This window comes from Enterobacter cloacae complex sp. P29RS (assembly GCF_014893445.1).
Taxonomy (GTDB): Bacteria; Pseudomonadota; Gammaproteobacteria; order Enterobacterales; family Enterobacteriaceae; genus Enterobacter; species Enterobacter intestinihominis.
Map to the genome: position 1 here is coordinate 57,672 of NZ_JADBPZ010000003.1, position 114,479 is coordinate 172,150.

A 114,479-nucleotide genomic window follows, 5' to 3' on the forward strand; every position below is an offset into this window, starting at 1 on the left:
TCTACCGGCCCGGATCGTACTGAAACGATGATCCTGCGCGACCCGTTCGACGCATAATCTTCGTGACTGCTGGCCTGCGGGGAAACCCGTAGGCCGGATAAGCGCAGCGCCATCCGGCGACCGCTCCTGGATCTCCGCTTTTTCGCCCCGTCTGTCAAATAAATTAGCCGCTAACTATCTGGCTGGTTTATCATCATTAATGAATATCTCTGCGGTTTGACCGCGTTTTCCCTTTTTCCTGAGGTTGATGTGCAGTTAACAAGTTTCACCGATTACGGCTTACGCGCGCTGATTTACATGGCGTCGTTACCCGATGGGAAGATGACCAGCATCTCTGAAGTCACAGAGGTGTACGGTGTGTCCCGTAATCATATGGTCAAAATAATCAATCAACTTAGTCGTGCCGGATACGTTGCTGCCGTCCGCGGGAAGAATGGAGGGATCCGTCTCGGTAAACCGGCACAGAGTATCCGTATCGGCGATGTGGTACGTGAACTGGAGCCGCTATCTCTGGTGAACTGTAGCAGTGCGTTTTGCCACATTACGCCCGCTTGCCGCCTGAAACAGGCGCTTTCAAAGGCCGTGCAAAGTTTTCTCAAGGAACTGGATAACTACACGCTGGCCGATTTGGTTGAAGAGAATCAACCGCTTTATAAATTATTGCTGGTGGAATGAAGAAAATTTCCACCGGAGCTGACAACGGAGGAACCGACATGTCACAAGATCCTTTCCAGGAACGCGAAGCCGAAAAATACGCGAATCCTATCCCCAGCCGCGAGTTCATCATTGAACACTTAACAAAACGCGAAAAACCCGCCAATCGTGAAGAACTTGCCGTTGAATTAAACATTGAGGGTGAAGAGCAAATTGAAGCCCTTCGCCGCCGCCTGCGCGCCATGGAGCGCGACGGCCAGCTGGTCTTTACTCGTCGCCAGTGCTACGCGCTGCCAGAACGCCTCGACCTGCTGAAAGGCACCGTTATTGGTCATCGCGATGGCTTCGGCTTCCTGCGCGTGGAAGGCCGTAAAGACGACCTGTACCTCTCATCCGAACAGATGAAGATGTGTATTCACGGCGACCAGATCCTGGCGCAGCCGCTGGGTGCAGATCGTAAAGGCCGCCGCGAAGCGCGCGTGGTCCGCGTGCTGGTGCCGAAAACCAGCCAGATTGTAGGCCGTTACTTTACCGATGCGGGCGTAGGCTTTGTGGTGCCGGACGACAGCCGTCTGAGCTTCGACATTCTCATCCCGCCTGAAGAGGTGATGGGCGCACGCATGGGCTTTGTGGTAGTGGTTGAACTTACCCAGCGCCCGACCCGCCGTACCAAAGCGGTAGGTAAAATCGTCGAAGTGCTGGGCGATAACATGGGCACCGGCATGGCCGTTGATATGGCGCTGCGCACCCATGAAATTCCTTACGTCTGGCCGAAAGCGGTTGAAGACCAGATCGAAAACCTGCGTGAAGAAGTGCCGGAAGAGTCCAAAGCAGGCCGCGTGGATCTGCGCGATCTGCCGCTGGTCACCATTGATGGTGAAGACGCCCGTGACTTCGATGATGCCGTGTACTGTGAGAAAAAACGCGGTGGCGGCTGGCGTCTGTGGGTGGCTATCGCGGATGTGAGTTATTACGTACGTCCACACACGCCGCTGGATAACGAAGCGCGCAGCCGCGGTACGTCGGTCTACTTCCCGTCGCAGGTTGTACCGATGCTGCCAGAAGTGCTCTCTAACGGCCTGTGTTCCCTCAACCCGCAGGTGGACCGCCTGTGTATGGTCTGCGAAATGACCATCTCCAGCAAGGGACGTCTGACGGGCTATAAGTTCTACGAAGCGGTGATGAGTTCTCATGCGCGCCTGACCTATACCAAGGTCTGGCATATGTTGCAGGGCGATCAGGATCTTCGCGAACAGTACGCGCCGCTGGTCAAACACATCGAAGAGCTGCACAACCTCTACAAAACGCTGGATCAGGCGCGCGAAGAGCGCGGTGGGATCTCGTTTGAGAGTGAAGAGGCGAAATTCATCTTTAACGCTGAGCGTCGTATCGAGCGAATCGAGCAGACTCAGCGTAACGATGCGCACAAGCTGATTGAAGAGTGTATGATCCTGGCGAACATCTCGGCGGCACGTTTCGTTGAGAAAGCCAAAGAGCCTGCTCTGTTCCGTATTCACGATAAGCCAACCACGGAAGCCGTAACCTCGTTCCGTTCCGTGCTGGCCGAACTCGGCCTGGAACTGCCTGGCGGCAATAAGCCTGAGCCACGCGATTATGCCGAGCTGCTGGAATCCATCAGCGATCGTCCTGACGCGGAAATGCTGCAAACCATGCTGCTGCGTTCCATGAAGCAGGCGATTTACGATCCGGAAAACCGGGGCCACTTTGGTCTGGCGTTACAGTCGTATGCGCACTTTACCTCGCCGATTCGCCGTTATCCGGATCTGTCCCTGCACCGTGCGATCAAGTATCTGCTGGCGCACGAGCAAGGTCACAAAGGCAATACGACCGAAACCGGTGGGTATCACTACTCCATGGAAGAGATGCTGCAACTGGGCCAGCACTGTTCCATGACCGAGCGTCGTGCGGATGAAGCAACGCGCGACGTGGCGGACTGGCTGAAGTGTGACTTTATGCTGGATCAGGTGGGTAACGTCTTTAAAGGTGTGATTGCCAGCGTCACCGGCTTTGGCTTCTTCGTACGTCTGGATGAGCTGTTTATCGACGGTCTGGTGCACGTTTCCAGCCTTGATAACGATTACTACCGCTTCGACCAGGTCGGACAACGTCTGATCGGTGAATCCGGCGGTCAGACCTACCGTCTGGGCGATCGGGTGGAAGTGAAGGTTGAAGCCGTGAATATGGACGACCGTAAAATCGACTTCAGCCTCATCTCCAGCGAACGTGCTCCGCGTAACGTCGGGAAAACCGAGCGTGAGAAAGCGAAAAAAGGCGGCAACGGTAAAGCGGGCGGCAAGCGACGTCAGGCAGGTAAAAGAGTAAACTTTGAGCCAGACAGCGCCTTCCGTGGCGAGAAGCAGCAGAAGCCCAAGGCGGCGAAAAAAGACGCTCGTAAAGCGAAAAAACCGTCGACCAAGACCCAAAAAATAGCGGCCGCAACCAAAGCGAAGCGCGCGGCGAAGAAACAGCAGGCGGAGTAATTTCCCCTCACCCTGACCCTCTCCCCAACGGGGAGAGGGACAATATTTATTACGAGAACCATCAATGAGTGAAATGATTTACGGCATCCACGCGGTGCAGGCCCTGCTGGAGCGCGCGCCGGAGCGTTTTCAGGAAGTTTTTATTCTGAAAGGGCGTGAAGACAAACGTCTGATGCCGCTGATCCACGCGCTGGAAGCGCAGGGCGTCGTGATCCAGCTGGCGAACCGTCAGTATCTGGATGAGAAAAGCGAAGGTGCTGTACACCAGGGCATTATCGCGCGCGTGAAGCCGGGCCGTCAGTATCAAGAGAACGATCTGCCGGATCTGATCGCTGAGCTGGATAACCCGTTCTTCCTGATCCTCGATGGCGTAACCGACCCGCACAACCTGGGCGCGTGCCTGCGTAGCGCCGATGCAGCAGGCGTGCATGCGGTAATTGTGCCAAGAGATCGTTCCGCGCAGCTTAACGCTACCGCTAAAAAAGTGGCCTGCGGCGCGGCGGAAAACGTTCCGCTGATCCGTGTGACTAACCTGGCGCGCACCATGCGTCTGTTGCAGGAAGAAAATATCTGGATCGTCGGCACAGCCGGTGAAGCGGATCACACCCTTTATCAGAGCAAAATGACCGGCCGCATGGCGCTGGTGATGGGGGCAGAAGGTGAAGGCATGCGTCGCCTGACCCGCGAGCACTGCGATGAGCTGATCAGCATTCCGATGGCGGGCAGCGTGTCGTCCCTGAATGTTTCTGTTGCGACGGGTATCTGCCTGTTTGAAGCGGTGCGTCAGCGTAGCTAACGAGTAAACTATAAAAAAAAGCCACCCACTTCGGGTGGCTTTTTTTATGTCCTGGCTGGTAATATAACGGCCGAAGTGATTTCAGCTTTTATAAATATCTTTAAAACTAATACATGGATGAAATTATGAGATGGTCTCTCTCATCGCTTGCCGATGAATTGTCGCGCCGGCGCGATATTTATATTGATTTAAAAAATAACAATGATGTACTTATTATAAAAATGAATGAATATGGCGATTTGCCATTAAGTATTTTTATTACATCCCAGCAAATTATCATTGAAACCTATATTTGTCCTGTTAATGACATTAAGCGCCAGGCTGACTTCAATCTCTTCTTATTACGTAATCAAAAAATGCTTCCCTTATCGTCTGTTGGAATTTCGCAAATTCAACATGATGAATATTATGTCGCTTTTGGTGCCTTATCCATAAGTTCTTCTCTTGAGGATATTATTCTGGAAATCACAACCCTTGCGGAGAATGCGCTGGATTTGGCTGAGCTTACACAAGAATTTATAAATTAACAGGTAAGGGAAAGGTATGGGCATCTTGAAGAATCTTTTTACACTGGGTAAATCACTACTCAATCAGGCCGATGAAGCGATAGAAGAAGCGCAGGGCGTTCGGATGCTGGAGCAGCACATCCGGGATGCAAAAGCTGAGCTTGATAAAGCAGGCAAATCCCGGGTTGATCTGCTTGCCCGGGTAAAGCTCAGTAATGACAAGCTTTCCGAGTTGCGGGAGCGGAAGCAATATCTTGAGTCACGAGCGATAGAGGGAATGAGCAAGAATATTGATGCTGCGCTGTTAAACGAGGTTGCAGAGGAAATCGCCCGACTTGAGAATACCATTACTCGTGAAGCACAGGTTTTGGAGTCTCTTGAAACCTCAAGAAATAATATTGAAAAAGCCGTAGCTATTACTTCACAACGTATTAATCAGTTTGAACAGCAGCTGGAGGTTGTTAAAGCCACGGAAGCCATGCAGCGGGCGCAACAGGCCGTGACGACGTCAACGGTCGGAGCAACATCGAACGTAACGACGGCCGCAGAGTCTTTAAAAAGACTTCAGACGCGTCAGGCTGAACGTCAGGCCAGACTGGATGCGGCAGCGCAACTGGAAAAAGTGGCGGATGGACGTGAGCTTGAAGAGAAACTCGCGCAGGCAGGCGTGGGTACCACAGGTACAAGCTCCGCACAGGCGGTTCTTGAACGGTTAAAACTTACGCAGGCTCCGTAATGTTTCTCTCCTGGGTCGTGAATGTTTGCAGGCAACATTTATTCCGGCTTACCTGGACAGCGTTGCTGTGCTTGTTTGCCGGGCATTATTTGCTTTGCTTTATTGTCTTTCGTTGGCTGGGAGAGACGACCCTCATTGGCCGGATAAGTGATTTTGTTTATTACAGCTCAGTGGTTGGGGCGACGATTGGCTTTGGCGATTTGAGTCCTCAGAGCGAAGCAGGGAAGTTGTTCACAGCGCTCTGGCAAATCCCCATTGGCGTTGGCCTTTTCGGCGCGCTGATGGGCAAAATCATTGCATTGGTGCAGGAATTATTAGCTAAAGGAATAGCAGGAATGGGCGATTTTCATTCTCTACGTAATCATGTTTTGGTGATTGGCTGGCGTGGTCATCAGACAGAGAAAATGATCTCATTGCTGCTTTATGATGAGCAGCGGGTTTTTAGTCGCGTAGTGTTGTGTGAGCAGCAGGATATAGCGCATCCTTTATCCGATAATTTATATGTCGATTTTCTCAAAGTAAGTAACTACAGCGATCCGAAAGAGCAAAAACGGATGGGGTTAGTAAATTGTTCATGTGTAGTCATTTTTGCCAGCACCGATGAACAAACCTTTACGGCCACACTCTCGCTGGTAAATGATGCGCCAGCGCATTGCCATATCGTTGCTTATCTTGAGGATGAACGCTACGCAAGCTTACTGGAGACCCATTGCCCGACAATTGAGATTGTTCGCAATCTTTCAGCCGAACAGCTTTCCCGTTCGATCCAGGATCCTGGCTCTTCACAATCCGTAGCATCAATCATGAACCCGATGCTGGGTGATACAGGTTACGCGCTAATGGTACCCACATCGGTTTCCTGTATTCCTTATGGTGCGTTAATGCATTACATGAAACTGCAACATGATGCGACGGTGCTGGGGATTAGCCACTGTAAAAATGGTCGTGGTATGGAGCTTAACCCTGTGATCTCCACAGAGGTTAGAGGAGGAATGTGGTTGCATTTAATCGGCAATAGTCGCATTTCGTCGAATGAGGTGTGCTGGCAGAACATAGGGAAAAGTCATGCGGAACTTATTTTTTAATTTATTTAATAAAACACCTCAGCCAGTGAAGCGTGGCCCATTGGGATTACATCAACGTGCGGCGTTTACACTTGATACGCTGACATTTCGCCTGTCCGCCCGTTTTTTGACTCAACTACCAGCAGAGGAATATACCATTGCAGCTAGCAGCGTGATTGAAGCTGGCGCGGTTTGTCGTATTTATCGTTATTACACGTCTGGCGATGAGTTTTTGCAGATAAATACTACTGGTGGTATGGAAAGGGAAAATATTGATGATATTAAGCTTTTTATTTATCAGGATAGCTTTGGTATTACGTCGGAGAAACAATGGCAAAAAGAGATCGGTGCAGCTTTAATTGGCAGACCCAGTCTGCAATGGAATGAACGAGACTGGACAAGAATATTTAACGAGAATGAGGAGGGGAACGTTGAGCCGGTTTACCTGCTGGAACACGTTGAAAATAACCAGAACGAAAAATGGGATGTGCATAATTTCATGATGGCCTATCAGAGGGAGGCGACTGCCGATCTGTATGAGTACCTTTTGCTTACTGGCGAAGAGACATTTTGTGATAATAGCGAGCCAGAGTGGATCTTTTCGTATGCCGTAGGTGTGGATATTCCACTCACTTCGCTAAACATTGTTGGTTAACTTTCTGAGGGTGTAAACCATGCTGGGTTCATTATTTGCTTTTCTTTCTTACTTCTTAACCGGTCTGGCGATGACCGTCATATTCTTATTCATCTACTCAAGAATAACGTCACATGATGAATGGAAACTGATTAAAGAAAATAACCTGGCGGCGGCGGCAGCATTCAGTGGCACGCTATTGGGGTATGTGATTCCTCTGTCCAGCGCTGCCGTAAACTCGGTTAGCATGCCGGATTACCTGATATGGGGATGCGTTGCGTTAGTCGTACAGTTACTGGTGTATGGCTGCGTACGCATTTATATGCCAAACATCAGTGAAAAAATCGTTAACCGCCACTACGCCGCAGGTTTATTTATGGGGATGGCAGCACTGGCTGGCGGGATCTTAAATGCTGCCTGCATGACATGGTAATAAATGAACATGGCTAAAAAGAAAAAAACACGGAAGTCTAATCCGATTCGATCTGCATCAGGAAGCCAAAATGCAGCGTTCCGCTCTTCACCCTCAAAGCGCAAAAGCGGGAAGTATTTGACGCTGGCAATTATGGGCGGTGCAGCATTTATCGCCCTGAAGGGGTGCGATAGTTCGGCTGATGATAATGACGGTGATGGCGTGTTTTACGCATCGCCGCAAGCGTGCGTTGACGATGGCAATAGCGCTCAGGTTTGCAGCGATGCATGGAACAATGCGAAAGCTAAATTTGAAGCAGATATGCCGAAAAAAATGTCCAGGGAAGACTGTATACGTCAATTCGAGAACTGCTATTACGACAATATCGAAAATAGCTGGATACCGGTTCTGTCAGGATTCTTACTTAATAAAAAAGTCAGAGAAGACGCTGATGAAGGGTACAGGTATACAAGCGGAGGTTCATTTTACTCTTCCCGTCCTGTGTGGCGGAGTTCTTCATCCTATGTCTGGCACTCCGGTAAGCAGGCCAGTAGTCAAATGGGCTATACAACAAAACGCGTATCAACCATTTCTCGTGGTGGATATGGGCGCTCATCCAGTGCGCGTGGAAGCTGGGGGGGATAATTATGTTACGTCATGACGTCCCTGTTCGTCCGGGGCTGGACAAAATTGCCCACGACCATGGTTTTCATTTTCATATCATCGACGATGAAATTTACTGGGATGAAAGCCGAGCCTATCGTTTTACGTTACAGCAAATTGAAGAACGAATAGAAAAACCCACGGCTGAACTCCATCAAATGTGTCTGGATGTGGTGGATCGTGCGGTAAAAAGTGAAGAACTGATGAGGCAGCTGGCCATCCCGCCGCTTTACTGGGATGCCATTGCGGAAAGCTGGGACAGCCAGGATCCTTCACTGTATGGCCGTATGGACTTTGTCTGGACTGAAGAAGGTCGCGTCAAACTGCTGGAATACAATGCCGACACGCCGACGTCCTTGTATGAGTCAGCCTACTTTCAGTGGCAATGGATGGAAGACGCTCGTCGCTCCGGGATCATTCCGCGAGACGCCGATCAGTTTAATTCCATTCAGGATAAGCTTGTTGCTCGCTTTGAAGAATTAGCCACCGATATTCCACTTTACTTCTGCTGCTGCAAAGAGAGTGAGGAGGATCGCGGCACGCTTCTTTATCTGGAAGATTGTGCCGTCCAGGCCGGGGTGAACACCCGCTTTATCTATATGGATGATATTGGCCTGGGCACCGGCGGATTTTTAACGGACATTGACGATAACGTGATCCGCCGTGCGTTTAAGCTCTACCCTCTGGAGTGGATGATGCGTGATGAAAATGGTCCACTTCTCTGCGCGAGAAGAGAGCAGTGGTTAGAGCCGCTCTGGAAAAGCATCATTAGTAATAAGGGTATTTTGCCCCTCTTGTGGCGCTTTTTTACGGGCCATCCCTACCTTCTTCCTGCGTGGTTTGAGAATGAGTTAACGTCGATTCCAAAAGGCGTTCCGATAGTTCGTAAGCCCTTGTTTTCGCGGGAAGGGGGAAATGTGACTATTTTCGACGCGCAGCGCAATATCATTGAGAGTGAAGCAGGGGATTATGCAAACGAACCTATGATTTATCAGGGTTTCCAGGCGTTACCGCGTTTTGGCAACAGCTATACCTTGATAGGAAGTTGGGTGATCGATGATGAACCTGCGGGAATCGGTATTCGTGAAGACGGATCGTTGATCACGAAAGATACTTCGCGTTTTATCCCGCACTATATAGCGGGTTAATTTGAGCTGGGGTGAAAACCCCAGCTCTGAGGTTCACTCCTCCAGAGACCGTAAATGGTCATCCTTCCTCAACGTCATCAGCGCGAAAATACTCACCACCGCCGTTGCCATCACGTAGTACGCCGGAATATCCAGATTGCCCGTCTCTTTAATCAGCCCGGTAATGATCAGCCCCGCACAGCCCGAGAAGATCGCATTCGACAGAGAATAGGCCAGCCCCAGCCCGGTATAACGCACGCGCGTCGGGAACATCTCAGACAGCATTGCCGGCCCCGGCCCTGCCAGCATCCCAACCAAACCCCCCGCAATCAACACCACAATCGCTTTGACAGCCAACGTGCTGGACTCCGCCTGCAAAATTTTCAGCAGCGGCAGGGCGAGGATCAGCAGGAGCACGGTGGCGATAATCATCACCGTCCGCCGCCCGATCCTGTCGCTCAGTATGCCCGACGGAATGATCGTGAGCGCAAACCCAATGTTAGAAATCACCGCAATCAGCAGCGCCTGGTTAAAACCGGTGTGCAGCGCAGATTGCAGATAGGTCGGCATAATCACCAGATAGGTATAACCCGCCGCAGACCAGACCATCACGCGACCAATGCCCATCAGAATGGTTTTGAACGTGGCGGCGGTGCTGGCCTGAGTAACAACCGGTTTTTCCCGTTGCTGCACAAAGCTCGGTGTCTCTTCCATGCTTACCCGCAGCCATAGCGCGACCGCACCCATCGGCAACGCCAGGAAGAACGGAATGCGCCAGCCCCAGTCGTGCAAGGCTTCAGGGGAGAGAAGGGCAGAGAGCAACGCGACAATGCCTGCGCCTGCTAACAGCCCTAGCGCCACGGTGAAGGACTGCCATGCCCCGTAAAGACCGCGCTTGCCGCGCGGGGCGAACTCCGTCATCAACGAGACCGCGCCGCCATACTCACCGCCCGCAAACAGTCCTTGCAGAATACGCAGGAGTGTAACGATCAGCGGCGCGGCAATCCCGATACTGGCGTAGACCGGCACAATACCGATGGCAGCGGTGGCGAGCGTCATCAATACCAGCACAATAATCAGCGTCGGTTTACGGCCAATCCTGTCGCCAATGCGGCCAAAGACCACCGCACCCAGCGGGCGGAAGAAGAAAGCGATGGCGAATGAGGCCCAGGTGAGGATCAGGCTGGTGAGCTCCGCTTCCCCCTCAAGCTGGAAGAAGTTTCTGGCAATCACCGTTGCCAGAAAACCATAGACCGCAAATTCATACCACTCGATGAAATTACCGATGGAGCCTGCAATTAATGCACGCTTGTGCGCATCCTGTTGCATAACGATTCTCACAAAAACGGGGTAAGAATAAATTATTCAGCATTAGTTAAGTAAGGAAATAGTTTATTCTTATGTTCTGTGAGCTATTTCACGAATGATATCAACACGATCGTCATCGTGTGACCCCCCTCCCATGCAGCGTTCATGCCCTCTGTCCATACTTACCTTTATTGCCAATGAAAGGAGGGAGACAGCATGCACTGGCAGACACATACCGTTTTTAATCAACCCGCACCGCTATCGAACAGCAACCTTTTTCTCTCTGATTGCGCCCTGCGCGATGCGGTAGCGCGCGAAGGGGCTGAGTGGGATGTGGATCTTCTTGCCAGCATCGGCCAGCAGTTGGGTACGGCAGAGTCGCTGGAGCTGGGCAGACTGGCGAACGTTAATCCGCCGGAGCTGCTGCGTTATGACGCCACGGGAGCGAGGCTGGATGACGTCCGCTTTCATCCGGCATGGCATCTTCTGATGCAGGGGCTTTGCGCCAACCGGGTGCACAACCTGGCGTGGGAGGAGGAGGTGCGGAAAGGATCGTTCGTCGCCAGGGCCGCGCGTTTCGTACTTCATGCTCAGGTGGAGGCGGGAACGCTTTGCCCGGTGACCATGACCTTTGCGGCCACGCCGCTGTTGCAACGGTCGCTGCCCAAACCGTTTCATGAGTGGTTAACGCCGCTGATGAGCGATCGCTACGACCCCCATCTCGCGCCGGGGGCGCAAAAGCGCGGCCTGCTGATCGGCATGGGGATGACGGAAAAGCAGGGCGGTTCGGACGTACTCAGTAATACTACCAAAGCAGAGAAATGCAGCGATGGCAGTTACCGGCTGGTGGGGCACAAATGGTTTTTCTCCGTGCCGCAGAGCGATGCGCATCTGGTGCTGGCGCAGGTGAAGGGCGGGTTGTCCTGCTTTTTTGTCCCGCGTTTCTTACCCGACGGGCAACGTAATGCCGTGCGCCTTGAGCGTCTGAAGGACAAGCTCGGCAACCGCTCAAATGCCAGCAGTGAGGCTGAATTTCTTGATGCTTCCGGCTGGCTGCTGGGCGAAGAGGGGGAAGGCGTCCGGCAAATTCTGAAGATGGGCGGGCTGACGCGCTTTGACTGCGCGCTGGGCAGTCACGGACTGATGCGCCGTGCGCTCTCTGTGGCGCTTTATCATGCCCATCAGCGGCAGACCTTCGGCAAAAATCTGATCGACCAGCCGTTAATGCGCGACGTGCTAAGCCGTATGGCGCTGGTGCTGGAGGGACACACGGCACTGCTGTTCCGACTCGCCCGGGCGTGGGACAACCGCAACGACCCGCAGGAAGCCGCATGGGCGCGGCTTTTCACTCCGGCGGCAAAATACAGCGTCTGCAAAGCGGGTATACCGTTTGTGGCAGAGGCAATGGAGGTGCTGGGCGGTGCAGGCTATTGCGAAGAGAGTGAGCTTCCGCGGTTGTACCGTGAAATGCCCGTCAACAGCATCTGGGAAGGCTCTGGCAATATTATGTGCCTGGATGTACTGCGCGTGCTGGCGAAGCAGCCGGGCATTCTCGACCTGCTCGCCGATGATTTCGCGCAGGTCAAAGGTCAGGACAGGCACTTCGATCGCAGCTGGCGTCAGCTACAGCAGAAGCTGCGGAAACCGCAGGAAGCGCAGGGCAGGGAGATCGCGCAGCAGCTCTTTTTACTCGGGGCCGGAAGTCAAATGCTGCGGCACGCATCGCCGCCCGTGGCGCAGGCGTGGTGCCGCATGATGCTGGATACCCGGGGCGGCACGCTGATGAGCGAGCAGGTGCAAAACGACCTGCTGCTGCGCGCCACGGGCCGGGTCGGTTAAGCCTTCAGCTGGAACAGGCTCACCAGCCGGGTGAGATGTGAACCCTTCTCGCGCAGCGTCTGTGCCGTCTGCTCGCTGCGTGAGATGCGATCGGCATTGATGTGCGATGCCTCACCGATGTGCGTCATCGCCAGATTCACCTGGCCAATTCCCGCCGACTGCTCGCGGGAGGCGTGGTTGATCTCGGTGACAAGCTGGCTGATGTTATCGATATGAACAATGATGGCATCCATTGCCAGACGCGTCTGCTCAGACAACGCATGGCCTTCGCTCACCTTGTTCAGCGTGTCGCCAATCAGCTGTTCAATCTCTTTTACCGCGTTGGCGCTGCGTGCGGCCAGGGCGCGTACCTCTTGTGCCACCACTGCGAAACCTTTCCCGTGCTCGCCCGCCCGCGCCGCTTCAACCGCCGCATTGAGCGCCAGGATATTGGTCTGGAAAGCGATGGACTCAATCACGCGGGTGATGTCTTCAATGCGTTTCGATGCATCGCGAATATCATCCATGGTGGAGACTGCGTGGGTCACCGTCTCTCCACCCTGATGCACCGCGCGCGAGGTTTCACCCACCAGCTGCTGCGTTTGCTCCATGTTGGCGGCATTTTGCTGCACGGTGGCGGCTAATTGCTCCATGCTGGCGGAGGTCTCCTCAACGCTGCTGGCCTGCTTGTTGATCTGTTCAGAGATCTCGCCGGTGTCTGAAGCCAGCGCGTTAGTCCCCAGATGGATCTCGCTTGCGGCCTCGCGGACCTGCAACACAATTTTTTGCAGGCCTTCCCCGATCCCGTTGATGGCGTCAATCAGCTGGCCGACTTCATCCTGGCGGGTAACCGGCAGGCTGGCGCGCAGATCGCCTGCGGCATACTGCCGGGCAAGCGCGATCACCTCGCGCAGTGGGCGGGTTAGCATCCGGCGAATGAGGATAACGAACAGGCCCGCGAAGAGAGCGGATAGCACCACGCCCGCCATCAGGAAGCGATCGCGCAGTGTGGTGACGCTTGAAAGCAGTACGGCTTTATCCACTTCACCCACGATGGTCCAGTTCCAGCCCGGTAGCGGCGTGTAGGCAACTTTGAGCGTACGGCCATCCGCGCTCACGCGTTCCAGCGTGCCGGCTTTATCACTCAGAAGCTGCTGCTGTGTCGCCGTGTCCCAGTTAGGCAGTTTGCCCTCTTCGCTGGCATGGAACAGATACTGTCCGCGCGTTTTGCCGCTGCTGCGATCCAGTACAAAGAAGTGACCGCTCTCGCCCAGACGACGGTTAAGGATTTTCTCGCGCATGACGTTCCACGAATGGGTGATGTCCACGCCGACAAAGATAATCCCGATAACCTGGCCTTCCGCATTCTTAACAGGCTGGTACTGCGTGATATAGCGCTTGCCGAACAGCAGCGCGAGGCCACGATAGACCTCCCCTTTAGTGACGGCGGCAAATGCCGGGCTGGTGGTATCAAGAACAGTTCCGATGGCGCGGTCGCCATTCTCTTTGCGCAGCGACGTCGCCACGCGGACAAAATCGTTACCGCTGCGGACAAACAGCGTCGAGATGGCTCCCGTTCGGCTCAGGAAGTCATCAGAAAGCGTATTGTTTTCATGCAGCTCCGTTTCGCCGCCTTTCAGCAAAGGAACGGTAAGCCCGTTTATGGTCCGGCTCTGGCTGCTGTCGCTGTTCAATGGCTGTGGCAAAAAGGTGGTGAACAGACGGGTATAGCTTTCAACCTCTTCGCTCAGGCTGGTGTTGAACATCTCTACCATATCCACCATGCCGGTGGACTGGTTATGCAGGTCTTCAACCGCAAGATCTTCAAGCTGCTGGCTGGCGTTGTGGCTCAACAGGAAAGTGAACAGCAAAAAAAGCGTAGCGACACTTACACCTGTTAGCATCGAAAGCTTCGTGCCCAGTCCTGCCCGGCGGAAAAAGGTGATCATAAATTGCTCATTATTGAAAAGTGATGGCTGTTCAACGGCAGAGCGGAGAGAACGTTTATCTGTTTAATGTAACTGAATGTTACGCGTTTGTTTTTATTGAGTTTCGGGAGAGATAAAAAATTTGCAAAAGTGAAAAGCCACTAAAATTAAGTGGCTTTTATCGGAGGGGATTATGCATAAAGAATGGCCTGCACGCGCCAGTGATTAACATGGTGATCTTCCTGCATCTGGACGATGCGATACCAGGATGCGCCCTGTTCATCGGCCTTCAGGGCGACGACACGTTCAACGTCTAGCGGACTCCCCGTGATATTATTGACGGAGATCTGACCAATCTCATTCAGGCCCGTGACGCAATCCGCGCTGGCAAATTCAGCCGACTGCGCCGTGGTGCTCAGCAGGCCCGCTGAAAGCAATAGCGTCGTTAAAGCAAGGGTTCGTTTCATCGTCAGCTCCTTTTCACGTGTCTCCGGTATCCGCCGGGCAATCCTTCGCGAATAAACTCATTTCCATTGTTGCTGGCATGGAGTTTATTGTGGACAGGAAAATGTCTACGGACGCAAAGCAGTGTAAAGGTCGTTCAAATGATGATGCTCACTTACGGTACAAAATGCCTTGTGCATACCACTGTCCCGTAATAATAGTTTCATCAATCATCGTGATGACGTAATAATCTGCTTTTGCGGCAACGGCCTGTGCTTCAATTGCGTCTTCTGCATCATCCGGTGAACCGCGAACCATCGCGGATACGGTTCCCAGGCGTTGTAATCCTTCCGTCTGATTACGACGAATCTCCTGAGGATGATCGGTAACCGGCGGTGCCGGTTCTGGCGTACCCTGCAATACGGAACATCCGCTGAGCAGTGAGACCAGCAATAAAGCGGTAAGCCTGCGCATAAACCTGTCTCTTTTCCTGATAGCCATAGTGTAGTGGTCTGCGAATTTAGTTTTGGGGGAATGTTCCCGAAGTGTTATCTGGGACGTAGATTTCGAATGAAAATATCGTGAAACCGTAATCCAGCTCTCAACATTATGAATCATTCATCAGCACAGGATCGACAATGATTGAAATTGAAACTCGCCTGCTTAGTGAGCATGAAATCATCCATGCTTTTCCGGCTGGTAAAGGTGAACAGCCGCTGCCGACGGTAGTTTTCTATCATGGTTTTCTCTCCTCTAAGCTGGTCTACAGCTATTTTGCCGTCGCGCTGGCGCAGGCCGGTTTCCGGGTGGTCATGCCTGATGCGCCGAATCATGGGGCACGCTTTACGGGCGATGAACAGGCGCGGCTGGGGCTGTTCTGGCAAACGCTGCACGGCAATCTGACCGAGTTCTCCGGGCTGCGTGACGCGCTTTTACAGGCCGGGCTGGTGGAGGAGAAACGGCTGGCGGTCGCAGGCGCATCAATGGGCGGAATGACGGCGCTGGGGATCATGGCCAGGCATCCGGAGGTGACGTCCGTGGCTTGCCTGATGGGATCGGGCTACTTTATGTCACTGGCAAAGACGCTATTCCCGCCGCAGGCACCTCAGGAGATTGAGGCCCTGTTGTCTGAATGGGACGTCAGCCATGCGCTTTCACAGCTGGCCGATCGTCCCCTGCTGCTGTGGCATGGGGATGCCGACGATGTCGTACCGCCCGGTGAAACGTTCCGTCTGCAACAGGCGCTACAGCGTGAAGGGCTGGACAGCAATCTGACCTGCCTGTGGGGTGCCGGTGTCCGGCACCGTATTACTCCGGCTGCGCTGGAAGCCACCGTGGAGTTTTTCCGTCAGCACCTTTAAACGCGCAGCACCGTGACACCCTGATCCTCGAGCTTGCTGAGGATCTCGGGGTTGGCGTTTTTGCCGGTGATCACCATGCTGATTTGCTCGGCGCGGCTGAAAAGCATGCCGGCGCGTTCACCGACCTTGCTGCTGTCGACCAGCACCACCAGTTTACCCACCACGTTGAGCATGTTCTGCTCTGCCATTGCGGTGAGCATATCGGTTTTATACAGGCCATCCGCCGTCAGGCCTTTGCCGCTGGTAAACATCCAGTGCCCGGCGTAGAGGCTGTTTTCACTGTCCTGCGGGCTCAGGGTTATGGACTGGCTCTTGTTATACTGGCCGCCCATGATCACCACGCTTTCATGTTCCTGGTCAATGAGATAGTTGGCCAGCGGCAGATAGTTGGTAATGATTTGCACCGGCTTGCCGCACATCTCTCGGCCCAGTAAAAACGCTGTCGAGCCGCAGTTAATCACCACGCTTTCCCCGGGATTCACCAGCTGTGATGCCGCTCTGGCAATCCGCACCTTTTCATCGTGATTCTGCGCCTGGTGAATATTCATCGGCGTCCAGCGTGGACGCTGCTGGCTGATGGCCTCTGCGCCGTTGCGGACTTTTTTCAGCTTGCCGCTTTCATCCAGCTTGTTAATGTCCCGCCGCGCGGTAGCAGGGGAGATCCCTAAACGTTCGATCACTTTCTCGACGGTGATAAACCCTGTTTGCGCCAGGAGTTCCAGTAAAATTTGATGCCGTTGCGCTTCCGTCATGAGCTATTCCGAAAAGAATTGATTTGAAAAGATGATATTTGAAATAGCATGAAATTACTAAATTAAATATGACATCGCCAGACACAGTGTCTGGCGATTGGGCTGCACAATCAGAGGAAGGACTTGAACGGCAGGTCTGGCTCAATGGTGAAGCAATCATCAAAACCACGCGGGTAGTGGTACTCGAGATTGTCTTTATCCAGCGGCCAGGTGAACTTGCCGCCAACCTGCCAGATGAACGGCTTGAAACCATACTTGAGTCGGTCTTTTTTCATCTCCCACAGGACGCGGATCTCTTGCGGATCGGCCTGGAAGTTTGACCAGATATCGTGGTGGAAGGGGATCACCACTTTGGTGTTCAGCGCTTCGGCCATGCGCAGCATGTCCGCGCTGGTCATTTTGTCGGTAATCCCGCGCGGGTTTTCACCGTAAGAGCCAAGCGCCACGTCAATCTGGTGCTCGTTACCGTGCTTCGCGTAGTAGTTGGAGTAGTGAGAGTCACCGCTGTGATACAGGGAACCGCCAGGCGTTTTGAACAGGTAGTTCACTGCGCGCTCGTCCATCCCGTCTGGCAGTACGCCTGCGGCTTTCTGGTCGGCAGGCAGGGTGATCAGCGCGGTGCGATCAAAGGCATCCAGCGCGTGAATTTCAACGTCTTTGATTTTCACCACGTCGCCCGGCTTCATCACAATGCAGCGCTCTTTTGGCACGCCCCAGCCAATCCACAAATCCACGCAGGTCTGCGGCCCGATAAAGGGTACGTCGTCCGCGCAGTTTTGCATTACCGCTGCCGCCACGTTCACGTCGATATGATCGTTGTGATCGTGGGTAGAGAGAACGGCGTCGATCTGGCGAATGGCGAAAGGATCAAGCACAAAAGGCGTGGTGCGCAGGTTCGGCTGGAGCTTTTCAACGCCGGCCATACGCTGCATCTGGTGGCCTTTTTTCATCAGTGGATTGCCGTGGCTCTGTTTGCCGGTGCCGCACCAGAAATCGACACAAATGTTGGCGCCGCCTTCTGATTTCAGCCAGATCCCGGTGCATCCAAGCCACCACATCGCAAATGTGCCAGGAGCAACCTGTTCCTGCTCGATCTCTTCGTTCAGCCAGCTACCCCACTCCGGAAAGGTACTCAAAATCCATGATTCACGGGTGATGGTTTTCACTTTACTCATCGTTTGACTCCTGGTATTAATCAAAAGTAATCATACTGTGACTTGTTGTGATTAATGCTGGCACTGTTTGAATCGATTTGCAATGGCTGATTTGCGGAAAATTCCCCTCGCCACATCACAGAAAATACACCTCGTCGTTGTTAAGATAACCGCTACATATAATTAATATATTGAAAATTAAGAATTTATTTATCTTTCTGGATCGGTAGTGAAAATCATTACTAACTCCATGGAAATAAATTGCGTGATCCGTCACAAATAATCAAATGCAATCTTGTGGTGATTATTTGTGATTAATAGAGTGATGACACCAACCACACAGGGATTGCCCCTCGTGTTCTCATTTTCTGGAGAGAGTTATGGAGATCCTCTACAACGTCTTTACCGTTTTCTTTAATCAGGTAATGACCAACGCCCCGCTGTTGCTGGGTATCGTGACGTGCCTGGGGTACATCCTGCTGCGCAAAAGCGTCAGCGTGATTATCAAAGGCACCATCAAAACCATCATTGGTTTTATGCTGTTGCAGGCGGGGTCTGGCATTCTGACCAGCACGTTTAAGCCGGTCGTTGCCAAAATGTCTGAGGTATATGGCATTAACGGCGCCATCTCTGACACTTACGCGTCCATGATGGCCACCATCGATCGCATGGGGGATGCGTACAGCTGGGTTGGGTATGCGGTACTGCTCGCGCTGGCGCTGAACATCATTTACGTGCTCCTGCGCCGCATCACCGGTATTCGCACCATCATGCTCACCGGGCACATCATGTTCCAGCAGGCGGGGCTGATTGCCGTTTCTCTCTATATCTTCGGCTACCCAATGTGGACCACGGTCATCTGCACGGCAGTGCTGGTCTCGCTTTACTGGGGCATCACCTCCAACATGATGTATAAGCCAACGCAGGACGTTACTGACGGCTGCGGCTTCTCCATCGGTCACCAACAGCAGTTCGCCTCCTGGATTGCGTACAAAGTTGCACCGTACCTGGGTAAAAAAGAGGAGAGTGTTGAAGACCTCAAATTGCCTGGCTGGTTGAATATCTTCCACGACAACATCGTCTCCACGGCGATTGTGATGACCCTTTTCTTCGGTGCCATCCTGCTTTCCTTTGGCATTGACGTGGTGCAGGCGATGGCGGGTAAAACCCACTGGACGGTCTATATCCTGCAAACCGGTTTCTCCTTTGCCGTGGCCATTTTCATCATCACTCAGGGCGTGCGTATGTTCGTCGCCGAGCTGTCGGAAGCGTTCAACGGTATCTCTCAGCGCCTGATCCCTGGCGCGGTGCTGGCGATTGACTGTGCGGCTATCTATAGCTTTGCGCCAAACGCCGTCGTCTGGGGCTTTATGTGGGGCACCATCGGCCAGCTGATTGCGGTCGGCATCCTGGTGGGCTGTGGCTCCTCAATCCTGATTATTCCTGGCTTTATCCCGATGTTCTTCTCCAACGCCACTATCGGCGTGTTTGCTAACCACTTCGGCGGATGGCGCGCCGCGCTCAAGATCTGCCTGGTGATGGGCCTGGTTGAAATCTTCGGGTGCGTGTGGGCGGTCAAGCTCACCGGCATGAGCGCCTGGATGGGCATGGCGGACTGGTCAATTCTGGCGCCGCCGATGATGCAGGGCTTTGCGTCCGTCGGGCTGGTCTTTATGGCCGTCATCATCCTGATTGCACTGACTTATATGTTCTTCGCTGGCCGTTCGCTGCGAGCTGAAGAAGATGCGGAAAAACAAACAGCAGAAGTTTCTGCTCACTAAGGAGTTTCGATTATGACCGTACGTATCCTGGCTGTGTGTGGCAATGGGCAAGGAAGCTCCATGATCATGAAAATGAAAGTGGACCAGTTTTTAACCCAGTCAAACATTGACCACACGGTGAACAGCTGCGCAGTGGGTGAATACAAAAGTGAACTGAACGGCGCGGACATCATCATCGCTTCAACGCACATTGCCGGCGAGATTAGCGTGTCGGGCAACAAATACGTGGTAGGCGTGCGCAACATGCTGTCGCCTGCGGATTTTGGGCCAAAACTGCTGGAAGTGATCAAAGAGCACTTCCCACAAGACGTGAAGTAAGGATGCCACATGAAACTACGTGATTCGCTGGCTGAGAATAACTCCATCCTTTTACAGGCCGAAGCCAGTACCTGGCAGGAAGCGGTGAAGCTGAGCGTGGACCTGCTGGTTAAGGCGGACGTTGTCGAGCCGCGTTATTACCAGGCCATCCTGGATGGCGTGGCGCAGCACGGCCCCTATTTTGTGATTGCCCCGGGGCTGGCAATGCCGCATGGCCGCCCGGAAGAGGGTGTCAAGAAAACCGGTTTTGCGCTGGTGACGCTGAAAACCCCGTTGGTGTTCAACCACGAAGATAACGACCCGGTCGACATTCTGATCACCATGGCAGCTGTCGATGCCAACACCCACCAGGAGGTGGGCATCATGCAGATCGTTAACCTGTTTGATGACGAAGCTAATTTTGACCGTTTACGTGCCTGCCGTACCGCGCAGGACGTGCTGGATTTAATTGATAACGCCACTGCGGCGGCCGTTTAAGAGGAATTGAAAATGTCATTACCAATGTTGCAGGTCGCGCTGGATAACCAGACGCTGTCTCACGCTTACGAAACCACCCGTCTGATTGCGGAAGAGGTGGACATCATCGAAGTCGGCACCATTCTGTGCGTGGGCGAAGGCGTTCGTGCGGTTCGTGACCTGAAGGCGCTCTATCCGCATAAAATCGTGCTGGCGGATGCCAAAATTGCCGATGCGGGCAAAATTCTCTCTCGCATGTGCTTTGAAGCCAACGCCGACTGGGTCACCGTGATCTGCTGTGCAGATATCAACACTGCGAAAGGCGCGCTGGACGTGGCGAAAGAGTTCAACGGCGACGTGCAGATTGAACTGACCGGCTTCTGGACCTGGGAGCAGGCACAGGAGTGGCGCGAAGCGGGTATCCAGCAGGTGGTTTATCACCGCAGCCGTGATGCGCAGGCCGCAGGTGTGGCGTGGGGCGAAGCCGATATCAACGCGATCAAACGCCTGGCCGATATGGGCTTCAAAGTGACCGTGACCGGTGGTCTGGCGCTGGAAGATCTGCCGCTGTTCAAGGGTATTCCAATCCACGTCTTTATTGCCGGTCGTAGCATTCGCGATGCGGAATCTCCGGTGGAAGCTGCGCGTCAGTTTAAACGCTCAATCGCTCAGCTTTGGGGTTAAGGAGCGGGTATGTTGTCAAAACAGGTCCCGCTTGGCATCTATGAAAAGGCACTCCCTGCGGGGGAGTGCTGGCTGGAGCGGTTACAGCTGGCGAAGCAGCTGGGTTTCGATTTTGTCGAAATGTCGGTGGATGAGACGGACGAGCGTCTTTCTCGCCTGGACTGGCGCCGCGACCAGCGTCTGGCGCTGGTGAGCGCCATTGCCGAAACCGGCGTGCGCGTGCCGTCCATGTGCCTGAGCGCTCACCGTCGTTTTCCGCTTGGCAGCGAAGATGATGCCGTACGCGCCGAAGGGCTGGAGATCATGCGTAAAGCCATTCGCTTTGCACAGGATGTTGGCATCCGCGTGATCCAACTGGCGGGTTACGATGTTTACTATCAGGAAGCCAACGATGAGACGCGCCGTCGTTTCCGTGACGGCCTGAAAGAGAGCGTTGAGATGGCAAGCCGTGCGCAGGTGACGCTGGCGATGGAGATCATGGATTATCCATTGATGAACTCCATTAGCAAGGCGCTGGGCTACGCGCACTATCTGAACAATCCGTGGTTCCAGCTTTATCCGGATATCGGCAACCTGTCGGCATGGGATAACGACGTACAGATGGAGCTTCAGGCGGGCATCGGGCATATCGTGGCGGTGCACGTAAAAGATACCCGTCCCGGCGTGTTTAAAAACGTACCGTTCGGCACCGGGGTGGTGGATTTCGAACGGTGCTTCCAGACGCTCAAACAGACAGGTTATTGCGGACCTTACCTGATTGAGATGTGGAGCGAAACCGCGGACGACCCGGCGGCAGAAGTGGCGAAAGCCCGGGACTGGGTGCGCGAGCGCATGGCGCGGGCAGGCTTACTGGAGGCGGAACATGCTTAAGCTGAAACAGCAGGTCTTTGAGGCCAATATGGATCTCCCGCGCTATGGACTGGTGACGTTTACCTGGGGCAACGTAAGCGCCATCGATCGCGATCGGGGGCTGGTGGTGATTAAGCCGAGCGGCGTGGCCTATGAAGCCATGAAAGTGGACGATATGGTGGTGGTTGACCTGGAAGGACACGTTGTTGAAGGCAAATGGCGTCCTTCTTCAGATACGGCAACCCATCTGGCGCTGTACCAGCGTTACCCGTCCCTGGGTGGTGTTGTGCATACCCATTCCACGCACGCCACCGCCTGGGCACAGGCCGGGCTGGCGATCCCTGCTTTGGGTACGACGCACGCGGACTACTTCTTCGGCGATATTCCCTGCACGCGGGCGTTAACGCAGGCTGAGGTCGAAGGCGAGTACGAACTTAACACCGGCAGGGTCATTATCGAAACGCTGGGTGAGACGGAACCACTGCATACGCCGGGTATTGTGGTGTACCAGCATGGTCCATTCTCCTGGGGTAAAGATGCGCATGACGCCGTGCATAACGCGGTGGTGATGGAAGAGGTGGCTCGAATGGCGTGGATTGCGCGCGGCATTAACCCACAGCTTCAGGGCATTGATGATTATCTGATGAACAAGCATTTCATGCGTAAGCACGGCCCGAATGCTTATTACGGGCAGAAGTGAATAAGTGCTCTGGAATACCGAAACAGTTGTAACCGGTGGTATTCCGGAGCCATTCATAAAAAAAGCCCCCGGCAGGGGGCAATCATATATAGCTATGATTTTCGTTGGCTTTCCTGGTGCTGGCGATAAAGCGTTACTGGTAAATATCTGCACTGGCGCGCATATTGCCGTTGCTGCCGGGCTCACGTGTCAGTATGACGTGATAGTATTTTGCGCCCTGCGCATCGGTTTCTTCATTAAGCGCCTGATCTGCTTCACTTTCAGTGGCGAAGTTATGATTGATGTAAATAACGCCTAAGCTCTGCACATCATCCATGTTTCTGGCCTGTCGGCTGTCTATCTTGATGGCTGCCATCGCGTTTGCACTGAGCAAAAGCGCAGCCAAAATGGCGAATGCGATTCTTTTCATGATATGCGCTCCACGACTGCGTGCTGTGATATGGGGTAATGCTCTCCTTCTCTGCTTAAGGCTTCTGATTAAAGTGTAATCGCTACTCGGGTTGCGATGGGTGACCATTTCTGATGGTGTTGTTCAAAAAAACAGCGTTTCTGATAAGTGAGATTTTAAATCACCCACTTAGAACAGCTTTACCCTTTGTGCGAATTATTTGTGCAATCACCTTGTGTTTAGCGGGGCGCGCAAGTATTATGACGCGTCAATTTTTCAGCCGACCTTTAACACGTTCCTTGCCTCCCCGGGCCTCGGCTGACCCAGACAGGAGGCTGAATAATCCGTAAGGAGCAATTCGATGCGTCATTACGAAATCGTTTTTATGGTCCATCCTGACCAGAGCGAACAGGTTCCGGGTATGATCGAGCGTTACTCTGCTGCCATCACTGGTGCAGAAGGCACGATCCACCGTCTGGAAGACTGGGGCCGCCGTCAGCTGGCTTACCCAATCAACAAACTGCACAAAGCTCACTACGTTCTGATGAACGTTGAAGCGCCGCAGGAAGTGATTGATGAGCTGGAAACTACCTTCCGCTTCAACGATGCCGTTATCCGCAGCATGGTTATGCGTACCAAAAACGCAGTGACCGAAGCATCTCCGATGGTTAAAGCGAAAGACGAGCGCCGTGAGCGTCGCGATGATTTCGCAAACGAAACCGCAGATGATTCTGATGCTGGGGATTCTGAAGAGTAATTTCTGATGACCAACCGTCTGGTGTTGTCCGGCACCGTGTGCAGGACCCCCCTTCGAAAGGTCAGCCCATCAGGAATTCCGCATTGCCAGTTCGTGCTTGAGCATCGTTCTGTGCAAGAGGAAGCCGGGTTTCACCGGCAGGCGTGGTGCCAAATGCCCGTTATCATTAGCGGACACGAAAACCAGGCCATTACTCACAGTTTAACGGTCGGTAGTGCAGTAATCGTTCAGGGGTTCATCTCTTGCCACAAGGCAAAGAACGGCCTGAGCAAAATGGTTCTGCATGCCGAGCAGATTGATTTGATAGATACTGGAGACTAGCCAAATGGCACGTTATTTCCGTCGTCGCAAGTTCTGCCGTTTCACCGCGGAAGGCGTTCAAGAGATCGACTATAAAGATATCGCAACGCTGAAAAACTACATCACCGAAAGCGGTAAGATTGTCCCAAGCCGTATCACCGGTACTCGTGCAAAATATCAGCGTCAGCTGGCTCGCGCTATCAAACGCGCTCGCTACCTGTCTCTGCTGCCGTACACTGATCGTCATCAGTAATCGGGCACGGTCCATTAATACGACTTTAAGAGGATAAGGTAATGCAAGTTATTCTGCTTGATAAAGTAGCAAACCTGGGCAGCCTGGGTGATCAGGTAAACGTTAAAGCGGGTTACGCTCGTAACTTCCTGGTACCACAGGGTAAAGCTGTTCCAGCTACTAAGAAAAACGTAGAGTTTTTCGAAGCACGTCGTGCTGAACTGGAAGCCAAACTGGCTGACGTTCTGGCGGCTGCTAACGCTCGCGCTGAAGCAATCAACGCACTGGGCACCGTTACCATCGCGTCTAAAGCTGGCGATGAAGGTAAACTGTTCGGTTCCATCGGTACCCGCGATATCGCTGATGCAGTCACTGCAGCAGGCGTTAAAGTGGCTAAGAGCGAAGTTCGCATGCCGAACGGCGTTCTGCGTACCACTGGTGAGCACGAAGTTGACTTCCAGGTTCACAGCGAAGTGTTCGCTAAACTGGTTGTTAACGTAGTAGCTGAGTAATTTTTTACTCTGCTCACGTCGAAGCGCCGGCCTTGTGCCGGCGTTTTGCTTTTTAGCGTGACCCTACGTCATGTTTTGCGATTGTAAGGTCGCTATTCCTGATGCATTCTCTGATAATAAATTGAAACGCAATTTTATTTATGAGATTTGTCATGGATACCGCTCTGCCCACGCCCGTCTTTGCCCGTCGAAATGTGGCCTATGCCTGCGCCACGCTCTGCTGTCTGCTTTGGGGAAGCTCATACCCGGCCATTAAAAGCGGCTACGAACTCTTCCAGATCGCGACCGATGATATTCCGTCCAAAGTCGTCTTTGCTGGATACCGTTTTCTGTTTGCCGGTGCGTTGCTGCTGCTCTTTGCCCTGGCCCAACGTAAACCGATTGGCAGGCTCACACCCACGCAGTTTGGTCAGCTCACGATCCTCGGGCTGACCCAGACCACCATCCAGTACACCTTCTTTTATATCGGCCTTGCTTACACCACCGGGGTGAACGGTTCGATCATGAATGCCACCGGGACCTTCTTCAGCGTGCTGCTGGCGCACTTTATCTACCACAACGACAAACTCAGCTATAACAAAACGCTGGGCTGTGTTCTGGGCTTTACCGGCGTGATGCTGGTGAACTTCCACGGCGGGTTAAGTGATTTCCAGTTTGTCTGGCAAGGTGACGGATTTGTGGTGCTGGCGGCCTTTATTCTCTCTGCGGCCACGCTTTACGGGAAACGCATTTCCCAGACCGTTGACCCGACGGTGATGACGGGATGGCAGCTGGCGATAGGCGGGGCGGCACTGGTTGCGGGAGGCTATGCCACGGGCGGGGCGCTGGAGGTGCACAGCATGAAGGCCGTCGCCGTGCTGGGGTATCTGACGCTGCTCTCATCCGTGGCGTTCGCCCTGTGGAGCGCGCTGCTGAAAGTGAACCGCGTGAGTATGATTGCCCCGTTCAACTTTGTCATACCTGTAGCAGGAACAGTGCTCTCCGCCATATTCCTCGGCGAAGACATTCTGGACATCAAATACGCGATTGCGCTGGTGCTGGTCTGCTCGGGGATCTGGTGGGTGAATAAACGTCGTGCCTGAGAACAAAAGTGCCGGGGGGCGGCTTCGCCTTACCCGGCCTGGGCTATTAACGTGCTCTGATAAAACTGCCGTCCGGCTGGCGGGTAAACAGTACCTGCTGCCCGTTTCCGGTATCGATCGTTAACCCGGTCACCACCCCACTGGCATTCTGGCGGATCTGCACCATCTGACCATTTTGCAGGTTGCTGAGCGGCTTGCCAGCCCCCTCGACTTGCGCCATGGCATACACATCCGTTGCCGGCAGATTGTGGTCGCGGAACAGCTGAGCAAGGGTTTTCCCTGGCTCTACGCGATACGAACGCCACTGCTGCTCAATGCCGGTGGGCTGTTGCGCCTGTGGCTCTGAAGGGGCGACGGCCTGCTCCTGATCTTCCTGAACAGGTTCAGGTTCAACCGGCGCAACCTGGCCCGGATCGTTAGACGGTGTGACCAGTTGCGTCTGCATCGGCTGTGAATCAGGCTGCGGCTGGCTTTGCGACTGGATATCCAGCTCAGCATTGCGGCTTACCGGCCCGGTATCAACGTTGTCACTGCCGGAAGGAAGCAGGAAACCGATGACGATCAGCAACGCGCCGATAATAATGCCTCTGCGGTGCAAAGGCGGCAGCGGGTCCATGATGCGAAAGTTATCCGGCGCATGCCAGATTTTCGCCAGGGTAGGTTTCAGTTCAAATCGCCCGGGCATGGCTCTCCTCCTGCTCCGCGTCTTTTTATCCTGTCCTGAGAAGTGTAGTTTGCTAACTGCCTGATGGGCGTAACAAAGCCAGCTTTCGTGACATATATTAGGGAAAATCCTGACGGCTACTATTGTTTCCGTTTCGTCGCAGTTTGTCACCTTTACTTAAGACAAAGTTTTACCCATAAGGGCATGGCTGATATGCTGCCCGCTACTTTAAATGTGATGGAAGGAAAACCCATGACCACCCCGACTTTTGACACTATCGAAGCGCAGGCAAGCTACGGCATCGGCTTGCAGGTAGGACAGCAGCTGAGCGAATCCGGCCTGGAAGGTCTGTTACCGGAAGCGCTGGTGGCGGGTATCGCTGACGCGCTGGAAGGCAAGCAGCCCGCTGTGCCGGTTGACGTTGTGCACCGTGCGCTGCGTGAAATCCACGAACGTGCTGACACTGTACGTCGCGCGCGTTTCGAAGAGATGGCGGCAGAAGGCGTGAAATATCTGGAAGAGAACCGTGAGCGTGAAGGCGTGAACAGCACCGAGTCCGGCTTGCAGTTCCGCGTAATCAATCAGGGTGATGGCGCAATCCCGGCGCGTACCGACCACGTTCGCGTACACTACACCGGTAAGCTGATCGACGGCACCGTGTTCGACAGCTCCGTCGCGCGTGGCGAACCGGCTGAATTCCCGGTCAACGGCGTGATTGCAGGCTGGATCGAAGCCCTGACCCTGATGCCAGTAGGTTCAAAATGGGAACTGACTATCCCGCACAACCTGGCATACGGCGAGCGTGGCGCTGGCGCGTCCATTCCGCCATTCAGCACCCTGGTGTTTGAAGTCGAGCTGCTGGAAATCCTGTAATCGGTTTTTCTTATTTTCCTCTCTCCGATCGGGGAGAGGAAAATAGCGATAAAACCTGGAGTTACGACGGAATCAACATTTTGTATTGCAAACGAAACTGTTACGTGTATTTTTGTGAGCTGTTTCGCGCTGTATGAGTGATATGACACTCACTTTCAACATATTATTAACATAATATTCAAATCATAGTATTCATCCCGCCGATTCTTACCTACTATCGATAAGCCCTTACAAAGGGAACGTCATTTTTTTGGCGTATTTAAAGGCCAGAAGAGCCTTAACAACACAGACAGGCATAAACAGGAAAATATCACATGGTAGATCAGGTCAAAGTCGCCGCCGCAGAAGAGGCGACGTCTGAACAGTCGCTACGGCGAAATCTCACGAACCGTCACATTCAGCTCATTGCCATTGGCGGCGCCATCGGCACAGGGCTGTTTATGGGCTCGGGCAAAACCATCAGTCTTGCAGGCCCGTCGATCATCTTCGTTTATATGATCATCGGTTTTATGCTCTTTTTCGTGATGCGTGCAATGGGTGAATTGCTGCTCTCGAACCTCGAATACAAATCCTTCAGCGACTTCGCGTCAGACCTGCTCGGCCCGTGGGCTGGCTATTTTACCGGCTGGACCTACTGGTTCTGCTGGGTGGTTACCGGCATGGCGGATGTTGTCGCTATTACGGCCTACGCCCAATTCTGGTTCCCCGGCCTGTCGGACTGGGTGGCCTCGCTGGCGGTGATTGTCCTGCTGCTGAGCCTCAACCTCGCGACCGTTAAAATGTTCGGTGAGATGGAGTTCTGGTTCGCGATGATCAAAATCGTCGCCATCATCGCGCTGATTGTCGTCGGGCTGGTAATGGTGCTGACGCACTTCCAGTCGCCAACTGGCGTTCAGGCCTCGTTTGCCCATCTGTGGAATGATGGCGGCTGGTTCCCGAAAGGCATCAGCGGCTTCTTCGCCGGTTTCCAGATTGCGGTGTTCGCGTTTGTCGGGATTGAGCTGGTGGGAACCACGGCGGCGGAAACTAAAGATCCGGAGAAATCCCTGCCGCGCGCGATCAACTCCATTCCGCTGCGTATCATCATGTTCTACGTGTTCGCGCTGATCATCATTATGTCCGTGACGCCATGGAGCTCAGTAGTGCCAACCAAGAGCCCGTTCGTCGAGCTGTTCGTGCTGGTGGGGCTGCCCGCTGCCGCGAGCCTGATTAACTTCGTGGTGCTGACCTCTGCGGCCTCTTCCGCGAACAGCGGCGTCTTCTCCACCAGCCGTATGCTGTTTGGTCTGGCGCAGGAGGGCGTTGCCCCGAGCGCGTTCGCCAAACTCTCAAAACGCGCGGTACCGGCGAAAGGGCTGACCTTCTCCTGCATCTGTCTGCTGGGCGGCGTAGTGATGCTCTACGTTAACCCGAGCGTAATCGGCGCGTTCACCATGATCACCACGGTGTCGGCGATCCTGTTTATGTTCGTCTGGACCATCATCCTCTGCTCATACCTGGTGTACCGCAAACAGCGTCCACATCTGCATGAGAAGTCGATCTACAAGATGCCACTGGGCAAGCTGATGTGCTGGGTATGCATGGCGTTCTTCGTCTTCGTGCTGGTGCTACTGACGCTGGAAGAAGATACCCGTCAGGCGCTGATCGTCACGCCGCTGTGGTTTATCGCGCTGGGGCTGGGCTGGCTGTTTATCGGTAAGAAACGGATGGCTGGCATGCGTTAAGCATGTTGCCGGGTGGCGCTGACGCTTACCCGGCCTACGTTCGAGGACGTTGTAGGCCCGGTAAGCGCTAGCGCCACCGGGCTTTTTTATTTACCCGATAATGCACGCGGGAACAGAACGTTATTCTCAAGACTGATGTGTTCCATCAGATCGTCGATCATCTCGTTGATGCCGTTGTACATCGCTTTCCAGGTGGTGCACGCCTCTGGCGGCGGTGTGACATTGTGGGTGGTGTGTTTGATCACTTCCAGCAGTTCTCCGGCGTCATCATGTTCGCTTTCCATCACGCTGATTGGCCCCATTGCCTGGCTGCCCATGCCCTGTTTGATCATCGGGAAGAGGATCTGCTCCTCTTTCATCATGTGGCTGGATAGTTCTTCGTGCAGCATGGTCAGGTATTTTGCCAGGCCGCGCGGTACGGAAGGTTTATCGGCGTGAACGCGCTCAACTTTGGTGGCCTGTAAAATCAGCTCCGGCAGCTGTTCGCGGTGACGGTCGTGGTAACGCACAATGATATGGTCGATGATTTCAGCCAGCGGCGCGGTGCGCCAGTCTTTGTCGACAGGCTGTTCTGCCAGCTTAGCCAGCTCCGCTTCGATAGCTTCTACATCCAGCTCTTTACGCGACGCTGCGCGCGCCAGCGTTTGCTTACCGCCGCAGCAGTAATCCATATCGTATTTACGGAACAGCGCTGAAGCGCGAGGGATGGAGAGCGCCAGCTCGCCTAAGGGTTGGTCGCGGAAGGCCATAGCAGTTACCTCATCATCAGGAATATAAGATGCATTTTAAATGCATCTTTATGTGGATACTATAACCCTTTAGAGGCAAGGGTAAAAATGAGAAGGGGATCACAAAAAAATCGTGCTTTTAACTTGCTGATTGAATGCAGAAAAGGGTTTTCGAAAGTTTTTAAAGGTGGAGAAACAGTAAACAACCTGCCGCGCGTGCCGATAGATACAGGTCAGACAATACCTGTATATAAAAAAGGCAACGCATGTTTAAACGTATAAAAGTCATTACTCTTTTGATTTCGGTGCTGCTTGTGCTCGGCATCATGCAACTGATCTCCGCCGGCATTTTCATTAATGCGCTCAATAACGACAAAGAGAACTTCACCGTTTCTCAGCTTTCCAGCCAGAACGTCGCGGAGTTTACCGACGCCTGGATCAGCCTGAATCAGGCGCGTGTCACCCTTAACCGCGGCATGCTGCGTCTGCAAAGCAGCATGGCGTCGCAGATTAACGGCGGGCAGCTGAACGAGCTGGTCAATACCGCGAAAAACCTGCTGGCTGATGCCCAGACACATTACGATAAATATTACGCGCTGCCGGAAACGCCGGGTATGGACGAGCACCTGGCCGACAGGCTGGAAGAGCACTACCGCATCTACTCCGCCACGCTGACGCAAATGAACGTTCTGCTGGGGCAGGGCAATCTGGAAGATATGTTCAAACAAAATGCCGAACAGAAGCAGACCGCGATGCAAAAGGTCTATCGCGAATGGCGCGAGGCGCAGGCCGCGCTCACCGACAAAGGCATCAAAGACAATGAAAGCGACTACAAACGCATTCTGTGGATCCTCTCTGCGGTGATGCTGCTGGTGATCGCGGTGATTATTTCCAGCTGGATTGCGATGCGCCGCGTGCTGCTGCTGCCGCTGGAAGAGGTGATCAGCCATATCCGCGCCATTGCGGCAGGGGATTTAACCCAGCCGATTCAGGCTGAGGGTAAAAATGAAATGGCGATCCTGGCGCGCAACGTTCAGGAGATGCAGACTGCGCTGGCCAACACGGTGGGCGTAGTGCGTGAAGGCGCAGATACCATCTACACCGGCGCGGGTGAAATCTCGGCGGGCAGCAACGATCTCTCTTCCCGCACAGAGCAGCAGGCCGCTTCTCTGGAAGAGACGGCAGCCAGCATGGAACAGCTGACCGCCACCGTGAAGCAAAACGCCGATAACGCGCGTCAGGCGTCGCGTCTGGCGCTGGACGCCTCCTCCACCGCGAAGAAGGGCGGAAATGTGGTAGAAGGCGTGGTGCGCACCATGGACGAAATCGCCACCAGTTCCAGCAAAATTGCGCAAATTACCAACGTAATCGATGGCATTGCCTTCCAGACCAATATTCTGGCGCTGAACGCGGCGGTAGAAGCGGCGCGTGCGGGCGAGCAGGGGCGTGGCTTCGCGGTTGTCGCGGGTGAGGTGCGTACCCTTGCCCAGCGCAGCGCTCAGGCGGCGAAAGAGATCAAAGCCCTGATCGATGATTCCGGCGAGCGCGTTAACGCGGGCTCTCAGCTGGTAAATGAAGCGGGCGCGACGATGGCAGAGATCGTCAATGCAGTTACGCGCGTGACTGACATCATGGGTGAGATTGCGTCGGCCTCCGACGAACAGAGCCGCGGTATCGACCAGGTGGGCCAGGCGGTGGCGGAGATGGATCGCGTTACCCAGCAGAACGCCTCGCTGGTGGAGGAGTCTGCGGCGGCGGCGGCGGCGCTGGAAGATCAGGCCGCGCGCCTGAACGACGCGGTGGCGGTGTTTAAGATCACCCGTAACCAGGCGGTGAAAGCCGCGCCGGTAAAGACCTATGCACCTAAAGCGCAGCCCGTAGCGGCGTCTGAAGCGAACTGGGAAACGTTCTGATACTGTGCCGGGTGGCGCTGACGCTTACCCGGCCTACGGTTTTGTAGGCCCTGCAAGCTAAGCGCCGCTGGTCGAAAACCTCACCCCTCCGACGCCGGAACGACCATCGGTTTTTCCGGCTTCGCTCTCACCGCAATCACCACCCCAACGACCAGCAGCGCGATCCCGCAGGCCGTTAGCAGCGGCGGCACGCTCTGGCGCATCAGGAAGGTATAGAGCAGCCCGGCCAGCGTTTCAAAGACAATCAGCGGCCCCAGTATCACCGTCGGCAGCTTCTGGCTGGCAATGTTCCAGCACAGCGCGCCAACCCACGAACAGAGCACGGCAATGGCGACCATTAACCCGACGAATACCCACGGGCGCGGTCCGAAGGGCAGGGCGAAATCCGGATGCTGGCTACCCAGCCAGATACATGCACCCACATAGCCCAGCAACGAGACAGGAAGCGTGACCAGCGCCTGCGCCGTCGCCCACATCATCGGATGTTTATCCGGGTTTTCCCGCAGCCAGCGTGCGTTGCGCAGGGCATACCAGGCCCAGCAGACAACCGAAATAACCGCCAGAAAGATCCCAGAACCGTAACGCCACAAGCTGAAGTTTTCGAGGCCGTGGCGTAGCTCGGCAATATTCACGCACACCAGCCCCACGGCGATGCATACCAGCGCAGGCACCATTTTTGACCACGCCAGTTTGCCGTCACGCTGGCTATAAAGCAGGTTTGCGAAAACCGGAATGACCACCGGCAGCGTGCCGATAATCATGGTCGACACCGGCGCACCGGTACGCTGAATGGCGCTCGCCAGGCAGACGTAGTAGATAAGATTACCCATCATGGTCAGCCACAGCGCGGTGAGCCAGTCCTGGCAACTCAGCTGGCGCAGACGCGCACGCCCCAGCCATGCCAGCGGCACGGCAATAAGCCCCAGCGCCAGATAGCGTCCGGTCGACTGCAATATTGCCGGGTACTCAGGCACAATCAGCGGGCCGACGAAAATCAGCCCCCACATCAACCCTGCAAGCAGGGCATACAACACGCCGCTAATCATCTTTTCGTCCACAGTAATACATGTTGTAGCCAGTGTAGGAGGCACAGATGCACGCGTATTGTATGAGGTTGCGCATTAGCGCGGCGAAACCTGCTTCTGGTAGCGCACGGGCGTAATGCCGTAGCGGCGGGTAAAGGCGCGGGTCAGGTGAGACTGATCGGTCAGCCCCGTTGCGGCGGCCACCTCGGCGGCAGGCATGCCATGGGTGAGGAATGCTTTGGCGCGCCACAGCCGGATGGCCATCAGCATCTGGTGTGGGGTGACGTGAAAATGGGCCTTAAACTGGCGCTGGAAATGGTACGGACTGAGCGACACAACGTTCGCCAGTTCGTCCAGCGTAAGGGCGCGCATATAGTTGTCGTGCAGATAGTCGCGAACGCGCTCGAAGCGGTGCGCGCCCTCCCGGGCTACCGGCGCGTGACGGGCCAGCGGCTGGAACGTCTCAATCAGATCCAGCAGCAACCCTTTTTGTGCCAGCGCATCGTTCGTATGCCAAAGGCCGTAAATCAGCTGGCCAATTTGCTGCGAGCGCAGCGGGTCGTGGCGGGTCACGTCGCTAAACCACCAGTGGCGAAGGCCGGTGACTTCTTCCAGCAGGTCGGGTTCGATATAGACCATCCGGTAGCGCCAGCCGCCTTCGGTGGCGGATTCGCCCGTGTGGATCTCGTCCGGGTTCATGGTCACGACCGATTTTTCAGCGGCTAAGTGTTGGGTACCGCGATAGCGGAAGCGTTCGGCGCCGGTTTCAATGGTGCCGATACCGAAGGCTTCATGCGTGTGAGGCTCAAAGGCGTAGTCAGCAATATGCGCGTGATATAGCTCCAGACCCGGCAACTGCGCCAGATGGCGAAAGCGCGCGCTGTCTCTCTCATCAGTAAACTGTTCCGGTACGCCTTGCACGGTGAGCCTCCTTGTGGGTCATCGCTTCATTATCCGAGATGACCCGAAGGGATGCCACAAAAAATAACCAATTCTTAACAATTACAGAATGGCTTTGATGCTCTCCGCCAGCGGCGTGGTCGGACGGCCAATCAGTTTGCTCAGGGTACGGCTGTCGTCAAACAGGCCGCCTTTGGACGCACCGGTATCGGAATCCGCCAGCATCTCCGCCAGCCCGGCAGGCAGACCAACGCCTTTCAGTGCAGCGGCATAATCGGCTTCGCTGAGGTTCTGATACGTTACCGGCTTACCGCTCTGCTTGCTCAGCTCCGCAGCCAGTTCGCTCAGCGTCCAGGCATTGTCACCTGCCAGTTCATACACCTTGCCGGCGTGACCCTCTTCAGAAATCACTTTTGCCGCAGCCGCCGCGTAATCCGCACGGGTCGCAGAGGCAATTTTGCCTTCGCCTGCGGCACCTATAAATACGCCGTGTTCCAGCGCTGGCGGCGCGCTTGCCAGGTAGTTTTCGGTGTACCAGCCGTTGCGCAGCAGGGCGTAAGGCACGCCTGAAGCCGCCAGTGCATTTTCGGTTTCGACGTGCTCAACGTGCAGACCCAGCGGGGAGGTATCCGCATGCAGCAGGCTGGTGTAGGCGATAAGTTTCACCCCGGCGGCTTTGGCGGCGTTAATCACGTTCTGATGCTGTGCGGCGCGCTGGCCCACTTCGCTGGAGGAGATAAGCAGCAGCTTATCCACGCCGTTCAGGGCGGTGGTGAACGCGGCCTGGTCGGTATAGTCCGCCTGACGTACCACAATTCCCCGCTGGCTTAAGGCGTCGGCTTTTGCCGGGTTACGCACAATAGCCACGATCTGGCTGGCCGGAACGGTTTTCAGCAGTTCTTCAATAACGTGTTGGCCAAGCTGGCCGGTTGCGCCGGTAATCGCGATCATGATGAATCTCCTTCGTGTTTGTCTGGTGTTGTGGCACACTATCACCATAACTAACTTTTAGTAAGTACGCACAAAAAGGTAAGTATGAAAACACCGATACCGACGCTCAGCGAGCAAATGCGCGATGGCAATCTCTTCGCAGAACAGTGCCCGTCACGGGAAGTGCTCAAACATGTTACCAGCCGCTGGGGCGTGCTGATCCTGGTGGCGTTACGTCAGGGGACGCATCGTTTTAGCGATCTGCGCCGCAAGCTGGGCGGTGTGAGCGAGAAGATGCTGGCCCAATCGCTTCAGGCGCTGGAGCAGGACGGGTTTGTCGATCGCGTTTCTTATCCGGTTGTGCCGCCGCACGTGGAATATAGCCTGACGCCGATGGGGCTGGAGGTGAGCGAGAAGGTGGCCGCGCTGGCTGACTGGATTGAGGTGAATACGCCGAAGGTGATGGCGAATCGGGACGATCGTGCGGCATGAAATGCCGGGTGGCGGCTTCGCCTTACCCGGCCTACCCGCAATCCTCGATCCCGTAGGCCGGGCAAGCGCAAGCGCCACCCGGCACAATCATCGCTACCTGCTCAAATCCACCTGATAAATCGCGAACCCAATATCATCCGTCGCGACCTGTTTCATCGGATACTGCGCCTTATCCTTGATAAACGCGGCTGCTTTATCGGACGGTGATGTCTCAAAGCGAATATCCAGCGTCGTGTCGCTGTGGATCGGCGCCAGACGCCAGTTGTTATCCACCGCCGGATGAATTTCACCCGCTTTTTTCGACTCCGCGCTAATCCACGCCGCCAGCACCGAACGGTTCTCATCCGGCGAGGCAAAGGCGATGTGGCTGTCACCCGTACCGGCAAACTTACCGCCATAGGCGCGGTAGTTGTTGGTCACCACGAGGAAAGTGGCATTCGGATCAATCGCTTTGCCGTTGAAGGTCAGGTGTTTAATGCGTTCTGCCTGCGGATTAATGGCCTGACATTCGCCGTCATATTTCGCGGGCTGGGTTACATCAATCTGATATTCCACGCCGTCGATCACGTCGAAGTTGTAGGTGCGGAAACCGTCCCAGTTTATCAGCGACTGCGGTTTGCTGCTGTGCGGATCGATCTGGTTGAACTGTCCGGCAGAGCACTCCAGCCACTCCTTCACCTCTTTCCCGGTGGCTTTCACCACCACGAGGGTGTTGGGATAGAGGTAGAGATCGGCGGCATTACGGAAGGTCAGCTGGCCTTTTTCCACCTCAACGTAGCTGGCCGGATCGTTCTTACGCCCGCCCACTTTGAATGGCGCCGCGGCAGACAGAACCGGCAGATTGGCCAGATCCGGATCGCCCTGAATATAGTGCTCGGCATAGGCTTTCTGCGCCATGTTGACTACCTGCACGGTCGGGTCATCCTGTACCAGCGCGAGGAAGCTGTACATGTTATCAGCCGATTTACCGATCGGCTTGCTGACAAATTCACGCGTTGCGTCGTGGTCATGCTTCAGGACATCGACCAGCTTTTTATCTTCTTCGGCCAGGGATTTTTTTGCAGCGGCATCATAAATCGGACGCGCTTCCGCTTTCGACTGCGTGACTTTCCAGCTCCCGCTGTCGTTATTCAGCACCAGATCTACCACGCCAAGGTGGTCGCCCCACATGCCCGGCATCACCGATGGCACACCGTTGAGCGTCCCTTTTTCGATGTCCGCGCCTTTGATACTGGCGAAATCTTTGCCCGGGAAGACGGCGTGGGCGTGACCAAACAGGATCGCATCCACGCCCGGTACCTGGCTGAGGTAATACACGGAGTTCTCAGCCATCGCCTGATACGGGTCGGCCGAGAGGCCAGAGTGGGCCACAACGACCACCACATCCGCGCCTTTCGCCCGCATCTCCGGCACGTATTTGCGCGCCGTTTCGGTAATGTCGTTGACGGTTACTTTCCCGTCGAGGTTGGCTTTATCCCACGTCATGATCTGCGGCGGCACAAAGCCGATATAGCCGATTTTCAGCGTCTGTTTTTTACCGTCCTGGTCGACAACCTCGGTCTCTTTAATCAGGTAAGGGGTAAAGAGCGGCTTTTTCGTCTTAACGTCGATGATATTGGCATTAACGTACGGGAATTTTGCCCCTGCCAGCGCATCGTGCAGGTATTTCAGGCCGTAGTTAAATTCGTGGTTGCCCAGGTTGCCGACGGCATAGTCCAGCGTATTCATTGCCTTATAAACAGGATGGATCTCGCCTTTCTTCAGCCCCTTCGCCGCCATGTAGTCGCTGAGCGGGCTGCCCTGAATTAAGTCCCCGTTATCGACCAGCACGCTGTTTTTCACTTCACCGCGGGCGGCGTTGATCAAACTTGCCGTACGTACCAGTCCGAATTTTTCGACAGGCGTATCTTTGTAGTAATCGAAGTCCATCATGTTGCCGTGCAGATCGGTGGTTTCCAGAATGCGGAGATCCACCGTCGCTGCCTGAACGCTTGCCGCAATCAGCGTTGCCAGGAGCGTTGCGCTAAACTTAATCATCTGAGGAGTCCTTTTTTCGATCCAAGCCACAAAAGAGTATGTATGTAGTATTTGTTGCTTACAGAAGTGTGAATGCTGCCAGAAAAAAGAACGCTGAAACCAGAATTGCTTCACAGATAGCGGAATTGTTCACATTACGATATAACTAAAACAATAAGTTATGCCCACTGCGTTAACGAAGAGGTGGAGAATGTTAGATCAAATTTGTCAGCTCGCACGGGATGCGGGTGATGCCATTATGCAGGTGTACGACGGTGCGAAACCGATGGATGTTGTCAGCAAAGCGGACGACTCCCCGGTGACGGCGGCGGATATCGCGGCGCATACGGTGATCCTGAAAGGTTTGCAGACCCTGACGCCGGATATTCCGGTCCTTTCTGAAGAAGCGCCCCAGGGCTGGGACGAACGTCAGCACTGGCAGCGTTACTGGCTGGTGGACCCGCTGGACGGCACGAAAGAGTTCATCAAGCGTAACGGTGAATTTACCGTGAATATCGCCCTGATTGAAAAAGGAAAGGCGGTGCTTGGCGTGGTTTATGCCCCGGTGATGAAGGTGATGTACAGCGCGGCGGAAGGTAAAGCCTGGAAGGAAGAGTGCGGCGTGCGTAAGCAGATCCAGGTGCGAGATGCCCGTCCTCCGCTGGTGGTGATCAGCCGCTCGCACAGCGACAGCGAGCTGGAGGAGTACCTGCAACAGCTGGGGGAACACCAGACGACGTCGATCGGCTCGTCGCTGAAGTTCTGTCTTGTGGCGGAAGGGCAGGCGCAGTTGTACCCCCGTTTCGGGCCGACGAACGTCTGGGATACGGCGGCAGGGCATGCGGTGGCTGCGGCCGCTGGCGCGCATGTGCATGACTGGCAGGGTAAGCCACTGGACTACACCCCGCGCGAGTCATTCCTCAATCCTGGCTTCAGGGTGTCACTTTACTGAGTCAGCAGCTTATGCAGCAGGGCAACCACCTGCTGCACCTCATCCTGCGTCAGCGCGCCGTCCTTAACCCACTGTACGCGACCGTTTTTGTCCAGCACAACAATCGCTGAACTCTCTTCTTCCAGCTGCCACGCCTTACGCGTCACGCCGTTGCTGTCGACAATAAACTGCGACCAGGGATAGAGCTTCTTATTGCTCTCAAGGCTTGAGCGCACAAACATCCCGGAGCCGGGAATCGCGTCGTCGGTATTCACGATGGTGGTGGTCTGGTAGCGATCGTGCGGGAGTTTTGCGGCCTTGATCGCTTCCACGAGGGTGGCGTTTTTCTCTTTAGCGGATGTACGTCCGGCAATATGCTGTACAACTCTCACTTTGCCCGCAAGCTGCGCGCTATTCCAGGCTTTGTAGCTAAACTTATCATTGTCGAGAATCAATTCTCCCCGGTCAGCAATGCCGACCGGCGGGACACGTTGTCCTTTTTCAAGGTTGTGTGCGGAAGCCATCAGCGGCAGCAACAGGCAAGCTGCTGCCAGGAGGTTACGTAGGGTCATGGTGTTTCCTTATTGTGAGCAGGTGATCCGACCACTTGGTCATGCGCTTTTAATCATAAGTGCGATCAATGGGCTTTTCCCGCAATCCCGATGCCAGTTTGCGGGCGAACGCACATATCCACGCAAAAACGACGGCATATACTGCTCTGTATCACGCTTTGCAAAGATTATTCTGAATAATTGTAATCAAACGGTAAATAAACTTATGCACACTGGGTAAGTACGAGGTTCTGGTCTATAGTCATTGGGCATCAAAATTTGCGCTCAGGACAGTCGGGCCGATTGTGGCACCGCAAGGGCGTATGATTCGCAGGAGATACAAGAATGAAAATTTTCCAACGCTACAACCCGCTTCAGGTGGCGAAGTACGTGAAGATCCTGTTCCGTGGACGGTTGTATATCAAGGATGTTGGCGCTTTTGAGTTCGATAAGGGCAAAATCCTTATCCCGAAAGTGAAGGACAAACAGCACTTGTCTGTGATGTCCGAAGTCAACCGTCAGGTTATGCGTCTGCAAACTGAGATGGCTTAACCAACGTGCTATGCAGTAGTAGTTAAAAAGACGGCTCCCGATGGGAGCCGTTGATGTTTGTAGCCGTAGTTTTACATATATTCATGTTCTGGATATTTCACACAGCCTTTCTGGGATGTGAATATATTTCACACTGTTTTATTAAGTTAATCTAAAATTACTTTTCAGCCTGTAACCGTTGATATAGGACAATAAAGCATTAACTGTTTATTGGACTTATCTCGTTACGCAGGAACAATGGTCATCTCACTTTGAAAAGGAGTTAGATAATGGCTATTCCTGCTTATTTATGGCTGAAAGATGATGGTGGTGCGTTAATTAAGGGGGCAGTAGATGTTCAAGGAAGAGAGTCAAGTATAGAGGTTAATGGTTTTTCACATAACGTATCAATTCCTACTGATCCATTGACAGGGAAAATTACAGGAACAAGGAAGCATTCCAGCATCATTTTTTTGAAAGAGTTTGATTCCTCTTCTCCCTATCTATTTAAGGCCGTTTGTACAGGCCAGAAATTAATAAGCGCAGAGTTTAAATGGTATCGTATTAATGATGCGGGGCAAGAAGTTGAATATAACAATATGCTTTTAGAGAACGTCACTATTGTTGGGGTTTCACCAATAATGCATGATACAAAAGATGTATTAAAGGAGAAGCATAATCATCTTGAATGTGTAGAAGTACGTTATGAAAAAATCACATGGAAACATTGTGACGGAAACCTGCTTTTTTCAGATAGCTGGAATGAAAGGGGTAAACAATGAGATATCCGGTAAGTACAGTTAATCCTCATCCTCCCTATGATATATCTTCCTTCTCCCCCTTAGGTGTATCAGTAGTAAGCAACATGATGATAGCTCGTTTTCACCGTGGTCCATCAGCGTTAACATATCTTTGGTTTTACAAGCAGGTTCGAGGGCATGGCCCCTGGGATTATAAAAATCAATTAGGCAGGCAATACGAAAATTTCGGCAACTTTCATTATGGAGCGGTGGGTATTGCTGCTGGTATAAAACCTGAGATATTGCTACGAGGTGCAGGTATCGCTCAGATTCTGGCGGGAACGAGTTCTCCTGATTTTGAGAACAATAAAGGACCAGATCCTCATGGCGATGATCCTACAGATCAAACATGGATTAGAGCGGGGATAGACTATGCTCAGCGTGCTGGTTTCTAGGAAGAAAATTTATATATTACTCGCAATCCTGATCTCTTCTTATGGCATATGGCGTGCTGTTGATGAGTTTCTCTATATTGAGCAAGACATTATTCGCAAAGAAAATATCGGGAAGGTTTCCGTACTGTATATTACAGAAAGCAATGCGGGAGCTACGACTTCGAATGTATATAAATATTATTTGGCGTCGTCAAAAAAATCGGAAGAAGCTTTTTTAGGCGATGTCAGGAACGGGTATGCTCCATTTCTGATAACTACGGATCCTGAAGCAAAAGTAGAGAGTGAAGAAAACACTATATATATCACAGTCAGTGGTAAAATTTATCAATTTAGCAATATATCTTACTCAACGCTTATCTATTTGAATTCATCACCTTTTTAAAATTTAGAGTGAATCTCGGAGGGTAAAAGAAAGGGCAGCTCACCGCTGCCCTTCATAAATTACGCCGACACCTTATCTTCCGCATCTGGCAGCTTCGGTACCAGCACGGTCGGTTTACTATCAATGCGCGTTACCAGCAGCTGGTCGATGCGGTAGTTATCAATATCCACCACTTCAAACTTGAAGCCAGAGAATTTCACCGAGTCGGTACGTTTCGGGATCTTACGCAGCATAAACATCATAAAGCCGCCGATGGTCTCGTAGTTTCCGGACTGCGGGAACTCGTCGATGTCGAGCACGCGCATGACATCTTCAATCGGCGTACCACCATCGATCAGCCATGAGTTCTCATCACGCTGCACAATTTGCTCTTCCAGCCCCTGGCCGACCAGGTCGCCCATCAGCGTCGTCATGACGTCGTTGAGGGTGATAATGCCCACCACCAGCGCATATTCGTTCATGATCACCGCGAAGTCTTCACCGGCGGTTTTGAAACTTTCCAGCGCTTCGGAGAGCGTCAGGGTGTCCGGCACAATCAGGGTGTTACGGATCTGCACGCCGCTGTTCAGCGCCAGGCTCTGGTTTGCCAGTACGCGGTTCAGCAGGTCTTTGGAGTCCACATAGCCGATGATATGGTCGATATCTTCGTTACAGACCAGGAACTTGGAGTGCGGATGCTGCGCCACTTTGGTCTTCAGGCTCTGCTCGTCTTCATGCAGATCGAACCAGATGATGTTCTCACGGCCGGTCATGGAGGACGGCACGGTACGGGATTCCAGTTCGAAAACGTTCTCGATCAGCTCGTGCTCCTGCTTGCGCAGCACGCCTGCCAGCGCCCCGGCTTCCACCACCGCATAAATATCGTCGGAGGTGATGTCGTCTTTACGCACCATCGGCAGCTTGAAGATGCGGAAAATGACGTTCGCCAGGCCGTTGAAGAACCACACCAGCGGACGGAAGACATACAGGCAGAAGCGCATCGGGTTGATGATACGCAAAGCCACAGCTTCTGGCGCAATCATACCGATGCGTTTCGGGGTCAGGTCCGCGAATAGAATGAACAAACCGGTGACCAGCGAGAAGGAGAGGATGAAGCTCAACTGCTCGGCCAGCTCTGCGGACATGTACTTTACAAAGAGGCTATAAAACGCCGGAGAAAATGCTGCATCACCCACGATACCGCCAAGAATGGCGACCGCGTTCAGGCCAATCTGCACCACGGTAAAGAACATGCCTGGGTTTTCCTGCATTTTCAGAATGCGTGATGCGTTGATGTTGCCCTCGTCGGCAAGCAGCTTCAGTTTGATTTTACGGGAGGCAGCCAGCGAGATCTCCGATATCGAGAAAAATGCACTGACGGCAATAAGACAAAGTATTACTAAAATACTGTTTAACATAGTTTATCCGGCTTCTCGCCAGATCCTCAGAAGGGGAGTTGATACCATTCGTGTGAAGACACATTGAACTCAGCTCGTAGCGTTGAGCCGATTATTTCAGCGGTAGTATAGCGTAAAGGCGTGTAAATCTGCCAGAGGTCACGTTTTCGGCAAAAAGTGGCCGGATGAAAAGGCAGTGAGTGGTTAAGTAATGAACTGACACTTTTGCTTACAGGCGCGCCACGCGGCTCGCGTGGCGCTGATGCAGTAATCAGTCCTGCTGTGGAGGCAGACAGACGCCGATGCCGCCAATGCCGCAGTAGCCGTACGGATTTTTATGCAGGTACTGCTGGTGGTCGTCTTCGGCATAGTAGAACGGTTTCGCAGTAGCGATTTCCGTCGTGACCTGACGTTTATCACCGGCTGCCTGCATCGCTTCCTGGAAACGCGTCAGGCTGGCGTGGGCCGCAGCCTCCTGCTCAGGGGTGAGCGGATAGATGGCCGAGCGGTATTGGGTGCCGTGATCGTTACCCTGACGCATGCCCTGCGCCGGGTCATGGTTTTCCCAGAACACCTGGAGCAGCTGTTCATAGCTGATGACGCTCGGGTCATACACCACACGTACCGCTTCAGCATGACCGGTCTCACCGGAACAGACTTCGCGGTAGGTTGGGTTAGGCGTATATCCTCCGGTGTAGCCCGCAGCGGTGCTGTACACGCCCGGCAGTTGCCAGAACAAGCGTTCTACGCCCCAGAAGCAGCCCATGGCAAACAGGGCGATCTCCATTCCATCAGGAACGTTTGTCATTGAATGGTTGTTTACGGCGTGTAATGTCGCCACTGGCATAGGGGTGTTGCGTCCCGGTAACGCATCGGCTTGTGATACCAGATGCTTTTTATCAAATAAACTCACGGTGGGGCCTCCGGGGTAGCGTTGTTTCGGTTAAGGTTGTCACGAAGCGTTTAATTGAACACAATAAATGCGATGAATGAGTCTAGATTTAATCATAAGAAATATTTGGGTGTTAGGCCCTTTTTCAACCCGTAATTTGGGTTTTTGGCTTTCAGGCCGTATTTTGCCGCGGAGCGGCACTGCATTTGCTTCCAGGGTGGAAACAGGGATATTCAGGAGAAAACGTGACAAAGATCCGCCAGTTATGTTTAGTCAGTTTAATGCTGACAAGCGGGATTGCCAGCGCGGCGAATGTCCGTTTGCAGGTTGAAGGGTTATCCGGGGCGCTGGAAAAAAACGTGCGTGCGCAGCTTTCCACCATCCAGAGCGATGAAGTCACGCCGGATCGGCGTTTTCGCGCGCGCGTGGATGACGCCATTCGCGAAGGCTTAAAGGCGTTGGGGTACTACGAACCCACCATTGATTTCGATTTACGCCCGCCGCCGGCTAAAGGACGTCAGGTATTGATTGCCCGCGTCTCGCCGGGAGAACCCGTCCTGATTGGCGGCACGAACGTGGTGCTGCGCGGCGGTGCACGCACGGATCGTGACTACCTTGATCTGCTCAGCAACCGCCCGAAAGTGGGCACCGTGCTTAATCACGGGGATTACGATCGCTTTAAAAAATCCTTAACCAGCGTTTCGCTGCGCAAAGGCTACTTTGACAGCCAGTTCAACAAAAGCCAGCTGGGCGTTGCGCTTGAACGACGTCAGGCATTCTGGGATATCGATTACGACAGCGGCGAGCGCTATCGGTTTGGCGATGTAACCTTTGAAGGATCGCAAATCCGTGATGAGTATCTGCAAAACCTGGTGCCGTTTAAAAAGGGTGACTACTACCAGTCTAGCGACCTGGGCGAGCTGAACCGTCGTTTATCTGCCACCGGCTGGTTTAACTCCGTGGTGGTGGCACCGCAATTTGATAAATCCCGTAAAACGAAAGTGTTACCGCTGCATGGCGTGGTCTCACCGCGCACCGAGAACACCATTGAGACCGGTGTCGGCTACTCCACGGACGTCGGCCCGCGCGTGAAAGCCTCGTGGAAAAAACCGTGGATGAACTCCTACGGTCACAGCCTGACCACCAGCCTCAGCCTGTCTGCGCCTGAACAGCAGCTGGACTTCAGCTATAAAATGCCGCTGCTGAAAAATCCGCTTGAGCAATACTACCTCGTGCAGGGCGGCTTTAAGCGTACCGATTTGAACGATACCGAACAGGATTCGACGACGCTTGCGGTATCACGCTTCTGGGATCTCTCCAGCGGCTGGCAGCGCGCCATTAACCTGCGCTGGAGCCTTGACCACTTTACTCAGGCAAACGTCACCAACACCACCATGCTGCTTTATCCGGGCGTGATGATCAGCCGTACCCGCTCGCGCGGTGGCCTGATGCCGACCTGGGGCGATTCTCAGCGCTACTCCATCGATTATTCCAACTCCGCCTGGGGCTCAGACGTGGATTTCTCCGTCGTGCAGGCGCAAAACGTCTGGATCCGTACCCTCTACGACAAGCACCGCTTTGTGGTTCGCGGCAACCTGGGCTGGATCGAAACCGGTGACTTCGAACGCGTTCCGCCAGATCTGCGTTTCTTCGCCGGGGGCGACCGCAGCATTCGCGGATATAAGTACAAATCGATCTCACCTGAAAACGAGAAAGGCCAATTGACCGGGGCCTCTAAACTGGCGACCGGCTCGCTGGAGTATCAGTACAACGTCAGCGGCAAATGGTGGGGCGCCATGTTTGTCGACAGCGGCGAGGCCGTGAACGACATCCGCCGCAGCGATTTCAAAACCGGCGCGGGTGTGGGCGTGCGCTGGCAGTCACCGGTCGGGCCGATCAAGCTCGATTTCGCCGTTCCGGTGGGCGACAAAGAAGAACACGGTTTACAGTTTTACATCGGTCTGGGGCCTGAATTATGAGTTTATGGAAGAAGATAAGCCTCGGGGTGCTGATTTTTATCGTATTACTGCTCGGTACGGTGGCATTTCTGGTGGGTACCACCACAGGTCTGCATCTGCTGTTTAACACCGCGAACCGCTGGGTGCCAGGGCTGGAAATCGGCCAGGTGACGGGCGGCTGGCGCGATCTGCGCCTGAAGAATATCCGTTATGAACAGCCCGGCGTGGCGGTGAACGCGGGCGAGTTTCATCTGGCGGTCAAGCTCGGCTGCCTGCGGGATAGCCAGCTGTGCGTAAACGATCTGTCGCTAAAAGATGTGAATGTGGCGATAGACTCCAAAAAAATGCCGAAGTCTGAGCCTGTCGAGGAAGAGGACAGCGGCCCGCTGAATCTCTCCACGCCGTACCCGATTGCGCTCTACCGGGTCGCGCTGGATAACGTCAATATCAAAATCGACGACACGACGGTATCGGTGATGGATTTCACCTCCGGTCTGCGCTGGCAGGAGAAAAACCTCACCCTGACCCCAACCTCCCTGCAAGGGCTGCTGATTGCGCTGCCGAAGGTAGCCGACGTGGCGCAGGAAGAGATCGTCGAGCCGAAGATCCAGAACCCGCAGCCGGAAGAAAAACCGCTGGGTGAAACGCTGAAAGATCTCTTCTCGAAACCGGTTCTGCCGGAGATGACCGACGTGCATCTGCCGTTGAACCTCAATATCGAAGAGTTTAAGGGCGAGCAGCTGCGTCTGACCGGCGATACCGATCTGACGGTCTTCAACATGCTGCTTAAAGTCAGCAGTATCGACGGCAACATGAAGCTCGACGCGCTGGATATCGATACCAACCAGGGGTCGGTAAACGCCTCAGGCAATGCGTTGCTGCGCGATAACTGGCCGGTAGATATTACCCTTAACAGCGCCCTGAACATCGATCCGCTGAAAGGCGAGAAGGTGAAGGTGAAAGTCGGCGGCGCGCTGCGCGAGAAGCTGGAGTTCGGCGTGAACCTCTCCGGCCCTGTGGATATGGTACTGCGCGGGCAAACCCAGCTGGCAGAGGCCGGTCTACCGCTCAACCTTGAGATTGTCAGCAAGCAGCTTTACTGGCCGTTCACCGGTGAAAAGCAGTTCCAGGCCGACGATCTAAAGCTGAAGCTGAGTGGCAAAATGACCGACTACACGCTGTCGTTCCGTACGGCAGTGAAGGGGCAGGGAGTACCGCCCGCCGATATTACTCTGGATGCGAAGGGTAACGAGTTGCAGGTTAACCTCGACAAGCTGACCGTGGCGGCGCTGGAAGGGAAAACCGAGCTGACCGCGCTGCTCGACTGGCAGCAGGCGATCAGCTGGCGCGGCGAGCTGAAGCTGACCGGGATCAACACCGCTAAAGAGGTCCCGGACTGGCCGTCAAAACTGGATGGCCTGATCAAAACCCGCGGTAGCCTGTACGGTGGCACCTGGCAGATGGACGTGCCGGAACTCAAGCTCACCGGCAACGTGAAGCAGAACAAAGTCAACGTAGAGGGCTCGCTTAAGGGCAACAGCTATCTCCAGTGGGTGATCCCGGGCCTGCACGTGGCGCTGGGCCGCAACACGGCAGATATCAAAGGCGAGCTGGGGGTGAAAGATCTCGATCTGGATGCCACCATCGACGCGCCAAATCTCGATAACGCCCTGCCGGGTCTTGGTGGGACGGCGAAGGGGTTAGTGAAGGTTCGCGGTACAGTGGAGGCGCCGCAGCTGCTGGCGGACATCACCGCCAATAACCTGCGCTGGCAGGAACTTTCCATTGCCCGCGTGCGCGTCGAAGGGGACGTGAAATCCACCGATCAGATCGGCGGAAACCTGGACCTGCGCGTGGAGCGTATCTCCCAGCCGGACGTGAACATCAGTCTGGTTACGCTGGCGGCAAAAGGTAACGAAAAGCAGCACGATCTCCAGCTGCGCGTGCAGGGCGAGCCGGTCTCCGGGCAGCTGCACCTGACGGGCAGTTTTGACCGCCAGGCAACGCGCTGGAAGGGCGTGCTGGATAACACCCGCTTCAGCACGCCGGTCGGCCCGCTGGTGCTGTCCCGATCCATCGCGCTGGACTACCGCAATGCGGAGCAAAAGATCAGCATTGGGCCACACTGCTGGACCAACCCGAATGCTGAGCTGTGCGTGCCGCAGACCATTGATGCGGGCGCGGAAGGACGCGCGCAGATCAACCTCAACCGTTTTGACCTGGCGATGCTGAAACCGTTTATGCCGGAAACCACCCAGGCCAGCGGGGTCTTCAGCGGTAAAGCGGACGTCGCGTGGGACACCACTAAAGAGGGACTGCCGCAGGGCAGCGTTACCCTCTCCGGGCGTAACGTGAAGGTGACGCAGGAGGTCAATGACGCGCCGCTGCCGGTGGCGTTCGACACCCTGAATGTGAACGCTGACCTGCGTAACAATCGTGCGGAACTGGGATGGCTTATTCGTCTGACCAACAACGGTCAGCTTGACGGACAGGTGCAAATTACCGATCCGCAAGGGCGGCGCAATCTCGGCGGCAACGTCAATATTCGCAACTTCAACCTGGCGATGGTGAATCCGATTTTCTCGCGGGGAGAAAAGGCGGCGGGGATGCTCAGCGCCAACCTGCGTCTGGCGGGGGATGCGCAAAGCCCGCAGCTGTTTGGCCAGATGCGGTTAAACGGCGTGGACATTGACGGTAACTTTATGCCGTTCGATATGCAGCCAAGCCAGCTGACGATGAACTTTAACGGCCAAAGCTCAACCCTCAGTGGCTCAGTGCTGACACAGCAGGGACAAATCAACCTGACTGGTGACGCAGACTGGAGCCAGCTCGACAACTGGCGCGCCCGTATTGCGGCCAAGGGCAGCAGGGTGCGTATCACGGTACCGCCGATGGTGCGCCTGGACGTGTCGCCAGACGTGGTCTTTGAGGCAACGCCGAGTCTCTTCACCCTGGACGGCCGCGTCGACGTGCCCTGGGCGCGCATCGTGGTTCACGAAGTGCCGGAAAGCGCGGTTGGCGTCTCCAGTGATGAAGTTATGCTCAATGAAAATCTGAAACCTGTTGAACAGAAGAGCGCTGGCATACCGATCAATAGTAATCTTATTGTGCACGTGGGGAATAACGTGCGTTTGGACGCGTTTGGGCTGAAGGCGAGACTCACGGGCGACCTGAAGGTGGCGCAGGATCAACAGGGGCTTGGCCTCAATGGACAAATCAATATTCCTGAAGGGCGCTTCCATGCCTACGGTCAGGATTTGATTGTGCGTAAAGGTGAGCTGCTGTTCTCCGGTCCACCGGATCAGCCGGTCCTGAATATCGAAGCGATCCGTAACCCGGAAGCCACCGAAGATGATGTGATTGCGGGCGTGCGCGTGACGGGCTCTGCCGACGAACCTAAGGCAGAGATCTTCTCTGACCCGGCCATGTCGCAACAGGAAGCGCTCTCTTACCTGCTGCGCGGCCAGGGTCTGGATAGCCAGCAGGGCGATGGTGCGGCAATGACGTCAATGTTAGTCGGTCTGGGGGTTGCACAAAGTGGTCAGGTTGTGGGTAAAATCGGCGAGACGTTTGGCGTAAGCAATCTGGCGCTGGACACTCAGGGCGTGGGTGACTCTTCGCAGGTAGTGGTCAGCGGCTATGTACTGCCGGGTCTACAGGTAAAATATGGCGTGGGGATCTTTGACTCACTGGCTACACTCACGTTACGTTACCGCCTGATGCCTAAGCTATATCTGGAAGCAGTGTCCGGCGTAGACCAGGCACTTGATCTGCTCTATCAGTTTGAGTTTTAGCAATGCGAATATTTGTTTACGGCAGTTTACGAACCAAGCAAGGCAACAGCCACTGGATGACCAACGCCCAGTTGCTGGGAAATTACACAATCGAAAACTATCAGCTGTACAGTCTGGGCCACTATCCAGGCGCGGTTCCGGGGAACGGAACGGTACAGGGTGAAGTTTATCGTATTGATAATGCTACGCTGGCCGAACTTGATGCCTTGCGCACCAGGGGCGGTGAATACGCTCGCCAGTTGATCCAGACGCCTTACGGCAGTGCATGGATGTACGTGTACCAACGTTCGGTCGACGGGTTAACGCTGATTGAAAGCGGTAACTGGTTAGACAGAGACCAGTTCTGAAAAACGACAACGCCACCGTAAGGTGGCGTTGTTTTTTGTTCAATCAGCTTTGTTCTGTATCCTTGCGCCGGGTTAAAAACAAAGGAATGAACAGCATGATGTACGGGGCGATAAGCCATAACAAACACAAGGAGCGTGAACGGCCATAGTAGTTTATGCACCGCGTATTGCTTGAAATGACGGGCAGAAAGAACAGTAAAAACAGCAGAATCGCATAATCGCTTCGATAAGGGATCCATAAGTAAAACATAAACCAGGCAAGCTGGAACGTCATGATGCAGAGATACTGCCCTTTGCTGTCTTTGCCATAGCAATCAAACGCCTTTATGTAGCCCATCTTTATGCTTTGAAGAAAGAAACTTAGCATGTATTACGCTCACGATCGCGACGGTCAGGAGAGTGCTCGTCAGCAACGCCCCTAAAAAATAGCTGTGGGTGATGTCAGTAGCACCAGAGCCTAAAGTATGCAATTTACTATAACCTCTATCTACTGCAACAAAAAGAGTATATAGCCCAATATTAATACAGAACTGAAGCAGACATGAAACTACAATATTTTTGGGGATTCTCTTTAATATAATGAGTAACACGTAAATAATACATGCTGAAAGGGCGAAGTAGAGCCCGTTAAATAAACTGGATACTAATGAGGGGGTTGTTTCGTTAAATATTAAATCATTGGTCCCATAATACCATGCCAGGTATTCAATATACGTGCTTCTGCCGAAGATAAACGCGGCAATGATAAGGATGGTTAAACTTACTAAATGACTTTTTTTACTCATAGTTTTGCTCCTTTTGAGAGCAGCTCTTTCATTGTCTTACTGGCTTCTAGCTGATCTTTGATTATGGCAAGATCACGCGTATTATGGTTATATTTTGCAATAGCGGTTGGTGTACCTTTTCCACCATTATCCATAAAAAAGATAATATCCTTACGACCATAAAGGAGAACATGTGGAATGGGATCTCGACCATAACTCACCGCCTGTGGCAGGGAGTGGATAGACTCTGTAGTGAGGAACCGAGGAATATTCTCAAGTTCAATATTGCCTAACGGCGTTGTGGCAACAAGGGAGCCGATAAAATCGGTTGTATACACTAGCGTATCTGTATCTTTAGTCGTGACTTTTGAACCCGTAAGGTATTTTATCTGTTGCCAAAGGGTAATATCTTTTGGGGTAACTTTAACCCCATCCATGAACATGTCTTGCTTACGTTTTAGCTGAATGACAGTACGGTGCACCTGCGTTAAAGAGGGGCTTATTTCTCCAAAGGAAGGCATAAGGCCATCGCGGGAATACAGCCTTTCAATAATAAAATAAATTCCAGTTGGGCGGGCTACATCAATGTTAATGGATGACATATGAATCCAATAATAAATGGGGATTAATGTTCATCATGACAGTATGTTGTGAACAGCCAAGCTATTCAACTACTCCCACCATAATTAATAGGGATATTTTTTTCATTTTTGAATGCCTCGCCCAAAATGAATGAGATTCTTCTTAAAAATCATCTGTAGGGCTTTTAACCAGAGAAAAAAAAAGCCCCGACGCGCGGGGCTTAGTATCAGCAGTAAGAATTACTTCTTAGCTGCACGTTCGAAAGAGGCGATGATTTCTGCTTTCGCCGCTTCTGCGTTATCCCAGCCTTCAACTTTAACCCATTTGCCTTTTTCGAGATCTTTGTAGTGCTCGAAGAAGTGGGCGATCTGCGCTTTCAGCAGCTCTGGCAGGTCGTTCACATCTTTAATGTGATCGTATTCTTTGCTCAGTTTGGTGTGCGGTACGGCAACCAGTTTCGCATCTTCACCCGCTTCGTCGGTCATTTTCAGCACGCCAACAGGACGGCAGCGAATGACGGAGCCTGGCTGCAATGGGTATGGCGTTGGGACCAGTACGTCAACCGGATCACCGTCCAGAGACAGAGTGTGGTTGATGTAGCCGTAGTTGCACGGATAGAACATGGCGGTAGACATGAAACGGTCAACGAACAGCGCACCGGTGTCTTTGTCGATTTCGTATTTGATTGGATCTGCGTTGGCCGGGATTTCGATCACAACGTAGATGTCTTCTGGCAGTTCTTTACCCGCAGGGACGTTGAGTAAGCTCATGTCGGTGTCCTTTAAAATGGATGGTAAACAAGTGGCAGGTATTATAGCCAACTGGCGCTGAAAGTCTTCGCCTGTTTTCGTCTTATCTCCCTCGCGCTTTCACTTTTCAGACCGTTTCCATGACAGGATAATCCATAAACTCAGCCGCATTTTAAATGTGGAAATGAAAGCGATTACAAACTTGTGATTAACGTTTTATTCACTTTTCTGAAGTGTGATGTAACGCAATCCGTAACATATTCCATTGGCTATAGTTCATCCGCAGAACATCTTTTAACCAACAATAACCTACCCTACGAGGACGTTCATATGTGGAAGCGCTTACTTCTTGTTACAGCAGTTTCGGCAGCCATGTCGTCTATGGCGATGGCCGCACCGTTAACCGTTGGATTTTCGCAGGTCGGATCTGAATCCGGCTGGCGCGCCGCTGAAACGAACGTGGCGAAAAGTGAGGCCGAAAAGCGCGGTATTACCCTGAAAATCGCCGATGGTCAGCAAAAGCAAGAGAATCAGATTAAAGCGGTGCGCTCTTTTATCGCTCAGGGCGTGGATGCCATCTTTATCGCCCCGGTTGTTGCCACGGGCTGGGAGCCGGTGCTGAAGGAAGCTAAAGAGGCTGAAATTCCTGTGTTCCTGCTCGACCGTTCCATCGACGTAAAAGACAAATCTCTCTATATGACCACCGTCACCGCCGATAACGTGCTGGAAGGCAAATTGATTGGTGACTGGCTGGTGAAGCAGGTGGATGGCAAGCCGTGTAACGTGGTTGAGTTGCAGGGCACCGTCGGGGCGAGCGTGGCTATCGACCGTAAGAAAGGTTTCGCGGAGGCCATCGCCAAAGCACCAAACATCAAGATCATCCGTTCTCAGTCCGGCGACTTCACCCGCAGCAAGGGTAAAGAGGTCATGGAAAGCTTCATCAAGGCAGAAAATAACGGCAAAAATATCTGCATGGTTTACGCCCACAACGACGACATGGTGATCGGCGCCATCCAGGCCATCAAAGAAGCGGGCCTGAAGCCGGGCAAAGATATTCTCACCGGCTCGATCGACGGCGTACCGGACATCTACAAAGCGATGATTGACGGCGAAGCGAACGCCAGCGTGGAGCTGACGCCGAACATGGCGGGCCCGGCATTCGATGCGCTGGAGAAATTCAAGAAAGACGGCACCCAGCCTGAGAAGTTGACCATCACCAAATCCACGCTCTACCTGCCGGACACGGCGAAAGAAGAGTTAGAGAAGAAGAAAAATATGGGCTACTAAGCTCAGCCCCCCTCACCCTAGCCCTCTCCCCGGAGGGGAGAGGGAAAAGGGCAGTTTGGGCAGAAAATTAAAGACTGGCACGAATAATCCCCTCTCCCCTCCGGGGAGAGGGTCAGGGTGAGGGGAAACCATGACCACCGAACAACACCAGGAAATCCTCCGCACAGAGGGCCTGAGTAAATTTTTCCCTGGCGTTAAGGCGCTGGATAACGTTGATTTCAGCCTGCGGCGTGGGGAGATCATGGCGTTGCTCGGCGAAAACGGGGCGGGGAAGTCGACGCTGATTAAAACCCTGACCGGGGTCTATCACGCCGATCGCGGCGCTATCTGGCTGGAAGGTAATGCTATTTCGCCCAAAAACACCGCGCATGCGCAGCAACTGGGGATCGGCACGGTCTACCAGGAAGTGAACCTGCTGCCAAACATGTCGGTAGCGGATAACCTGTTTATTGGCCGCGAGCCCAGACGTTTTGGCCTGCTGCGCCGCAAAGAGATGGAAGCGCGCGCCGCGAAGCTGATGGAATCGTATGGCTTCTCTCTCGACGTGCGCGAACCGCTGAACCGTTTTTCCGTGGCGATGCAGCAGATCGTGGCGATCTGTCGCGCTATCGATCTCTCGGCGAAAGTGCTGATCCTCGATGAACCCACCGCCAGCCTCGATACCCAGGAAGTGGAGATGCTTTTTACCCTGATGCGCCAGCTGCGCGATCAGGGCGTGAGCCTGATCTTTGTTACGCACTTCCTCGATCAGGTTTACGAGGTAAGCGACCGTATTACGGTGCTGCGCAACGGCGGCTTTGTCGGCTGCCGGGAAACCCGCGAGCTGCCGCAGATTGAGCTGGTCAAAATGATGCTGGGCCGCGAGCTGGAGACCAACGCACTCCAGCGCGCGGGCCGTACGCTGCTGAGCGAAAAACCGATCGCCGCGTTTCACGATTACGGCAGAAAAGGGACCATCGCGCCGTTTAACCTCGAGGTACGCCCCGGTGAAATTGTGGGTCTGGCAGGGCTGTTAGGCTCCGGGCGCACCGAAACCGCCGAAGTGATCTTCGGGATCAAACCTGCCGACAGCGGAACGGCGCTGATCAAAGGCAAACCACAAACGCTACGTTCACCACATCAGGCGTCGTGCCTCGGCGTGGGCTTCTGCCCGGAGGACAGAAAAACGGACGGGATTATTGCCGCCGCCTCGGTGCGGGAAAACATCATTCTGGCGCTACAGGCCCAGCGCGGCTGGCTGCGTCCGATCCCTAAGCGCGAGCAGAACGCCATTGCCGAGCGCTTCATCCGCCAGCTCGGTATCCGTACCCCGAGCGCGGAACAGCCCATCGAGTTCCTTTCGGGCGGTAATCAGCAGAAGGTGTTGCTCTCGCGCTGGCTGCTGACCAAACCGCAGTTCCTGATCCTCGACGAGCCCACGCGCGGTATCGACGTGGGCGCGCATGCCGAAATCATCCGGCTTATCGAAACGCTGTGCGCCGACGGTCTGGCGCTGCTGGTGATCTCGTCTGAGCTGGAGGAGCTGGTTGGCTATGCCGATCGCGTCATCATCATGCGCGATCGCAGGCAGGTGGCAGAGATCCCGCTGGATAAACTGTCGGTTCCGGCGATCATGAATGCCATCGCGGCGTAAGGAGTCATATGTGATGTCCCGTTCTCTTTCGCAAACTGGCGAAGCGAAGCGCCGCTTCAGCTGGCCGACCGGCACGCCGCAAATCGTGGCGCTGCTGCTGGTGCTGCTGGTGGATAGCCTGGTGGCTCCGCATTTCTTCCAGATCGTCGTGCAGGATGGCCGCCTGTTTGGTAGCCCGATCGACATCTTAAACCGTGCCGCGCCCGTGGCGCTGCTGGCGATTGGCATGACGCTGGTGATTGCCACCGGCGGGATTGACCTCTCCGTCGGTGCGGTAATGGCGATTGCGGGCGCCACCGCCGCCTCGATGACCGTTGCCGGGCACAGCCTGCCGGTGGTTCTGCTGGCCGCGCTGGGCTCCGGTGTATTAGCCGGGCTGTGGAACGGCATTCTGGTCGCGGTGCTCAAGATCCAGCCGTTTGTCGCGACGTTGATTTTGATGGTGGCCGGGCGCGGTGTGGCGCAGCTTATCACCTCCGGTCAAATCGTCACCTTTACCTCCCCGAATCTTGCGTGGATTGGCAGCGGTAATTTTCTGTTCTTCCCGACCCCGGTAATCGTCGCGCTCGTGACGCTGGTGGTGTTCTGGCTTTTCACCCGCAAAACGGCGCTCGGGATGTTCATCGAAGCGGTGGGAATTAACATTCGGGCCGCGAAAAACGCCGGGGTAAATACACGGCTGATGGTGATGCTGACCTACGTGCTGAGCGGCGTCTGTGCTGCGATTGCCGGGGTGATTGTGGCGGCCGACATTCGCGGGGCGGATGCCAACAACGCCGGACTCTGGCTGGAGCTTGATGCGATCCTCGCGGTGGTTATCGGCGGTGGGTCGCTGATGGGCGGACGTTTTAATCTGCTGCTCTCGGTGGTGGGGGCGTTAATTATTCAGGGTATGAATACCGGTATTTTGCTCTCCGGGTTCCAGCCGGAGCTTAATCAGGTCGTCAAAGCGGTCGTGGTGCTTATCGTACTTATCGTGCAGTCGCCGCGCTTTATCACTCTCATTAAGGGGTTCCGCGGTCATGATAAAACGTAATTTGCCGTTAATGATCACGCTGGGCGTGTTCGTGCTGGGATACCTTTACTGCCTGACCCAGTTCCCGGGCTTCGCCTCCACGCGGGTGATTTGCAACATCCTGACCGACAACGCCTTTTTAGGCATTATCGCCGTTGGCATGACGTTTGTGATCCTCTCCGGCGGGATCGATCTCTCCGTTGGGTCGGTGATCGCCTTTACCGGCGTGTTCCTTGCTAAAGCGATTGGCTTTTGGGGCATTTCGCCGCTACTGGCGTTCCCGCTGGTGCTGATTATGGGCTGCGCGTTCGGCGCCTTTATGGGGCTTTTGATCGACGCGCTGAAAATCCCGGCGTTTATCATCACCCTCGCCGGGATGTTCTTCCTGCGCGGCGTGAGCTATCTGGTGTCGGAGGAGTCAATTCCGATTAACCATCCGATCTACGACACGCTCTCCAGCCTGGCGTGGAAAATTCCCGGCGGAGGGCGCCTGAGCGCAATGGGGCTGCTGATGCTGGGCGTGGTGGTGATCGGGATCTTCCTCGCTCACCGTACCCGGTTTGGTAACCAGGTTTATGCCATTGGCGGCAGCGCCACGTCCGCGAACCTGATGGGGATTTCCACGCGCAGCACCACCATCCGCATCTATATGCTTTCGACCGGCCTTGCCACGCTCGCGGGGATTGTGTTTTCGGTATACACCCAGGCAGGCTATGCCCTGGCGGGGGTGGGCGTTGAGCTTGACGCCATTGCCTCGGTGGTGATTGGCGGTACGCTGCTCAGCGGCGGGGTAGGGACGGTGCTCGGTACGCTGTTTGGCGTGGCGATCCAGGGGCTGATTCAGACCTACATCAACTTCGACGGCACGCTCAGCTCCTGGTGGACCAAAATCGCCATCGGTATTCTGCTGTTTATTTTTATCGCGCTCCAGCGCGGCCTGACGGTGCTGTGGGAGAACCGCCAGAGCTCGCCTGTTACCCGTGTGAATACATCTTTAACAGGGCGATAACATGCTGAAATTGCTTAAACTCTAAACATTTTCCGGTAGCGGTCGATACTCTTTTTTTATGCCCAGAAATATCTCGCTACCGGAAATAACATCATGCTTAAAACGCTATCGATTCGTACCGGCTTGCTCTCTTTACTGGCCGTTATGACCCTTCTGCTGCTGATTGTCAGCGGCATTGGCATTTATGCCCTTACGCAAAGTTCCGCTTCTCTCCAGCGCATCAATCATCTTCAGGGTGAACAGATGGTGCAGCTGAATGCCGGCTATACGCTGATCCTGCGCGCGCGTAACGAAGCGGGACAGGCCGTCCGCATGATGGAGGTCGGCCTGCTGGACGATGCGGCCAGGGCGGTCAAAACCATTAACCAGGAAGTGGCGCTGGCACAGAAAACGCTGAAGGGCGTGATCGGCGGCGGCGTGGCGGATGAGCAGGGGCAAAAGCTGCTGGATAACGTCGCCGCGAGCCTGGCGGTGTACAGCCAGCAGGGTATCAGCCCGATGCTGAAAGCCCTGAACGAGCAAAGTGCGGACGGCTATTACGATCTGCTGGAAAGCAAGCTGGTCCCGGTGGCGAAGCAGTTTGATAACGATATGCAGGCGTTCCAGACGTGGAGCGAGGCGCGCGGCAAAGCGGAGGTGAGCGCCGTGCAGGCGAGTAAAACCCGTGTGCTGATCCTGATTATCGTCGCGGCGCTGCTGACGGCAGGCATTATCGTGCTGGCCTGGCTGGTGCTGCGCCATATGCTGCTCAAGCCGCTTTCAGCCTCAATTGTCCAGCTGGAGCACGTAGCGGCCGGGGATTTAACCCACACCCTGAACGCGCCCGCGAGCCAGGAATTTAATCGCCTCAACGCGGTCATCGAAGAGATGCGCCAGTCGCTGATGAATTCCGTTCTGCGGGTGCGTGACGCCAGCTCGCAGATTGATACCGGCAGCCGCGAGCTGACGGCAGGGAACCTGAACCTGGCCCAGCGCACGGAATCCACCGCCACCTCGCTGGAGCAGACGGCCGCCAGCATGGAAGAGATCACCGCCACGGTGAAACTTAACGCCGATAACGCCGGGCAGGCGCACCAGCTGGCGCAGTCGGTCTCCGATACCGCCGATCGCGGCAGCGAAATGGTCTGCTACGTCATCGAGAAGATGCGCGACATCGCCGGCAGCTCGACGCGCATCGCCGATATCCTGAGCGTCATCGACGGCATTGCCTTCCAGACCAATATTCTGGCGCTGAACGCCTCCGTGGAAGCGGCGCGCGCGGGCGAGCAGGGACGGGGTTTTGCGGTCGTGGCGGGTGAGGTGCGCAATCTCGCCAGCCGCAGTGCCGATGCGGCGAAAGAGATCCGCTCGCTTATCAGCGATTCGCAAACCCAGGTGAACGAGGGCAGCGAGCTGGCGCAACAGGCCGGTGAGACGATGGACGAGATCGCTACCGAAGTGCTGCGTATGACCAAACTGATGCGAGAAATTGCGACGGCGTCTCAGGAGCAGAGCCGCGGTATTGAGCAGGTTAACATTGCCGTCAATCAGATGGATGAAACGGCGCAACAAAATGCGGCGCTGGTTCAGCAGTCCTCTGTGGCAACGCGTTCCCTGGAGGAACAATCGCGCGAGCTGATGGAGGCGATGGCATCCTTCAAACTGACGGCGCAAACGGCATGATAAAAATAGGGGAGCCTGTCGGGCTCCCCTATTTACGCGTTACGCGTCCGGGAATTCGCGGATCATGCGTTCAACGTCTTCCACCATGTGGTCGTTGCCGACAAAGAACGAACGGCGCTGGTGCAGGCTTTCCGGCACGATATCCAGAATACGCTCTTTACCGTCACTCGCTTTGCCGCCTGCCTGTTCGGCCAGGAATGCCATCGGGTTGCACTCGTACAGCAGACGCAGTTTTCCGTCCGGGTGGCTGGCGGTGCTTGGGTAGAGGTAAATACCACCCTTCAGCAGGTTACGGTGGAAATCCGCCACCAGCGAGCCGATATAGCGCGAGGTGTACGGGCGCTGGGTGGCTTTATCCTCTTCCTGGCAGAATTTGATGTACTTCTTCACGCCATTCGGGAATCGGATGTAGTTGCCTTCGTTGATGGAGTAGGTATTGCCCTTCTCCGGGAAGCGCATGCGCTCCTGGCTCAGACAGAAAACGCCCAGCGACGGATCGTAGGTAAAGGCGTGCACGCCGCAGCCGGTGGTGTACACCAGCATGGTGGATGAGCCATACACCACGTAACCGGCAGCAACCTGCTTGCTGCCCGGCTGCAGGAAGTCTTCTTCCGTCACCGGTGTGCCAACCGGGGTGACGCGACGGTAGATGGAGAAAATGGTACCGACAGAAACGTTAACGTCGATGTTGGAGGAGCCGTCCAGCGGATCCATCAGAACAACGTATTTTGCGTGTTCACACCCTTCGAATACGACGATCTCATCTTCTTCTTCAGAGGCGATACCCGCAACGATGTCGCGCGCGCGCAGTGCTGCTTTCAGTTTTTCATTGGCGAACAGGTCGAGTTTCTGCTGAACCTCACCCTGAACGTTCTCGGCACCGCTGGCACCCAGGATATCGACCAGACCGGCCTTGTTGATATCGCGGTGGATGATCTTAGCGCCCAGCTTTATTGCCGACAGCAAAGCAGTGAGCTCACCCGTAGCATGAGAGAACTCGTGCTGCTTTTCGACAATAAATTCACCTAACGTTTTCATAACACTTTCCCTGCATCTTATGTTGAGTAAAGCGGTTGATGTCCAACAATCTTAACAAACATTCAAATATTAGCGCAGAGGTGAATCGCGCCAGCAAAATACGGATTTACCTGAAATGCGTTTCACAGCCGCTGACATGTGAGTAAAATGTGCGCCACATTGAAGAAGGATAGTGACGTATGCGCATTCATATATTGGGGATTTGTGGCACTTTCATGGGCGGACTGGCAATGCTGGCGCGCTCGCTGGGCCATGAAGTGACAGGTTCGGACGCCAATGTGTATCCGCCGATGAGCACGCTGCTGGAGAAGCAGGGGATTTCTCTGATTCAGGGATATGACGCCAGCCAGCTCGAGCCGCAGCCGGATCTGGTGATCGTTGGTAACGCCATGACCCGTGGGAATCCATGCGTTGAAGCGGTGCTGGAACGTAATATCCCGTACATGTCTGGCCCGCAGTGGCTGCATGACTTTGTCCTGCGCGACCGCTGGGTTGTCGCCGTTGCCGGGACGCACGGCAAAACCACCACCGCCGGTATGGCGACCTGGATCCTCGAAGCCTGCGGCTACAAGCCGGGGTTCGTGATCGGCGGCGTGCCGGGGAATTTCGACGTCTCCGCGCGTCTGGGCGACAGCCCGTTCTTTGTGATTGAAGCGGATGAATACGACTGCGCGTTCTTCGACAAGCGCTCCAAGTTCGTGCATTACTGCCCACGCACGCTGATCCTCAACAACCTTGAGTTCGATCACGCGGATATCTTTGACGACCTGAAAGCGATTCAGAAACAGTTCCACCATCTGGTGCGCATTGTTCCGGGTCAGGGCCGCATTATCCTGCCGGAGAACGATATCAACCTGAAGCAGACTATGGCGATGGGGTGCTGGAGCGAGCAGGAGCTGGTTGGCGAGCAGGGGCACTGGCAGGCGAAAAAGCTCAACGCGGATGCTTCCGAATGGGAAGTGCTGCTCGACGGCGAAAAAGTGGGCGAAGTGAAGTGGGGCCTGGTGGGCGAGCACAATATGCACAACGGCCTGATGGCGATCGCCGCGGCGCGTCACGTGGGCGTACTGCCTGCGGATGCCGCCAATGCGCTGGGTTCATTCATTAACGCCCGCCGCCGTCTGGAGCTGCGTGGTGAAGCGAATGGCGTGACGGTGTACGACGATTTCGCGCACCACCCAACCGCCATTCTGGCGACGCTTGCCGCATTGCGTGGCAAAGTTGGCGGCACCGCGCGTATTCTGGCCGTGCTGGAACCGCGTTCGAACACCATGAAAATGGGGATATGCAAAGACGATCTCGCGCCGTCCTTAGGGCGTGCCGACGAGGTCTTCCTCCTGCAACCGCAGCATATTCCGTGGCAGGTGGCCGAAGTGGCCGACGCCTGCATTCAGCCAGCGCACTGGAGTGCGGACGTGGATGTCTTAGCGGATATGGTGGTGAAAGCCGCACAGCCTGGCGATCACATTCTGGTGATGAGCAACGGCGGGTTTGGTGGGATCCATCAGAAGCTGCTGGACGGTCTGGCGAAGAAAGCCGCGGCCGCAGAGTAAAAAAAGGCCCGGTGGCGTTAGCGCTTACCGGGCCTACATTATCTCTTCTCCCTCTCCCCTTTGGGGAGAGGGCTGGGGTGAGGGGTTTACTCTTCGTTCTCAGACAGCTCGCGCAGATACTGGAAAATCAGACGCGCAGACTTCGGCGGCTTATTCCCTTCTTTCTCTTTCTTCGCGTTACGGATCAAAGAACGCAGCTGCTGGCGGTCGGCATTCGGCCACAGGTTCAGCACTTCAGGTACCGCGTCATCACCTTGCTCGATCAGACGGTCGCGGATCTGCTCCAGCTTATGGAACAGCGCAACCTGCTGGTTGTGGCGGTTCTTCAGTTTATCCAGCGCCTGACGGATCGGCTCAACATCGCGCTGACGCAGCAGTTTCCCGATAAGCTGAAGCTGGCGGCGACGCCCTTCTTTCTTGATTTTCTGTGCCAGTTCAATGGCATCACGCAGATCCTGGTCGAGCGGGATCTTATCCAGCGCGTTCTTACCCAGTTCTACCATTTCTGCGCCAAGCTGTTTTAACTCTTCGGCGTCACGTTTAATTTCACTTTTACTGACCCAGATGATCTCATCATCTTCGTCTTCGATGTCATCACCGGGAACGTCGTCGAGCCAGTCTTCGGGCTGCTTAGTCATGTCAGGCTCCTTAAAAAAAGAGGCTAATGTTACCAGTTAAGACGCGCACTGAAAAACGGTTCTCTGTTAGACTTCACTTAACTCTCTCTTACAGTATGGCATTTGCGATGAAAGTAACCTCACAAGTTGAAGCGCAGCGTAAGATCCTGGAAGAAGCCGTCTCCACCGCGCTGATGCTCGCTTCAGGTAAATCAGATGGCGCCGAAGTGGCGGTCAGCAAAACCACCGGCATTAGCGTGAGCACCCGCTATGGCGAAGTGGAGAATGTAGAATTTAACAGCGATGGCGCGCTGGGGATCACGGTGTATCACCAGAATCGCAAAGGCAGCGCGTCGTCTACCGATCTCAGCCCGGATGCCATCGCCCGTACAGTGCAGGCGGCGCTGGATATCGCGCGGTACACCTCCCCGGATCCTTACGCTGGCGTGGCTGATAAAGAGCTGCTGGCGTTTGACGCGCCGGATCTCGATCTGTTCCATCCGGCGGAAGTGACCCCGGATGAGGCCATTGAGCTGGCCTCGCGCGCCGAGCAGGCGTCTTTGCAGGCTGACAAACGCATCACCAATACCGAAGGCGGCAGCTTTAACAGCCACTACGGCATCAAAGTGTTTGGTAACTCCCATGGCATGTTGCAGGGGTACTGCTCAACCCGCCACTCGCTTTCCAGCTGCGTGATCGCCGAAGAGAACGGCGATATGGAGCGTGATTACGCGTATACCATTGGCCGCGCGCTGGGGGATTTGCAGTCTCCGGAGTGGGTGGGAAAAGAGTGCGCCGAACGTACGCTGTCACGCCTCTCGCCGCGTAAACTCTCCACCATGAAAGCCCCGGTCATTTTTGCCAACGAAGTGGCAACCGGTCTGTTTGGTCATCTGGTGGGGGCGATTGCGGGTGGTTCGGTGTACCGTAAATCGACCTTCCTGCTCGACTCGCTGGGCAAGCAGATCCTGCCGGAATGGTTGACCATCGAAGAGCACCCGCACCTGCTGAAAGGGCTGGCCTCCACGCCGTTCGACAGCGAAGGCGTGCGCACGGAGCGCCGGGATATCGTTAAAGACGGCATTCTGACCCAGTGGCTGCTGACCAACTACTCCGCGCGTAAGCTGGGGCTGAAAAGCACCGGGCACGCGGGCGGCATTCATAACTGGCGCATTGCCGGGCAGGGCCTGAATTTTGAACAGATGCTGAAAGAGATGGGCACCGGTCTGGTGGTCACCGAGCTGATGGGGCAGGGCGTGAGCGGTATCACCGGCGACTACTCTCGCGGCGCAGCGGGCTTCTGGGTGGAAAACGGTGAAATTCAGTATCCGGTGAGCGAAATCACCATCGCCGGCAACCTCAAGGACATGTGGCGCAATATTGTTACGGTCGGTAACGATATTGAAACACGCAGCAATATTCAGTGTGGTTCTGTATTACTGCCGGAGATGAAAATCGCCGGGCAATAATCCCCGTAAAAGCGTGATTTATAATAAAAAAGGAAGTGAGCAATGCGTAAACACCTGTTAGCGATCGTCGCGGCTTCAACGCTGGTTCTTGGTTCATCTGCGTTTGCTGCCGATCTTGAAGACAACATGGACATCCTCAGTCAAAACCTGAAGGTGGTGCAGAAAACCGACGATGCGGCGGAGATGAAAGACGCACTGACCAAAATGCGTGAAGCGGCGCTGGATGCGCAAAAAGCGACGCCGCCGAAGCTGGAAAGCAAAGCGGCGGACAGCGCCGAGATGAAAGACTACCGCCACGGTTTTGACGTGCTGGTCGGCCAGATCGACGGCGCGCTGAAGCTGGCGAACGAAGGCAAAGTGAAGGAAGCCCAGGCGGCAGCCGACCAGTTTGCGGCGACCCGCAACGCGTATCACAAAAAGTATCGTTGATAGTCTGGATGAGCGGGGCGCGTTAAGCATCCCCGCTCACACTCTTCTCCCTCCCCATAAGAAAACCTTATCCCCGTCACATTTCTACGAGCCTGCTCGTAATCTTTTCCACTCCGCTTACCTGTTTAGTGCCGCGTAATAGCGTGATATTCATCACGTAAATCCAGCGATTAATCCAGATTCACCGCATTTATGTGGCACAGATCACTGCCGCGGCTCGCCTTTCCACTTCGAAGTGGAAAACAACTCGCTACAAACAACGCCCCCTCGACGTTAGTTTTATTCCAGAGCCATTAACGGGGTAAGACGAGTGATTAACGGAGCGGTAATGAACGACGTTGGGGAACAGGCGGTGCAAACAGAACAGCTCGCGAACACCATGCTTCAGCAGGTCTACGCCCTGCTGGCCCGGCACAACATCATCCCCAACGCGGTACAGGAGCAGATGCTGACCTCCCACGTTCGCGCAATGGCGCACCGGTCTGTGACCGGCGAGCCGCTGCCGGAGGTTGAAGCAGAGCTGTTCGACGAAATTTCACCAGATTCAATGCAACTTGCCCGTGAAGTGGTAGCGCAGTTTGGCAATCTTCCTGATGAAGAAGCCTGGCTGCTCTCCGTTCACTTCGAAGTCGCGAAAGACAACCTTTAAGGAGCAACACATGGAACAGATTACAGTCGTGATTGGCGATCGCCTGGGTAAAGGTCAGAAAGTGGCTGCGGGTGTGGAAAAAGCCGGCGGACGCGCGGTTGTCGTACCGGGCATGGCAGCGGATATGAAGCTCGGTGACGTGATGAAAGCAGAAAACGCCACCTTCGGGATCTCGTTCTGCGGCAGCGGCGGCGCGGGTGCCATCACCGCCCAGACCAAATACGGCTACAAGGCCAAATACGGCATGCGCTCCGTGGATGAGGGGGTGACCGCTATCAACGAAGGCTGCAACGTGCTGGGCTTTGGCTTTATGGATAAAGAAGAGCTGGGCGAGCGTCTGGTACAGGCGTGGCAGAAGAAATACGGCGCGTAAGCATGAAAGAACAGTTCACGACCACGGTGAGAGTGAAGGGGAAGGGCGATGCCAAAGCGCGCGCCTTTGCCGACGCCCTCAACCACGTACAGGCCGCGGTGATGAAAGCCTCACCGCATATCTTACTGCGTATTGAGCCACAGGATGTGCAGGTTGTTCAGGCGCAAGAAGCGGTGCGAAAAGAAGCGTTTTTGTTCTTCTTTCTGCGTCGGGAAAGACGCACCTACAGCGTGGAGCTGGATGTGACCGTCAACGTGACCGCCATCAATCTCGACCAGGTGGATTTCGTCACGCAACGCTGATTATTCATAAAAGGGCAGACTGATGTTCTTAATTATATTAATAAAATCGCTCATCATTGGCGGCCTGGTTGGCGTCGGTGTTGGAGCCGGGGCTGCACGCATGTTTCATGCGCCTACCACTCAGGGTATGGGCGCGTTTCGTACATTGGGGGAACTGAACTCCTGTGAAGGGGATCCGGCGTCCCACTTCTCCTTTGGGTTAGGTTTCTTCTTTAACGCCTGGGCCTCTTCCGTGGCCGCAGGTGCCTTCACACAGGACGTTGACCACCGCATCATCCCGAACTGGGGTGCTGCTGCACTGATGATCAAAAACCGTAACGTCGGTGAAACGCTGCATGACCCGCGCAAAATGGCGATTGCCTGCGGCATTATCGGCATGATTGTCGTGACCTTCCTTAACCTGACCGCCTCCTCCGTTCCGGCTGCGCTTCAGGTCACCGCCGTGAAGGTGCTGGTGCCTGCCGCGAACCTGCTGGTCAACACCGTGATGCCGGTGATCTTCTGGCTGGCAGCCATCGACGCGGGTAAAAAATCGGGCTTCTGGGCCACCATCTTTGGCGGCGCAGCGCAGCTGATCATGGGTAACGCCGTGCCGGGCCTGGTGCTGGGGATCCTGATCGGTAAAGGCGTGGAAGAGAGCGGCTGGAACCACGTCACCAAAGTGATGATGGCGGCGATCGTCCTGCTGTTTGTGCTGAGCGGCTTCTTCCGCGGCTTCGACATGAAGATGATCGAATCCTTCCATCTGACCGTGCCGAACTGGCTCGATATGATCCACAACTCGCTCAGCGGTAAATAACAGGAGCCTCTAAATGGAACAGAATAAAGGTTTTTGGTATGCCGACTGGTCGTTCCCGATCTTCGTTGGCCTGCTCTCCTCCGGCGTCTTCGCCGGGACGCACATGTACTACCTCTACGGTATCGGCGCGTTTAACGAAGTGGCCTTCGTGGCAATGCTGAAAGCGGGAATCGATACCGGCGTTTACGGCGCGGTGGCGGCGTTCGGCGCAAGCTTCCTTTTCGCCCGTATCATCGAAGGGTCGCTGGTCGGGATTCTCGACATCGGCGGGGCGATCCAGACCGGCGTGGGCCTCGGCGTACCGGCGCTGCTGCTGGGCGCGGGGATCATGTTCCCGGTGACCAACTTTATTGCCTCGCTGATTACCGGCCTGGTGATTGGTCTGGCGATTGGCTACGTCATCATCCTGGCGCGTAAGTTCACCATCAACCAGAGTAACTCCACCTACGGTGCAGACGTGATGATGGGCGCGGGTAACGCCTCCGGCCGCTTCCTCGGGCCGTTGATTATCCTCAGCGCCATGACCGCCTCCATTCCAATCGGCGTCGGTTCCCTGGTGGGCGCGCTGCTGTTCTACATCTGGCAGAAGCCGATTACCGGTGGCGCCATCCTCGGCGCAATGATTTTGGGCTGGCTGTTCCCGGTCGCCCTTTAATACCTGCGGGCGCTTCGGTGCCCGCCTTATCAGGAGAACCCCATGTTTGATCTACTCCTGCGCCGTGCGCGCCTCGCCGACGATACCCTGACCGATATCGCCATTCAGGACGGGAAGATCGCCGCGACAGGCCAAATTGACGCTCCCGCTCGTAAAACGGTTGAGCTTAACGGTGACGTGTTCGTCAGCGCGGGCTGGATTGACTCCCACGTCCACTGCTACCCGAACTCCCCGATCTACCACGACGAGCCGGACAGCGTGGGCATTGCCACCGGCGTCACCACCGTGGTGGACGCGGGCAGTACCGGGGCCGACGACGTGGATGATTTTTACGCCATTACCCGCAAAGCATCCACCGAGGTGTTTGCCCTGCTGAACATCTCCCGCGTGGGGCTGATTGCCCAGAACGAGCTGGCCAATATGGCCAATATTGATGCTGATGCGGTGAAGCAGGCGGTGACGCGCTACCCGGATTTTATCGTCGGCCTGAAGGCGCGCATGAGCAGCAGCGTGGTCGGTGAAAACGGCATTACCCCGCTGGAGCGCGCGAAAGCGATTCAAAAAGAGAATGGCGACCTGCCGCTGATGGTGCACATCGGCAACAACCCGCCGAACCTTGATGAGATTGCCGAGCTGTTAAGCTCCGGCGACATCATTACCCACTGCTACAACGGCAAGCCCAACCGCATTCTGACGCCCTCCGGCGAGCTGCGCGCCTCCATTACGTCTGCGCTGAAGCGCGGCGTGCGTCTGGACGTCGGCCACGGCACGGCGAGCTTCAGCTTTGAGGTGGCGAAACGCGCCATCGCGATGGGCATTCTGCCGCACACCATCAGCTCGGATATCTACTGCCGCAACCGCATCAACGGCCCGGTCGGCTCGCTGGCAAGCGTGATGTCGAAATTCCTCGCCATCGGCATGTCATTGCCGCAGGTGATTGACTGCGTCACCGCCAACGCCGCCGACGGCCTGCGCCTGACGCGCAAAGGCCGCATTCAGCCTGGCCTCGACGCTGACCTGACGCTGTTCACCCTTAAACGCCAGCCGACGGTGCTGACGGATGCTGAAAACGACAGCCTGCAGGCTGAACACATTCTGGTGCCGCTTGCCGCGATCCGCGCGGGCAAGGGCTACATGACCGAACAAGGGAGCACGGAACATGCCTTCGATTTATGAGAAGTACAACTTAAAGCAGGTTATCAACACCTCTGGCCGCATGACGGCGCTGGGTGTCTCCACGCCGCGCCCGGAAGTGGTGCAGGCGGCGATGGACGGCATGAATCACTACTTCGAGATAAAGGATCTGGTCAATAAAACCGGCGAATACATCGCGAAGTTGCTGGAGGTGGAAGGCGCAACGGTGGTCTCCTGCGCGTCGGCGGGCATTGCCCAGTCCGTGGCGGCGGTACTGGTGAAAGACAGCGACTGGCTGCTGGAAAACCTGCACGTCACACCGATTGAGAACAACGAGATCGTCCTGCCGAAAGGCCACAACGTTAACTTTGGCGCGCCGGTAGGCACCATGGTAGCGCTGGGCGGCGGCAGGCTGGTGGAAGCGGGCTACGCCAACGAATGCTCTGCCGAACAGCTGGCGGCAGCGATCACCCCGCGTACAGCGGCTATCCTCTACATTAAATCGCACCACTGCGTACAGAAAAGCATGCTCAGCGTCGAGCAGGCGGCGGTGGTGGCGCGTAAACACGACCTGCCGCTGATCGTTGATGCCGCAGCGGAAGAAGATCTGCATACCTATTACCGCTCCGGCGCGGACCTGGTGATCTACAGCGGCGCGAAGGCGATTGAAGGCCCAACCAGCGGCCTGGTGATCGGCAAAACCCAGTACGTTGAGTGGGTGAAGCGCCAGACGGCGGGCATTGGCCGCGCGATGAAGGTGGGCAAAGAGGGGATCCTCGGCCTGACCTGCGCCATCGAACACTACCTGACGGCCACCAGGGAGAGCGGGGCCGAGATGGTGGCGAAGATGACGCCGTTTATTGACGCGCTCAACACCCTGAACGGCGTCACCGCCCGCGTGGTCTGGGACAGCGCGGGTCGCGATATCGCGCGCACCGAGATTAAGTTTGACGAAGCGACCACCGGCGTCGGCACCGGTGACCTGGTGAACGCGCTCAAGCAGGGCGAATACGCCATTTACTTCCGTGGCTATAAAGCTAACGAAGGGATTATCGAAGCGGATGTACGCAGCGTGAATGCTGATCAGCTGAACATCGTGTACCGCCGTATTAGCGAAGTATTAGGACAGGAGAAAAACGCATGAAACTGACCCCCAACTTTTACCGTGACCGCGTCTGCCTGAACGTGCTGGCAGGATCGAAATCCAACGCCAGCGCCATTTACGAGGCGGCGGAAGGTCATGTGCTGGTGGGCGTGCTCTCCAAAAATTACCCCGACGTGGCGAGCGCCGTCGCGGATATGCGCGAGTACGCGGCACTGATTGATAACGCGCTCTCCGTGGGGCTGGGCGCAGGCGATCCGAACCAGTCGGCGATGGTGAGTGAAATCTCCCGCCAGGTACAGCCGCAGCACGTCAATCAGGTCTTTACCGGCGTGGCCGCCAGCCGCGCGCTGCTGGGGCAGAATGAGTCCGTGGTCAACGGCCTGGTCTCCCCGACCGGCACCGTCGGCATGGTTAAAATTTCCACCGGCCCGCTGAGCAGCAACGCGCCGGACGGCATTGTGCCGGTTGAAACCGCTATCGCCCTGCTGAAAGATTTCGGCGGAAGCTCAATCAAGTACTTCCCGATGGGCGGCCTCAAGTGCCGTGACGAGTATAAAGCGGTGGCGGAAGCCTGCGCCCGTCACGACTTCTGGCTGGAGCCGACCGGGGGAATCGATCTGGAGAACTTTGAGGAGATCCTGCAGATCGCCCTGGACGCGGGCGTGAGCAAAATCATCCCGCATATCTACAGCTCGATTATCGACAAAGCCAGCGGCGACACGCGTCCGGAAGATGTGCGTACGCTGCTGGAGATGACGAAGAAGCTGGTGAAGTAGAACCTGCCCTTCACCCAGCCCTCTCCCCAAAGGGGAGAGGGTGTAATCGTCCCCTCTCCCCTTTGGGGAGAGGGTTAGGGTGAGGGGAAACACACCGCACACACCCGAAGGAGCCACCATGCACACCCGTACCCTGCTTGTCGCTTCACTCTCAATGCTCGCCACCGCCGCTGTCGCCCAGACGCAATACGCCTGGGTGGGTACCTATAATCCCAACGGCGAAGGGCTGTACCGTTTTACCGTCGACCCGCAAACCGGCGCGCTCGATAACAAAACGCTGGTGAGCCAACTCCCGAACGCTGCGCAGCTTACCGTCTCGCACGACGGCAAAACGCTCTACCTGGCAAGCGAGGTGGAGCAGGGCGTGGTGCAGGCGTTGCGAATAGGCGATAACGGCGCGCTGAGCGAGCTGAGTCAGGTGGCCTCCGGCGGCGCGGGGCCGGTGTATCTTTCCCTGACGCCGAACGGCAAACATTTGCTGGTGGCGAACTACGTCAGCGGATCGATCGCGGTGCTGCCCGTTAACGCAGACGGCAGCCTGGGCGATGCTACGGACACCCATCAGGACAAAGGCGAACCGGGCGCGGCAAAGCCGGAAGCTGCCGTCGAGGGCAGTTTCGCCATCAGCGATCATAACGGCCCTCACGCGCACATGATCGCCGCCGATCCGAGCGGGAAATACGTTTTTTCCACCGATCTGGGGCTGGATCGCATCTATCAGTACCGTTTTGACGATCGAACCGGAAAGCTGACCCCGAACGATCCGCCGTTTATCCGCGCCTCCTCAAAAGGGGCCGGGCCGCGCCATTTCGTCTTTACGCCGAAGGGGGATGCCCTGTGGCTGATTAACGAAGAAGCCTCTACGCTCACCCATTATGCGCTGGACAGCAACGGCAGGCTGAAAGAGGGTAAAACGATTTCAGCCTTGCCGGACGGTTATAAAGGCACCAGTTTTGCCGCCGGGCTGGCGCTAAGCGCCGACGGGAAACAGCTGTATGTCGCTAACCGTTTGCATAACAGCATCGGGCACTTTACCGTAACGGCGGAGGGCACGCTGACACATCAGGACGATGTCTGGACGCGGGGCGACTATCCGCGCACCCTGACGCTTGATAAGCAGGGGCGATGGCTGTACGTCATGAACCAGCGCAGCGACAACATTACCCGTTTCCGCGTGGCGCCGGACGGCAAGCTGAGCGCCGAGCCAGACTATACCCCGGTCGGCAGCCCATCCCAGATGGTCATTTCACCCTGAGCAGTAAGAGGACAACGACGTGCGATTTCCGAACCAACGTTTAGCGCAACTTTTCGATCTGTTGCAAAACGAGACGCTGCCGCAGGACGAGCTGGCGCAGCGGCTGTCGGTCTCCACGCGAACCGTCCGGGCGGATATCACCGCCCTGAACGCGCTGCTGGCCAGCCACGGCGCGCAGTTCATTTTGAGCCGGGGCAACGGCTATCAGCTCAAAATCAATGATGTGGTGCGCTATCAACAATTGCAGTCGTCCCACCCGCGCGCGCTGCGCATTCCGCGAACCGGACCGGAGCGTGTGCACTATCTGGTGGTGCGTTTTCTGACGTCAGCCTTTTCCCTCAAGCTGGAGGATCTGGCCGATGAGTGGTTCGTCAGCCGGGCCACATTGCAGAGCGACATGGTGGAAGTGCGCGAGTGGTTTCACCGTTACAACCTGACGCTGGAAACCCGCCCGCGCCACGGCATGAAGCTGTTTGGCAGCGAGATGGCGATCCGCGCCTGCCTGACCGACCTCCTGTGGGAGCTGGCGCAGCAGGATAGCCTGAACCCGCTGGTGACCGACGTGGCGCTCAACGCGGGCGTGGCGGAAAAGATGGTCCCTGTCCTGCACGACGCGCTGACGCGCCATCACATTCGCCTGACCGATGAAGGCGAGCTGTTCCTGCGCCTGTACTGCGCGGTGTCGGTGCGGCGCATCAGCGAGGGGTATCCGCTGCCGGAATTCCACGCTGAAGACGTGGAAGAGAACGTACGCGAGGCGGCGAAAGATATCGCCGTGGCTATCCAGGAGCTGGCGGGCAAAGCGCTTTCACCATCGGAAGAGAGCTGGCTGTGCGTGCACATTGCGGCGCGGCAGATCCAGGAGATCGCCCCCAGCGCCATTAATGCTGACGACGACGAAGCCCTGGTCAACTATATCCTGCGCTACATCAACACCCACTATAACTACAACCTGTTGAGCGACGAGCAACTGCATGCAGATCTGCTCACGCACATCAAAACCATGATTACCCGCGTGCGGTATCAAATCATGATCCCCAATCCGCTGCTGGATAACATCAAGCAGCACTACCCGATGGCGTGGGATATGACCCTCGCGGCGGTGTCGAGCTGGGGCAAATACACGCCGTATGTGATCAGCGAAAACGAAATTGGTTTTCTGGTGCTGCATATCGGTGTCGGTCTGGAGCGCCACTACAACATCGGCTACCAGCGTCAGCCGCGCGTGCTGCTGGTATGTGACGCCGGTAACGCGATGGTGCGCATGATCGAGGCGGTGCTTCAGCGCAAATACCCGCAGATTGAGGTGACGCGCACGCTCACCCTGCGCGAGTACGAACTTGCCGATGCCATTGGCGAAGACTTCGTGATCTCCACCGCTCGCGTGAGCGAAAAATCCAAACCGGTGGTGATAATCGCCCCGTTCCCGACCGATTATCAGTTAGAGCAGATCGGCAAGCTGGTGCTGGTGGACCGTACCCGCCCGTGGATGCTGGAGAAATACTTCGACGCGGCCCATTTCCGCATTCTCGACAAGCCTGTCGACCAGCTAACGCTGTTCCGCGAACTGTGTGGGCAGCTTGAAAGTGAAGGCTTTGTCGGCGCGGAATTTCTGGAATCGGTTATCGAGCGTGAAGCTATCGTCAGCACTATGCTCGGCGACGGCATCGCGCTGCCGCACTCCCTCGGCCTGCTTGCGCAAAAAACGGTGGTCTACACCGTGCTGGCGCCGCAGGGCATTCAGTGGGGAGATGAAACCGCCCATGTCATTTTTCTGCTCGCCATCAGCAAAAGCGAGTACGAAGAGGCAATGGCGATTTACGATATTTTTGTCACTTTCCTGCGTGAACGCGCGATGGCGCGCCTGTGCCAGTGCGAGGATTTTGCGGCGTTTAAGGCTGAGGCAATGGAGAGTGTGAGTCGGTTTTGACGTTCAGGCGGACAGCGGATATCCGCCTTCATTCAACGCAGATGATGCACAACCTGGTTGCTGCTGCCGCGCCAGATAAGCATAGGATCTTTAAGATCCTGCACGAACTTGCCGTCGACCAGGACGTTAATCAGATCCACCACTTCCTTCTGCTGCGCATTCAGTTCATCCAGCTTATAACCCGTCCAGACCCAGATGTCTTTTCCCGCGCACTCGCGGCGGATGCGTTTTACCAGCTTCAGGATCGCCGGCACGTTTTGCGGATGGAGCGGGTCGCCGCCGGAGAGCGAGATCCCCTGACGTTTAATGCGCGTGTCGTTCAGGTCGTTGATGATGCGGTCTTCCATCTCAGCGGTAAACGGCATACCCGAGTTCAGGCGCCAGGTGCTTTTGTTATAGCAGCCGGGGCACTCGTGAACGCAGCCTGATACAAAGAGGGTGCAGCGGGTGCCGGGGCCGTTGACGATGTCGACGGGGTAGTACTGGTGATAGTTCATCGCGAATAACCACGCCGGGTGGCGCTGCGCTTACCCGGCCTACAAAAGAGAGCGGTCCGTAGGCCCGGTAAGCGCAGCGCCACCGGGCATTAACGTGGCAGTGGATTACCCGATCTGCCCATTTCCCAGATGTTTCACCCTGCGCTTCACCTCTTCCTGCTTACCGGCGTTAAACGGACGGGCGTCCGGGCTGCCGAGGTAGCCGCACACGCGGCGGGTTACGGAGACGCGGGCTGCATCGTGGTTACCGCATTTAGGGCAGGTGAAGCCTTTGCTGGTACACTCGAACTCACCGGTAAAGCCGCACTCGTAGCACTCGTCGATTGGCGTGTTGGTTCCGTAGTACGGAACGTGCTGATAGCTGTAATCCCACACGTCTTCCAGCGCCTTCAGGTTATGCTGAATGTTCGGGTACTCGCCGTAGCAGATAAAACCGCCGTTCGCGATGGGCGGATAGGCCGCTTCGAAGTCGATCTTGTCGTACGGGTTCACCTTCTTCTCCACATCGAGGTGGAAGCTGTTGGTGTAGTAACCTTTGTCGGTCACCCCTTCCACGATGCCGAACTCGGCGGTATCCAGACGGCAGAAGCGATCGCAGAGGTTTTCGCTCGGCGTGCTGTACAGGCTGAAACCGTAGCCGGTTTCCTCTTTCCACTGGTCTACCGCATCGCGCAGGCGCTGCACAATCGCGATACCTTTCTCACGCAGGGCGTCGTTGTCATAGATGTGCTTGTCGCCAAACAGCGCGTTAATGGTTTCGTGAATGCCGATATAGCCGAGAGAGATCGACGCGCGACCGTTTTTGAAGATCTCCGACACATCATCATCCGCCTTCAGGCGCACGCCGCAGGCCCCTTCCATATAGAGAATTGGCGCGACGCGGGCTTTCACCCCTTCAAGGCGGGCGATGCGGGTCATCAGCGCCTTACGTGCCAGCTGTAAACGTTCATCCAGCAGCGCCCAGAAGGCCGCTTCATTACCTTTGGCTTCCAGCGCGATGCGCGGCAGGTTCAGGCTGATGACGCCCAGGTTGTTGCGCCCGTCGTGGATCTGCTCGCCGTTCTCATCCTCGTACACGCCGAGGAAGCTGCGACAGCCCATTGGCGTTTTAAACGAACCGGTGACTTTTACCACCTGGTCGTAGTTCAGAATGTCCGGGTACATACGCTTGCTCGCGCACTCCAGCGCCAGCTGTTTGATGTCGTAGTTCGGATCGCCAAACTTGTGGTTCAGGCCGTCGCGAATGGCGAACACCAGTTTCGGGAACACCGCCGTTTTACGGTTTTTACCGAGGCCGGAGATACGGTTACGCAGAATAGACTGCTGGATCAGGCGTGATTCCCAACTGGTTCCGAGGCCAAACCCGAAGGTCACAAACGGCGTCTGGCCGTTGGCGGTGTGCAGCGTGTTTACTTCATATTCCAGCGACTGGAACGCGTCGTAGCACTCTTTCTCGGTGCGGGAACGGGCATAACCGTCGGCGTCCGGGATCTGCCACTCTTCCGCCGTTTTACGGTGTTTGTTGAAGCTCTCGGTCACGAACGGGGCCAGCACTTCATCGATGCGGTTAATGGTGGTGCCGCCATAGATGTGGCTCGCCACCTGGGCGATGATCTGCGCCGTGACCGCCGTCGCGGTGGAGATGGATTTCGGCGGCTCAATCTCGGCGTTACCCATTTTAAAACCCTGGGTCAGCATGCCTTTCAGGTCGATCAGCATGCAGTTAAACATCGGGAAGAACGGCGAGTAGTCGAGATCGTGGTAGTGGATCTCACCGCGCTCGTGCGCCGAGACTACATCGCGCGGCAGCAGGTGCTGGCGGGCATAGTGCTTAGCGACGATACCAGCCAGCAGGTCGCGCTGGGTCGGGATCACTTTGCTGTCTTTATTGGCATTTTCATTGAGCAGCGACGAGTTGGTTTGCTCTACCAGGCCGCGGATCTCCTGGTTCAGGCGACCGCGTTTCTCACGCTGGACGTCACGGTCGTGACGATACTCAATGTAGGCGCGCGCCAGCTGCTTGTACGGACCAGACATCAGCTGGTTTTCAACCGCGGTCTGGATCTCGTTGATATCCACCTGGCTGCGTTCGTGCATCTGGCTGCTAACGACTTCTGCGACGGTGGCGCAGTAATCTGCGTCATCGACTCCCGCTGCTTTAGCTGCACGCAGAATGGCTTCTTTGATGCGCTCTGATTTAAACGGCACTTTACAGCCATCACGTTTCATCACATGCGGTGTCATGATCACTCCATTTTAAAAACAGGTTATCCACAGAGGTGGAGAAGTATTCACCGGGCGTATTCCTCGCCGAGGCAAAGACTTCCCGCGTGCCCAGCTCGTGTTATCCACAATTCCGGCCAGCGTTCGCGCCGTCTTGTTGTTGGAATAGTAGACGATAAATACAAGATGTTGGGTCGGAGTGCATTTTAAGTGCTACATATAGTGATTTGCATCAAACATGTTTGCGATTTTTTTGATGCAGGACAAAGTAAAAAGACGAGAGTACAAACGGCGGGCGCTGAGGCAATTGTAAAGACGCGAAGGAAAAATCTGATTAATTATTCAACAAAAACAAGCGCTCAGCAGAGCCTGTGCTGAGCGCTGCTCGATTAACTCACCCCGCAGACCCAGCTCAACCCTGCCTGTAAAAAGGCTGCGGTAGCAATACTGCCCAGCACCACGGGGATGAGAAAGGAGCGATCAGGGCCATCGTCCTGTACTGGCGGTTCTTCAGCATTCAGGACGGACAATGCCTCTTCCCGGGTGCGCGCCGCCAGAAGCTGCTCACGCACCCGCTCATCCGTTAGTCTGCTGGTCAGCGTCGTCAGCAGTTGCATATGCGTACTGCCTGCTTCCGCTGGCGGAATGGCGAGCAGGAAAACCATTCTCACCTCTTCATCACCTTCCAGCCCCGGCCAGCATATCGGATCGTCAAAGAGCGCCAGACAAAATGCTGCCTGTAGAACCGCCTCGGTTTTACCGTGCGGGACGGCGAGTGCTTCACCCAGCGCGGTAGGACCTTCACTTTCGCGTTGTAAAACGCTTTCGATAAATGCCTCTCGATCGTTGATGATATTCTGCCTGGCGAGCGGCTCGGTGAGCCAGCGGATCAATGCTTCAGGCGTACGTTGGGGCGGGTTGATAAACACCCGATCGGGATGCGTCAATGCCAGCAAGTTCATATTAAGCCTCAATCAAAAAATCGCAGGTTGCGGAAGGTGAGATCGCTGTTACCGGTTGCACGGGCTCTTCCAGATAGTTGATCTGACGAAGCCCCGCCAGACTTGTCGGAACGGGAACCGGCTGTGTCCCGGCGTTAAATACGCGTAAGACGGTGCCATGCAACTGCTGCGCATGGGGCAGTGCGGAAAGGATGAGCGGCTCCGGCAAGGTCAGTAGCGAGAATTCTGCCGGAAGCCTGCGTTCGGGCAGACGCAACGCAAAGCGCTCAAGACGGCTATCGAGCATGTGTAACGCTTGCGGTTGATAGGAAAAAGGCTGTCCAGCCGCCTGATTTTCCAGCTGGCGCAGCGTGAGGTGGTCGGCGTTGTCGGCCAGCGCGACGGTGAATGAAAAGTGCAACGGTTTCAGCAACTGGGCATCAGGAGTCTCAACCACCGTATTATTGATGCCGGAGGCCCGACCCGGTCGCCACTCGAGATCGCTGCGTCCGAGCACGCCCGTCGATTTAAACATCGTCAGGGCAATAGCTGCTGGTTCGCTGCCGATAATCTGAAATTCTTTCATGCCACGGCTAGTCACAACCAGCGCTTTACCCGGTTCCGTAACAGCGATAATGCCCTCGCTGGTTTCGATATCCACGGGCTTCTCACGATAGCGTTCTTGCCATTTTTCACCGTCATATCCCGTTTCGCGCTGGATGATTGCGAAGGGCAGTGAGGCGATAGCGTGACGGGTGTGAATATCGCTGCCGATCAGTAAACGTAGCCGGTGATCGCAGTGGCTGTTTTCCAGCGAAGCCTCGACATACAGGTTCGGATCGTCATGGCGTAATTCACAGACCAGACGAATGGATAACGGCGTTCGTGCCGTTTCCTGACGGCTGGCGAGATCCTGCGGAAGAAGCATTGTGGCCTCGACGGTTAGCTTTTCGACAAGCTTCGTTTTCACGCCGTCGACGAGCGTAAAATGCGAACAGCGCGTCGGTGTGTCGCCTGCAAGTGGCGAAAAATCGTAGCTGTCGCCCGCATCAGCACAGTCTTCGAGAGTAAAGAAAGAGGGGATGCGTCTGCCGCTGCGTTTGTCTTCCAGGGTAAGCGTTCCGGCGTCCAGCGACAGTCGATAATGCGCGTTCTCAATCTCGCTGCCCTTTATCTTTTCAGGCTCCTGAAAAGGCGCACGGTCATCTACAACGTTAACGGTGAGATAGCCGATCGGCGGCAGAACCGGTGTCTTTACCGCTACGTGCCAGCGGTAATAAGGGGGAATGGCCGTTTCGCACTCGCCCTCGGCGGTAAGGGAGATCGCCGTTCCGCCGGGCAGAATATCCCTTTTCAGGACGTCGAACGGGATGGGCAGCCCCTGATACGTCAGGGCGATATTATCAGCCCGGCTATACAGGGTGGTTATCACCACGCGCTGCGTTGGGGTAGCCAGCGGGTTAAAAATCAGCAGGTCGCCTTCCTGAGCGCAGGCGGCGGCCAGGGTTTTCACCACCAGATTCCACAGGCTATGGCACAGCTGTTCGGTTTGTTCCAGACGATGCAGAATGTCGCGGTTGGTGGCATCGCTATTGCAGCCGCCAATTGAATCGTGGGCATGGTTTCGCAACAACTTTTTCCAGAGGGTATCGACCACCGAGAGGTTCACCGGCAGCCCCTGATGACGCGCCATGGCGATTGTCGGCTCCAGCCGCCGCAGGATGAACTGTTCGACTTCATCATTTTTCTTTTTGATGTCGTAGCGCACGGATCCGATCGTTTTATGGATGCGGGTATAGCGCGGCGATTTCAGCTCTCCTTCCCAGCGTTCAAACTGTTCACGCCGCGCGCGTAGAATATCGACGTAGCGCTCCAGCGAACTGATAACGTACCGGTCTTCATTGGGGGAGCGTGCGCTGGCGATCTGTAGAATTTTCGGCAGCGCCGGGTCGATACTAACCTGATCGCCGCCGCAGGGTAGCAGCAGGTCATTTATTTCGGCCCGCGAGCGCAGGAGATTGACCATCGGGAAGATTTTTCCCTGCAAATGGCTCGCGTCTGAAGAGATGTTTTTAGCCGCGCCGTAACCGAATGCCATCGCGCAGGCGATAACGGTCGCACCTGACGGCGCCCGCCACAGGAACTGGCTGCTTTTCGCCTGTCTGTCGTGATCGATGCCGCGCCAGAAGACGATATTGTCGATATTGCAGCCCTGCAAAATCGTGGGCATCTGCGCATTGTGGCCGAAGGTGTCCGGAAGATACCCGACCTGCATGGCATGCCCCAGCGTTCGGGCGGCGAAGATGCCGTACTTGAGATTGCGAATAATGGATTCGCCATGCACGTTGTAGGTGTCCGTCTGGGTATACCACGGCCCTACAAAGATCCTTTTTCCTCTGACCAGTTTTTCCAGCCTGGCGCGATAATCGGGATTGATGACGAGAAAATCCTCCACTACCGCCATCTGTCCGTCAAGGTGATAGCAGGTGTAAGCGGGGTCCTGCTCCAGCGTGTCGATGACGTCCGCAAAGTTATATGACGCCAGCACCATGCTGTCCTGGCGGGTGAAATACCACTCCTGATCCCAGTGCGTATGGGCAATGACGTGGATCTGATTCATGACGTTCCCCTTATCTGGCGTTCTTTGGGCTGACATAGAGCACGCCCAGAGCGCAAATCAATGCGCCAATAACGACGCTCGCCAGGTAGCCCGCTACATTAGTCGCCAGCGGCCAGCCCCAGACGGCTGGCAGAGGCAGCGTCTGCTTCACGCCAAGGGTAATAGCGACCAGCGCGCCGGCGACGGCACCGGTCATGAACACCGGGATAAGACGTGGGTTTTTCAGGATGAACGGGATCGCGCCTTCGGAGATCCCAATCACGCCCAGCAACAACGAGGTGCTACCGACGGTTTTCTCCTCCTGGCTAAAGACATCCGGTAATCCAAAGCGACCGTTGAGGAACGCAGCAAAGCCGACGCCGATGGAGGGGATCACGATGGAGAGTTCACGGGCGGTTAAATCAAACGTCTCGCTCATGCCATTCAGGCCGAGCGCGACCGAGCCTGCCGCCTTGTTGACCGGACCGCCCAGGTCGAACGCGGTACCTGCGGCGATCATCGCGGAATAGAACCCGCGTCCTGTGTCACCTGCCGAGGTAAAAAAGACCACCATCAGCTGGTTAAGTGAGCCAAAAATAGGGTTGATCAAATATTCCATGACCATCACCAGCGTAATGCCGGTGATGAGAGGGACGACAAGCATGGTTTTAATGGTGGTGAGCTGCTGACGGACGTGAATCGAATCATTGAGCCAGCGCACCAGATAGCCCACAAAAAAGCCGATACCAATGGCACCAAAAAAGCCGGATGGCATAAAGCCTTCGATATCAAAGAAGCGCTTATAGACTTCGTCTGACATGATGCCGCCGATAAGCCCGGGGATAAGCGCGGGTTTACCAGCAATGGAAAACGCCAGATACATCGCAAAAACGGGATACATGAACTTAATGGTCATAAAGCCCACTTTATCCAGCACGCTGAACGGCGAATGTTCGATGTTAATAAACTGCCCGGTAATTTTGGCCGTCGCCATCATCAGCCCGCCCATCACCACGACCGGCAGCATATAGCTGATGGCCGCCATAATATGGCCAATAAAAATCTGGTAAGCCGAACGCTGGAGATCGTCTTCTTGTGCGACAGTGGTGACGTTTTTTTCCATGGCCAGCGCCCGACGAAGATAGCGATCGGTATGTTTGATCAGCTCTTGTGTGCGGGTTTGAAGGTGAGGAAGGTTTTCAAAACGCTCGGCATCCTGAATGGGAACGTCGGTTGCCAGAATAATGGCCGTGGCGGAGGCGATATCCTGTTTTGTTAAGCGGTTTTGAACGCCATCGCTGCCCTGCGTTTCGACCTTTACCTCAATATTGTGCTCGTTAGCCCATGCAATAATTTTATTTGCCGCCATAAAGGTGTGTGCGATGCCTGTTGGACAGGCTGTTACCGCGACAACTTTTTGTTTCGTCATTGTCATAATTCCCTGAATGTGAAAACAGGGGAAGTATAAAGAGAACCTAAAACAGTTTTTAATGTTTGCTAATACTAATTACGTATCGTGATACGCGTAAATGCAATGTGTGAAGCGCCTTCCAGAGACTATTTCTCTGTTGTGTTAATATCATGTTGGGATTAAACGGGGCGTAATAGATGAATTCATTCCAGGGAAGTGAGCGTTTGATATTTGAATACATTCAGCATCATGCATATAATATTTCTAATATATCGGCAAAAGAGATTGCCCGTGACACCTTTACCACGACAACATCCGTTAATCGTGTATGTAAAAAAATGGGCTATAAAAGCTATACCGAGCTTCGGTACCGTTTTTTACGCGACCATTTTACGCCTGCACCTGCCGCCCCCGACACGGGGTCACAGGCGGATGATATTGTGACAGAAATGGCCAGGTTGCTTACGCATTCCAGCCATATCTATCTGTACGCACGGGGAGCCTCGCTCACCAGCCTCAACTACCTGTCGCGCTTTTTGTCGCTGGCGAGCCTGCCGCACCTTATTTTGAATGACATGCACCAGCTGACGCGGGTATCGAAGGGGACGCTGGTGTTGATCAGTAAATCCGGGGAGACGCAGTCGCTGATTGAAATGGCGCGTAACGCGCTGCGCAAAGGGTTGAAGATTATTGCGATTACCCGTCAGGGGTCGACATTGGTGTCGATCTCAACGCTATGCTGGCCGTTACCAATCGACATTAACGCAGTGTCTTTGTATCAGCGGGAAGGTCAGCTTGAACTGTTGAGCGCCGTGGACCGTATCGGCTGCAGGCTGCTACAGCACGATACGGTGTAGTCAGGCCGTCAGAGCTGCTTAACTATTCCCAGACGTACGGCATAATCATTTTCATGGTTGCCGTCATCGTTGATATAGGTTTTATCCAGCGATACAAGCTCGACGTAAGGCGTCCAGCCGTCGTCGAGCTTGTAGTTGAATGCGACGGTATGCTCCCAGTAGGTGTCATCCCCGGTTCCCTGATCGACGTTATCCTGCCAGCGGAAGCGCGGGTTGTAGGACATACCGAATTTGCCGATGTTATACGCGAACCAAATGTCGAACTGGTGTGACTGGCGGCGGGTATAACCGCTGCCGTCGAGTTCTTTATCGCTGTGCGCGTCATTGACGGTGTTATAGCGGTAGCGGGCGGAGAGATTCAGACCGTTATCGAATGCTTTCCAGCCCTGAATAAAAGGGCGGTAATGCGTATTGCTGGTGGTGAAGACGGTTACCATCTCTGGCGCAACGGCGAACCCATTTCCCAGATCAAAACGCCAGCGCGTTTCGATTTCCTGTGCCGCTTCCGTTAGCCCTTTGTCGTCGGGATTATATCTGTCGGTATCACCAAAAAACGTATCGTTATGGTTTTGTGCGGCTTCAACGGAAAAGTAAAAACCGTTATTCGCCTGATGCATGACCTTAATACGTGAATCATTTACATCTGAGCGCGTATTATGACCAAAGCGAAGATCGACGGACGTATTTCCGCACCATCCCTGCGTGCTCAATAATAATGCGCTAATACACGTTGCTTTAATAATTGTCTTTTTCATAATATCCTGCCGAGGTTATTTAATTGGCAGGCTATTTTTATTTTGAGTGCGCCATATTGTAAAAGTTATCGTCGTACATTTAGCGTATCGCTAAACATAAAAAAAGAGATACAGCATGCTGTATCTCCTGAGGTTTATTCCTGTACCCACCAGATAGCTTCAAACGGGCGCAATAGCAACGTATCGGGTCGGAAGGGAACCTCTTCATAGTTGCTGAGTGCCACCCGCCATGCTCGCTCTGCGGGGGCGGGCTGCCACTGCTGGCGCTCGTGGCTCAGGTTCGCCACCACCATCAGCGTTTGTGCCTGCCACTGACGGCGATAGCACCACAGGGAAGGGTGGTCAGGCAGGAGATCCTCATAATCCCCCCACGTCAGCACCGGCAGGGTTTTGCGCAGGCGAATCAGCGACTGATAGGTGTAGAACACCGAATCGGGGTCGTCCAGCGCCGCGCGGGCGTTCACGGTTTCGTAGTTGTCGCAGACACCAATCCACGGCTCGGCCTCGGTAAAGCCCGCATTATGCGAGGCGTCCCACTGCATCGGCGTGCGGCCATTATCGCGTGACTTACTCGCCAGAATCGCCAGTAGTTCATCGGTATCGCGTCCGTTAGCCCGCTGTTCGGCGAACATGTTCAGACTTTCCACGTCGCGGTAGTCGGTGATACGGCTGAAATGCGGGTTGGTCATGCCCAGCTCTTCACCCTGATAAATATACGGCGTGCCCTGCATCCCGTGCAGCACCATACCGAGCATTTTCGCCGCCGCCACGCGGTGTTCCCCTTCGTCACCAAAGCGTGACACGATGCGCGGCTGGTCATGGTTACACCAGAACAGCGCGTTCCAGGCTTTGTTGTGCATCCCCTGCTGCCAGTGGCGGAAAAGGGTTTTCAGCGCCACAAAATCCGGCTTCGCAAGCGTCCACTTTTCGCCGCCGGGGTAATCCACCTTAAGATGATGGAAGTTAAAGGTCATCGACAGCTCGCGCCCGTCGAGCGACGCATACTGCTGACAGTTCTCCAGCGAGGTGGAGGACATCTCGCCCACCGTCATCAGGTTGCGCGGCGTAAAGACATCCCGGCTCATCTCCTGGAGATATTCGTGGATGCGCGGCCCGTCAGTGTAGAAACGTCGGCCATCCCCGATGGTGTCGTCCGGGAAATCCTGATCTTTTGAAATCAGGTTAATGACGTCCAGACGCAAGCCGTCCACGCCGCGATCGGCCCAGAACTCGCACACTTTTTTCAGCTCGGCGCGCACCGCCGGGTTTTCCCAGTTGAGATCCGCCTGCTCCGGCGCGAACAGATGCAGATAATACTGCTCGCTTTCGGCATGCCAGCGCCAGGCGTTGCCGCCAAACTTGGAGCGCCAGTTATTGGGAAGCGCGTCCGGCGTACCGTCGCGCCAGATATAGAACTCACGGTACGGACTCGCTTTATCCAGCGACTCACGGAACCAGGCGTGCTGCGTGGACGTGTGGTTAAAGACCATATCCAGCACAATGCGGATGCCACGTTCATGCGCCCGGGCAACCAGCTCGTCAAAGTCGTCCAGCGTGCCGTAGGTCGGGTCGATGGCAGTGTAGTTCGCCACGTCGTAACCGTTATCCACCTGCGGCGAGATATAAAACGGCGTCAGCCAGATGGCGTCAATGCCAAGGGTTTTCAGGTAGTCAAGGCGCTGCGTTACGCCGCGCAGATCGCCGGTGCCGCTGCCGGTGGTATCCTGAAAACTCTTTGGGTAAATCTGATAGATAACGCCGTTCTGCCACCAGTGAGGAAGGGTATTCATAGTACGTTCCTGCAAATGCGAAGGGGCGCAACTGCGCCCCGAAAAAGGGAATTAAACAATCTGCAACGTGCCCTGACGGAACTTACGCTGGTAAACCACGGTAGTCAGCGCCATTGGGATGATAATCGCCACCGCCATCGCCAGCGCAAATACCTGCCAGAATGAAGGCTGAATGGAGAGGATACCCGGCAGGCCGCCGACGCCAATCCCGTTTGCCATTACGCCGTTCAGGCCGCACAGCAAGCCCGCCAGACCGGAGCCGATCATCGCGCAGAGCATCGGGAAGCGATATTTCAGGTTGATACCGTACATCGCCGGTTCAGTGACGCCGAGGTAAGCGGAGATGGCCGCCGGAACGGAGATCTCACGCTCGTTGTGCTTACGGCTGACGATGATAATGCCGGTTACAGCGGAGGCCTGCGCAATGTTAGACAGGGCGATAATCGGCCAGACCGGCGTGCCGCCGAGGCTCTGGATCATCTGCATATCGATCGCCAGCGTGGTCTGGTGCACGCCGGTGATCACCAGCGGAGCGTACAGGAAGCCGAACAGTGCGGCGCCAATCGGTGCGAAGCTGCCGGTCATCAGGTGACGGACCGCGAAGGCCACGCCGTCGCCAATCATGCGGCCAAACGGACCGATAAAGGCATGCGCCAGGAACACCGCCAGGATCAGCGAGCAGACCGGGACCACCACCAGATAGAGGTAATCCGGCACGATACGCTTCAGGCGCGTCTCAATGAAGCCCAGCGCCAGGCCCGCCAGCAATGCCGGGATAACCTGCGCCTGGTAGCCCACTTTGGCGATGGTAAACAGGCCGAAGTTCCACACCTCTGGCGTTTGCTGACCAAGTAAGTAAGCGTTCATTAACTGCGGAGAGACCAGCGTCACGCCGAGTACGATTCCGAGAATGGGCGTTCCGCCCATCTTGCGCACCGCTGACCAGCAGATCCCGACCGGCAGATAGAAGAAGATGGCTTCGCCAATCAGCCACAGGAAGTCATAGATGCTTTGCAGCGCCGGGTACATCTGCGCCAGGGTTTTGCCGTCGCTCATTGGCACATCGCCGATGACGTTACGGAAGCCCAGAATTAAGCCCCCGCTGATCAGCGCTGGCAGCAGCGGGAAGAAGATCTCCGCAAAATGGGAAATCAGCTGCTCATGCCATTTCATATTCTGGCGCGCTGCCTTCTTCGCCTGCTCTTTATCGGCGGAAGAGTGCCCGGTAGTCGCCAGCAGAGCCTGATAGTAATCGCCCACTTCGGTACCAATCACCACCTGGAACTGCCCGGCGTTGGTGAAGCAGCCTTTAACCATTTTCAACTCTTCAATGGCTTTCGGATTGGCTTTGGCCGGATCGTTCAGCACGAAGCGCAGGCGGGTAATGCAATGGCTGACGGTGGCGATGTTCTCGCGTCCGCCGACCAGGACGATCAGCTGATCGATATCGGCTTGTTTGACTTTACTCATCATGAAACCTCATGACAGATGGTGAAAGGGGTTATGACCTGTGCGCAAGCCTACTCCTTCAACGTGACGGCGAAAATGGGAACGTTCCCGAAATCGGGCGAAGATCACAATAATCCATTCAAAAAAATTATGAGAGGCGGGCTGGAATAACGATCTGACGGGGCTCGGTACGCCCGGTAATTTGCTCGATCAGCTGCGCGGCAGCCTGCCGGCCAGACTCGGCATAACCCGGGTCAACGCTGATAATCTCCGGGTGTAAGAACTTCATCAGCGGCGTGCTTCCCACGCTCGCTAACTGCAGCTCCCCGATGCGTTGTTCCTGCAAATATTTGCTCGCACCCAATGCAAGGGTATCCGTGGCGCACACCAGGGCGGTGGTTTGTGCAGTCAGCACGCTGGCGACCTGCTCATATCCCTGTTTCATACCCAGTCCAGGCAGCGCGGCCACGGCGGGGAGATTGTTTTTTTTACAAAACGCCAGGTACGCTTCATGGCGACGCTTGCCGGTGGTGATGTCGGCATGCGGCACGCCGAGATAGCTGATATGCCGATGGCCCTGCTCATACAGGCGCTGCATCAGGATCACGATTGCCCCTTCGTCATCGTAACAGACAGAGGCAAACCCGCTGGCGTCGCGCGCCAGCAGCACCAGAGACGGCTGCCAGGGTTTAAGCATGTCCTCTTTAAGGCCGGTAAACCCGAACAGCACTACGCCATCAATGTTGCGGCGCTGAAGCATACCGAGATGCTCCTCCACCATTTGCGCCGAGAACTTGCTCTCCATCATGATCGGATCGTAGCCCTGCTCGTAGAACGCGGGCAGCATCGTCTGTACGGCGAGGTTTTCGGAGAGGGAATCCAGACGCGAGACAATAATGGCGACCACTTTATCGCTCTGCCCGCGCATGGCGCGCGCGGAGCGGGAAGGGGAAAAACCGTGCTGATTCATCACCGCCTCGACGCGCTCGCGTGTGCGCTCGCTGACACCGCTTTCGTTGTTAAGCACGCGTGAGACGGTCGATTTCCCCACGCCGCTTAAACGCGCGATGTCTTTAATCGTAAGGCGGTTCTGCATGCTGTATTCCCTGTAACAACGATAAAATAATCAGTTGAGCCTAATGCTATCCTGCGAATTCGCTATGGGCAAAGTCTGGTTTACGTGCGGTTTATTTACGAGGGGGTATCATACCGCCCGAATAGTCACAAAAGGTATGGTTAAATCCTTATACTGCGCGACGACATCCCATTTTTAACTTACCGGAGGCCACATGGATCCCGATCCCACACCTCTCCTGACCAGGAGAAAACCTTCTTTCCGGTAAGCCAGCCTTTTGCTGTCTCACCGGCGTGAGGCAGCAACGTTCATACGTTCCTGCTTGATAAATTAAGTGCCTGACAGGTACGGCTCTGCCACGCCTGCGGGAAAACTGCGTCCGCCTTTGCGGATGCGGGGGAATGACTATGCTGAAAAATATCACCCGGCAGCTGTTCGCGCAGCTGAGCCGCCACCTGCCACATCGCCTGATTGCGCGCGATCCGCTGCCAAATGCCAACACCCTGGCGGGCGCGGAAATCCCCGCTTCCCTGACCGAGCGCTGCCTGAACGTGGCGGCGATGGATGAAAACGAAGTCTGGCGCGCCTTTGGCGGCCACCCGGAAGGGCTGAACGCGCAAGAAGTGTCAAAAATCCGCGAGGAACATGGCGATAACCAGATCCCGGCGCAAAAACCCTCTCCATGGTGGGTCCACCTGTGGCTCTGCTACCGCAATCCGTTCAACCTGCTGCTGACGGTGCTCGGGATTATCTCTTACGCCACTGAAGATCTGTTTGCCGCAGGCGTAATTGCCCTGATGGTGGGGATCTCCACGCTGCTTAACTTTATTCAGGAAGCGCGCTCCACCAAAGCGGCGGATGCGCTGAAAGCGATGGTCAGCAATACTGCCACCGTGTCGCGCGTGATTAATGACCTCGGCGAAAACGCCTGGATTGAACTGCCCATTGACCAGCTGGTGCCGGGCGATCTGGTGAAGCTGGCGGCGGGGGACATGATCCCGGCGGATTTACGCATCATCCAGGCGCGGGATCTGTTCGTCGCGCAGGCGTCACTCACCGGTGAATCCCTGCCCGTAGAGAAGGTGGCGAGGACCCGCGATCCGCAGCAGATGAATCCGCTGGAATGCGACACCCTGTGCTTTATGGGCACCACGGTGGTCAGCGGCACGGCGCAGGCCATTGTCACCGCTACCGGCGGCAACACCTGGTTTGGACAGCTTGCCGGACGCGTCAGCGAGCAGGAGAGCGAGCCGAACGCATTCCAGAAAGGCATTGGCCGCGTCAGCATGCTGCTGATCCGCTTTATGATGGTCATGACGCCGATTGTCCTGCTGATCAACGGCTACACCAAAGGTGACTGGTGGGAAGTGGCGCTGTTCGCCCTCTCCGTGGCTGTCGGCTTAACGCCGGAAATGCTGCCGATGATTGTCACCTCCACGCTGGCGCGCGGGGCGGTCAAACTCTCTAAACAAAAGGTGATCGTCAAACACCTCGACGCCATCCAGAACTTTGGCGCGATGGACATTCTTTGCACCGATAAAACCGGCACCCTGACCCAGGACAAAATCGTGCTGGAGAACCACACCGATATCGCCGGAAAGACCAGCGAACGGGTGCTGTACAGCGCGTGGCTGAACAGTCACTACCAGACAGGGCTGAAAAACCTGCTCGACGTGGCGGTGCTGGAAGGTGTGGATGAAGAGTCTGCCCGCATGCTCTCCCGCCGCTGGCAGAAAGTGGACGAAATTCCGTTCGACTTTGAACGGCGCCGCATGTCGGTGGTGGTCAGCGAGCAGCCGGACGTACATCAGCTGATCTGCAAAGGGGCATTGCAGGAGATCCTGAATGTTTCCACGCAGGTGCGTCATAACAGCGAGATCGTGCCGCTGGATGAGACCATGCTGCGCCGCATCAAACGCGTCACCGATAACCTGAACCGTCAGGGGCTGCGCGTGGTGGCGGTAGCAAGCAAGTTCCTGCCCGCGCGGGAAGGGGACTACCAGCGTATCGATGAATCCGATTTGATCCTCGAGGGTTACATCGCATTCCTCGATCCGCCGAAAGAGACCACCGCGCCGGCGCTGAAAGCACTGAAAGCGAGCGGGATCACCGTCAAAATCCTGACCGGCGACAGCGAGCTGGTGGCGGCCAAAGTGTGCCACGAAGTGGGCCTGGACGCGGGCGACGTCGTGGTGGGGAGCGACATTGAGCACCTGTCCGACGATGAGCTGGCCGAGCTTGCCCTGCGCACCACGCTGTTTGCCCGCCTGACGCCGATGCATAAAGAACGCATCGTCACTCTGCTGCGTCGTGAAGGGCACGTGGTGGGCTTTATGGGCGACGGCATCAACGATGCGCCAGCCCTGCGTGCGGCGGATATCGGTATCTCCGTGGACGGCGCGGTGGATATCGCCCGTGAGGCGGCAGATATCATTCTGCTGGAAAAGAGCCTGATGGTGCTGGAGGAGGGCGTCATCGAAGGGCGTCGCACCTTCGCCAATATGCTCAAATACATCAAAATGACCGCCAGCTCCAACTTCGGTAACGTCTTCAGCGTGCTGGTGGCGAGCGCCTTCCTGCCGTTCCTGCCGATGCTGCCGCTGCACCTGCTGATCCAGAACCTGATGTACGATGTCTCTCAGGTCGCCATCCCGTTTGATAACGTGGACGACGAGCAGATCCAGAAGCCGCAGCGCTGGAACCCCGCCGATCTGGGGCGCTTTATGCTGTTCTTTGGGCCGATCAGCTCCATCTTTGACATTCTGACCTTCTGCCTGATGTGGTTTGTGTTCCACGCCAACACCCCGGAACACCAGACGCTGTTCCAGTCCGGCTGGTTCGTGGTGGGGCTGCTGTCCCAGACCCTGATTGTGCATATGATCCGCACCCGCCGCATTCCGTTTATCCAGAGCCGTGCCGCATGGCCGCTGATCGTGATGACGGGCATTGTGATGGCGCTCGGGATCGCGCTGCCGTTCTCGCCGCTTGCAAGTTACCTGCAACTTCAGGCGCTGCCACTGAGCTACTTCCCGTGGCTGGTGGCGATCCTCGCGGGTTACATGGTGCTGACGCAGATGGTCAAAGGGTTCTATAGCCGTCGGTATGGATGGCAGTAACGGCAAGCCCGGTGGCGCTGCGCTTACCGGGCCTACGATCCGAACGTAGGCCGGGTAAGGCGAAGCCGCCACCCGGCAGCTGGCTTTCCTCCCAAATTCAACAACCTGTGATCTCCGTCGGCGCATTCGCTTGACGACAATTTGAGCGCATGTTAACAGAATGTTTTGCCTTTATTTGGCCCGTCAGATAAGGAACATTCATGTTACGGTACAGCCTCTTAACCGCCGGGCTCATGCTCGGCGCCTCCGCCTTTGCCGCCCCGGCAGGCGACCTTCCCTTAATGCCCTGGCCTGCGAAGGTTGAACGCCCGACCACACAGGGTGCGCTGGTGCTTAACAATCAACTCTCCGTGAGCGTCAGCGGCGACGATCTGGGGGATGCGGTCAACCGCCTGCGCCAGCGCATCGCCCTGCAAACTGGCTGGACGCTACAGCCGCAGGCCGAAAAACCTGACAAGCCAACCATCCGTATTTCCATCGCTAAAAAAGTGAAGCCGCAGCCGCTGCCGGACAGCGATGAGAGCTATAAACTCACGGTGGACGCCAACGGCGTAAATATCTCCGCCAACACCCGCTTCGGCGCGCTGCGCGCCATGGAAACCTTGCTCCAGCTGATGCAGAACGGTGCCGAAAACACCTCGATTCCGTGGGTTACCATTGAAGATTCGCCGCGCTTCCCGTGGCGCGGGCTGCTGCTCGATTCAGCGCGCCATTTCATCCCGTTACCCGATATCAAACGCCAGATCGACGGCATGGCCGCGGCTAAGCTCAACGTCCTGCACTGGCATTTGACGGACGATCAGGGCTGGCGCTTTACCTCGAAGCGTTATCCAAAATTAACCCAGCTTGCCAGCGATGGGCTGTTCTACACCCCGGAGCAGATGCGCGAGATTGTGCGTTACGCTGCCGAGCGCGGCATACGCGTGGTGCCGGAAATTGATATGCCGGGCCACGCCTCGGCGATTGCCGTCGCCTACCCGGAGCTGATGAGCGCGCCGGGGCCGTACGCCATGGAGCGCCACTGGGGCGTGCTTAAGCCAGTGCTGGATCCCACCAAAGAGGCGACCTATACCTTTGCCGACGCGATGGTCAGCGAACTGGCGGCGATCTTCCCGGATCCGTATCTGCATATTGGCGGCGATGAGGTTGACGACAGCCAGTGGAAAGCGAACGCTGCGATCCAGAGATTCATGCGCGACAACAAACTGGCGGACAGCCATGCGTTGCAGGCGTATTTCAACCGCAAGCTGGAGACGATCCTTGAGAAGCACCACCGGCAGATGGTTGGCTGGGATGAGATCTACCATCCCGATCTGCCGAAAAGCATTCTGATCCAGTCCTGGCAGGGACAGGACGCGCTGGGGCAGGTGGCGCAGAACGGCTATAAGGGCATTCTTTCTACCGGTTTCTACCTCGATCAGCCGCAATCCACCGCCTACCACTACCGCAATGAAATTGTGCCGCAGGGGTTGAACGGCGTGGATGTGATAGCAGACACCGACAGCGTCCAGAGCTGGGCTTTCTCCATGCCGCGTCTGAAAGGCAAGCCGGTGGAAGGCAGCTTTACGCTGGTGAAAGGCGATGCTGGCTGGCGCGGATTCATTGATTTTGCCGGGAAATCGCGTCGGGCGGTGGATAACATTCAGTGGCGGGACGACAATCAGGTAACGTTTACCGTTGATACCTGGATGGGTGAAACGCGTCCGGTCGTTTCTGTTGAGAACGATAAGCTCAGCGGCTATTTCCTGGTGGGTAACGCCCGCTACCCGATTAGCGGCACGCGTCTGGACGAGGTGCCGAAAGGCGTTCCGCCGGTGGTGCCGGACCCGGCGAACGAGGCCAATCTGCTCGGCGGTGAAGCCGCGCTGTGGGCGGAAAACGTAGTCGCGCCAGTGCTGGATATCCGTCTGTGGCCGCGCGCCTTTGCGGTGGCGGAGCGGCTTTGGTCGGCGAAGGACGTCAACGACATCGACAACATGTATACCCGGCTCCAGGCGATGGACAGTTGGTCCACGGTATCGGTTGGGCTACAGCAGCATACCCAGCAGCAGGTACAGTTCACGCGCCTCGCTAACAATGCGGATACCTTGCCGCTGCAAATCCTCGCCCAGGCGCTTGAACCGGCGCAGTATTACACCCGCCAGCATCTTAAGTTCCAGGCCGGAAACTATCATCAGTTTGAGCCGCTCAACCGGCTCGCTGACGCGCTAAACGCGGAAAGTGCGACCGTGCGTCAGATGAATAAATGGGCTGACCGTCTGGTGAGCGATGCGGAAGACACGGAGAGCGCCGACGCGCTGCGCCACGTCTTTAACCGCTGGCAGAACAACACCAGCGACGTGCTGGCCTTGAGCGAAAACAGCTATCAGTTGAAGGCCATCAAACCGGTAATTCAGGAGGTGGACAAGCTGGCCTCGATTGGCCTGCGGCTGACGGATCTGGTGGCGCGCCAGGGAACGCTGGATGATAAAGAGATCGCGTCGATCCAGAGCGAACTGGATAACGCGGCGACAATCCAGGACGAGGTGGTGATTGCGGCGGTGTACCCGCTGGAAACGCTGCTCAGAGCGACGCGGAATCAGTAGAAAAAAATACCCCTCACCCCAACCCCTCTCCCCATAGGGGCGAGGGGCACTATCGGTACCCTCTCCCCTTTGGGGAGAGGGTTAGGGTGAGGGGTAAGGTTTTTCCACTCAGTTCTTCAACACCCACGCCTCTTTCCAGTGCGCGCCAACGCCAGGCTCAAACTGGTTTGCGGTTGGGCTGTACTGCACGCAGTAGCCGCTGTACGGGAAAGGCTTACATTCGTAGGTCTTACCGTCTTTTGGCTGTAGTACCACGGTGCCTGCTTTGTACGAGGCGATATTCTCCGGGAAGGTAAAGTCGTGGTGGCCGGTGCTGTCCGCAGCCGCATCGCTTTCCAGCATCAGGTTCAGCACGTCCTGGGCGAACATCGTGCCGTCTTTATTGGTCGCGTAGTATTTCAGCATATGGTGTCCCGCCGTCACGTCAGTCAACGTCATGGTCACGTCCTGATTGACGTTGTTCATGTCCTGCTTCAGGTAACCTTTTTCCGCACCGTGGTGGTTCATCACGTGTGCTTCAAAATTAACGTCACCCTGCGTGTTGACGTGGAAGGTGATGGTCGCGTTGCCATGTTCGATTTTGCTGTATTGCAGATCGGAAACGGCGATGGTCTCGCTCACCTGCGCTTTTTGCTCTTCATAGGAGATGGCAACGGATTTCAGCGTGCTGCCCTCTTTCACGAATACGCTGTTGGCGCCGTGAACCGGGCTGATGTCACCGGCTTCATCTTTAACACCGACGCGGACATCGCTCTGAGCGGTGTTGATCTTCTGCGCCAGATCGTAAGACCACTGGTTAGCGTCGCCTTGTTCAGCAGAGCCGATGGTCATTTCGGTACGCATGGCGGTCACTTCACCGTTGGCGTCGAAGAAACGTGCGATAACCTTATCGCCCACGTTCAGGTTATTACCGGCAATCTGGCCGCTCAGGGTTTTGCTCCATTCGGAAACGATCGCAGGCGTTTCGTCCGGGGTTACGTTGCCACCATTCCCGAAATCAACGTCAATGGCCTGATAAAAGCTATTTGAGGTGTCCGCAATTTCCCACACGCCGTAAATAACCTGGTACCCCGTACGCGCAGGAACATTGCAAGTCATAGATTTTGTTACGGCTGGTGCCTGACTATTTCCGTTGATCGTACAGAATGGAGTTAATTCAAATTGATCGCGAGTCAGCGGCTTATTTGGATCCCAATTTTGTTTGGTGATGTAATAGCGCCAGTTAGTGGTTTTATGCGGTGCAGTATGATGCCAGACGAACTCATGCGGGCCTGCTGTTATCGGGTTTTTGGTCCAGGCATTCAGGCTTTGCTTATCCAGCTGAGAATACTGGGAAATACCTGCACTGGCGAGCTGGCCGTCCGGCGGCATAGCGCCGGTCGGGAAACCGGAAGTTTTTTCCACGCTCTGCGGTTCATACTGTACAGCGCCGCAATCAATATTTTGGCCAAGCTTACACATATAGGCGCGGCTGGCTGGAGATTCAATATAGCCGTGAGCAAATGCCGACGATGCAACGGTCACTGTCGCGAGGGCAAGTGCAATTTTTGAAATTTTCATTACTCATCCATTATTAGAGAATATTACCGGGTGGAGAAGCTTAATAATGGACGGTGCGATTTGTCATTTTATATGGAGAGTAAAAATAGTCGAAATAAAAAGGACAGCTAAGCTGCCCTTTCTTAATTGAATTGAATTAGCGACGTACGGCAATCGCTTCAATTTCAATTTTCACGTCTTTTGGCAGACGCGCCACTTCCACGCAAGAGCGAGCCGGGAAGGTCGCGTTGTGCTCGGTGAAGAACGCTTCGTAAGTGGCGTTAACGGTCGCGAAATCATTCAGATCTTTCACGAACACGGTGGTTTTGACGATATCGCCCACTTTCAGACCGGCAGATTCCACGATCGCCTGCACGTTTTCCAGCGACTGACGCGCCTGCGCCGCTACGTCGGCGGGTACTTCACCGGTTTTTGGGTTCACCGGGATCTGACCAGAAGTGATGATCATGCTGCCCAGATCAACGCCCTGAACGTATGGGCCGATAGCCGCTGGTGCATTTTCCGTCGCGAGTACTTTGCTCATTTTTTCTCCAGAATTACAGCGTTAAGAATGTTCCCGGCCATTATAACAGCCGGGATTTCATTACCAACCTCAATTAGTTGGCCAGCACCACATAATGAGAAAACTCTTTTTCGCAGTATTTGCATTTGAGTGCGATGTCATTGGCGCGTTTTTTCACTGCGAAACTGGAGGAAACCGGCTCAGCATGACTGATGCAGTTGCTGTTCGGGCAGACCAGCACGCTTTCGATGCGATCCGGCAGGCTTGGGCGGGATTTGCCCACCACGTCGTAATCGTCGATGCGGTTAACCGTGGCGTCCGGCGCGTACAGCGACAGCTGGTTAACCTGCTCGTCGGTCAGGAAGGTGTTCTCGATTTTGATCAGGTCTTTACGGCCCATTTCACCCGACGGCAGGTTCAGGCCGATGGTGATGCGCTGGTCGGTTTCGGTCAGTTTGAACAGCGTCAGCAGCTTAAAGCCCACCTGCGCAGGGATGTGGTCAATCACGGTGCCACGCTTGATGGCTTCAACCTGGAGTTTGTTATCGTGTGTCATGGTCGTCTCCCCTTACAGAGCTAATTCGCGATTCAGAACCAGTGCCAGTAACGCCTGGCGAGCGAAGATGCCGTTTCCGGCCTGCTGGAAGTACCAGGCGTGCGGCGTTTTGTCCACGTCTGTGGTGATCTCATCGATGCGCGGCAGCGGGTGCAGCACCTTCATATTGTCACGCGCGCCTTCAAGGTCGCTGGCGCGCAGCACGAACTGCGCCTTCACGTTGGCGTACTCGGACGGATCCAGACGCTCTTTCTGCACGCGGGTCATGTAGAGAATATCCACGTTGCCCATCACCTCTTCGATACTGGCGTGCAGGCTCCACGCGATGCCTTTCTCGTCCAGCATGTCGAGAATGTACTGCGGCATCGCCAGCGCGTCCGGCGCGATAAAGAAGAAGCGGTTGCCGTTAAATTTCGCCAGCGCCTGGGTCAGGGAGTGGACGGTGCGGCCATATTTCAGGTCGCCGACCATGGCGATGTTCAGGTTCTCAAGCGTGCCCTGCGTCTCCTGAATGGTGAACAGATCCAGCAGGGTCTGCGTCGGATGCTGGTTAGCACCGTCACCGGCGTTCAGCACCGGAATGCCGCCGGAAAATTCGGTCGCCAGACGCGCCGCGCCCTCCTGCGGGTGGCGCATCACAATCGCGTCAACGTAGGTACTGATAACCGAAATGGTATCCGCCAGGGTCTCGCCTTTTTTGCCCAGCGACGTGTTGCTGCTGTCCGAGAAGCCCACCACGCTCGCGCCCAGACGGTGCATGGAGGTTTCGAAGGAGAGGCGGGTGCGGGTCGAGGCTTCGAAGAAGCAGCTCGCAATCACCTTGTGCTTCAGCAGCTCCGGTTGCGGATTGGCCTTCAGTTTTGCCGCGGTTTCCAGAACCAGTTCCAGCTCTTCGCGGCTGAGGTCGTTTATGGAAATGATGTGTTTTTGATAAAGCGGATTCATGTTTATCTCCTGACGCCGGGCAAAAAAAAGCCCCTCAAATGAGGGGCTCTGGGAATAGGTTTAGCAACGGGAAGAAAAACGGCAGGCCAGCGTCTGATTTCAGACGCGGTAAGACGTTATGTCGTACACGCTTGACCATGCTTCCTCCCGGCAAATTGTCGGGCATTATACGCAGCTCGCTTTTGGGATCAAGCGATTTAATGCACGCTTTACTCAATGCAAACGGTTCTTTGTGAATATTAATGCGTTCTGAGTAAATAATTAATTTGCTTATGCACCAGCGCGGTGCGCTTCACTACGCGGGGCGCGACCCAGACAATACTGCTCCCGGCCACTACACCTAAAATTTCCGGTAACTGGTGATAATCCAGAATACGCGCCACCGCGCGGCCATATCCGGCGACGGTATGGATAAGGATAAATTCGCTGTTGTGCTCCACGCTCACCACCATTTCAGAGACCGTACGCGCCGCGTCGGGGGCCGGGCGCAGCTGGGGATTCAGCGAATAAATCTTTAGCCCTTTGGCATTGCGAATTTTTATGACACCAAGCAACTTGAGCAGACGTGAAACGGTGGACTGGCTGATGGTCTCAAAACCACGCTCCTGTAAGTCGCGGCGGATCTCTTCCTGGGAGAGATAGCTCTTTTCCGCGATCAGACGCTGGCAGACCGTTAGCTGTAGTTGCTCTTTGGGAGAGTACTCTTCGTAATCCATCATAGTTCCCATATCAGTTCCCGAAATAACCGGTGGCACCGCACCGATCCGTAGGCCGGATAAGCGCAGCGCCATCCGGCAAATCACAACAAAGCGCCCAGGCTTAACGCCACCATAATCACCACCGTTAAAATCCCCAGCAGCGGCGCGACCCATTTCAGATAACGCACGTAGGGCACGCGGGCGATAGCCAGCCCGCCCATCACGACGGCAGAGGTGGGAGTGATCAGGTTGACGATGCCGGACGCCGACTGGTAAGCCGTAACCACCAGGTCGCGGTTGACGTTAGCGAAATCGGCAAGGGGCGCCATGATCGGCATCGTCAGAACGGCCAGGCCGGACGAAGAAGGCACAAGAAACGACAGCACCACTTCCAGCCAGTACATCACGTTGATGAACGCCACCGTCGACAATCCGGTGACCATTCCCTCGGCGCTGTGCAAAATGGTGTGGGTAATCATGCCCTTATCCATGATCACTACGATACCGCGCGCGATGCCGATTATCAGCGCGACGCCCAGCAAATCTCGCGCGCCGTTGATAAAGGTTGAGGTCAGCTCCTCTTCGCTCATGCGGGCGATCAGCCCGACGATAATGGCACTGGCGAGGAACACCGCCGAAATCTCCGCCATCCACCAGCCCAGCACCGCCACGCCGTAGATCATCACCGCGAAGGCGAGGGCGAAGATCACCAGGATGAGTTTGCGCACCGGGGTAAATTCCAGCGACTGCTCGCCCTTGTTACCGAGAAAGTGGGCGCGATTTTCTTCCTGCTTATCCGCCACGATCGACAGCGACGGATCCTTGCGCACCTTGCGGGCGTAGCGCATTACCCACGCCACGCAGATGATCCAGCCGATCACCAGCAGCGCGATGCGTAGCATGATGCCGTTGGTGAAGGGGATCCCGGCGGCGTTGGCGGCGATCACCGTGGCGAACGGGTTGATGGTGGATCCGAGCGTGCCGATCCCCGCGCCGAGCAGCACGGTAGAAGCCGCAACCACCGGATCGAACCGCGCTGCCAGCATCACCGGCACCAGTAAGGTATAGAAGGGTAGCGACTCTTCGGCCATGCCGTAAATCGTGCCGCCTGCGGCAAACAGCGCCATCAGGATTGGGATCATCCACTCTTCGCGGCCGCGCAGCCGGGTGGTGACGCGCTCGATCCCGGCGTCTATCGCCCCGGTTTTAGTGACGATCCCGAGGAACCCCCCGATGATCAGAATAAACAGCGCCACGTCGATCGCCCCGGCCTGGCCGGACTCCGGATCGTACAGCCCGGCAATCGGCGCCATCAGCACGGAGACGAGCCCCTGCGGGTGCGCTGCCACGTGCGCGTAAGTGCCAGCAACCGGCACTTCTTTGCCGAGCGCCTCGTTCATCGCCATATGGTACTGCCCGGCCGGAACAATCCACGTCAGCACGGCAACCACGGCAATCAGAAAAAAGAGAATGGTATAAGCGGAGGGAAATTTGAACTTGCCCATGATGTTCTCCTGAACCCGGCGCACCCCGCGGCGCGCCGGGCGGTGATTAGTCGCCGAGTGTCGCCACCATGACCGCTTTAATGGTGTGCATGCGGTTCTCTGCTTCGTCGAAGACGATGGAGTTCGGGGATTCAAAGACCTCCTCCGTCACCTCCAGCCCCTTCAGGCCGTACGCCATCTCGATTTCGCGGCCCACTTTGGTATGTTCGTTGTGGAACGCCGGCAGGCAGTGCATGAACTTGACGTTCGGGTTACCGGTGGCCTTCATCACGTCCGCATTAATCTGATACGGCTTCATCAGGCTAACGCGCTCGGCCCACGCCTCCTTCGGCTCGCCCATGGAAACCCACACGTCGGTGTAGAGGAAATCGGTACCCTGCACGCCTTCTTCCACATCGTCGGTGAGGGTGATGCGCGCGCCGGTCTCTTTGGCGATGGCGCGGCACTGCTCAACCAGCCCGGCCTCCGGCCAGAAGGATTTCGGCGCCACAAGGCGGATATCTATCCCCATTTTGGCTGCGCCGACCATCAGCGAATTACCCATGTTGTTGCGCGCGTCGCCGAGATAAGCAAAGCTCAGCTCCGGCAGGGTTTTGCCCGGAGAGTGCTCCAGCATAGTCATCAGGTCGGCAAGGATTTGCGTCGGGTGGAACTCGTCGGTCAGGCCGTTCCACACCGGCACCCCCGCGTATTCGCCCAGCTCCTCAACGATGGCCTGGCCGTAGCCGCGGTACTCGATGCCGTCATACATGCGGCCCAGCACGCGCGCGGTGTCCTTCATCGACTCTTTGTGGCCAATCTGCGAGCCGCTTGGGCCGAGGTAGGTGACCTGCGCGCCCTGGTCGAACGCGCCCACTTCAAAGGCGCAGCGGGTGCGGGTGGATGTTTTTTCAAAGATCAGGGCGATGTTTTTCCCGACCAGGGTTTGCTTTTCGCGCCCGGCTTTTTTGGCCGCCTTCAGCTCGATGGCGAGGTCGATCAGGTACTGGATCTCCGCCGGGGTGTAGTCCAGCAGTTTCAGGAAGTTGCGGTTTTTCAGGTTGATGGTCATGGGTAAATCCTTTTTAAAATTAATGTCTAAGACCTTACCCCTCACCCCAGCCCTCTCCCCAAAGGGGAGAGGGTGTAATCGTCCCCTCTCCCCTTTGGGGAGAGGGTTAGGGTGAGGGGAAATGGGTGCTCAGTTACGAATCAACGTGCCTTTCTCGCCCGCCAGGATCTCCGCGCCGTCGGCCAGCGCGCCGATCCCGGCAATGCCGTTGCAGGCTTCAACAAACTCGCGGCAGGCGGCCACTTTTGGCCCCATCGATCCGGCGTCGAACTGCATGCCTCTGAGCAGTTCCGGCGTGACCTGCGCCAGCGGGCGCTGGGTCGGCTTGCCCCAGTCGAGGTACACTGCGTCGGCATCGGTGAGGATCAGCAGGGCATCGGCCTCGATCTGCCGCGCCAGCAGAGCGGCGGAGAGGTCTTTGTCGATCACCGCCTCAATGCCGCGATAACCGTTGGCGTTTTCCACCACTGGCACGCCGCCGCCGCCGTTGCAGATGACCAGGTGGTCGCGCTGAATAAGCGCCGTAATGGCGTCGCTCTCGACGATGCGCTTCGGCTGCGGAGAGGGCACCACGCGGCGGAAATAGGCCCCGTCGACTTTGAACACCCAGCCTTTTTCCGCGGCCAGCGCTTTCGCCTGGGCTTCGCTGTAGACCGGGCCGATGTACTTGGTCGGGTTGCTGAACGCCGGGTCGGCGGCGTCCACTTCCACCTGCGTGAGCAGGACGCTGACCTCGCGCTGGGGCAGATTGTTTTTCAGCGCCTGCTGGAGCATGTAGCCGATCATTCCCTGGCTTTCTGCACCAAGAACGTCCAGCGGGTAGGGAGTGACTTTGTCGTAGGCGCTGTTTTGCAGCGCCAGCAGCCCGACCTGCGGGCCGTTGCCGTGCACCAGCACCACGCGCCATTGCTCCGTTAAGCCTGCGATGGTGCGGGCGGCCTGCTCGATGTTCTGGCGCTGGATGTCCGCTTCAAGCGGTTCGCCGCGCTTGAGCAGCGCGTTGCCGCCAAGGGCCACAACCAGAGTGGGTTTTCGTTCCATGATGGCTCCTTTAAATTCCGTCGCGTTCCAGGGGGCAGCTCATGCAGCGCGCGCCGCCGCGACCGCGTCCCAGCTCGTCGCCCGGGATCGGCAGCACGGTGATGCCCGCTTTGTCGTACTTCTCGTTGGTCCAGACGTTGCGCTCGTAGCCGATCACCACGCCCGGGCGGATGGTCAGGACGTTGTTAGCGTCGTTCCACTGCTCGCGTTCGGCTTCAAAGGCATCGCCGCCGGTGGTGATCAGGCGCACCTGGTTAATGCCGAGGGCTTTCTCGATGGCATGCAGCAGGTCGGTTTCCTGGGTACGCAGCAGGCCGCCGCGTCCGTCCGGGGTGAGCGTCCAGCACTGGGCGTCCTTGCGCACCACTTCCGGGTAAACGGAGAAAGTGTCCACGTCGATGTGGGTCATCACGGTGTCGAGGTGCATGCAGGAGCGATGTTTTGGCAGCTCAACGGCGATCACGCGTTCGGCCTGGCGATGTTTAAACAGGCTATTGGCGAGGAACTCCACGCCCTGCGGCGTCGTGCGCTCTGACATGCCGATCAATACCGCCCCGCGGCCAATCACTAATACGTCGCCGCCTTCCAGGGTGGCGTGGTCGTAATTAATATTCTCGTCGCCGAAATACTTAATAAACTCGCCATCGGCAAATGCGGGGTGCCAGCGATATATTGCGCGCAGATTATTGGTTTCGCGCTGACGGGCCGGTTTCGCCATCGGATTAATGGACACGCCGTTATAAATCCAGCAGGAGGTATCGCGGGTAAATAAGTGGTTCGGCAGCGGTTTCATAATAAAATCATTCGCCGTGTGGGTATCGACCACCATATTTTTAATAGCCGCCGGAATTTCGCCGTAGGTTAATCCGCCGCTTAATCGGCGCGCCAGTTCGCGGTGCGGCATATCCGCCAGCCAGCCGCGGACGTCGCCGGCAAAGGCTGGGCCGAGGCGGTAGTCGGAGATTTGTGTTTCAAGAAGCCAGGCTTTTGCTTCGGCAATATCAAGCGTTTGCGTAAGAAGGTCGGTCAATAGCAGGACTTCCACACCCTGCTCGCGCAGCGTGTTTGCGAAGATATCATGCTCCTCTCCCGCCCGCTCAACCGAGAGCACGTCATCAAATAACAACTCCTGACAATTCGATGGCGTTAAACGTTTAAGACTTAAATTAGGACGGTGCAGCATAACGCTACGCAATTGACCAATTTCAGAACCGACGTAATGCTTTTCCATAATTATTCCTTTAACTTTTTTTCAGAATAAAAAGGGCATGCGCCATGTGATGCGTTTAATTTCATGGCGGCTAAGCTCAATTGATTTCGTGATTCATAGTAGGCGCTTAAATAATGGTTATTGTGACGCTGCTCACGCGAAAACCGATATTGAGCAGTTTATTTTCAATTGCATGATTCGTATCAGATAATGATTAATTTCATATTATTACGGGATGAATAGCTAAGCAGGAACGGGTGGCAATATTTGAGGTTGTTATTGTTTTGTAGAATTACATGCTTTGAAATATTTAGTTATGCTGTTGATTTCAATGAATAAAATTTTGCCTCGAGAATAGCTATGCAATAATGACAGTTAACTATTTTTCACTTAAGAGAAATCGATAAATAATTATGGATTTTTAAAGGAAATAACCGAAGTGATAAAGTGTGATGCAACAACAGGTTTTGTGAGTTACGTTTTAAATTCAGCGAGTTAGATAAGTTGCGTAAAGCTTAGGAAATGAGGTTATGCATAACGACTGCATAAATGCCTTTATGTAATTAACAGTGAATTAACACATTTTCCGATAAACATGCGCTGGCGCAAATCTTGTCTAAAAAGGGCTGGTATGGGAGAGGCGATTCTCGTATAAAAGATTAAAATGAAACAATGTTTTAATTTGAGGGTTGTATCATGATTATTGGCAATATTCATCATCTCCAGTCCTGGCTACCAGAAGAGCTGCGCCAGGCCATTGAGCACGTTAAGACCCACGTCACCGACGCGACGCCGACCGGCAAGCACGACATCAGCGGCAACAGCCTGTTTTATCTGGTATCGGAGGACATGACCCAGCCGTTCGCCGAGCGTCGCGCTGAATACCATGCACGCTACCTGGATATTCAGATTGTGCTGAAGGGGCAGGAAGGGATGACCTTCAGCACCCTGCCGCACGGCACGCCGGACACCGACTGGCTGGCGGACAAAGACATCGCGTTCCTGCCGGAAGGCGAGCAGGAGAAAACCGTGGTGCTGAGCGAAGGAGATTTCGTGGTGTTTTACCCGGGCGAAGTGCATAAGCCGCTGTGCGCGGTGGGGGCGCCGGCGCAGGTGCGTAAGGTTGTGGTGAAGATGCAGGTAGAGTAACCCCTCACCCCGGCCCTCTCCCAAGGGGAGAGGGTGTAAAAGTTCCCTCTCCCCGTGGGAGAGGGGTAGGGTGAGGGCACCAGACCGCACCCTCTAATATGTGATCCAGCTTAAACTTCCCGCACTCCCTCCTCATCTCCCATTTACCTGTGCTTTTTCTCCGTCATAGTATGATCGTTAAATTAATGAACACTGTTCTATAATGTAGAACAAAATGATTCACCAAGGAGATCTCATGCCGCAGTCCGCGTTGTTCACGGGTATCATTCCCCCTGTCTCCACCATTTTTACCGCCGATGGCCAGCTTGATAAGCCGGGCACCGCCGCGCTGATCGACGATCTGATCGCTGCGGGCGTCGATGGCCTGTTCTTCCTGGGCAGCGGCGGCGAGTTCTCCCAGCTCAGCGCCGAAGAGCGTAAAACCATTGCCCGCTTTGCGATCGATCATGTCGATCGTCGTGTGCCGGTCCTGATCGGCACCGGCGGCACCAACGCCCGGGAAACCATTGAGCTGAGCCAGCACGCGCAGCTGGCGGGCGCGGACGGCATCGTGGTGATCAACCCTTACTACTGGAAAGTGTCGGAAGCGAACCTGATCCGCTACTTCGAACAGGTGGCCGACAGCGTCACGCTGCCGGTGATGCTCTATAACTTCCCGGCGCTGACCGGGCAGGATCTGACCCCGGCGCTGGTGAAAACCCTCGCCGACTCGCGCAGTAACATCGTCGGCATCAAAGACACCATCGACTCCGTCGCCCACCTGCGCAGCATGATCCACACCGTTAAAGCGGCCCATCCACACTTCACCGTGCTCTGCGGCTACGACGATCATCTGTTCAATACCCTGCTGCTCGGCGGTGACGGGGCGATCTCGGCCAGCGGTAACTTTGCTCCGCAGGTGTCGGTAAATCTTCTGAAAGCCTGGCGGGATAAAGACGTGGCGAAAGCGGCTGAGTATCATCAGACCCTGCTGCAAATCCCGCAGATGTATCAGCTGGATACGCCGTTTGTGAACGTCATTAAAGAGGCGATCGTGCTCTGCGGTCGTCCAATTTCTACGCACGTCCTGCCACCAGCCTCGCCGCTGGACGAGCCGCGTAAGGCGCAGCTGAAAAACCTGCTACAACAGCTCAAGCTCTGCTGAGCCGGACGATAACGATGACCATTGAGAAAATTTTCACCCCACAGGACGACGCGTTTTATGCGGTGATCACCCACGCGGCGGGTCCGCAGGGCGCGCTGCCGCTGACTCCGCAGATGCTGATGGAATCCCCCAGCGGCAACCTGTTCGGCATGACGCAGAACGCCGGGATGGGCTGGGACGCTAACAAGCTGACCGGCAAAGAGGTGCTGATTATCGGTACTCAGGGCGGCATCCGCGCCGGAGACGGACGCCCGGTTGCGCTGGGCTACCACACCGGGCACTGGGAAATCGGCATGCAGATGCAGGCGGCGGCGAAGGAGATCACGCGCAACGGCGGGATCCCGTTTGCGGCCTTCGTCAGCGATCCGTGCGACGGGCGCTCGCAGGGCACGCACGGCATGTTTGATTCCCTGCCGTACCGCAACGACGCGGCGATCGTCTTTCGCCGCCTGATCCGCTCCCTGCCGACGCGCCGGGCGGTGATCGGCGTGGCAACCTGCGATAAAGGGCTGCCCGCTACCATGATTGCGCTGGCCGCGATGCACGATCTGCCGACCATTCTGGTGCCAGGCGGGGCGACGCTGCCGCCGACCGTGGGGGAAGATGCGGGCAAGGTGCAGACCATCGGCGCGCGCTTTGCCAACCATGAACTCTCCTTGCAGGAGGCCGCCGAGCTGGGCTGTCGCGCCTGCGCGTCGCCGGGCGGCGGGTGTCAGTTCCTCGGTACGGCGGGCACCTCGCAGGTGGTCGCGGAAGCGCTGGGTCTGGCGTTGCCGCACTCCGCGCTGGCGCCGTCCGGACAGGTGGTGTGGCTGGAGATCGCCCGCCAGTCGGCACGCGCGGTCAGTGAACTGGATAACCGCGGCATCACCACGCGCGATATCCTCACCGACAAAGCCATCGAAAACGCGATGGTGATCCACGCGGCGTTCGGCGGCTCCACCAATTTACTGCTGCACATTCCGGCCATTGCCCACGCGGCGGGCTGCACGATCCCGGACGTTGAACACTGGACGCGCGTCAACCGCAGGGTGCCGCGCCTGGTGAGCGTGCTGCCCAACGGCCCGGACTATCACCCGACCGTGCGTGCGTTCCTCGCGGGCGGCGTGCCGGAAGTCATGCTCCACCTGCGCGATCTCGGCCTGCTGCATCTGGATGCCATGACCGTCACCGGCCAGACGGTGGGCGAGAACCTCGACTGGTGGCAGAGCTCGGAGCGCCGTAAGCGCTTCCGCCAGTGCCTGCGCGAGCAGGACGGCGTGGAGCCGGATGACGTGATCCTGCCGCCGGAAAAAGCAAAAGCGAAAGGGCTGACCTCGACGGTCTGCTTCCCGACGGGCAACATTGCGCCGGAAGGATCGGTAATCAAGGCCACGGCGATCGACCCGTCGGTCGTCGGTGAAGATGGCGTTTACCGCCACACCGGCCGGGTGCGGGTGTTTGTCTCGGAGGCGCAGGCGATCAGGGCCATCAAGCGGGAAGAGATTGAGCAGGGCGATATCATGGTGGTGATCGGCGGTGGACCGTCCGGCACCGGCATGGAGGAGACCTACCAGCTCACCTCCGCGCTGAAGCATATCTCGTGGGGCAAAACGGTGTCGTTAATCACCGATGCGCGCTTCTCGGGCGTGTCGACGGGCGCCTGCTTCGGCCACGTGTCGCCGGAGGCGCTGGCGGGCGGGCCGATAGGCAAGCTGCGCGATAACGACATCATTGAGATAGCGGTGGACCGCCTGACATTAACAGGCAGCGTAAACTTTATCGGTACCGCGGACAACCCGCTGACGCCGGAAGAGGGCGCGCGCGAGCTGGCACGGCGGCAGACGCATCCGGACCTGCACGCTCACGACTTTTTGCCGGACGATACCCGGCTGTGGGCGGCATTACAGTCCGTGAGCGGCGGCACCTGGAAAGGCTGTATTTATGACACCGATAAAATCATTGAGGTAATTAACGCCGGTAAAAAAGCGCTCGGTATTTAATTATTTTGTGAGAGAAAATCGTCTGCGGAAAATAGTCCGCGGGCGGTTTTTGCGTGTCTGCAATTTATTAATTTAAACAATAAGTTGCGATATATCGTTGACGTCACAAAAGCGAAATAACGTAATTCAGAAATAAGATATGACCATTGCTGGTTAATTGAACAGCTCATTACACTCCATTAACACGATGTTGTAATTCAGCACACTACATAAGGGTGTAATTCTGATGACGCAATTAACCATGAAAGACAAAATTGGCTACGGGCTGGGTGACACCGCCTGCGGCTTCGTCTGGCAAGCCACGATGTTCCTGCTGGCCTATTTCTACACCGACGTCTTCGGCCTCTCCGCGGGCATAATGGGGACGCTGTTTTTAGTCTCCCGCGTGCTCGACGCCGTGACCGACCCGCTGATGGGGCTGCTGGTAGACCGCACCCGCACGCGGCATGGCCAGTTTCGCCCGTTCCTGCTGTGGGGCGCCATCCCGTTCGGCATCGTCTGCATGCTGACCTTCTACACGCCGGACTTCTCCGCGCAGGGCAAAATCATCTACGCCTGCGTGACCTATATTCTGCTCACTCTGGTCTACACCTTCGTTAACGTCCCGTACTGCGCCATGCCGGGCGTCATTACCGCCGACCCGAAAGAGCGTCACGCCCTGCAGTCCTGGCGTTTCTTCCTCGCCGCCGCGGGGTCGCTCGCCATCAGCGGCATCGCGCTGCCGCTGGTCAGCATCATTGGCAAAGGCAACGAGCAGGTGGGTTATTTCGGCGCCATGTGCGTGCTGGGCCTGAGCGGCGTGGTGCTGCTCTACGTCTGCTTCTTTACCACCAAAGAGCGCTACACCTTTGAGGTGCAGCCGGGGTCGTCAGTGGCGGAAGACCTTAAGCTGCTGCTGGGCAACAGCCAGTGGCGCATCATGTGTGCCTTCAAGATGATGGCGACCTGCTCCAACGTGGTGCGCGGCGGGGCGACGCTCTACTTCGTCAAATACGTGATGGATCACCCGGAGATGGCGACCCAGTTCTTACTCTACGGCAGCCTCGCCACCATGTTCGGCTCGCTCTGCTCCTCCCGCCTGCTGGGCCGCTTCGACCGCGTTACCGCCTTCAAGTGGATCATCGTCGCTTACTCGCTGATTAGCCTGCTGATTTTCGTCACCCCGGCGGAGCACATCGCGCTGATTTTTGCCCTCAACATTCTGTTCCTGTTCGTCTTTAACACCACCACGCCGCTGCAGTGGCTGATGGCCTCTGACGTGGTGGATTACGAGGAGAGCCGCAGCGGACGCCGCCTCGACGGGCTGGTGTTCTCCACCTACCTGTTCAGCCTGAAGATTGGCCTGGCGATTGGCGGGGCGGTGGTGGGCTGGATCCTGGCGTACGTCAACTACTCCGTCAGCAGCAGCGTGCAGCCGGTCGAGGTGCTGACCACCATCAAAATTCTGTTCTGCGTGGTGCCGGTGGTGCTCTACGCGGGCATGTTCATCATGCTTTCGTTCTACAAGCTCACCGACGCCCGCGTGGAGGCCATCAGCCAGCAGCTGATCAAGCACCGCGCGTCGCAGGGCGAGGCCGTTCCCGACGCTGCGACAGCCGCATCCCATTAACCGGAGGCAACATGGAAATCACTAACCCGATACTCACCGGCTTCAACCCGGACCCGTCCCTGTGCCGCCAGGGCGAGGACTACTACATCGCCACCTCGACCTTCGAGTGGTTCCCGGGCGTGCGCATCTATCACTCCCGCGACCTGAAAAACTGGACGCTGGTCAGCACGCCGCTGGACCGCGTGTCGATGCTGGATATGAAGGGCAACCCGGACTCCGGCGGTATCTGGGCGCCGTGCCTGAGCTACGCCGACGGCAAATTCTGGCTGCTCTATACCGACGTGAAGATTGTCGATTCGCCGTGGAAAAATGGCCGCAACTTCCTCGTCACCGCGCCGTCCATCGAAGGGCCATGGAGCGAGCCGATCCCGATGGGCAACGGCGGGTTCGATCCGTCCCTGTTCCACGACGACGATGGCCGCAAATACTACCTCTACCGCCCGTGGGGGCCGCGCCACCACAGCAACCCGCACAACACCATCGTGATGCAGGAGTTTGATTCGCAGACTGGCACGCTCTCGCCCGAGCGCAAAACGCTGTTTACCGGCACGCCGCTCTGCTACACCGAAGGGGCGCATCTTTATCGCCACGCGGGATGGTACTACCTGATGGTTGCCGAGGGCGGCACCAGCTACGAGCACGCCGTCGTGGTGCTGCGCGCAAAAACCATCGACGGGCCGTACGAGCTGCACCCGGACGTGACGATGATGACCAGCTGGCACCTGCCGGAGAACCCGCTGCAAAAGAGCGGTCACGGCTCGCTGCTGCAAACCCACACCGGGGAGTGGTATATGGCCTACCTCACCAGCCGCCCGCTGCGCCTGCCCGGCGTGCCGCTGCTGGCCTCCGGCGGGCGCGGCTACTGCCCGCTGGGGCGCGAGACCGGCATCGCCCGCATTGAATGGCGCGACGGCTGGCCGTACGTGGAAGGCGGCAGGCACGCGCAACTGACCGTGAAAGGCCCGCAGATGGCGGAGCAGCCTGTAGCCGTTCCGGGCATCTGGCGGGACGATTTCGACGCCAGTTCGCTTGACCCGGAACTGCAGACCCTGCGCATTCCGTTCGACAACACCCTCGGCTCGCTTACCGCCCGCCCGGGCTACTTACGGCTCTACGGCAACGACTCGCTCAACTCGACCTTTACCCAGTCGACCGTGGCGCGCCGCTGGCAGCATTTCACCTTCCGGGCCGAGACGCGGATGCAGTTCTCGCCGGTCCACTTCCAGCAGAGCGCGGGGCTGACCTGCTACTACAACAGCAAAAACTGGAGCTACTGCTTTGTGGACTACGATGAGGGACAGGGGAGAACCATCAAGGTGATCCAGCTCGACCACAACGTGCCGTCATGGCCGCTGCACGAGCAGCCGATTCCGGTGCCGGAACAGGCCGAGAGCGTCTGGCTAAGGGTGGACGTGGATAAACTGGTCTACCGCTACAGCTACTCGTTCGACGGCGAGACATGGCACACCGTGCCGATCACGTATGAGGCGTGGAAGTTGTCGGACGACTATATCGGCGGGCGCGGTTTCTTCACTGGTGCGTTTGTGGGACTGCACTGCGAGGACATCAGCGGCGACGGCTGCCACGCGGACTTCGACTACTTCACCTACGAGCCGGCATAGCCCAGTGCGCGTGAGAGCGCGAGCCCGGCCTGCTGAAGCTGCTCGCGGAAATTAGCCAGCTCGGCATCGTCCACGCGCGAGGTCAAGGTCGACAGGCTCAGGGCGGCAATCACGCGGGATTCGTGGTTCCACACCGGCACCGCCACGCAGCGCACGCCCTGCTCGTTCTCTTCGCTGTCCAGGGCATAGCCCTGCTCGCGGGTCTGCGCCAGAGCGGCCATTAATGCTTCGCGAGAGGCGAGGGTAGCGGGCGTAAAGGTGGTGTACTGATAGCCCTCCAGCAGGGTGTTCAGCTCGGCCTCGCCCAGCCAGGCAATCAACACCTTGCCGATGGCAGTGGCGTGAACCGGCAGGCGGCGGCCAATGCGCGAATAGGCTATGGCGGCCAGCTTGCCTTCAATCTTCTCGATATAGACCCCTTCACGACCGTCCAGGATCCCCAGATGGGTGGTCTGCCCGGTCCGCTGGGACAGCTCCGTCAGCCAGCCTTTCGCCTTCTGGCGAATATCGATGGAGCCCACGACGAAATGACCGCGCTCAACCAGCTTCATGCCGAGGCGATATTTGCCGTTCTCCGGGTTCTGATCGATATAGCCGTGAAGCTGGAGGGTTTTCAGCAGCGAGTGGAGGGTACTCTTGCTCAGCCCCATCAGTTTGCTGATGTCGGTGATCTTAAGCTCGGTGGCCTGCTCGTTGAACAGGTCGAGGATCTGCAACGCACGTTCAACAGACTGAATAATCGGCATAATGCTGGCATGTCCACGCTGGAATGAAGGCGAAAACGTACCTTTTTCGGGGTGAAAAATCAATGAAATGGCGCCGGTTTGCTCCCTCTCCCCGTGGGAGAAGGCCGGGGTGAGGGCATAAGGCCGCAGCGTTGCCTGATTCGCCCGGCGGCGCTACGCTTGCACGGGCCTACGGGTTGTGTTTTCTCCCTCTCCCTGTGGGAGAGGGACGGGGTGAGGGCATCAGGCCGCATCGTCGCCTGATTCGCCCGGCGGCGCTGCGCTTGCACGGGCCTACGGGCTGGGTGTTCTCCCTCTCCCCGTGGGAGAGGGACGGGGTGAGGGCATCAGGCCGCATCGTCGCCTGATTCGCCCGGCGGCGCTGCGCTTGCACGGGCCTACGGGCTGGGTGTTCTCCCTCTCCCCGTGGGAGAGGGACGGGGTGAGGGCATCAGGCCGCATCGTCGCCTGATTCGCCCGGCGGCGCTGCGCTTGCACGGGCCTACGGGCTGGGTGTTCTCCCTCTCCCTGTGGGAGAGGGCCGGGGTGAGGGCACCAGACCGCAGAGGAGTCAATCACTCCCCAAGCGTCGCCACCATCACCGCCTTAATCGTATGCATCCGGTTTTCCGCCTGGTCGAAGACGATACTCGCCGCCGACTCAAACACCTCGTCCGTCACTTCCATCCCGCCGTGCAGATCGAACTCCTTCGCCATCTGCTTGCCGAGCGTAGTCTGGTCGTCATGGAACGCGGGCAGACAGTGCAGGAACTTCACGTTCGGGTTGCCGGTCAGCGCCATCATTTGCGCGTTCACCTGATACCCCCTCAGCAGCGCAATCCGCTCCGCCCACTTCTCTTTGGCTTCGCCCATCGACACCCACACGTCGGTATAGATAAAGTCCGCGCCCTTCACGCCCGCCGCCACGTCTTCCGTCAGGGTGATTTTCCCGCCGTGCTTTTCCGCTAGCGCACTGCACTCCGCCACCAGGCTCTCTTCCGGCCAGCAGGCTTTCGGGGCCACCAGACGCAGATCCAGCCCGGTCAGTGCCGCCGCTTCCAGCATCGAGTTGCCCATGTTGTTGCGCGCGTCGCCCGCGTAGACCAGCGTCATCTCGTTAAACGCCTTGCCCGGCAGGTGCTCCTGCATGGTCAGCAGGTCCGCCAGCAGCTGCGTCGGGTGGAACTCGTTGGTCAGCCCGTTCCACACCGGCACGCCAGCATACTTCGCCAGCGTCTCGACGACTTCCTGGCCGTGACCGCGATACTGAATGCCATCGTACATCCGCCCGAGCACGCGTGCGGTATCCTTAATTGACTCTTTATGCCCAATCTGGCTGCCGCTCGGCCCTAACCAGGTGACGCGCGCGCCCTGGTCAAATGCGGCAACTTCGAAAGAGCAACGTGTACGGGTTGAGTCTTTTTCGAAGATGAGCGCGATGTTTTTTCCAGTAAGCTTTTGTACTTCCTTGCCATTTTTTTTATCGGCTTTGAGCTGTGCGGCAAGAGTCAGCAGAGAAGTGAACTGAGCAGGGGTAAAGTCGAGCAATTTCAGAAAGTGTTTCTTGTACAGATCAGACATTTTATCCTCACATGGGAACGCCACTTATTGAATTAAAATTCACTTTATATGTGTAATTATTCATTTGCAACCCCGTTTCACAAATCTTTCCAACAAAGGTGGAGGCAAACCCGTCCGTGTGTGAAAATAGAAGTATCTGCCGCACTTTAAAGAGGATTGACCCATGGCAAACCCGGAATTACTGGAAGAGCAACGCGAAGAGACGCGTCTGATTATTGAAGAACTGCTGGAAGACGGTAGCGATCCGGACGCGCTGTACACCATCGAACACCATTTCTCTGCGGACGACTTTGAAGCGCTGGAAAAAATGGCCGTGGAAGCCTTCAAGCTGGGTTACGAAGTGACCGAGCCGGAAGAGCTGGAAGTGGAAGAGGGCGACACCGTCATCTGCTGCGATATCCTGAGCGAAGGCGCGCTGAAGGCGGAGCTGATCGACGCGCAGGTAGAACAGCTGATGAACCTGGCCGAGAAGTTTGAAGTGGAATACGACGGCTGGGGAACCTACTTCGAAGATCCGAACGGTGAAGACGGCGAAGAAGGCGACGACGAAGATTACGTCGACGAAGACGACGACGGCGTGCGTCACTAAGCGTTTCAGGCGGTGGCACGCGCCACCGCTTTTTTCAAGGCAGAACCATGGATTACCCGCAGATACTCGCCCCCGTACTCAACTTCCTCCAGTGCCCGACCCCGCAAGCATGGATTGATAAAGCCCGCGACCCGGCGAACCTGCCGCTGCTGCTCACCGACCATATGGTGTGCGAGCTCAAGGCCGCCCAGACCGCGCTGTTACTCGTGCGTAAATACGTCGCCGACGAAAGCGGTGCCGATGCGCTGCTCGACTGGCTCAAGCCCTACGAACAGTTCACCTTCCGCGACGGCCCGGAGCCGGACTTCATCGCCCTGCACAGGCAGATTGGCAAAAGCGTGATGCCCAAAACCGACGACCCGTGGGGACAGGCGCTCATCGACAGCATGGTGCTGCTGATTAAAGAGGAGCTGCACCACTTCTGGCAGGTGCGCGAGGCGATGCTGGCCCGCGACATTCCCTACGTCAAAATCACCGCCAGCCGCTATGCCAAAGGGATGCTGAAGGACGTGCGCACCCACGAACCGCTGACACTAATCGACAAGCTCATCTGCGGCGCCTACATCGAAGCCCGCTCCTGCGAACGCTTCGCCGCGCTGGCCCCGTTCCTCGACGACGACCTGCAGAAGTTCTATCTCTCGCTGCTGCGCTCGGAAGCGCGCCATTATCAGGACTACCTGACGCTGGCTCAGCAGGTGAGCGACGACGATATCTCACCGCGCATACAGCTTTTTGGCGAAATTGAAGCCACACTTATCTCGACACCGGACCACGAGTTTCGCTTCCACAGCGGCGTGCCGGTGTAAACCGGCATAACTCAAGGATAAGGATGCGAGATGAATAAAAAGTGGACCCGTATTGTGATTATCGTCATTGCGGCTGCCTCCGTGGCGTTCTGGGTGTTTTTCGACAGGCAGCGCGCTCCGGAACGGCAGATGGATAACGCCCTCAACGCGATGCCCGCCTGGCAGGTGATCAAGGAGCAGGAGCCCGCGCTGCATCAGCGCATCCTCGACCAGATGGCCGCCCTGCAAAAAGCGGGCGAGCCGGAGCAGCAGATTATCGACACCATCCAGCCGCAGATCCTGCATCTGCAGATGTCGCGCCTGCAAAACGCCCCGGACGCCAACGTGGTGAACTACATGACCATCAACATGGAGCAGACCGCCGCCATCCAGAAGGTGAGCGACGACGCCTGCTTCCGTTTCCTCTACCCGATGGTGAAGGGAGGCGTGAACCCGATGCGCATGCTGGATAAAGACCTGATGGCCCGGCGCATGCAGGCCGACGCCGACATGATGCGCGCGGCCTACGGCAAAAACCGCCACACCGTGACGCAGGCCGAACGCGAGGCGGCTGTCGAGGATGTCCGACCGATTATGAAGCAACTTGCCGATCAGTACGGCGAGGACATCCAGCTGCTGCAGATGCCGGAGAAGGCGGCGGGCAAAGAGAAGCTCTCCTGCGATATGGTGCAGGAGATGTGGGCGAAGGTGCTGGCACTGCCGGAGCAGAAGGCGGCGAGGGTGATTCGGCTGGCGGTGTCCGAGCTGGACTGACGAAGGGCGCTGGTTTTTTGGGCACTTAGCGCGGGTTTCGCGCGTCGTCGCTTGCATGGCGGCGCGCGACAGGTATAATCCACAACGTTTCCGCATCCCCTTCAGTGCCGAAGTGGCGAAATCGGTAGACGCAGTTGATTCAAAATCAACCGTAGAAATACGTGCCGGTTCGAGTCCGGCCTTCGGCACCATCGGAACATCAATAGACGTCAACGGACGTCTTTTTTTGTGCCTGAAATCCAGTATCCGCAAGGCTTTCCTCGCTTTTTCACTCAACCTAAGTCAACCTGATTCAATCTACATCAACTTACTGATGCGGGTACAACTGCGGGTATATCCCGGTTCGATTATGTTTGTACCCACACAGGACCCTTGAAAGGATACTCATCATGGCTCTGAGTGATGTGAAAGTTCGTTCGGCTAAGCCTGAAGCTAAAGCCTATAAACTTACTGACGGTGAAGGCATGGTGTTGCTGGTTCACCCTAACGGTTCTAAATACTGGCGGCTGCGTTATCGTTTTGGTGGTAAGGAGAAGATGCTGGCGTTGGGGAAATACCCTGAAGTTTCGCTGGCGGATGCCCGGGCACGCCGGGATGAAGCCCGTAAGCTGTTAGCTAATGGTGTCGATCCAAGTGAGAACAAGAAAGCCGTTAAAGTAGAGCAGGAACAAGAGGCGATAACGTTTGAAGTGGTTGCCAGAGACTGGCACGCCAGCAATCAGAAGTGGTCTGCATCGCATAGCGCTCGTGTACTGAAAAGCCTCGAAGATAATCTCTTTACTGCCATCGGTAAGCGGAACATTGCTGAATTGAAGACTCGGGATCTGCTTGTACCCATCAAAGCCGTTGAGTCATCCGGGCGACTCGAAGTCGCCGCCCGTTTACAACAGCGAACTACCGCGATTATACGCTTTGCTGTGCAGAGTGGACTGATAGATTATAACCCAGCGCAGGAAATGGCAGGGGCGGTTGCTTCCGGAAACAGGCAACATCGACCGGCACTGGAATTAAAGTGTATCCCTGAACTACTTCAGAAAGTAGATAATTATACTGGTAGACCATTAACCCGCTGGGCAACGGAACTGACTCTGCTTATCTTTATTCGCTCTAGTGAATTACGGTTTGCCCGTTGGTCAGAAATTGATTTTGAAACATCAATGTGGACGATCCCGCCGGAACGAGAGCCCATTCCCGGCGTCAAACATTCTCACCGGGGATCAAAGATGCGTACGCCGCATTTGGTGCCGCTTTCAAAGCAGGCACTGGCGATCCTGAAACAGATCAAACAGTTTTGTGGAGAACAAGGGCTGATTTTTATTGGTGATCATGATCCACGTAAACCGATGAGTGAAAACACAGTGAATAAGGCGCTTCGGGTAATGGGCTATGACACGAAAGTCGAAGTCTGTGGTCATGGTTTTCGCACAATGGCGTGTAGTTCGTTGATAGAGTCAGGGCTGTGGTCGAGGGATGCGGTAGAGCGGCAGATGAGCCATATGGAGCGTAACTCTGTGCGGGCAGCCTATGTCCATAAGGCAGAGTTTATCGATGAACGTAAGTTGATGCTGCAATGGTGGGCGGACTTTCTGGATGCGAACCGAGAGAAGGGCATTACGCCGTTTGACTATGCAAAAATTAATCAGGGGAACTGTGGATAAATGGTTGGGCTGACGTGGGGGAACTTCTGGGTGCGACAATTTTGTATTAACACAAATTTAACCTAACAGCTTTATAGATTGAAACAAGTAAAATCTGACAGTCCGCTGTGAGCGCAGGCTGTGTGAAAACTCATAGCTTCAAATAGCCAAACAATATTTCTCATCTGTGCTTTAATAATGTCGTTTAAGTTGACGAGGTAATCTGTGATTTTATTCGGGTGACTCAGAATTTTTTATTGCGGGGAAGAACCTGATATTTGTTGTTACTGGAGGATAAAATGGCTGGAACCGTTAGCCGTATTGTTCCTGCAGCTGAATTATCAATCCTTCAGTACCCCATATTGATAGCATCCTTTTCAGGTTATAAGCCAATATATGCAGACTAATTTCTGTACTGACGTTTTTAAATTTCCGCATCAAGAAGTGCGTTGCACCCATCCACATTTTTATTGTCCCAAACGGATGTTCTACCGTTTGCTTTCGCATGACTACTGCTTGAGGAAATGCCTCAAGTCTGGCATGCATTTCTTCCATTTCAGCCTCATGAACCCAGCGCCGTATACGCCTTGGAT

109 protein-coding genes, 1 tRNA gene and 2 pseudogenes (2 of these 112 cut by a window edge) are annotated in these 114,479 nt (G+C 55.8%); 68 read left to right on the forward strand and 44 right to left on the reverse strand.

Features of this window, described 5'->3' with window-relative positions; genetic code table 11:
* The 11 genes from IM282_RS03115 to IM282_RS03165 form a co-directional block, all read left to right on the forward strand.
* Positions 1–57 carry the 3' end of an adenylosuccinate synthase gene (locus tag IM282_RS03115; RefSeq protein WP_192970159.1) on the forward strand. The gene continues 1,242 nt to the left of window position 1, outside the view, so only the last 57 of its 1,299 coding nucleotides appear in the window; the start codon falls outside the window, past its left edge; its stop codon occupies positions 55–57.
* Between the two features lie 192 nt (positions 58–249).
* Positions 250–675: a nitric oxide-sensing transcriptional repressor NsrR gene (gene nsrR / locus IM282_RS03120; protein ID WP_003855998.1), complete on the forward strand. Its 426-nt coding sequence runs from the start codon at positions 250–252 to the stop codon at positions 673–675.
* 38 nt (positions 676–713) lie between these two features.
* Positions 714–3,155 carry a ribonuclease R gene (gene rnr / locus IM282_RS03125; RefSeq protein ID WP_023299135.1) on the forward strand — a complete coding sequence of 814 codons (2,442 nt, stop codon included), beginning with the start codon at positions 714–716 and terminating at the stop codon, positions 3,153–3,155.
* Between the two features lie 64 nt (positions 3,156–3,219).
* On the forward strand, positions 3,220–3,951 hold the full coding sequence (rlmB, locus tag IM282_RS03130) for a 23S rRNA (guanosine(2251)-2'-O)-methyltransferase RlmB (protein WP_063855344.1): 732 nt from the start codon (positions 3,220–3,222) through the stop codon (positions 3,949–3,951).
* Positions 3,952–4,076: 125 nt separating this feature from the next.
* A complete protein-coding gene (locus IM282_RS03135; RefSeq protein ID WP_048966069.1) occupies positions 4,077–4,478 on the forward strand; it encodes a YjfI family protein in 402 nt (133 codons plus the stop codon).
* Between the two features lie 16 nt (positions 4,479–4,494).
* Complete coding sequence (locus tag IM282_RS03140; RefSeq protein WP_192970110.1) at positions 4,495–5,193, forward strand: PspA/IM30 family protein; 699 nt, start codon at positions 4,495–4,497, stop codon at positions 5,191–5,193.
* Positions 5,193–6,278 (forward strand): potassium channel family protein, encoded by a 1,086-nt coding sequence (locus tag IM282_RS03145; protein WP_048966067.1) that lies wholly within the window; start codon positions 5,193–5,195, stop codon positions 6,276–6,278. Before IM282_RS03140 ends, IM282_RS03145 begins: the two co-directional genes overlap by 1 nt.
* Positions 6,259–6,912 (forward strand): DUF2491 family protein, encoded by a 654-nt coding sequence (locus IM282_RS03150; protein ID WP_192970111.1) that lies wholly within the window; start codon positions 6,259–6,261, stop codon positions 6,910–6,912. The genes IM282_RS03145 and IM282_RS03150 overlap by 20 nt, the downstream gene beginning before the upstream one ends.
* Before the next feature lie 19 nt (positions 6,913–6,931).
* A complete protein-coding gene (locus IM282_RS03155) occupies positions 6,932–7,324 on the forward strand; it encodes a DUF350 domain-containing protein (RefSeq protein WP_047052621.1) in 393 nt (130 codons plus the stop codon).
* 9 nt (positions 7,325–7,333) lie between these two features.
* Positions 7,334–7,948 carry a DUF1190 domain-containing protein gene (locus tag IM282_RS03160; RefSeq protein ID WP_074126402.1) on the forward strand — a complete coding sequence of 205 codons (615 nt, stop codon included), beginning with the start codon at positions 7,334–7,336 and terminating at the stop codon, positions 7,946–7,948.
* A gap of 2 nt (positions 7,949–7,950) precedes the next feature.
* Positions 7,951–9,114, forward strand: a complete 1,164-nt coding sequence (locus IM282_RS03165; RefSeq protein WP_192970112.1) for a glutathionylspermidine synthase family protein — start codon at positions 7,951–7,953, stop codon at positions 9,112–9,114.
* A gap of 33 nt (positions 9,115–9,147) precedes the next feature.
* Here the strand turns inward: IM282_RS03165 and IM282_RS03170 are convergent, their stop codons facing one another.
* Positions 9,148–10,422, reverse strand: coding sequence for an MFS transporter (locus IM282_RS03170; protein WP_023299137.1), 1,275 nt, complete (start codon positions 10,420–10,422; stop codon positions 9,148–9,150).
* A gap of 195 nt (positions 10,423–10,617) precedes the next feature.
* Between IM282_RS03170 and IM282_RS03175 the strand changes: the two genes are divergently transcribed.
* Positions 10,618–12,240: an isovaleryl-CoA dehydrogenase gene (locus tag IM282_RS03175; protein ID WP_192970113.1), complete on the forward strand. Its 1,623-nt coding sequence runs from the start codon at positions 10,618–10,620 to the stop codon at positions 12,238–12,240.
* Here IM282_RS03175 and IM282_RS03180 read toward each other — a convergent pair.
* The 3 genes from IM282_RS03180 to bsmA form a co-directional block, all read right to left on the reverse strand.
* Positions 12,237–14,168, reverse strand: coding sequence for a methyl-accepting chemotaxis protein (locus IM282_RS03180; protein WP_192970114.1), 1,932 nt, complete (start codon positions 14,166–14,168; stop codon positions 12,237–12,239). The two genes, IM282_RS03175 and IM282_RS03180, sit on opposite strands and share 4 nt — an antisense overlap.
* Positions 14,169–14,338: 170 nt before the next feature.
* Entirely contained in the window at positions 14,339–14,614 is a 276-nt protein-coding gene (gene yjfN / locus IM282_RS03185) for a DUF1471 family protease activator YjfN (RefSeq protein ID WP_192970115.1), read from the reverse strand.
* 148 nt (positions 14,615–14,762) lie between these two features.
* Complete coding sequence (gene bsmA / locus IM282_RS03190) at positions 14,763–15,092, reverse strand: biofilm peroxide resistance protein BsmA (protein WP_003856011.1); 330 nt, start codon at positions 15,090–15,092, stop codon at positions 14,763–14,765.
* Between the two features lie 137 nt (positions 15,093–15,229).
* Between bsmA and yjfP the strand changes: the two genes are divergently transcribed.
* A complete protein-coding gene (gene yjfP / locus IM282_RS03195) occupies positions 15,230–15,952 on the forward strand; it encodes an esterase (RefSeq protein ID WP_192970116.1) in 723 nt (240 codons plus the stop codon).
* Here yjfP and ulaR read toward each other — a convergent pair.
* Positions 15,949–16,704: an HTH-type transcriptional regulator UlaR gene (gene ulaR, locus IM282_RS03200; RefSeq protein ID WP_003856014.1), complete on the reverse strand. Its 756-nt coding sequence runs from the start codon at positions 16,702–16,704 to the stop codon at positions 15,949–15,951. The genes yjfP and ulaR overlap by 4 nt on opposite strands.
* 110 nt (positions 16,705–16,814) lie before the next feature.
* The gene (gene ulaG / locus IM282_RS03205; RefSeq protein WP_023299142.1) at positions 16,815–17,879 is read right to left on the reverse strand and encodes an L-ascorbate 6-phosphate lactonase; all 1,065 of its coding nucleotides are present in this window, start codon (positions 17,877–17,879) and stop codon (positions 16,815–16,817) included.
* 359 nt (positions 17,880–18,238) lie between these two features.
* On the opposite strand from ulaG, the gene ulaA reads away from it, so the two are divergent.
* The 6 genes from ulaA to IM282_RS03235 are packed head-to-tail and all read left to right on the forward strand — an operon-like array spanning position 18,239 to position 22,646.
* Positions 18,239–19,639 carry a PTS ascorbate transporter subunit IIC gene (gene ulaA, locus IM282_RS03210; protein WP_171932072.1) on the forward strand — a complete coding sequence of 467 codons (1,401 nt, stop codon included), beginning with the start codon at positions 18,239–18,241 and terminating at the stop codon, positions 19,637–19,639.
* Between the two features lie 12 nt (positions 19,640–19,651).
* A complete protein-coding gene (gene ulaB, locus IM282_RS03215) occupies positions 19,652–19,957 on the forward strand; it encodes a PTS ascorbate transporter subunit IIB (protein ID WP_003856022.1) in 306 nt (101 codons plus the stop codon).
* Positions 19,958–19,966: 9 nt separating this feature from the next.
* On the forward strand, positions 19,967–20,434 hold the full coding sequence (ulaC, locus tag IM282_RS03220) for a PTS ascorbate transporter subunit IIA (protein ID WP_003856024.1): 468 nt from the start codon (positions 19,967–19,969) through the stop codon (positions 20,432–20,434).
* Between the two features lie 12 nt (positions 20,435–20,446).
* Positions 20,447–21,097 carry a 3-keto-L-gulonate-6-phosphate decarboxylase UlaD gene (ulaD, locus tag IM282_RS03225; RefSeq protein WP_022646832.1) on the forward strand — a complete coding sequence of 217 codons (651 nt, stop codon included), beginning with the start codon at positions 20,447–20,449 and terminating at the stop codon, positions 21,095–21,097.
* 9 nt (positions 21,098–21,106) lie between these two features.
* Positions 21,107–21,967, forward strand: a complete 861-nt coding sequence (locus tag IM282_RS03230; RefSeq protein ID WP_022646833.1) for an L-ribulose-5-phosphate 3-epimerase — start codon at positions 21,107–21,109, stop codon at positions 21,965–21,967.
* Positions 21,960–22,646 (forward strand): L-ribulose-5-phosphate 4-epimerase, encoded by a 687-nt coding sequence (locus tag IM282_RS03235; protein ID WP_063148809.1) that lies wholly within the window; start codon positions 21,960–21,962, stop codon positions 22,644–22,646. Before IM282_RS03230 ends, IM282_RS03235 begins: the two co-directional genes overlap by 8 nt.
* 133 nt (positions 22,647–22,779) lie before the next feature.
* Here the strand turns inward: IM282_RS03235 and yjfY are convergent, their stop codons facing one another.
* The gene (yjfY, locus tag IM282_RS03240; RefSeq protein WP_023299144.1) at positions 22,780–23,055 is read right to left on the reverse strand and encodes a DUF1471 family protein YjfY; all 276 of its coding nucleotides are present in this window, start codon (positions 23,053–23,055) and stop codon (positions 22,780–22,782) included.
* A 340-nt stretch (positions 23,056–23,395) separates the two neighbouring features.
* Between yjfY and rpsF the strand changes: the two genes are divergently transcribed.
* From rpsF to IM282_RS03265, 5 genes are all read left to right on the forward strand, one after another.
* Entirely contained in the window at positions 23,396–23,791 is a 396-nt protein-coding gene (gene rpsF, locus IM282_RS03245; protein ID WP_014068637.1) for a 30S ribosomal protein S6, read from the forward strand.
* Positions 23,792–23,797: 6 nt separating this feature from the next.
* Positions 23,798–24,112, forward strand: a complete 315-nt coding sequence (gene priB, locus IM282_RS03250; RefSeq protein ID WP_022646836.1) for a primosomal replication protein N — start codon at positions 23,798–23,800, stop codon at positions 24,110–24,112.
* Positions 24,113–24,116: 4 nt separating this feature from the next.
* On the forward strand, positions 24,117–24,344 hold the full coding sequence (gene rpsR / locus IM282_RS03255) for a 30S ribosomal protein S18 (protein WP_000135199.1): 228 nt from the start codon (positions 24,117–24,119) through the stop codon (positions 24,342–24,344).
* A 41-nt stretch (positions 24,345–24,385) separates the two neighbouring features.
* Positions 24,386–24,835: a 50S ribosomal protein L9 gene (rplI, locus tag IM282_RS03260; RefSeq protein WP_006810372.1), complete on the forward strand. Its 450-nt coding sequence runs from the start codon at positions 24,386–24,388 to the stop codon at positions 24,833–24,835.
* 152 nt (positions 24,836–24,987) lie between these two features.
* Positions 24,988–25,917 (forward strand): DMT family transporter, encoded by a 930-nt coding sequence (locus tag IM282_RS03265; RefSeq protein WP_023299146.1) that lies wholly within the window; start codon positions 24,988–24,990, stop codon positions 25,915–25,917.
* A 46-nt stretch (positions 25,918–25,963) separates the two neighbouring features.
* Here IM282_RS03265 and IM282_RS03270 read toward each other — a convergent pair whose 3' ends face one another.
* Entirely contained in the window at positions 25,964–26,602 is a 639-nt protein-coding gene (locus tag IM282_RS03270) for an OapA family protein (protein ID WP_126490142.1), read from the reverse strand.
* Between the two features lie 231 nt (positions 26,603–26,833).
* Here IM282_RS03270 and fklB point away from each other — a divergent pair, with 231 nt between their 5' ends.
* Positions 26,834–27,454: an FKBP-type peptidyl-prolyl cis-trans isomerase gene (gene fklB, locus IM282_RS03275; protein WP_022646839.1), complete on the forward strand. Its 621-nt coding sequence runs from the start codon at positions 26,834–26,836 to the stop codon at positions 27,452–27,454.
* 314 nt (positions 27,455–27,768) lie between these two features.
* Positions 27,769–29,178, forward strand: a complete 1,410-nt coding sequence (cycA, locus tag IM282_RS03280) for a D-serine/D-alanine/glycine transporter (RefSeq protein WP_022646840.1) — start codon at positions 27,769–27,771, stop codon at positions 29,176–29,178.
* Positions 29,179–29,264: 86 nt separating this feature from the next.
* Here the strand turns inward: cycA and ytfE are convergent, their stop codons facing one another.
* A complete protein-coding gene (gene ytfE / locus IM282_RS03285) occupies positions 29,265–29,927 on the reverse strand; it encodes an iron-sulfur cluster repair protein YtfE (protein WP_023299148.1) in 663 nt (220 codons plus the stop codon).
* Between the two features lie 245 nt (positions 29,928–30,172).
* Between ytfE and IM282_RS03290 the strand changes: the two genes are divergently transcribed.
* On the forward strand, positions 30,173–31,819 hold the full coding sequence (locus tag IM282_RS03290; protein ID WP_023299149.1) for a methyl-accepting chemotaxis protein: 1,647 nt from the start codon (positions 30,173–30,175) through the stop codon (positions 31,817–31,819).
* An 80-nt stretch (positions 31,820–31,899) separates the two neighbouring features.
* On the opposite strand, the gene IM282_RS03295 is transcribed toward IM282_RS03290, so the two are convergent.
* The 3 genes from IM282_RS03295 to IM282_RS03305 all read right to left on the reverse strand — a co-directional run bounded on the left by IM282_RS03295 (position 31,900) and on the right by IM282_RS03305 (position 34,695).
* Positions 31,900–32,865, reverse strand: a complete 966-nt coding sequence (locus IM282_RS03295; protein WP_032625208.1) for a DMT family transporter — start codon at positions 32,863–32,865, stop codon at positions 31,900–31,902.
* 75 nt (positions 32,866–32,940) lie between these two features.
* On the reverse strand, positions 32,941–33,765 hold the full coding sequence (locus tag IM282_RS03300; protein ID WP_032621407.1) for an AraC family transcriptional regulator: 825 nt from the start codon (positions 33,763–33,765) through the stop codon (positions 32,941–32,943).
* 81 nt (positions 33,766–33,846) lie between these two features.
* Complete coding sequence (locus IM282_RS03305) at positions 33,847–34,695, reverse strand: SDR family oxidoreductase (protein WP_022646845.1); 849 nt, start codon at positions 34,693–34,695, stop codon at positions 33,847–33,849.
* A gap of 84 nt (positions 34,696–34,779) precedes the next feature.
* Here IM282_RS03305 and IM282_RS03310 point away from each other — a divergent pair, with 84 nt between their 5' ends.
* Positions 34,780–35,166, forward strand: coding sequence for a helix-turn-helix domain-containing protein (locus tag IM282_RS03310; RefSeq protein WP_022646846.1), 387 nt, complete (start codon positions 34,780–34,782; stop codon positions 35,164–35,166).
* A 93-nt stretch (positions 35,167–35,259) separates the two neighbouring features.
* Here IM282_RS03310 and IM282_RS03315 read toward each other — a convergent pair whose 3' ends face one another.
* Complete coding sequence (locus tag IM282_RS03315; protein ID WP_063152407.1) at positions 35,260–37,203, reverse strand: bifunctional 2',3'-cyclic-nucleotide 2'-phosphodiesterase/3'-nucleotidase; 1,944 nt, start codon at positions 37,201–37,203, stop codon at positions 35,260–35,262.
* Between the two features lie 190 nt (positions 37,204–37,393).
* Here IM282_RS03315 and cysQ point away from each other — a divergent pair, with 190 nt between their 5' ends.
* Positions 37,394–38,134 (forward strand): 3'(2'),5'-bisphosphate nucleotidase CysQ, encoded by a 741-nt coding sequence (gene cysQ, locus IM282_RS03320; protein ID WP_022646848.1) that lies wholly within the window; start codon positions 37,394–37,396, stop codon positions 38,132–38,134.
* Here cysQ and IM282_RS03325 read toward each other — a convergent pair.
* Positions 38,128–38,685 (reverse strand): YtfJ family protein, encoded by a 558-nt coding sequence (locus IM282_RS03325; RefSeq protein WP_063853077.1) that lies wholly within the window; start codon positions 38,683–38,685, stop codon positions 38,128–38,130. The genes cysQ and IM282_RS03325 overlap by 7 nt on opposite strands.
* Positions 38,686–39,009: 324 nt before the next feature.
* Here IM282_RS03325 and IM282_RS03330 point away from each other — a divergent pair, with 324 nt between their 5' ends.
* The 4 genes from IM282_RS03330 (at position 39,010) to IM282_RS03345 (ending at position 40,772) form a co-directional block, all read left to right on the forward strand.
* Positions 39,010–39,216: a DUF1107 domain-containing protein gene (locus IM282_RS03330; RefSeq protein WP_003856054.1), complete on the forward strand. Its 207-nt coding sequence runs from the start codon at positions 39,010–39,012 to the stop codon at positions 39,214–39,216.
* Positions 39,217–39,485: 269 nt separating this feature from the next.
* Positions 39,486–39,977: an Hcp family type VI secretion system effector gene (locus IM282_RS03335; RefSeq protein WP_046621020.1), complete on the forward strand. Its 492-nt coding sequence runs from the start codon at positions 39,486–39,488 to the stop codon at positions 39,975–39,977.
* Positions 39,974–40,390 (forward strand): polymorphic toxin type 44 domain-containing protein, encoded by a 417-nt coding sequence (locus tag IM282_RS03340; RefSeq protein ID WP_071892806.1) that lies wholly within the window; start codon positions 39,974–39,976, stop codon positions 40,388–40,390. The genes IM282_RS03335 and IM282_RS03340 overlap by 4 nt, the downstream gene beginning before the upstream one ends.
* Positions 40,368–40,772 (forward strand): hypothetical protein, encoded by a 405-nt coding sequence (locus tag IM282_RS03345; protein WP_046621024.1) that lies wholly within the window; start codon positions 40,368–40,370, stop codon positions 40,770–40,772. The genes IM282_RS03340 and IM282_RS03345 overlap by 23 nt, the downstream gene beginning before the upstream one ends.
* 59 nt (positions 40,773–40,831) lie before the next feature.
* Here the strand turns inward: IM282_RS03345 and IM282_RS03350 are convergent, their stop codons facing one another.
* Together IM282_RS03350 and msrA are read right to left on the reverse strand one after the other, a co-directional pair.
* Complete coding sequence (locus IM282_RS03350) at positions 40,832–42,169, reverse strand: hemolysin family protein (RefSeq protein WP_022646849.1); 1,338 nt, start codon at positions 42,167–42,169, stop codon at positions 40,832–40,834.
* 250 nt (positions 42,170–42,419) lie between these two features.
* Positions 42,420–43,061, reverse strand: coding sequence for a peptide-methionine (S)-S-oxide reductase MsrA (gene msrA / locus IM282_RS03355; RefSeq protein ID WP_003856057.1), 642 nt, complete (start codon positions 43,059–43,061; stop codon positions 42,420–42,422).
* Between the two features lie 224 nt (positions 43,062–43,285).
* On the opposite strand from msrA, the gene tamA reads away from it, so the two are divergent.
* From tamA to IM282_RS03370, 3 genes are read left to right on the forward strand one after another with little or no spacing between them, the layout of a single operon-like run.
* Positions 43,286–45,019 carry an autotransporter assembly complex protein TamA gene (tamA, locus tag IM282_RS03360; RefSeq protein ID WP_022646850.1) on the forward strand — a complete coding sequence of 578 codons (1,734 nt, stop codon included), beginning with the start codon at positions 43,286–43,288 and terminating at the stop codon, positions 45,017–45,019.
* Positions 45,016–48,792 (forward strand): autotransporter assembly complex protein TamB, encoded by a 3,777-nt coding sequence (gene tamB / locus IM282_RS03365; protein WP_155024556.1) that lies wholly within the window; start codon positions 45,016–45,018, stop codon positions 48,790–48,792. Before tamA ends, tamB begins: the two co-directional genes overlap by 4 nt.
* Before the next feature lie 2 nt (positions 48,793–48,794).
* Entirely contained in the window at positions 48,795–49,139 is a 345-nt protein-coding gene (locus tag IM282_RS03370) for a gamma-glutamylcyclotransferase (RefSeq protein ID WP_045307822.1), read from the forward strand.
* A gap of 314 nt (positions 49,140–49,453) precedes the next feature.
* Here the strand turns inward: IM282_RS03370 and IM282_RS03375 are convergent, their stop codons facing one another.
* The 3 genes from IM282_RS03375 to ppa form a co-directional block, all read right to left on the reverse strand.
* The gene (locus IM282_RS03375) at positions 49,454–49,924 is read right to left on the reverse strand and encodes a hypothetical protein (protein WP_063146639.1); all 471 of its coding nucleotides are present in this window, start codon (positions 49,922–49,924) and stop codon (positions 49,454–49,456) included.
* Positions 49,921–50,505, reverse strand: a complete 585-nt coding sequence (locus IM282_RS03380; RefSeq protein ID WP_063146638.1) for a hypothetical protein — start codon at positions 50,503–50,505, stop codon at positions 49,921–49,923. Before IM282_RS03380 ends, IM282_RS03375 begins: the two co-directional genes overlap by 4 nt.
* Positions 50,506–50,724: 219 nt before the next feature.
* Complete coding sequence (gene ppa / locus IM282_RS03385; protein WP_006810347.1) at positions 50,725–51,255, reverse strand: inorganic diphosphatase; 531 nt, start codon at positions 51,253–51,255, stop codon at positions 50,725–50,727.
* A 309-nt stretch (positions 51,256–51,564) separates the two neighbouring features.
* Here ppa and ytfQ point away from each other — a divergent pair, with 309 nt between their 5' ends.
* From ytfQ to IM282_RS03410, 5 genes are all read left to right on the forward strand, one after another.
* Positions 51,565–52,521, forward strand: a complete 957-nt coding sequence (gene ytfQ, locus IM282_RS03390; protein ID WP_022646853.1) for a galactofuranose ABC transporter substrate-binding protein YtfQ — start codon at positions 51,565–51,567, stop codon at positions 52,519–52,521.
* 130 nt (positions 52,522–52,651) lie between these two features.
* Entirely contained in the window at positions 52,652–54,154 is a 1,503-nt protein-coding gene (gene ytfR / locus IM282_RS03395; RefSeq protein ID WP_045307823.1) for a galactofuranose ABC transporter, ATP-binding protein YtfR, read from the forward strand.
* A gap of 10 nt (positions 54,155–54,164) precedes the next feature.
* Positions 54,165–55,190, forward strand: a complete 1,026-nt coding sequence (ytfT, locus tag IM282_RS03400) for a galactofuranose ABC transporter, ATP-binding protein YtfT (protein WP_161496795.1) — start codon at positions 54,165–54,167, stop codon at positions 55,188–55,190.
* The gene (yjfF, locus tag IM282_RS03405) at positions 55,177–56,178 is read left to right on the forward strand and encodes a galactofuranose ABC transporter, permease protein YjfF (RefSeq protein ID WP_023299180.1); all 1,002 of its coding nucleotides are present in this window, start codon (positions 55,177–55,179) and stop codon (positions 56,176–56,178) included. The genes ytfT and yjfF overlap by 14 nt, the downstream gene beginning before the upstream one ends.
* A gap of 93 nt (positions 56,179–56,271) precedes the next feature.
* On the forward strand, positions 56,272–57,840 hold the full coding sequence (locus IM282_RS03410) for a methyl-accepting chemotaxis protein (protein ID WP_192970117.1): 1,569 nt from the start codon (positions 56,272–56,274) through the stop codon (positions 57,838–57,840).
* A 39-nt stretch (positions 57,841–57,879) separates the two neighbouring features.
* Here the strand turns inward: IM282_RS03410 and fbp are convergent, their stop codons facing one another.
* Entirely contained in the window at positions 57,880–58,878 is a 999-nt protein-coding gene (gene fbp, locus IM282_RS03415; protein WP_022646858.1) for a class 1 fructose-bisphosphatase, read from the reverse strand.
* 179 nt (positions 58,879–59,057) lie between these two features.
* On the opposite strand from fbp, the gene mpl reads away from it, so the two are divergent.
* A complete protein-coding gene (mpl, locus tag IM282_RS03420) occupies positions 59,058–60,431 on the forward strand; it encodes a UDP-N-acetylmuramate:L-alanyl-gamma-D-glutamyl-meso-diaminopimelate ligase (RefSeq protein WP_022646859.1) in 1,374 nt (457 codons plus the stop codon).
* 86 nt (positions 60,432–60,517) lie between these two features.
* Here the strand turns inward: mpl and yjgA are convergent, their stop codons facing one another.
* Positions 60,518–61,069 carry a ribosome biogenesis factor YjgA gene (gene yjgA, locus IM282_RS03425; RefSeq protein WP_003856072.1) on the reverse strand — a complete coding sequence of 184 codons (552 nt, stop codon included), beginning with the start codon at positions 61,067–61,069 and terminating at the stop codon, positions 60,518–60,520.
* 95 nt (positions 61,070–61,164) lie between these two features.
* Here yjgA and pmbA point away from each other — a divergent pair, with 95 nt between their 5' ends.
* The 12 genes from pmbA (at position 61,165) to IM282_RS03485 (ending at position 71,924) form a co-directional block, all read left to right on the forward strand.
* Complete coding sequence (gene pmbA, locus IM282_RS03430) at positions 61,165–62,517, forward strand: metalloprotease PmbA (protein WP_023299182.1); 1,353 nt, start codon at positions 61,165–61,167, stop codon at positions 62,515–62,517.
* A gap of 42 nt (positions 62,518–62,559) precedes the next feature.
* Positions 62,560–62,946, forward strand: a complete 387-nt coding sequence (gene cybC / locus IM282_RS03435) for a cytochrome b562 (RefSeq protein ID WP_022646861.1) — start codon at positions 62,560–62,562, stop codon at positions 62,944–62,946.
* 310 nt (positions 62,947–63,256) lie between these two features.
* Positions 63,257–63,595, forward strand: coding sequence for a PRD domain-containing protein (locus IM282_RS03440; protein ID WP_026080657.1), 339 nt, complete (start codon positions 63,257–63,259; stop codon positions 63,593–63,595).
* 10 nt (positions 63,596–63,605) lie between these two features.
* Complete coding sequence (locus IM282_RS03445) at positions 63,606–63,968, forward strand: SFCGS family glycine-rich protein (protein WP_006810339.1); 363 nt, start codon at positions 63,606–63,608, stop codon at positions 63,966–63,968.
* 2 nt (positions 63,969–63,970) lie between these two features.
* Positions 63,971–64,270, forward strand: a complete 300-nt coding sequence (locus IM282_RS03450; RefSeq protein ID WP_006810338.1) for a DUF4312 family protein — start codon at positions 63,971–63,973, stop codon at positions 64,268–64,270.
* 22 nt (positions 64,271–64,292) lie between these two features.
* Positions 64,293–65,069: a DUF4311 domain-containing protein gene (locus tag IM282_RS03455; RefSeq protein WP_006810337.1), complete on the forward strand. Its 777-nt coding sequence runs from the start codon at positions 64,293–64,295 to the stop codon at positions 65,067–65,069.
* A gap of 13 nt (positions 65,070–65,082) precedes the next feature.
* Positions 65,083–65,724, forward strand: coding sequence for a DUF4310 family protein (locus IM282_RS03460; protein WP_003856081.1), 642 nt, complete (start codon positions 65,083–65,085; stop codon positions 65,722–65,724).
* A 42-nt stretch (positions 65,725–65,766) separates the two neighbouring features.
* Positions 65,767–66,900 (forward strand): amidohydrolase/deacetylase family metallohydrolase, encoded by a 1,134-nt coding sequence (locus tag IM282_RS03465; protein WP_032625226.1) that lies wholly within the window; start codon positions 65,767–65,769, stop codon positions 66,898–66,900.
* Positions 66,884–68,002, forward strand: coding sequence for a DgaE family pyridoxal phosphate-dependent ammonia lyase (locus IM282_RS03470; RefSeq protein WP_163347067.1), 1,119 nt, complete (start codon positions 66,884–66,886; stop codon positions 68,000–68,002). Before IM282_RS03465 ends, IM282_RS03470 begins: the two co-directional genes overlap by 17 nt.
* The gene (locus tag IM282_RS03475) at positions 67,999–68,739 is read left to right on the forward strand and encodes a KDGP aldolase family protein (RefSeq protein ID WP_045307827.1); all 741 of its coding nucleotides are present in this window, start codon (positions 67,999–68,001) and stop codon (positions 68,737–68,739) included. The genes IM282_RS03470 and IM282_RS03475 overlap by 4 nt, the downstream gene beginning before the upstream one ends.
* A gap of 118 nt (positions 68,740–68,857) precedes the next feature.
* Complete coding sequence (locus IM282_RS03480) at positions 68,858–69,994, forward strand: lactonase family protein (RefSeq protein WP_045307828.1); 1,137 nt, start codon at positions 68,858–68,860, stop codon at positions 69,992–69,994.
* Positions 69,995–70,013: 19 nt separating this feature from the next.
* Positions 70,014–71,924 carry a PRD domain-containing protein gene (locus tag IM282_RS03485; protein WP_192970118.1) on the forward strand — a complete coding sequence of 637 codons (1,911 nt, stop codon included), beginning with the start codon at positions 70,014–70,016 and terminating at the stop codon, positions 71,922–71,924.
* Positions 71,925–71,956: 32 nt separating this feature from the next.
* Here IM282_RS03485 and nrdG read toward each other — a convergent pair whose 3' ends face one another.
* From nrdG to IM282_RS03510, 5 genes are all read right to left on the reverse strand, one after another.
* Positions 71,957–72,421, reverse strand: coding sequence for an anaerobic ribonucleoside-triphosphate reductase-activating protein (nrdG, locus tag IM282_RS03490; RefSeq protein WP_022646867.1), 465 nt, complete (start codon positions 72,419–72,421; stop codon positions 71,957–71,959).
* A 105-nt stretch (positions 72,422–72,526) separates the two neighbouring features.
* The gene (gene nrdD, locus IM282_RS03495) at positions 72,527–74,665 is read right to left on the reverse strand and encodes an anaerobic ribonucleoside-triphosphate reductase (protein WP_022646868.1); all 2,139 of its coding nucleotides are present in this window, start codon (positions 74,663–74,665) and stop codon (positions 72,527–72,529) included.
* 368 nt (positions 74,666–75,033) lie between these two features.
* Positions 75,034–75,606, reverse strand: a complete 573-nt coding sequence (locus IM282_RS03500; protein WP_032621401.1) for a PTS sugar transporter subunit IIA — start codon at positions 75,604–75,606, stop codon at positions 75,034–75,036.
* Between the two features lies 1 nt (position 75,607).
* Positions 75,608–78,205, reverse strand: coding sequence for a glycoside hydrolase family 38 C-terminal domain-containing protein (locus IM282_RS03505; protein ID WP_163347063.1), 2,598 nt, complete (start codon positions 78,203–78,205; stop codon positions 75,608–75,610).
* A 10-nt stretch (positions 78,206–78,215) separates the two neighbouring features.
* The gene (locus tag IM282_RS03510; protein WP_163347062.1) at positions 78,216–79,613 is read right to left on the reverse strand and encodes a PTS fructose transporter subunit IIC; all 1,398 of its coding nucleotides are present in this window, start codon (positions 79,611–79,613) and stop codon (positions 78,216–78,218) included.
* Positions 79,614–79,792: 179 nt separating this feature from the next.
* Between IM282_RS03510 and IM282_RS03515 the strand changes: the two genes are divergently transcribed.
* Positions 79,793–80,452 carry a MurR/RpiR family transcriptional regulator gene (locus tag IM282_RS03515; protein ID WP_063152415.1) on the forward strand — a complete coding sequence of 220 codons (660 nt, stop codon included), beginning with the start codon at positions 79,793–79,795 and terminating at the stop codon, positions 80,450–80,452.
* A gap of 8 nt (positions 80,453–80,460) precedes the next feature.
* Here the strand turns inward: IM282_RS03515 and IM282_RS03520 are convergent, their stop codons facing one another.
* From IM282_RS03520 to treR, 4 genes are all read right to left on the reverse strand, one after another.
* Positions 80,461–81,207: an oligogalacturonate-specific porin KdgM family protein gene (locus tag IM282_RS03520; RefSeq protein ID WP_192970119.1), complete on the reverse strand. Its 747-nt coding sequence runs from the start codon at positions 81,205–81,207 to the stop codon at positions 80,461–80,463.
* A gap of 134 nt (positions 81,208–81,341) precedes the next feature.
* Complete coding sequence (gene treC, locus IM282_RS03525) at positions 81,342–82,997, reverse strand: alpha,alpha-phosphotrehalase (RefSeq protein WP_192970120.1); 1,656 nt, start codon at positions 82,995–82,997, stop codon at positions 81,342–81,344.
* A gap of 51 nt (positions 82,998–83,048) precedes the next feature.
* Positions 83,049–84,467 carry a PTS trehalose transporter subunit IIBC gene (treB, locus tag IM282_RS03530; protein ID WP_022646875.1) on the reverse strand — a complete coding sequence of 473 codons (1,419 nt, stop codon included), beginning with the start codon at positions 84,465–84,467 and terminating at the stop codon, positions 83,049–83,051.
* Between the two features lie 127 nt (positions 84,468–84,594).
* Positions 84,595–85,542, reverse strand: a complete 948-nt coding sequence (treR, locus tag IM282_RS03535) for a trehalose operon repressor TreR (protein WP_022646876.1) — start codon at positions 85,540–85,542, stop codon at positions 84,595–84,597.
* 386 nt (positions 85,543–85,928) lie between these two features.
* Here treR and mgtA point away from each other — a divergent pair, with 386 nt between their 5' ends.
* Both mgtA and IM282_RS03545 read left to right on the forward strand, forming a co-directional pair.
* Positions 85,929–88,637: a magnesium-translocating P-type ATPase gene (mgtA, locus tag IM282_RS03540; protein WP_192970121.1), complete on the forward strand. Its 2,709-nt coding sequence runs from the start codon at positions 85,929–85,931 to the stop codon at positions 88,635–88,637.
* A 200-nt stretch (positions 88,638–88,837) separates the two neighbouring features.
* Entirely contained in the window at positions 88,838–91,222 is a 2,385-nt protein-coding gene (locus IM282_RS03545; protein WP_192970122.1) for a beta-N-acetylhexosaminidase, read from the forward strand.
* Between the two features lie 108 nt (positions 91,223–91,330).
* Here the strand turns inward: IM282_RS03545 and gbpA are convergent, their stop codons facing one another.
* From gbpA to IM282_RS03570, 5 genes are all read right to left on the reverse strand, one after another.
* Positions 91,331–92,782 (reverse strand): N-acetylglucosamine-binding protein GbpA, encoded by a 1,452-nt coding sequence (gbpA, locus tag IM282_RS03550; RefSeq protein WP_192970123.1) that lies wholly within the window; start codon positions 92,780–92,782, stop codon positions 91,331–91,333.
* Between the two features lie 136 nt (positions 92,783–92,918).
* Positions 92,919–93,305: a 2-iminobutanoate/2-iminopropanoate deaminase gene (gene ridA / locus IM282_RS03555; protein ID WP_003863373.1), complete on the reverse strand. Its 387-nt coding sequence runs from the start codon at positions 93,303–93,305 to the stop codon at positions 92,919–92,921.
* Between the two features lie 73 nt (positions 93,306–93,378).
* Positions 93,379–93,840, reverse strand: a complete 462-nt coding sequence (gene pyrI, locus IM282_RS03560; protein WP_003863370.1) for an aspartate carbamoyltransferase regulatory subunit — start codon at positions 93,838–93,840, stop codon at positions 93,379–93,381.
* Between the two features lie 12 nt (positions 93,841–93,852).
* Entirely contained in the window at positions 93,853–94,785 is a 933-nt protein-coding gene (gene pyrB / locus IM282_RS03565) for an aspartate carbamoyltransferase (RefSeq protein ID WP_003863368.1), read from the reverse strand.
* Positions 94,786–94,819: 34 nt separating this feature from the next.
* A complete protein-coding gene (locus tag IM282_RS03570) occupies positions 94,820–94,924 on the reverse strand; it encodes a pyrBI operon leader peptide (protein ID WP_022646880.1) in 105 nt (34 codons plus the stop codon).
* Here IM282_RS03570 and IM282_RS03575 point away from each other — a divergent pair.
* Positions 94,904–95,021 (forward strand): annotated as a pseudogene (locus tag IM282_RS03575) (hypothetical protein). The gene IM282_RS03570 and the pseudogene IM282_RS03575 overlap by 21 nt on opposite strands.
* 3 nt (positions 95,022–95,024) lie before the next feature.
* On the opposite strand, the gene IM282_RS03580 reads toward IM282_RS03575, so the two are convergent.
* From IM282_RS03580 to arcA, 5 genes are all read right to left on the reverse strand, one after another.
* The gene (locus IM282_RS03580; protein WP_003863366.1) at positions 95,025–95,504 is read right to left on the reverse strand and encodes an arginine repressor; all 480 of its coding nucleotides are present in this window, start codon (positions 95,502–95,504) and stop codon (positions 95,025–95,027) included.
* An 80-nt stretch (positions 95,505–95,584) separates the two neighbouring features.
* Positions 95,585–96,988, reverse strand: coding sequence for a YfcC family protein (locus IM282_RS03585; protein WP_003863365.1), 1,404 nt, complete (start codon positions 96,986–96,988; stop codon positions 95,585–95,587).
* A 46-nt stretch (positions 96,989–97,034) separates the two neighbouring features.
* Positions 97,035–98,039 carry an ornithine carbamoyltransferase gene (argF, locus tag IM282_RS03590; RefSeq protein ID WP_063152420.1) on the reverse strand — a complete coding sequence of 335 codons (1,005 nt, stop codon included), beginning with the start codon at positions 98,037–98,039 and terminating at the stop codon, positions 97,035–97,037.
* Positions 98,040–98,168: 129 nt separating this feature from the next.
* Entirely contained in the window at positions 98,169–99,080 is a 912-nt protein-coding gene (arcC, locus tag IM282_RS03595; RefSeq protein ID WP_022646884.1) for a carbamate kinase, read from the reverse strand.
* Positions 99,081–99,090: 10 nt separating this feature from the next.
* Complete coding sequence (gene arcA / locus IM282_RS03600) at positions 99,091–100,311, reverse strand: arginine deiminase (RefSeq protein ID WP_045620964.1); 1,221 nt, start codon at positions 100,309–100,311, stop codon at positions 99,091–99,093.
* Between the two features lie 675 nt (positions 100,312–100,986).
* Here arcA and IM282_RS03605 point away from each other — a divergent pair.
* The 5 genes from IM282_RS03605 (at position 100,987) to IM282_RS03625 (ending at position 107,796) form a co-directional block, all read left to right on the forward strand.
* The gene (locus tag IM282_RS03605) at positions 100,987–101,439 is read left to right on the forward strand and encodes a YhcH/YjgK/YiaL family protein (protein WP_048965862.1); all 453 of its coding nucleotides are present in this window, start codon (positions 100,987–100,989) and stop codon (positions 101,437–101,439) included.
* A 235-nt stretch (positions 101,440–101,674) separates the two neighbouring features.
* Positions 101,675–102,583 carry a 2-keto-3-deoxygluconate aldolase gene (yagE, locus tag IM282_RS03610; protein WP_058647057.1) on the forward strand — a complete coding sequence of 303 codons (909 nt, stop codon included), beginning with the start codon at positions 101,675–101,677 and terminating at the stop codon, positions 102,581–102,583.
* 14 nt (positions 102,584–102,597) lie between these two features.
* Positions 102,598–104,565, forward strand: coding sequence for a xylonate dehydratase YagF (gene yagF, locus IM282_RS03615; RefSeq protein ID WP_192970124.1), 1,968 nt, complete (start codon positions 102,598–102,600; stop codon positions 104,563–104,565).
* Positions 104,566–104,791: 226 nt separating this feature from the next.
* On the forward strand, positions 104,792–106,174 hold the full coding sequence (locus IM282_RS03620) for an MFS transporter (RefSeq protein WP_171932347.1): 1,383 nt from the start codon (positions 104,792–104,794) through the stop codon (positions 106,172–106,174).
* An 11-nt stretch (positions 106,175–106,185) separates the two neighbouring features.
* A complete protein-coding gene (locus IM282_RS03625) occupies positions 106,186–107,796 on the forward strand; it encodes a glycoside hydrolase family 43 protein (RefSeq protein WP_192970125.1) in 1,611 nt (536 codons plus the stop codon).
* On the opposite strand, the gene xynR is transcribed toward IM282_RS03625, so the two are convergent.
* The 3 genes and pseudogenes from xynR to IM282_RS21835 all read right to left on the reverse strand — a co-directional run bounded on the left by xynR (position 107,781) and on the right by IM282_RS21835 (position 110,165).
* On the reverse strand, positions 107,781–108,542 hold the full coding sequence (gene xynR, locus IM282_RS03630; RefSeq protein ID WP_038415186.1) for a DNA-binding transcriptional repressor XynR: 762 nt from the start codon (positions 108,540–108,542) through the stop codon (positions 107,781–107,783). The genes IM282_RS03625 and xynR overlap by 16 nt on opposite strands.
* A gap of 554 nt (positions 108,543–109,096) precedes the next feature.
* Positions 109,097–110,101 (reverse strand): ornithine carbamoyltransferase, encoded by a 1,005-nt coding sequence (gene argF / locus IM282_RS03635; protein ID WP_192970126.1) that lies wholly within the window; start codon positions 110,099–110,101, stop codon positions 109,097–109,099.
* A pseudogene (locus IM282_RS21835) lies at positions 110,071–110,165 on the reverse strand (hypothetical protein). The gene argF (IM282_RS03635) and the pseudogene IM282_RS21835 overlap by 31 nt, the downstream one beginning before the upstream one ends.
* A gap of 99 nt (positions 110,166–110,264) precedes the next feature.
* On the opposite strand from IM282_RS21835, the gene rraB reads away from it, so the two are divergent.
* The 5 genes from rraB (at position 110,265) to IM282_RS03660 (ending at position 113,907) form a co-directional block, all read left to right on the forward strand.
* Positions 110,265–110,690, forward strand: coding sequence for a ribonuclease E inhibitor RraB (gene rraB, locus IM282_RS03640; protein WP_017694625.1), 426 nt, complete (start codon positions 110,265–110,267; stop codon positions 110,688–110,690).
* A gap of 47 nt (positions 110,691–110,737) precedes the next feature.
* On the forward strand, positions 110,738–111,496 hold the full coding sequence (miaE, locus tag IM282_RS03645) for a tRNA isopentenyl-2-thiomethyl-A-37 hydroxylase MiaE (RefSeq protein WP_032625253.1): 759 nt from the start codon (positions 110,738–110,740) through the stop codon (positions 111,494–111,496).
* 30 nt (positions 111,497–111,526) lie between these two features.
* Complete coding sequence (locus tag IM282_RS03650; RefSeq protein WP_192970127.1) at positions 111,527–112,249, forward strand: topoisomerase II; 723 nt, start codon at positions 111,527–111,529, stop codon at positions 112,247–112,249.
* 106 nt (positions 112,250–112,355) lie between these two features.
* Positions 112,356–112,440, forward strand: a tRNA-Leu gene (locus IM282_RS03655).
* A 198-nt stretch (positions 112,441–112,638) separates the two neighbouring features.
* Entirely contained in the window at positions 112,639–113,907 is a 1,269-nt protein-coding gene (locus IM282_RS03660) for an integrase arm-type DNA-binding domain-containing protein (RefSeq protein ID WP_192970128.1), read from the forward strand.
* A 291-nt stretch (positions 113,908–114,198) separates the two neighbouring features.
* Here IM282_RS03660 and IM282_RS03665 read toward each other — a convergent pair whose 3' ends face one another.
* On the reverse strand, positions 114,199–114,479 hold the final stretch of the coding sequence (locus IM282_RS03665) for an IS1182 family transposase (protein WP_192970129.1). The gene runs 1,162 nt beyond the window's last position; the window shows 281 of its 1,443 coding nt (coding positions 1,163–1,443); the start codon falls outside the window, past its right edge — the gene reads right to left on this strand; it ends in the stop codon at positions 114,199–114,201.

Excerpts from the sequence above, each read along its gene's own strand:
- rnr (WP_023299135.1), top strand. The coding sequence starts at position 714 with ATGTCACAAGATCCTTTCCAGGAACGCGAAGCCGAAAAATACGCGAAT.
- rlmB (WP_063855344.1), top strand. The coding sequence starts at position 3,220 with ATGAGTGAAATGATTTACGGCATCCACGCGGTGCAGGCCCTGCTGGAG.
- IM282_RS03135 (WP_048966069.1), top strand. The coding sequence starts at position 4,077 with ATGAGATGGTCTCTCTCATCGCTTGCCGATGAATTGTCGCGCCGGCGC.
- IM282_RS03140 (WP_192970110.1), top strand. The coding sequence starts at position 4,495 with ATGGGCATCTTGAAGAATCTTTTTACACTGGGTAAATCACTACTCAAT.
- IM282_RS03145 (WP_048966067.1), top strand. The coding sequence starts at position 5,193 with ATGTTTCTCTCCTGGGTCGTGAATGTTTGCAGGCAACATTTATTCCGG.
- IM282_RS03150 (WP_192970111.1), top strand. The coding sequence starts at position 6,259 with ATGCGGAACTTATTTTTTAATTTATTTAATAAAACACCTCAGCCAGTG.
- IM282_RS03155 (WP_047052621.1), top strand. The coding sequence starts at position 6,932 with ATGCTGGGTTCATTATTTGCTTTTCTTTCTTACTTCTTAACCGGTCTG.
- IM282_RS03160 (WP_074126402.1), top strand. The coding sequence starts at position 7,334 with ATGGCTAAAAAGAAAAAAACACGGAAGTCTAATCCGATTCGATCTGCA.
- IM282_RS03165 (WP_192970112.1), top strand. The coding sequence starts at position 7,951 with ATGTTACGTCATGACGTCCCTGTTCGTCCGGGGCTGGACAAAATTGCC.
- IM282_RS03170 (WP_023299137.1), bottom strand. The coding sequence starts at position 10,422 with ATGCAACAGGATGCGCACAAGCGTGCATTAATTGCAGGCTCCATCGGT.
- IM282_RS03175 (WP_192970113.1), top strand. The coding sequence starts at position 10,618 with ATGCACTGGCAGACACATACCGTTTTTAATCAACCCGCACCGCTATCG.
- IM282_RS03180 (WP_192970114.1), bottom strand. The coding sequence starts at position 14,168 with ATGATCACCTTTTTCCGCCGGGCAGGACTGGGCACGAAGCTTTCGATG.
- yjfN (WP_192970115.1), bottom strand. The coding sequence starts at position 14,614 with ATGAAACGAACCCTTGCTTTAACGACGCTATTGCTTTCAGCGGGCCTG.
- bsmA (WP_003856011.1), bottom strand. The coding sequence starts at position 15,092 with ATGGCTATCAGGAAAAGAGACAGGTTTATGCGCAGGCTTACCGCTTTA.
- yjfP (WP_192970116.1), top strand. The coding sequence starts at position 15,230 with ATGATTGAAATTGAAACTCGCCTGCTTAGTGAGCATGAAATCATCCAT.
- ulaR (WP_003856014.1), bottom strand. The coding sequence starts at position 16,704 with ATGACGGAAGCGCAACGGCATCAAATTTTACTGGAACTCCTGGCGCAA.
- ulaG (WP_023299142.1), bottom strand. The coding sequence starts at position 17,879 with ATGAGTAAAGTGAAAACCATCACCCGTGAATCATGGATTTTGAGTACC.
- ulaA (WP_171932072.1), top strand. The coding sequence starts at position 18,239 with ATGGAGATCCTCTACAACGTCTTTACCGTTTTCTTTAATCAGGTAATG.
- ulaB (WP_003856022.1), top strand. The coding sequence starts at position 19,652 with ATGACCGTACGTATCCTGGCTGTGTGTGGCAATGGGCAAGGAAGCTCC.
- ulaC (WP_003856024.1), top strand. The coding sequence starts at position 19,967 with ATGAAACTACGTGATTCGCTGGCTGAGAATAACTCCATCCTTTTACAG.
- ulaD (WP_022646832.1), top strand. The coding sequence starts at position 20,447 with ATGTCATTACCAATGTTGCAGGTCGCGCTGGATAACCAGACGCTGTCT.
- IM282_RS03230 (WP_022646833.1), top strand. The coding sequence starts at position 21,107 with ATGTTGTCAAAACAGGTCCCGCTTGGCATCTATGAAAAGGCACTCCCT.
- IM282_RS03235 (WP_063148809.1), top strand. The coding sequence starts at position 21,960 with ATGCTTAAGCTGAAACAGCAGGTCTTTGAGGCCAATATGGATCTCCCG.
- yjfY (WP_023299144.1), bottom strand. The coding sequence starts at position 23,055 with ATGAAAAGAATCGCATTCGCCATTTTGGCTGCGCTTTTGCTCAGTGCA.
- rpsF (WP_014068637.1), top strand. The coding sequence starts at position 23,396 with ATGCGTCATTACGAAATCGTTTTTATGGTCCATCCTGACCAGAGCGAA.
- priB (WP_022646836.1), top strand. The coding sequence starts at position 23,798 with ATGACCAACCGTCTGGTGTTGTCCGGCACCGTGTGCAGGACCCCCCTT.
- rpsR (WP_000135199.1), top strand. The coding sequence starts at position 24,117 with ATGGCACGTTATTTCCGTCGTCGCAAGTTCTGCCGTTTCACCGCGGAA.
- rplI (WP_006810372.1), top strand. The coding sequence starts at position 24,386 with ATGCAAGTTATTCTGCTTGATAAAGTAGCAAACCTGGGCAGCCTGGGT.
- IM282_RS03265 (WP_023299146.1), top strand. The coding sequence starts at position 24,988 with ATGGATACCGCTCTGCCCACGCCCGTCTTTGCCCGTCGAAATGTGGCC.
- IM282_RS03270 (WP_126490142.1), bottom strand. The coding sequence starts at position 26,602 with ATGCCCGGGCGATTTGAACTGAAACCTACCCTGGCGAAAATCTGGCAT.
- fklB (WP_022646839.1), top strand. The coding sequence starts at position 26,834 with ATGACCACCCCGACTTTTGACACTATCGAAGCGCAGGCAAGCTACGGC.
- cycA (WP_022646840.1), top strand. The coding sequence starts at position 27,769 with ATGGTAGATCAGGTCAAAGTCGCCGCCGCAGAAGAGGCGACGTCTGAA.
- ytfE (WP_023299148.1), bottom strand. The coding sequence starts at position 29,927 with ATGGCCTTCCGCGACCAACCCTTAGGCGAGCTGGCGCTCTCCATCCCT.
- IM282_RS03290 (WP_023299149.1), top strand. The coding sequence starts at position 30,173 with ATGTTTAAACGTATAAAAGTCATTACTCTTTTGATTTCGGTGCTGCTT.
- IM282_RS03295 (WP_032625208.1), bottom strand. The coding sequence starts at position 32,865 with ATGATTAGCGGCGTGTTGTATGCCCTGCTTGCAGGGTTGATGTGGGGG.
- IM282_RS03305 (WP_022646845.1), bottom strand. The coding sequence starts at position 34,695 with ATGATCGCGATTACCGGCGCAACCGGCCAGCTTGGCCAACACGTTATT.
- IM282_RS03310 (WP_022646846.1), top strand. The coding sequence starts at position 34,780 with ATGAAAACACCGATACCGACGCTCAGCGAGCAAATGCGCGATGGCAAT.
- IM282_RS03315 (WP_063152407.1), bottom strand. The coding sequence starts at position 37,203 with ATGATTAAGTTTAGCGCAACGCTCCTGGCAACGCTGATTGCGGCAAGC.
- cysQ (WP_022646848.1), top strand. The coding sequence starts at position 37,394 with ATGTTAGATCAAATTTGTCAGCTCGCACGGGATGCGGGTGATGCCATT.
- IM282_RS03325 (WP_063853077.1), bottom strand. The coding sequence starts at position 38,685 with ATGACCCTACGTAACCTCCTGGCAGCAGCTTGCCTGTTGCTGCCGCTG.
- IM282_RS03330 (WP_003856054.1), top strand. The coding sequence starts at position 39,010 with ATGAAAATTTTCCAACGCTACAACCCGCTTCAGGTGGCGAAGTACGTG.
- IM282_RS03335 (WP_046621020.1), top strand. The coding sequence starts at position 39,486 with ATGGCTATTCCTGCTTATTTATGGCTGAAAGATGATGGTGGTGCGTTA.
- IM282_RS03340 (WP_071892806.1), top strand. The coding sequence starts at position 39,974 with ATGAGATATCCGGTAAGTACAGTTAATCCTCATCCTCCCTATGATATA.
- IM282_RS03345 (WP_046621024.1), top strand. The coding sequence starts at position 40,368 with ATGCTCAGCGTGCTGGTTTCTAGGAAGAAAATTTATATATTACTCGCA.
- IM282_RS03350 (WP_022646849.1), bottom strand. The coding sequence starts at position 42,169 with ATGTTAAACAGTATTTTAGTAATACTTTGTCTTATTGCCGTCAGTGCA.
- tamB (WP_155024556.1), top strand. The coding sequence starts at position 45,016 with ATGAGTTTATGGAAGAAGATAAGCCTCGGGGTGCTGATTTTTATCGTA.
- IM282_RS03370 (WP_045307822.1), top strand. The coding sequence starts at position 48,795 with ATGCGAATATTTGTTTACGGCAGTTTACGAACCAAGCAAGGCAACAGC.
- IM282_RS03375 (WP_063146639.1), bottom strand. The coding sequence starts at position 49,924 with ATGAGTAAAAAAAGTCATTTAGTAAGTTTAACCATCCTTATCATTGCC.
- IM282_RS03380 (WP_063146638.1), bottom strand. The coding sequence starts at position 50,505 with ATGTCATCCATTAACATTGATGTAGCCCGCCCAACTGGAATTTATTTT.
- ppa (WP_006810347.1), bottom strand. The coding sequence starts at position 51,255 with ATGAGCTTACTCAACGTCCCTGCGGGTAAAGAACTGCCAGAAGACATC.
- ytfQ (WP_022646853.1), top strand. The coding sequence starts at position 51,565 with ATGTGGAAGCGCTTACTTCTTGTTACAGCAGTTTCGGCAGCCATGTCG.
- ytfR (WP_045307823.1), top strand. The coding sequence starts at position 52,652 with ATGACCACCGAACAACACCAGGAAATCCTCCGCACAGAGGGCCTGAGT.
- yjfF (WP_023299180.1), top strand. The coding sequence starts at position 55,177 with ATGATAAAACGTAATTTGCCGTTAATGATCACGCTGGGCGTGTTCGTG.
- IM282_RS03410 (WP_192970117.1), top strand. The coding sequence starts at position 56,272 with ATGCTTAAAACGCTATCGATTCGTACCGGCTTGCTCTCTTTACTGGCC.
- fbp (WP_022646858.1), bottom strand. The coding sequence starts at position 58,878 with ATGAAAACGTTAGGTGAATTTATTGTCGAAAAGCAGCACGAGTTCTCT.
- mpl (WP_022646859.1), top strand. The coding sequence starts at position 59,058 with ATGCGCATTCATATATTGGGGATTTGTGGCACTTTCATGGGCGGACTG.
- yjgA (WP_003856072.1), bottom strand. The coding sequence starts at position 61,069 with ATGACTAAGCAGCCCGAAGACTGGCTCGACGACGTTCCCGGTGATGAC.
- pmbA (WP_023299182.1), top strand. The coding sequence starts at position 61,165 with ATGGCATTTGCGATGAAAGTAACCTCACAAGTTGAAGCGCAGCGTAAG.
- cybC (WP_022646861.1), top strand. The coding sequence starts at position 62,560 with ATGCGTAAACACCTGTTAGCGATCGTCGCGGCTTCAACGCTGGTTCTT.
- IM282_RS03445 (WP_006810339.1), top strand. The coding sequence starts at position 63,606 with ATGGAACAGATTACAGTCGTGATTGGCGATCGCCTGGGTAAAGGTCAG.
- IM282_RS03450 (WP_006810338.1), top strand. The coding sequence starts at position 63,971 with ATGAAAGAACAGTTCACGACCACGGTGAGAGTGAAGGGGAAGGGCGAT.
- IM282_RS03455 (WP_006810337.1), top strand. The coding sequence starts at position 64,293 with ATGTTCTTAATTATATTAATAAAATCGCTCATCATTGGCGGCCTGGTT.
- IM282_RS03460 (WP_003856081.1), top strand. The coding sequence starts at position 65,083 with ATGGAACAGAATAAAGGTTTTTGGTATGCCGACTGGTCGTTCCCGATC.
- IM282_RS03465 (WP_032625226.1), top strand. The coding sequence starts at position 65,767 with ATGTTTGATCTACTCCTGCGCCGTGCGCGCCTCGCCGACGATACCCTG.
- IM282_RS03470 (WP_163347067.1), top strand. The coding sequence starts at position 66,884 with ATGCCTTCGATTTATGAGAAGTACAACTTAAAGCAGGTTATCAACACC.
- IM282_RS03475 (WP_045307827.1), top strand. The coding sequence starts at position 67,999 with ATGAAACTGACCCCCAACTTTTACCGTGACCGCGTCTGCCTGAACGTG.
- IM282_RS03480 (WP_045307828.1), top strand. The coding sequence starts at position 68,858 with ATGCACACCCGTACCCTGCTTGTCGCTTCACTCTCAATGCTCGCCACC.
- nrdG (WP_022646867.1), bottom strand. The coding sequence starts at position 72,421 with ATGAACTATCACCAGTACTACCCCGTCGACATCGTCAACGGCCCCGGC.
- nrdD (WP_022646868.1), bottom strand. The coding sequence starts at position 74,665 with ATGACACCGCATGTGATGAAACGTGATGGCTGTAAAGTGCCGTTTAAA.
- IM282_RS03500 (WP_032621401.1), bottom strand. The coding sequence starts at position 75,606 with ATGAACTTGCTGGCATTGACGCATCCCGATCGGGTGTTTATCAACCCG.
- IM282_RS03505 (WP_163347063.1), bottom strand. The coding sequence starts at position 78,205 with ATGAATCAGATCCACGTCATTGCCCATACGCACTGGGATCAGGAGTGG.
- IM282_RS03510 (WP_163347062.1), bottom strand. The coding sequence starts at position 79,613 with ATGACGAAACAAAAAGTTGTCGCGGTAACAGCCTGTCCAACAGGCATC.
- IM282_RS03515 (WP_063152415.1), top strand. The coding sequence starts at position 79,793 with ATGAATTCATTCCAGGGAAGTGAGCGTTTGATATTTGAATACATTCAG.
- IM282_RS03520 (WP_192970119.1), bottom strand. The coding sequence starts at position 81,207 with ATGAAAAAGACAATTATTAAAGCAACGTGTATTAGCGCATTATTATTG.
- treC (WP_192970120.1), bottom strand. The coding sequence starts at position 82,997 with ATGAATACCCTTCCTCACTGGTGGCAGAACGGCGTTATCTATCAGATT.
- treB (WP_022646875.1), bottom strand. The coding sequence starts at position 84,467 with ATGAGTAAAGTCAAACAAGCCGATATCGATCAGCTGATCGTCCTGGTC.
- treR (WP_022646876.1), bottom strand. The coding sequence starts at position 85,542 with ATGCAGAACCGCCTTACGATTAAAGACATCGCGCGTTTAAGCGGCGTG.
- mgtA (WP_192970121.1), top strand. The coding sequence starts at position 85,929 with ATGCTGAAAAATATCACCCGGCAGCTGTTCGCGCAGCTGAGCCGCCAC.
- IM282_RS03545 (WP_192970122.1), top strand. The coding sequence starts at position 88,838 with ATGTTACGGTACAGCCTCTTAACCGCCGGGCTCATGCTCGGCGCCTCC.
- gbpA (WP_192970123.1), bottom strand. The coding sequence starts at position 92,782 with ATGAAAATTTCAAAAATTGCACTTGCCCTCGCGACAGTGACCGTTGCA.
- ridA (WP_003863373.1), bottom strand. The coding sequence starts at position 93,305 with ATGAGCAAAGTACTCGCGACGGAAAATGCACCAGCGGCTATCGGCCCA.
- pyrI (WP_003863370.1), bottom strand. The coding sequence starts at position 93,840 with ATGACACACGATAACAAACTCCAGGTTGAAGCCATCAAGCGTGGCACC.
- pyrB (WP_003863368.1), bottom strand. The coding sequence starts at position 94,785 with ATGAATCCGCTTTATCAAAAACACATCATTTCCATAAACGACCTCAGC.
- IM282_RS03570 (WP_022646880.1), bottom strand. The coding sequence starts at position 94,924 with ATGGTCAAGCGTGTACGACATAACGTCTTACCGCGTCTGAAATCAGAC.
- IM282_RS03580 (WP_003863366.1), bottom strand. The coding sequence starts at position 95,504 with ATGATGGATTACGAAGAGTACTCTCCCAAAGAGCAACTACAGCTAACG.
- IM282_RS03585 (WP_003863365.1), bottom strand. The coding sequence starts at position 96,988 with ATGGGCAAGTTCAAATTTCCCTCCGCTTATACCATTCTCTTTTTTCTG.
- argF (WP_063152420.1), bottom strand. The coding sequence starts at position 98,039 with ATGACCATCAACCTGAAAAACCGCAACTTCCTGAAACTGCTGGACTAC.
- arcC (WP_022646884.1), bottom strand. The coding sequence starts at position 99,080 with ATGGAACGAAAACCCACTCTGGTTGTGGCCCTTGGCGGCAACGCGCTG.
- arcA (WP_045620964.1), bottom strand. The coding sequence starts at position 100,311 with ATGGAAAAGCATTACGTCGGTTCTGAAATTGGTCAATTGCGTAGCGTT.
- IM282_RS03605 (WP_048965862.1), top strand. The coding sequence starts at position 100,987 with ATGATTATTGGCAATATTCATCATCTCCAGTCCTGGCTACCAGAAGAG.
- yagE (WP_058647057.1), top strand. The coding sequence starts at position 101,675 with ATGCCGCAGTCCGCGTTGTTCACGGGTATCATTCCCCCTGTCTCCACC.
- yagF (WP_192970124.1), top strand. The coding sequence starts at position 102,598 with ATGACCATTGAGAAAATTTTCACCCCACAGGACGACGCGTTTTATGCG.
- IM282_RS03620 (WP_171932347.1), top strand. The coding sequence starts at position 104,792 with ATGACGCAATTAACCATGAAAGACAAAATTGGCTACGGGCTGGGTGAC.
- IM282_RS03625 (WP_192970125.1), top strand. The coding sequence starts at position 106,186 with ATGGAAATCACTAACCCGATACTCACCGGCTTCAACCCGGACCCGTCC.
- xynR (WP_038415186.1), bottom strand. The coding sequence starts at position 108,542 with ATGCCGATTATTCAGTCTGTTGAACGTGCGTTGCAGATCCTCGACCTG.
- argF (WP_192970126.1), bottom strand. The coding sequence starts at position 110,101 with ATGTCTGATCTGTACAAGAAACACTTTCTGAAATTGCTCGACTTTACC.
- rraB (WP_017694625.1), top strand. The coding sequence starts at position 110,265 with ATGGCAAACCCGGAATTACTGGAAGAGCAACGCGAAGAGACGCGTCTG.
- miaE (WP_032625253.1), top strand. The coding sequence starts at position 110,738 with ATGGATTACCCGCAGATACTCGCCCCCGTACTCAACTTCCTCCAGTGC.
- IM282_RS03650 (WP_192970127.1), top strand. The coding sequence starts at position 111,527 with ATGAATAAAAAGTGGACCCGTATTGTGATTATCGTCATTGCGGCTGCC.
- IM282_RS03660 (WP_192970128.1), top strand. The coding sequence starts at position 112,639 with ATGGCTCTGAGTGATGTGAAAGTTCGTTCGGCTAAGCCTGAAGCTAAA.